This window comes from Ignisphaera sp. (assembly GCA_038735125.1).
GTDB lineage: Archaea > Thermoproteota > Thermoprotei_A > Sulfolobales > Ignisphaeraceae > Ignisphaera.
Map to the genome: position 1 here is coordinate 1 of JAVYNU010000003.1, position 115,343 is coordinate 115,343.

The following is a 115,343-nucleotide window of genomic DNA, read 5'->3' on the forward strand; positions in this document are numbered from 1 at the left end:
GTATCGAGAGATTCACAGGTTTGAAGTGGAAGGAGGTTCACGTGAAATATGAGAACAAAAAGCTGTTTGCCAGCATATTTCCTTAGTTTAGCGCCAATCAAATTCATTGTGATGATACTAGAGAATTAATGATTTACACAGCTACTATTTACTGAGGGTGGATGTTGTCTAGTGTGATAATCTCCATAGGATCCTGAGAGAGCTGAAGGGAAGACTTGAGAAACTGAATACAGTGGCAGTGAAATGATCTGCCTTAGAAGACCTATTCATAGCTGTTAATATCGGTAAGGATTGTGAGGTGCTATATCTCTAGCCATCTTCAACCTCAACACCCTCTCTCTTTAGTATGGATCTGGCGGCTATTACTCCTGTTGCAGCTGCTACGTTCATGCCTCTTGAGAGCCCTACTCCGTCCCCGGCAACAAAGACGTTCTTCAAGTTTGTTTCAAGTTCTCTGCTGACTCTGGCTCTCGTGCTGTAGAATTTTATTTCTGGTGCGTATAGGAGTGTTTGTGGTGATGCTATTCCAGGCATTATTATGTCTAACCTCTTTAGAGCTTCTATTATATTTACAACTACTCTATATGGGTAGGCCATGGCTATGTCTCCTGGCGTTACAGATTTTAGTGTTGGGTCTACAACGCTTCTTTCTATTCTTGACCATGTACTTCTTCTCCCAGCCTCTAAATCGCCAAACCTCTGAATTATTGGTCTCCCACCGCCAAGCTTTGTCGCCAGTCTTGCTATGCTTTTCCCATATGCTATGGTGTCCTCAAATGGGTCTGTAAGCTTGACTGTTATTAGCAATGCAAAGTTTGTGTTCTTGCTTTTTATTGTTGCGAAGCTCTCTCCATTTACGCCAACCGAGTCGTCTGGATACCTCTCCTCAACGACAAGCCCATTTGGATTTGTGCAAAATGTTCTTGCTTTATCGTCATAGCTCTTTGTGTACATTATTATCTTCGGATCTCTGACAAGCTTTGTTATAGGCTCGGTGACATATGCTGGAACCTCAACTCTTACACCAATGTCTAGTGGACCGGGCTCAACATCTATACCTCTTCTCTTTGCCAGTTGAGAAAACCATTCAGCCCCGATTCTCCCAGGCGCTATAATAACATATCTAGATACTATGTCTAGCTTTGTTGTTTTAAGCCTTATCCTATTCTCTGCATGCTCGATGTCTGTAACCTCTGTATACCCATGTATCTCCACACCCCTGCTCTTCAAATAGTTAGCCATGTTTGCTATGACCTTAGGCATGTTCTCAGAGCCTATGAGTCTCTGAGGTGTTGGAACAAACTTTGCACCGGCTTTTGCAGCCAATCTCTCAAGCTCTGAAGCCTGCTCATAGTCAATAGCATATAAGTTATCTGGAGCACCAAACTTTACCAGCACACTATCAACATATTGTATCAGCTTCTCAGCCTCTTCCCAGCTACCGAGGAGCTTGTCCAAATCCCCTCCAACATCTGGCCTAAGATTCATGGTTCCACTGCTAAATGTTATAGCCCCTCCAACACCTGACATAACATTGCATGGTTTGCATAGAGCGCATTCCCTATCTCTTGCAAGCTTCTTTAGGTTGAGCATCGGACACGTTCTAAACGGGTTTTCACTACCCATCTCAACAATGGCTATCCTCAGCTTTCCAAATCCATAGGTTGAAAGCTCATATGCTGCAAAAAGCCCTGCCACACCCCCGCCAATTACTGCAACATCATATTGCTTCTCCATTATCTCCACCCCAATCCAAGCTCTTTTCGTCTATCGATTGTGCATAAAGCATCCTCTCCAGTGCCAATAATCGTTACTGGAGTTTTTAGAGAATTCTCTATGTTTTCTATCCAGTTCCTAGCATCCTTTGATAGTTTGTCCCATTCTCTAACACACTTATCGTTTGGGTAGAGCGCGTCGAGTCTTGTTATAGCTGCTTGTGTTGCGGAATTCAGCATTATTGCTTTCTTAGCGAGATCAACATTGAATAGTGCTACCCTTCTCCTTCTACCAGTAACAGTAGCTACTTCAACTAGTCCAAGCCTCTCAGCCTCCTCAGGTGGAAGCTCACCCTCTAGAGGACCTCCACCAACCCTTGTAACATATGATTTGAAAACAACTATAACCTCGTCAACCTTCTTAGGGCCGACCCCAACCTCTGAGGCAAAGGCTGACGCTGTTGTATCTCTACTTGTAACGTATGGGTATGTGCCATGGTACAAACTTAGGAAGGTTCCTTGAACACCCTCTATATAGACAAGCTCCCCTCTATCAATAGCGTTGTTAACTTCCAGCGAAACATCTACAAGGTAGTCTCTTAGCACATCAAAATCTTTGGCAAGTCTAAGCCTCCTCAAAACCCTGTCAGACATTGCAAATCCTACTCCCTGCAATGTTGAGCCAACGTCTTTGACCAGAAAAGCGTCTCTCTTCTCAGCCTCGACATGCCTATCCTCTATAACACCAGTGTTCCTGTCAACAAATATCCTGCCCCTAACACCAGTCTCCTCAACCTCGTTAAAGAACACATCAAGTCTCATCAAAGCCCCGGCAGCGATCATAAGCTTCACATTCTTGTTAACGAAAAACGATGGGACAAGCCTGAGCTTCCACACCCTATTGCCGTAGACAACTGTATGACCAGCATTTATAGAGCCACATCTAACAGCGATAGACGGGTTATCGGCTAGCGCAAGATACGCCGCTATCTTACCCTTGCCCTCATCGCCAAAGAACCCGCCTACAACTATGGCCAGCGGCATAAAATACCCCCTACAAATCGCATTTCCTAATTAATTCAACTACTAACAAATATCTGCTTATATTGCTTGAATTTCTATGGTATTTTATTACACAGTGGTGGAATCTGAACAACAAAATCCTTTGCTAATACTTCTAAGACACGGAGATTTTAAATCTTAGATATTCATCACTACTATAAAAAGATTTTGAACTAATCATACACTCAATACAATTGGCTCTTCCACTAGATTAACATCTAAATAAATGTATTTTAGAGCAAATTAAGACTTCCTTGAAGTTCCGAAACTGAAAAAGACAAACACTTAAATATGTCCTATCTTGGCTTTCTGTTACATGTAGAACGGGTTTAGCTATGAAGCAAGAGACTTTTGAAAAGATTGTTGTTACTGGCGGGGCCGGTTTTATCGGTAGCCATTTAGTGGATTACCTCGTTGCAATGGGTTTGGCTAAGAAAATAATTGTTATAGACAACCTTAGTAGTGGTTCTATCAAAAATGTTGAGCATCATGTTGGAAAGGACTATTTTGTTTTTGTTAACGCAGATTTGAAGTTTTTCGATGAGAAATGGGTCAGTTTTTTCAGAGATACTGATGCAGTTTTTCATTTTGCTGCTAATCCAGAGGTTAGAGTATCGTCTATTGAGCCAAGAACCCACTTCAATGAGAATGTTGTTGCAACATTCAATGTTTTGGAGGCTTCTAGGCTAAATGATGTCAGGCTACATTTCTTCGCAAGTTCCTCAACTGTTTATGGAGATGCTGAGAAGATCCCGACACCTGAAGACTATGCTCTAAGACCTATCTCTGTCTATGGAGCGTCTAAGGCTGCATGTGAAATGCTCTACCACTCTTACTCTCATCTATATGGCTTTAGCGTTGCTATTGGAAGATATGCTAACATAATCGGCTATAGATCCAACCACGGAGTTATAATAGACTTCATAAATAAGTTGAGGAGCAATCTAAACACGCTGGAGATTCTTGGCGATGGCACGCAAAGAAAAAGCTATTTACATATATCAGATACCATAGAGGCTACAATGGCCATTACACTATATGCTAAAAACAATAAAGGATTCCATGTATTCAACATTGGGAATAACGATTGGATTACAGTTAAGGAGATAGCAGATATAGTCGTCGACGAAATGAACCTCAAGAACGTGCAGTATAAATATGTCTGGGTAACTCCTGACGGCAGGGGGTGGCCAGGCGACGTAAAGTTAATGCTCCTCGACATATCAAAGATTGCTAGCCTAACCCAATGGAGGCCTAGACTCTCATCAAAAGAAGCTGTAAGAAAAACTGTTAGAGAGGCTTTAGGCAAGGAAAAATTCTCTTGGATATAGCTAAAAACTTTAGAAAATCCACATAGTTTTTCACAACATCGTTTAATCCTAGACCATAGGCAATAGCTTCAACACGTTGATCTGTTAGAAGCAGACTTGAATTCTATGCAAAACAACAGCTCTTGGCTTAAAATATCAAAACCCATATAGCAACATCTTTTGTATGGTCAGAGGAGTCCTCTCAATCATCTATCATTAAGGATGCGTCTCTTCATCCCAAAGATTCGATATTGCCTAAAGATTTTATATAGGGGCATATGTAGCATGGCTTATGTAAAATAGTGTATAGTTGTAGAAAACAAATATTTATATCCCTTCTACAAAAAATGATACACGTGATGGTCTATGTTGCTAAAGGGCATATCAAAAACACTTGTGGTTGTAATAGTAGCAATTCTTGTTGTTGTTGCAGGAGTCTCAATATACTATCTCCTTGTCGCAGGAGGCAAAAAAGAGGCAATCACACTTGTTGTATTGACAAGGCATCCTCAAGACCTTCTCAACTTGGCTCGCGACGCGTTTCTGAAGAGTGATATTGCCAAGAAGTATAACATTGTCGATGTACAGTTCCTCTCTTTGGACTCTGGCCAGTGGAGAGACTATCTCAAGAGTCATGGTGCAGATGTTGGCTGGGGTGGCGGTCCATCGCTCTTTGACTCGCTTTACAGAGATGGTTGGCTAGCTCCTCTAACATCCAACGAGGTTAGAGAAGCTCTAAGCAAGATACCGGACACCGTACTTGGAGCACCTATGAAGAGATTTGGAAGCGACGGGAATGTGTATTGGGTTGCACAAGCACTATCAAGCTTTGGGATAATCGCAAACAACAAGCTGTTGAAAGACTATGGCATTCCAAAGCCAAGTGACTGGAGCAACTTGACAAGCCCTGAATATGGAAAGGTTATAAATGTCTATGGCTCTCCAGCAATAGTTATTGCAAACCCCCTTAAGAGCACAAGCCATCTAAGAATATACGAAATCATCTTAGAGGCTTATGGATGGGACAGCGGATGGAAATACCTCACCCTTTTAGCAGCAAACTCAAAGATAATCGACTCTGCATCAGATGCTAGAGACTATGTTATAAGAGGTGAGTTTGCAGCTACAATAGCTGTTGATTACTATGGCTACATAGCAATGGTTCAAAACCCCAACTGCAGCTTCATCATACCGCTGAAAACAATAGTTAATGGAGACCCGATAGCATTGTTCAACACCTCAAAGCATCCAGAGGCAGCACAAGCGTTCATAGCCTGGGCTTTGACAGATGGACAAAGGATTCTGTTGGACAAGAAGGTCAATAGACTCCCCGTAAATGCTGATGTTTGGAATACCCCCGAGGGGCAACAGAGAACAGATCTCAAAGAGATTTACTACAAGACATTGAGTCTAACCCCAATGGCTTTCAACGATTCTGATGTTATGAAATATGAATATGCTGTTGCAAGATACTTCAAAGCCGTGCTTATAGACGCTCATGACCAGCTTGTAGAGGTTTGGAAGAAGCTTGTTGATCTATACTCAAGAGGTTTGATAACACAGCAACAATTTGATTACTATGTATCACAGCTCTCAAAGCCTTTAACATTCACAGATCCCACAACAGGCTCTGAAGTAACATTCACAAAAGATTATGCCAAAAGCATTGCCAGTAGAATGGCTAGTGATAGAACTTTGGAGCAGCAACTCATGACTATATGGACACAGAAGGCTGTTGAGAGATTCAACTCGATATTGAATGAGCTTCAAAAGATTGGATGAAGCTCAGATGAAAAGAGTTAGAAATAAAATCAATTTTTTATTCTCAGACCCTTTCATACTCTTCTCAACAGTATTTCCACTAACCTACCTAGCGATCTTTCTCCTAATACCACTAGCACTACCATTGTCAGAGCTGTTAAGATCCGATCCAATGCGAATAGCCGAGCTTGTGTTTCAGAACCCTAGATATGTTTCCACTAGACCAATTGGGAGTATAGTTAGTGTGAAGAACGTTGTTTTTGGTGGGAAGAACATCACCCTAATTCTGTTTAGCGGGGTTAGCTATGGCTCAATAATAAACAGCTTTATAGTCGCTACAATAACAATGGTTGTAGCAACTGCTGTGGGAGCTCTAATAGCCATTATATTAACGCTATATGATTTTCCTGGAAGAAGATTCTTCCAGGTTCTAGCCATGTTACCACTGTTTGCTGCGCCGTTTGCAAGTGGCTATGTCGTTAGAAAGTTTTTTGATTGGAGATATGGTTTACTCTCATATGTAATAGTCAATGTTCTTGGAGTCCCCGTTAGGATAGGCTTAGACGGGTTGGCAGGGGTTGTTACAGCACAGATTCTAGGTCTATATGTGATTGTTTATCTGAATGTCTCTGCTGCTATAGCCAATATCGACCATACCTTGATTGAGCAGGCGCAGAACCTTGGCTCATCGACATTTAGGGTGTTAAAAGATGTTGTATTACCTCTAGCCCTCCCTGGTATCGCCACTGGGGCGTCACTAACATTTATACTATCTCTTGAGGATATAGCCAACCCCATTGTTTTTGGAGAAGATAGGCTCATATCATATGAGATATTCAGAAGTTTTCAGGATCCAACGACTGGAGCTAGATCCCCTGCCGCATTGTTGATGACTGTAATCGTTGTTTTGGTAAGTGCCACAATATTTATACTCATAAGGAGCTATGTCTCGCTAAGAAGCTATGCAGCTGTAGGAAGGGGTGCAAAGCCCTTGAAGCCATTCAAGCTATCGAGAATTGGTACAGCAATTGTATATTTGTTTCTATTGCCGTTTCTGTTATTCTCTTCAATTCCACAGATAGGTGTTTTTGTACTGGCATTCTCATCTAGGTGGTATAGCGCATTGCCAGAGGGGTTTACATTAGATAATTTTGCCTCTATGCTAACAGATCCAATAGTTTCAACAGCAATAAAGAACAGCTTATTGTACTCTATAACAGCCTTAGGCATAATATTAGTTATATCCATACTCATTGCCTACTCATCTACAAGAACCAGAGGGGCTATTTCATATATCTTGGATACCCTAGCCACAATACCTATCGCAATCCCTGGGATCGCAATAGCCTCTGGATTCTTCCTATTGTTCACTACACCACCATTCAAAAACAGCATCTTTGACCCTGTCATATACTCACCTGGAATAGCAATTACAATAGCTTATACCGTAAGGAGAATGCCGTTTATGGTAAGAGCAATTTATGCTGGCTTACAGCAAATACCAACATCTCTTGAGGAGGCTGCTATCAACCTGGGAGCCTCAAGGTTTTTGGCTATAGCCACTGTTATACTACCGGCTATAGCAATAAACATTTTTGGTGGTGCCATAACAACATTTGTTTACTGCATTAGCGAAACGAGTGTAGGGGTTATGCTAGGCGGCTTGAAGGGTGTTTCAATAGGCCATGCCGCACCAATAACATTTGTTATGCAAAACTATCTAGAGACTCCCCAAGGAACCCAGATAGTTGGTGCCTTGGGAGCTATGCTAATAGCTCTTCAGCTAATAGCTGTAACTATATCAACGTTTCTGTTAAAGGGCTATAGCATCTTCGGTGTTAGATAATGGCTTTTCTAGAAATTCTTGGCGTTAGCAAAAGATTTGGCAACACGATTGCTCTTGACAATGTCACTCTCCATATAGATAAAGGAGAGTTGTTCGCCATTCTAGGCCCTTCAGGATGTGGAAAAACAACTCTTCTAAGAATTGTAGCTGGCCTAGAGGTGCCTGATACTGGAAGAATAGTTGTTAACGGAGTTGATATAACCTTTGAAGAACCCCAGAATAGAAAAGCTGTGATGGTCTTCCAGAACTGGGCTCTATGGCCACACATGACAGTATTTGACAACATTGCTTACGGACTAAAGATAAAGGGGATGCCCAAAGATGAGATAGCTAAAAGAGTTAAATGGGCATTGGAGCTTGTAAAGCTCGAGGGCCTTGAGAAGAGGTATCCACATCAGCTTTCTGGTGGACAGCAACAGAGGGTTGCATTGGCAAGAGCTATTGTAGTTGAGCCAGAGATTCTTCTTTTAGATGAGCCTCTCAGCAACTTGGATGCAAGACTTAGAATAGATATGAGGGAAGAGCTTAGAAACCTCATAAAGAAACTGGGAATAACAGCCATATATGTTACGCATGACCAGGAGGAAGCCATGGCAATAGCTGATAGAATGGCTGTAATGAACAAGGGCAAGGTGATGCAGATTGGAACGCCTACAGAAATTTACAATAACCCCAAGAACGTTTTTGTTGCCACATTCATTGGCAGAGCCAATGTTATAAAGGGTATAGCGACTAGAATAGGCGATAGGTATATCGAAGCTAGAATAGGTGGCAAATTCATCAAAGCTGTGAAGGTGACGGACGAAGAGATTCGCCAAGGGGATTCTGTAGACATTGTTATTAGACCTCATCACATATCGACAAAATGTAGCAACAAGATTGAGAACAAGTTTACAGGTAGAGTAATAGAGGTGAGCTTCTTGGGAAATACTATTGAGGTAAAGGTAGAAACTGATATAGGGATTCTAACAGCTCTGTTGCCAGAATCGAACATAATAGAAAACAAAGATGTTGTTGAAATATGTTTCAACAACGACAAGGCGCTAGTGTTTAGGTCTGAGTGAAGCTAGCTGTTCTTAACATTTTTCATTATCGAGAATTAGATCACAAATCCGATAGATGAGTAGTCTTGAAAATCAAGCTCTTTGCGATTCCCTGTAAAGTGCTATTGACGTGCTTACCAAAATTAGCCCTATTGCGAATGAGGCAAGGAACTGGATGTATTTGTCTACATAGATATAGTAAGTCGATATGAACAAAAATATTAGGCCACAAACTAAAAGCAACAAAGCATATACTATTCCAATTTTATTACCCGCTTGTCTAGACATAATCAACACCTATATCCATCGCCCAATTTTTCTATATCCTTATTCTTATAAACCTTTGATTGAAGCTATTAAAAAAATTATAGCATATGGGGTTATTTCAACAACTATTTTCATATAGCCAATTAACTTACCCCTAATCAATAACATTGAGATCCATATAAGCATTAATATACCTGCATATACGCCATAGAATTGAAACAACATTAATATGCTTATAAATCCCACTAAATGCGCCAAGCTCTTCACAATATCAATAACACGATCTATTTCTGCTCGAGCTATGAACCCCAGACCACCAAGGAATTCTACAGATGGTTCTAGAGCTATTGAAAATAAAAGTAAGAACAGGGTTGCAAAAACTACTTGTGAACTCCATCTATCCATTCCCAAAAATTCAATACCTTCGCTTATTAGAGATACTGAAACAGCCATTACTAGAACAAGTATTATGGGTATTACATCTAAGAGTATATGATAGGCTGATCCTTTGCTAAGCCCCCTAAACATAGAGATTGCTAGTAATCTGGTAATTGGAATTGCAAGAACAGTTACTAAAAGAGCTGTTGGATCTGCCATAACCAACGCTATAAACAAAAATGCTATTGCTACTAACGCCAAAATCTCCCTCTTAGTCTTATAGTCATATATCGAGGCTATAAACTCTGCTATTACCATAAACACTATAAATATTGAGTTCATGGCTTTCCCTCACCATATATTATCTCAAAACCTTCTTCACTAAACTCTATACCAATCAATGCACCACCCAATGTTTTTGAGATTCGGTCTAGAAGCTTGGCAATGGCGTCTCTTTCCATAAACTCATCGTATCTAAACATAGGCATTACTATGAACAGTCTCTCAAGCACTACAACCAGCTCTCTTAAATTGGCAGGCTCATCAAGTGAAAGGGTTATCGGATTTGTTAAAAGGATTATTATGTCGTATTGCGAAGGCTCTTTATCGATATAGCTAGTGGCATCTATGAAGCTGTTCAGTTGCGAGCTACATCCACCACCAACATCTATGAGTGAAAATATTCTGTAGAGAGCTTCCTCACCTCCTCTGAGGTTTACCACAACCTTTGGCATTATCCCACTACAGACAACAGCGTCAACAACCATTCCATTCCTAGTTAGAAAATTAACTAATGAAGCAGCAAACCTTAATTGGATATGAGCAAGGGTGTTAGGTGTTTTGCCAATGAACCATGTATGTGGCCTTACATCTATTAGTAAAAGCACCTTAGCCTTCGTTTCTCCCAGATCCTCCCTAACCATGAGTTTACCTGTTTTTGCATATGCACTCCAAATAATCTTCTTGACATTGTCTCCAGGGGTATAATCCCTCATATTCGCAAGGTCGTAGAGCCCTCCAATGGCTTTGCCAGCTATATAAACCCCAACTACCTTTTGCAACGACTTCATGCTTAACTCTCCTCGGACTTCTTGTGGCAACGTTACAATGGTTAATCTGTCACTGTAGCTCAGTTCCTCAGCAAAGTATCCTAAGAAATCGCTTACAATAATGGTCACATCACTAAATGCATGTGTACCTGGAGCAAGTAGCTTAACCTTATATGATATGGTTATAGCTGATTTCGGTGGTATAGAAATTACCGCTATTGGGTCACTAGCCGATTCTGTGTATCTAGGGATCTTGTCTATTACAAGAGCTCTTGAAATGGATTCTTCACTGTTGTTTCTAATAACAATACTCATGACTATGTTCTCTAACTCTCTAGCAATGTTTTTCTCGCATATTCTCTTAATCGTTAACTGTGATGCCGCTTTTCTTATTCTATTAAATGATGTGTACTCCTTGTAGAATATTATTACAAGTCCTAACCCTATAGAGTATAGAAAAATGTTTTTTACGGAATAGCCATATACAACTACTACTATGGATAGAACAATATGTGAAAGTCCATAAAGTGTTATTTTCAGGGCACATCGACCTTTTCAATGATATCACTAATAATATTCTCCACTGTCACACCAGATATCTTAGCTTCTCCTCTAAGCACTATTCTATGAGAGAGAGCAGCATGGGCAACATACTTTACATCGTCTGGTGTGACATATTCTCTCCCCCTCATAAGAGCTATAGACTTAGACAGGAGGTATAATGCTATTGCACCCCTTGGAGATGCTCCTATCTTAACAAATCTGTGGCTCCTTGTAGCCTCTACTATGGCTGCAATATACTTCTTAATGTTTTGCTCTACATAAACATCCTTAACAAGTCTAATCATGGTTAAAACCTCTTCCTTATTTAAAACAGGTTGCATATCATCTAGACTCGATATAGATTCGAATTTGTCTAGGATCTCAACAGTTTCATCAATTGTTGGATACCCTATAACAACCTTTGCTAGGAATCTATCTACTTGAGCCTCTGAAAGTGGAAATGTGCCCTCAATTTCTATTGGATTCATGGTTGCTATAACCAGAAAAGGTTTGGGAAGTGGATATGTAATACCCTCTACAGTAACCTGCCTCTCCTGCATGGCCTCAAGCAACGCTGCCTGGGTTTTTGGTGGTGCCCTATTTATCTCATCAACAAATAGAATATTTGTGAATATAGGCCCTTTCCTATATACAAACTTAGATTCCTTTGCATCAAAAAACTGAAAACCTATTATATCAGATGGTAGCATATCAGGAGTTGCTTGAATCCTCTTAAAGTCTAGACCAAGAGATAGTGCCACACATTTAGCCATGAGAGTTTTTGCAACGCCTGGAACACCCTCGAGAAGAATATGACCCTCTGAAAAAAGTGTTGCAAGTATCAATTCAAGCTCTTTTCTCTTGCCCACAACTTTTTTCTGAATATTCTCAACAACTTTTTCAATCATAGAGCCATAGAATTTTATCTTTGAATATTCTGCCATTTGTCAACACCAACTAAGATCTCTTTACGAATATTTTTGATAAATTCTTTGTTGCTCTCTACTGAACTACTTAAATATTTTCTTGGATTAGCCATAATACCGAATTTTACAGTTAGATAAAGCATTGATAGTACAACTAGTCCTGTAAAGAACTCCAATAGACTTACATTACCCTGTCTAAATAAAAGCCATTGAAATAGATCTGACAATCCATTGACAATAACACTGATCGTCTGAGCAATTGCCTGGGCTTCTACAGGTCTATAAACTCTCCCACCCTCATATATTATAAGCCCTTTACCATCAATTATATGCTCCATGAAAAAAATGTTGTTGACTGAAATATTTAATGTAGCTAGAATCTCGTTAATCACTATACTTGAATCACCAATGACAACAATATATCCATTGCCATAACTGACGTTATAAGCTATAGGCATCGAACCATAGAGACACAATATACTTGATTTACTATTAGATGAGAGCAGTGTTTTGGCAACATCTATAACTATCTCAATGGTTGTATTACCAATGATGCATTGAGCTTCTCCTACCCCTGGTATGGCAGTGCTTTGCTCAATGCCTATATAATTCAATATCTGCTTGCTATGGTTAAGCTCATCTCCTACTATAGCTACCCCACCTTTTCCTATCCAAGAGAATAAAGAATCTATGCTATCCACATCCTTATCAGGGCCTAGAATCAACAATACATTGTTTTGGGGATCAAAGTATTTTAACTCATCAAAGCTGTAGATTATCTGTACACTCCTTCTAGTCTTTTCATAGTCATAGAATATTGTGATACCACCCGGACCAATATTGTAGATAGATGGTGGATCAAGATCTAAAATACTTGCAATTGGTTTCTGTGATTGAGAAAATATTACAAGAGATAGAAGTATCAAAGTAAATATTAGTAGCTTATTTTTCAATATTCTTCACTTCATCTATTACAGTTTCTACATCAGCTCTTTGTTTATCTCCGTAGACCACATCCTCATACACATCAACAAATCTTTTCAGAAATGAAAGCTTACTTAGAGTCTCTCTAGGTGTGCAGTATGGACATCTTATTCTGTTTCTAAAATTGACGAAATAATTTCTTAAAATTCTTTTCAAGCCATAATAACTATATTCAATTTTGCACATCTCTTCATAATATTCCTTCTCCCCAAACTGAACGAGAACGTTGGATTCCTCTCTATACCAACTCTTTGTATAAAGCAATGTTATAATGAATATAAGAGCAAAACCAATGAATAGAAGAATATACTCTATAGGGAAATTTGACAATGTATAAAGAGAAGATGAGGATGTAGGAGACCGAACAAACGCTGTGGTCTTTAAAGAAATATTAACTGGCATTGAACTCAAATTTCCTTTTATATTCTCAATCGAATTAATTGAAACAGGTATGTATCTTATGCTCATTGCACCACAGAAAAAGGTATAAGGCCTAACCCCAATATAAGACTTGTTGAGCTTTAATGCATGTGATGATCGAGAATCCGGGGCTGAATGATGTGATGAGCGGTGCAAACGCTGACACAAATCATGCCGATACATTACCTTTGTGAAACGGCATGCTTTAGCTTGTTGATGAATGTTGACAAATACACAATACAGAAAAATACTCTATGTCAATAGATGAAAAAATATTGTTGTTTCACTTTCTTAGCAAAGCTATTAGAGCGCCTATTATGAAACCCACAGACACCGGACCTATGGTCATCAGCCCAAGTAGAGTTGCTAGACTCTTTAAGCTCTCGATTGATAGCCCAATAGTTTTCAGCACATCTGATGGTGCTGCCCCTAGAGACCATATAGATAATAGTGTTCCTAAAGCTAGTATTGCTATAAATGCTAGAATATATTTTAACGCCTTTACAGATACATAGCCAAGTGCTAACCCAAGCAGAAACTGGATGAACATCACTAGATAGCTTTGGTAATTGCTAAGCACAGACCCTACAACATCAGCCATATCTCTTTTTCACCTCTAATAACTTCCGTTATTCTATATATAAGTTTTTTACCCACAATTTAATCAAACATTTTGATGTGAGTCTATGAACATTATAACTTATGGTGTTGGTGGTTTCCGGTTCAGGGTACTCTTTTATCATCATGATTTCGCTATACACTATGCGGAACATGTTACTGATCCAATCGACAACAAAGAAAAACTTGTTATGGCGGATCCACACAACAGGTTCAGTATAATCATATATGACATGACTAGAAACTCTATGGAAGAGCTTGTAGTTCCAGGTAAAACTATTCCTAATCCTCATATAGCCCACATGCTCTTAGAAGATGTCCCCAAGATTGGTGGCGTGGCAGGAGATTTGATTTGCCCTGATAGAGACGGCAAATGGGTTTTAATAGATAGAGAAAGTGGTAGGATTAAGTGGAGCCTGCACCTAAGTGATAGTGAGTGGCCACATGATATTATACATGTGGATGGGGGCTTCATAGTCACGGATTATGGATCTGGAGGTTACGGTGGTTTTGTAAGAAGGGTTAGATATGATGGGGAAACTGTTTGGAACATACCATTGAATAACGCAGCAAAGATCTCTAGAATATTTGGCTCTACAGCAAGTGGCATACACACAAATTCTTTTGGAGGCGATTTTCTAGTGGCCCAAAATGCTGATTTGGGTGTAATATATGAACTTGATGCTGATGGTGAGATTGTTTGGAAATGCCCAAAAAGCGGAAACACCACAAATTCTATTTGGTTATTTAAGCCACATAGCGCTTTTAGAATGGGCCTTGCTGAAGCAGGAGGAAATCTCACCGTTGTTGGATTAGAGGCAGGTGGTGGAATAGTTGCTATAGACTATAACTGTAGGCCTAGGTGGGGAATAACATCAGCGTACTCCCACATACCATCACCTCATTACACACCATCTAGTTACGGACTCTTAGAAACAACGCATGTTTTCCCAACACTTTGGGGATCTATTGGTGCTGTTGATTGGAGAGGTTATGCTGGTTCCCAGGTAATAGAAGTAGTTGAAATACCTAAAAAACCTTTGACATGGATTCTGGCACTAGGTATAGATCCTGGAAATGGGGTTTGGCTTGATCCACCACTCGAAATCTTAGATAGAGAGTTTATAGCTATGGATATAGTTAACAATGGAGATGCAAAGATTAGATGGAGCTTATATGTCACAAGAAAGCCTGCACTTATAGAATTACCCAACAATTATTGGGTTTTACATAGTTCTGGAAATGTAGAGGAGCACTCTACACAATCAATCGAGCTAGATAATAAAAGAGCGTTGTATACCTTTGCTAGACTCAAGCTAGAGAAGGTTACTAGTGGAAAAGCCTCTGTCAGCATCTTTGTCGCTTGGCTTTAAACCTCTTCTGACAAACCTTAATTCAGTATAGCCACAATCTCTACAAATATACATCTCAAAAGTATCATAATTTTCAAGCAATTTCGTAAGCTCGTTTCTGATACTCTTAGGAATGGTGACCACTACTGCCATGGGCAAGGACTCTGGTAGTTTAAGTCTAAAAACGTCTATATTCTTTGAGCCACATTTTCGGCACTCCAAAGCATTCACCACACAATAAACTTTTATCGCTTTATAATTATAAATAATAAAATTTATTAAAATAATAGCATATACTTAATAGTGATATATATTGCCACATGATTTGAATATGCATAGAACCAATACAATAAAAAAGCTCTACCTTAGAATATCCGCACTTTCCTTTTCAAATAACCTCATATCACCGATCTTGCCATATCTGATAGTCTACTATGGTGGAGGTGCGACAGAGTCTGGCATATTCCAAGCATCCAACAATCTACTTGGTAATATAGGTCAGGTTATGTGGGGTAGAATAAGTGACTCAACTGGACGCCGAAGACTAATGCTCTTATTGGGAGCTTTGTCAACCATGATCATATCTATCACCTCCCTAATTTTGATAGGCATCTTCGGTTCTATGAATCCATATGAAATTATAGCCATATCAGCTATAGCAACATTTATAGGCTCAGCGTCAGCCCCAGTAATTGGGGATGTTATTAGCGATCTTGCTGAACAGTCTGATAGAGCCATAGTATATTCTATGCATTCGAATCTCTCAGCAGCATTCAGCATAGCTGGCAATATAGCAACAACAATAATGTTTCAATGTATGTCAAGCACTTTCTTAGCATTGCTTGTAATATTTCTCTTGGCACTTGCATTTGGATCTATATCAGTATTTGCAACATTATCTATATCTAGAAATATTATTGATAGAAACACTAATTGTGATTTGTGTCCATTTCGTAAACATGTTAGCCTTGGCATTGAAGAATTCGTAAAGAGCTTTAAAATCGCTTTATCTAATCCAAGATTCAAAGGCTTTGTATATGCAAACACCTTGTACAATTTCTCCATGTCAATGGCCTGGCCTTTATTTATATTGAGTCAGCGAGATGTCTTAAATCTCTCGCCTGCACAGATAACATCCCTCTCTATAGCATCCAATACCTAGCTGGAAGGTATGTTGGGAGAAGCAGATATAGGTTCTACACATTGTTAAATAGATTTGGCCTTGTTACCGTCCCCCTAGTTTATGCATTTTCAACTAGCTATGTACATCTACTTACGCTAAACATTTTCACGGGTTTTATTAGTGGTTTCACAAACATAATATTCCCTATGTACATAATAGAGTGTGCAAGAGAAGGAGATAGGGCAACATTTTTTGGGGTATACAACACATCTATTGGCTTAGCAAATTTTGTGGGTTCTATGGTGGGAGGTTTAGCCTCTAACTATCTCATCAATACCTTTGGGCTGATACAAGGCCTTAGAATATCATACATGATATCAACTATATTGAGGCTATTCTCAGCAGTTGTAACAGCTAGAATGAGGGAATATGTATATTAAGTTTACACCGATTTTATGAGTCCTTTCTGAATCAGGATTCTTGCAATTCTCTCTGCAACTCTCCTAGACCTAGTTTTTATGAACACCAAGTCACCAACCTCCTCAAACTCTAAATCACTATAAAAACGACTAACAATATCCATACTGCTTCTATCAGACGGAATCACATAGTAGCCCTTTGGATCTCTCCTTGCTAGAATCTCCTTGATTTGCTCATCGATGATTGTCATATCTTCACCTCCTCCACAAGCCTTTCTAACTCTTTTACTAGAGACTCTAGAGAGTCTTTATTGAACCACTCTCTATATGCATTCTCTACTTTTAGAGTTGCTGCAGCCACCCCTCTGAGAACAGATTCTATAGTGTTAAAGCCCTTCGCAATATAGTATGCCGTGACAGATAATAGGATGTCTCCTGCGCCAACCTCGTCAACAGAACTTATTGCTGGTGACTTAATGTATAGTATTTCATTATCTGCCACAATGTATAGACCTCTTTCATCCAAGCTGATAAGATAGGTTGTTTTTGTTGCTAAACTCCATTCCCTTACTTTGCTTAAAACATTTTTTAAGTCACTTGAGAAACAAAATTCTTTCACATTGCCATGTACAACATCTACTCTTCCAAGCTTCTCCTCAATACTATAATCCCAGATAAGCCTTAGTTCGCCATTAGCAACACTTCTTACCAAACCCTGAATATCAAGTGCTGTGACCTTGGGACTCCAAGACAATACATAATCTATTTCATTCAAATCTACCTCTCTGAGAATAGGCCCTAGGATAACCACATCGAATCTATAAATTTTTGCATAAGGCTCTAAATTTGATAGGCTTATCCTAGGACTTTCACCCTTAAAGCCAACAGCTTTGCCATCTCTAATGACAAATACTGGTGTGGAGCTATGGCCAGCTTCAATAACCTTTATTCCATGGGACTCTAGAACACCTTTCACGAGACCTTTGTAAGCCTCGCCAATGTTTGTAGCCACATAGACCTCTGCATCTAGATACTCTGCAAGTGCTCTACCACCATAGTATCCTGTCCCACCAACTCTAATCCTATCCCCAATTTCATCGATAGTTATATTGCCTACTATTAGAACCCTCAATAAAAACACCACTAGAAGTTTAAGGCTGAGATATACATCTCTTTTAAAATATCCTTGGAGGGCTCTATAGGAGATAACCTAAGACTATATGATAAGTATTTTGTGACTGTATCAACAATCTTATCTGCATCAGTTTCTGAGAATCCATATTGTCGAAGATTTTCATTGAATCCCATGGATTTGTGAAACCTTTTAACAGCATCAGCCGCCCTTTCAGCATGTTTCGGGTCTGGCTCAAGCTGTGGATCTATATATCTTAGTATTCTATGTAATGTTTCTGGAGATGCCTGATATAGATACTTGATTGCCGCTGGTCCAAGCATTGAGAGGCCTGCTCCATGCGGAAGAGAGGTGTTGATACCACTTAAAACATTCTCGACAGCATGTATTACATGCGCTCTGCTATTGTCTATAGCTATACCTGCTAACATGGATGAATATAGGAGCCAGTATCTGGCCTCTACATCACCAAGATTTTCAATTGCCTTTGGAAGCCAGTAAACAATGTTCTTAACAGCTTCTTCAGCAATTGCTACAACATATGGCGAGGAATCAACGCCACATGAAGCCTCTAATGCATGGTAAAAAGCATCGAATGCTGTGTAGATCGTTTGGCTTTTCGGCAATGTAACAAGGTACCTAGGGTCATCAAAAGATGCTACAGGGTACATATAATCTGATGCAAGACCATATTTTGTTCTCGGATTCTCTAAAGTGACCACGGCATATCTATTAACCTCAGAGCCTGTCCCATGTGTTAAATTCACAGCCAAAACAGGTATAGATCCACATGGCTCTCTATAACCCTTAAAATAGTCCTCTACAAGTCCACCACAATGGGAGACAACTGAAACCACTTTTGCAGTATCTATAACGCTTCCACCACCTATAGCCACAATAGCCTCTGCACCAAATCTCCAGACCCTTTCGGAAACACTATTTATCATAGATGCAAATGGATTTGGTGTAACACCATCGAAAACCTCATATGGTATTCCAAGAGACTTCAAAGCATTTTCAACATTCGCAAGAGCCCCGCTAACCCTGGCAGCAGACATGCTTGTAATCACATAGACTCTTCTAAACCTCTTCAAAAAATCTTCAATGCTATTAGCAATACCAACTCCAAAATGTAGTAATGTCTTTGAAGCTCTAATTTTAAAGCTCTTCAAATTACCCAAAGATTTTCACCGAAGAAGACGTATTTAAAAGAGTTTTTATTTCTAAACCTAATAAGCGCAGGATTAAATTGTTGACGGTAGCAACAGTATGTTTGTCATTGTTGTTAAAAATGCTTTGACCAAGCATATTCCCCCTTACTATCATCCTGAAAATCCACTAAGAATGAGCATATTGCTACAAACCATTGAAAAACTCAGCATTTCTGCGGATTTTTGGGTCAATAAGTTTGATGAGGAAGAGGCTATAGAAATAGCTTCTAGGGTGCATGCCAAAGGATATGTAGATGATATTCTTGGTCACTGCAAAAAGGGTTTCTATGAGCTTGATTCAGATACCTATATAACTAGCAACACATGCGAACTTGCATTAGAGACATTGTATTATTCATATGAATTAGCCAATACAGCAAATAACATATTTGTGGTTTTAAGTAGGCCGCCAGGCCACCATGCTGGGCTGGTTGGAAGAGCCATGGGTGCATCAACTAATGGGTTCTGCATTTTTAATAATGCTGTTGCTAGTGTCCTTGGATTTAGGGATAGAAACCTTAAAAGAATTGCTGTAATAGATTTTGACGCTCATCATGGCAATGGTACCATGGAGATATTCTACAAAGAGAAGATACTTCATATAGATATTCATCAAGATCCATCAACGCTATACCCTTTCACAGGCTATCCGACAGATATTGGTGAAGGTGATGGATATGGATACAAAGCAAATTTTATTTTGAGACCTAGATCAACAGACGAGTCTCTGACTCATATTATACCGCTTGTCGAGACTCTAATCAATGTTTATACCCCTGAAGCACTTGTTGTATCTGCTGGCTTCGATGGCTATAGAGACGATGGTCTAGCTAACTTGGCTCTAACAAGCTCCTCCTTCCATATACTTGGCTCAGCAATTAAAAGATTCAGAGTGCCAACTGTAATTGTTCTTGAAGGTGGTTATAGTACAGGTTTGGAGCATGGATTCAAAGCTTTTTTGGAGGGGCTTCAAGGCATTGAAAAGAATTACACAATTTATACAGACTCTTTAGAGATTCTACATACAAATCTTGGCATTGCTAAGAAGGTATATGATGTAGTGCTAAGCCATATTAACTCTTAAAAATATATGTGTTTTGGTGTATGGTTGTTGGATTACGTGAAGAGCCTTTTAATCGAACTTTTGACAAATATAGACAAGTATTTTGATAAGAGACTTGTTCTCAATTCTGATGGTAGAAGACTGCTCAATAAAATAATCTTTGCTCTACTCTCAAACAGCTTCAATGATAAAAAGTTTATTAGAAATGTTAGAAAAGAGCCAACACTTGAAAACATTATTAAGCTTACTACAGAGATTCTAGGATTCGACGCCAGAAGAATGGTTATATATAAAGATCTTGAGTTGTAGAGCTATGAGAAAATATTTGACTATGCTATATACAATATATGCTCTCGGATCTATAGCAATAATTATTAGTGGCATCACAATCTTAAAAGCTTCTACAGCAAACCAAACCTATATAAAATCCCTTGCTGAAAAGCTAAACTTTGAGGAAACAACTATTAGAGAAATGCTTACAGTAGCTGGCTCTATACACATAGTGCTTGCTATAGCATCTATAACAATACTTATTATAATGATTTTGAAAAACAAGAGAGCATGGGGCTATATAGCCCTTGCATTATCGATAACATCACTAATACTATTAGCAGGCTACATAGTAGGGCCAATAGCAATGACAATAGCGTCGATAACATATCTAAAAACTATTAAGGAGACTCAAAACAAGACTCTCTAACCCTTCTATCAATAAAACTGAAAATCATAGAGGCAGCCTCATCAGAACCACACAACCTTCTAAGAATATCCCTAAGCACACTACTCTCATAAACCCTATCAATAGATGTCCTAGCATAAACCTCAACAACATAAACAAAACCAGGCATCAAAGTATTCAAAACACTCTTGATACAATTACCCAATTTATTGCCTGGAGCACCCATATTAACTCACCTACAATATAAATACTTGACACACAGAAACATATCCATAAAAACAATGATATGTTATCAAGAAATCGAGAAAAAGTTTTTAAAGACTAGATAATATAGAGAAACGCATTATTCAATGCATAATTGCACCACCGAAAACTTTATAATCAGAAAAAAGCTTGGACATAACACATAAGCAATTGTATAAACAATACAAAGAAATGAACATAGCAATTTTGTCCACATCTCCTCTGCAAAATCACATAATGAAAAACTGTATATCTTGTCCAAAAAGATATTTGTTCGGTGTACAAATATGAAAACAGAGAGAAAAGTGAACCTATATAAGTATATAAAAATTGGTGTAGCAACAGCTTCCATAGCTATACCACTTGCAATGGCAATTGCAGCTGGCACACCAAAAAGTCCACCGCCATTTTCTCCCTTCTAGATTATTGCTGAACCCATTAAATTTTTTATATGTCTAATGATATTCTTTATTTTATAGTAGCGGTTTTAAATCCTTAGTCTCAAAGTAGTAGATTGTGTAAAATTTTTAAATTATTTTGGTGACATGGTATTGGCCAACATTATCCCGCAGCAGTATCTAGATTTTCTTCGCAAAATATATCTACTTAGAAGGGTAACTGTCACAAGACTTAAGGAAGATCTTGGAATGGACTACAGGGTTATACGTAACATATTTCTATCATTTGCTCATAGATATAAAGTTCGTTTTTGGGTTGACATACTTCAACAAAGACTTGGCTTAAATCTAACCCTACTAATCTTAAAGAAAGCTAGGGTATATCTTCTAGAAAAACATGGAGCAATTAAGGAGTTGCTTAACCTTAAGTTACCTTTTGTGAGATCAATTTCTCTAACACTTGATGGCGGTCTTCAACTTATTATCCAAAATCCATTTGGATCCAAGCTCGTTATTGAAGATAATATGAAAAATTTTGTAAGATCTATATATTCATTTAATTTTGTTTTGAGGTCTAAGCCTCATCCAAATCTTCTTCAAAGCTATTTAAAAGGTGATTACAATTATCTTTTGAATAATGGTATTCAGACTGCATTCGAGAATAAATATGATATTGATGAAGAGTATTTGCTTACACCAACAAAGTTTGACAGCCTTGATTTGGTAATACTTGATATAATTGAGGATAAGCCTTACATAACTCTTAGAGCGCTAACAAAGAAAGTTAATGAAGTTCTTTTAAAGTCTTTTACTGTTGATCGAATAGAAAGACATGTTGTTAAACATGTTGAGAATCTTATTCTTGGCTATAGAATGGCTGGTGCAAGTTTTGCAGAGTTTTCTAATTATGGATCTACCTTAATAACTTCTTGTAAGAATTGTATTGATTTTTGTTCTAGGGCTATTTCACATCCATTTATAGTTTCATGTGTTGGCAATGCAAATAGTGGTGTAACTGGGGTTAGTGTTCTCGCTCCTCGTGCTGTTCATAATGATTTTGTTATCTCTTTGGATAAGGCTTTATCTTCTTATGGCTGTGAACCTGTTGAAGAGGTCATAAACTATTTTGTTGTTGAGCCGTATTACATTTTCTATGGTGTTCCAAGGCCTTATCCTGTTGAGGTTAGGGCTGGTTTGGATGTTGAAACCGAGTATGATCCTCGTTCTAGGGCTTGGTCTCCTGAGATTGATGTTACTAGGATTATCGAGTCTTTGAGGAAGTACTTGGCATAGTTTTAACTATTCCTGCCCTTCATTTTCCTCCGTTCTCATTTGTATTTTGTCCATCTTTTTGAGTGCATATATATCTATGACTTCTTCTGCTATGTCTATGCTTCTGGCTATTACCCTTGATATTGCGTCTAATATTCTTGTTACTGCTATTTGTTTTGCTAGCTCTCCTCCATAACTTTTCCTAATCTCTTCTTCTAACTGCTTCAGCTCTTCTATTTTCTTTGTTATGTTTATAGCCATATTCTTGTCTGGTACTAGATATGCTTCGCATATGTTTTTGAATACCTCTATGGCGCTTGTGTATAGATTTGATATGAATTTTGGTGGCGTTTCTAATGTTTGTAGAGACTTTGATATGTTTACTGCATGATCTCCCACTCTTTCAACACTTTTAAGAAACATTGTCATGTATATGGCGTCATAGTATTTGAGTCCCTTTCTACCCATTTCATAGGGGTCACTCAGAATGGCTATTAACTGTCTCAGCGCGAGTAGATATAGCTTGTCAACGAGGTTGTCACGAGCTATAACAGCATCCAATACGCTTTTATCTGCTGCTTCGGTTAGATACGATATTATATCTTCGTGCATGCTTATCACAAGCCTTGTCATTCTCTTCATAACACTATTCAAATTACTTAGATTCGGATCAACAACAATCTGAAGCGTTGCACTGGTTGCATCCTCGTCTATTACTTCAAGACCCATTAACTTCTCCTTAGCAACTGAAACAGCTTTCTCAATAAACTCCCTCTTAACACCCTTATAAACAAGTTTCACTGTTGAAGCTCCAGCAACATACCCACCTATAATCTCTCTAACGATATCCTCGTCAGAGTAGCTAGGATCTACATAAACAACATGTTCTGATATACTACCCCTCTCCTGTTTGTAAGGAACATATATCCTTAGGGATAGATCAGGCAGAACCTCCATAACAACATTCATTTTGGGTTCGAGACCAATTTCTTTAGCCCACGAATTAGGCAAGGACACTATATATGTTGATTTGCCTATCCTCTGCACACGCCTTCTATAAACAGCCACTATACACACCATTCATAGCTATAGCTATATAGATTTATAAGCTATAATGAACCTTAGAAAATCTATACATATATGTAATGAAGTACTCTATCAGTAATACAAACATGGTATTTGAACATTTAAGTCCTAAAATTGTTTATAAATTTGGGTCAGAGCTTTTTGCAGGCATGATAACTATTATCTCTTACAGTGTTTATGTAAGGCAACAAATATGTAAAACATGTAGAAGCCTGCTGTAGTTTTGGAAACCCAACTATTTCCCTCCTAAAACACTCTTTACCTTATCCCCAGAAACTATAAGCACAGAGTTTTTTGGTACACCAAATCTCTTTGCTATCACATCACATTTTGCTCTTAGAAGATGGACAGATTTTGTCTTTCCGAATTCTGCATAGGCTTCTGCATTTGCTATCCCCTTGGCTATTATGAGGCCCCTGTCTATATATACCACAGGAGACATGCTACCAGGGGTTGATACAATGTTAAAGCTTTTTTCATCAAAGTCGCCATCCGTTTCATCTATTTCGTATGCCTTGTTTCTGACAACTATGAATGTTTTGTAGCCATTGTATGTAAGTGCCTTTGCTAAAACCTTGTCTATCTCTGCCTCACCTGCATTGTCTAGAACAATATATATATCCTCATTCTTTGGAATTTCAAAAACATCCTCTATTACTGGCTTATCCCATATAGCTTCATCCAAGCTCTTTGTATTTTCATATCCAAGAACGCTCGTGTCTATGATGTTCGCAGCCGCTGATATCCTAATTGCTTCTCTAATGTCCCACCCAATACTCTCTAGATGTTTTTCAACTGTCTGTGCTATTCTCCTTCCAATCTCCTTTAGCATCTTTTTCCTCTCCTGATATGGATCCCTGGATCTAGTTAATTTCTTAACATATTCAAATGAGTTTGCGAAGGCCTTTGACCTGCTATTCTCTTCGTCAACTATCTTTGCAAGCCTCTTTAAAAGCTTTGATAGCTTATCTCCATGGCCAAGCTCTACAAGGTCTTTGGATCTAGAGTAAATTAGACAGAGTTTGCAGTAACTATCATCAATCCACATATCTATTCACTATCTCAACAACTTTTCCAAGATCCTCCATTGTTATATCCCCCATCACGCCTATCCTAATAGTGTTATCCCTTAGCTTGCCCATTCCACCTGCTATCACATATCCACTTTTCTTCAGCTCTGCTATAATGTCTCTAGCTCTGGTGCTGTAGAAAGCTGTTACCGTGTAGCTTCTTAGACCTTCTCTTGCAACAGGCTTTAGTCTAATGCTATTATATAGATATTCAGCTCTTTCTTTGTGCATCTCGCGGTACTTATCAACACTCATACCAAGAATATAGTCAAGTGCTGCATCGAGACCATATATAACATTTATTGGTGGCGTATATGGTGTTTCCCACTTCTTAAGGCTTTGAAGGAACTTTTCTAAGCTCATTGAAGGTGGTACAGAGGCTTTTGCTCTTGGCTTCTTAGCTATGTACAGTATAGCCGCCCCTGGAGGTGATATGAATGCTTTTTGTGATGCTGTCGCAATAACATCTATCTCCCTTTTAAATACCTCTACAGGGTAGAGGGAAACACTGTCAACAAGGAGTACAGCACCATAAGAATCTGCGACATCTTGATATTTCTCAATAAATCTATTTGTGGTTCCTGTACTAGTCTCGTTGTGAACAACAGCAATCGCCTTTACATCACCAACCTTTCTAACAGTATCTTCAACGATGTCTGGTGGAGGAACGTCACCGTATTCCCACTCTATTTTGTGTACAACTCCACCTCTAGACTCTATAGATTCTATAAGTCTGTCTCCGAACTCCCCATTTGTTATTGCAACTACCTTCTCCCCTGGATTAATATAGTTGTAGACCATTACATCAACAGCAAGGGTTCCTGTTCCCGGTATTACCACAGGCGTTGTTTTATACACAGTTGAAAGCTTTTCAATAACCCTCTTGAACACCTCTCTAAACTCCTCTGTTCTGTGAAACTGTGGCTGTTTCGCTATGGCGTCGATAACTTGTCTAGGTATTTGAACAGGCCCTGGTGTTAGATATTTCAAAGCCAGTCCACCGCCTCCAGAATGTTTTTCACAAGCTCATCTGCTATCCTATCCATTGCCTCAACTGTTTCAGCCCCTATATGGGGTGTTACAACAACTTTTGGATGTTTAACCAACTTCCATATCTTCTCATCTCTTGGAGGCTCCTGCTCGAGAACATCTAGAGCTACACCACCAAGCCTATCAACATGTTTTAGTAACGCATCTGTATCTATGACCTCACCTCTGCTAGTATTAACCAAGACTGCGCCGTCTTTCATCATAGACAACGTCTTATCATTTACCATGTGCCATGTCAGAGGAGTCAAAGGAACATGTAGTGTCACAACATCTGTCTCGCTTAAAAGCTTCTCCAGATCTACTTGTACACCACCAAGCTTTGAAACCTCTTTAGATATGTCCCTAATATCATAAGCCATTACATCCATGCCAAGTGACTTAGCATAGTAAGCAACCCTACTACCAATTCTACCAAAACCTATTACACCAAGTTTCTTGCCATACAGTTCCCTGCCGATGTGCTTACCCTTGGGCCACTCACCACATTTGACGCTGTGTATGAGTTCATAGAGTCCTCTATAAACTGTTAGCATTAGTGCTATCGTCAGTTCAGCTACACTTATAATTGATGCTGAAGGGGCATTTACAATAGCTATACCCCTTCTCACAGCATGTTCTATATCCACATTATCCAATCCTATACCGTATCTAGCCAAAATTCTCAGGTTAGCGCCTCTATCAATAACTTCTTTATCTATTTTTAGCCTTCCCCGGAAAACAAGAACATTATAGCTCTCTACATTATTGAGTAGCTCTTCTCTTGATAATCCTGGTCTATAGCAAACCTCAAATCCATGCTTCTTCAAGCTATCCAAGAACTTCTCTGATACCCTGTCTACTACAAGGACTTTGTATCTATCGACAAAAGGTGTTCACCAAATCTTTGTTTCGAGTCTATTGGTATATAAATTTATCGGCTAAAACGGGTTTAAGCAATTTTAAAAAGTATATAATAATCACAGAGTTTGATCCTTTGTCATGACGCTCTTATGCTATGGAATTCGCATCAAACCATTTACTAAAGGTGCTGAATTCTTTAAACTACGCTCCATGAATACGCACCATAGCATTATAAGACAATTATTTTAGGTTTGCACGAAATTTTTGTAGCATTGCAACTTAACATATCTGGTGATGTTTTCATGGAATTAGATGGGAATATGAAGTTTTTCAGAGATCTCTATCCATTTGATAGTGTACCAAGGCTCGTTGTTACAGATGTTGAGCTTAGGGAGAATTTAAGTAAGATTTTTCTTACTGACACTACACTTAGAGATGGTCAGCAAGGTTGGAGGGTTTTTACTGTTGAAGAATGTGAGGAGATTTACGAAATTTTAGCTGATATTGGTGGTAGGGGAGGTATTGAAAGCACAGAAGTGTTTCTTTATACAGAAAAAGATAGAGAGGCTGCGAAAAGACTTTTATCCTATGGATATAGATATCCGAAGATAATTGGCTGGATAAGAGCTACACATTCGGATCTCCAGCTTGTTATAGATGCAAAACTCGACGAGACTGTCATGCTCATGTCCATATCTGATTACCACATAAAATACAAGTTTAATGCAACAAGAGAAGAGGCTTTTAGGAAATATCTAGAGGTAGCCGAAAAAGCTCTTAGCCATGGAATAACCATTAGAGCATCGCTAGAGGATATAACAAGAGCCGATATTTTCGGAGCTGTAATACCCTTTGTGAAGAGGCTTCTCGAGTTAAGCGAGAAGTACAAAACGCCCGTTAAGATAAAACTCCCAGATACCCTGGGGCTTGGACTACCATTTCCAGAGGTGCCACTTCCAAGAGGGATACCAGCAATTATACAAGCAATTAGGAGAACCACTAGCATTCCACAGGAGTATATAGAGTTCCATGGGCACAACGATTTCGGGCTTGTTGTAGCCAATCACCTTGCTGCATGGATGTATGGTGCAGCAGCTGGCAACTGTACCCTTCTAGGCATTGGCGAAAGAGCTGGCAACTGCCCACTAGAGATTATGGCTATTCACTATGCTTCTATAAGAGGCGACAGCAGAATAAACTTGAAGGCACTGTCAAAGCTACCTGAACTCTTTGAGAGAATGGGTCTCAAAATAATTGAGCACTATCCAATTGTTGGTAGAAATGCCTTTAGAACAAAAGCAGGTATACATGCCGACGGCCTTCTAAAGAATCCCGAGGTTTACTTGCCATTCGATCCAGTAAAGGTTCTGGGACTACCATACTCTGTTGCGATAACCCCATACTCTGGAAGATCGGCTGTCGTAATCTGGCTTAGGAACTATCTAGGCTATAACCACATATCGAAAGATGACCCAAGGGTTGTTGCAATATACAATGAAATTGTAGAACTATTCAATAAGACCAATAGAGTTGAGCCACTATCAGATAGTGAGATGCTTGAAATTGTGAAGAAGCATTTCCCCGAGGTCGAGACAAAGACATTGTAAAAGCGATTCGAAGGATTTCTTGTGGTGTTCCTTGAATGGGCTTGATAGATAGGATAGTGTCTAAAGCGATTGGCAGAAATGTTTCACCAGGAGAGATTGTTGTTATAAATATTGATGCTGTCTATGCGCAAGACGGTACAGCACCACTTGTAATAGATGTTGTTGAAAAAGAGCTTGAATTAAAGAGGAGGGTTGCTGTAGAAAGAGCGTTTTTCTTCATCGACCACTCTTCCCCAGCCCCGCATGTTGCTGCTGCTACTGTTCATAAGGAGATGAGGAGATTTGCAAAAGAGTATGGAGTGAAACTATTCGATGTTGGCTATGGTATTAGCCACCAAGTTGTTGTTGAGGACGGTCTTGTTAGACCCGGCATGGTTGTCGTTGGAGCTGATAGTCATACACCGACAATTGGTGCCATAGGTGTTTATGCCACTGGGGTTGGAAGTACTGATGCAGCTATTGCCATGATGTTTGGGATGCTGTGGCTTAAGGTGCCTGAAACGACTAAGGTTGTTTTAACAGGGACTATGCCGAAAGGTGTTATGAGCAAGGATATAGCGCTTCACATAATAGGTAGTATAGGTACTGACGGTATGCTTGGTAGAGCTGTTGAGTTTAGAGGTGATACACTGAAGTATCTAAGTGTAGACTCTAGAATGACGTTAACAAATATGTGCACAGAGATGAGCGCTGAGTCGGCTATTATGCCAGTTGATGAGGTTGCTAGGAAGTGGCTAAATGAAAGAGGGTATACCATTTACAGAGATGTTGATTGGGAAAAAGAAGATGGCTATGTTGATGAGCTTATTGTTGAAGTCTCTAAATTGGAGCCTGTGGTAGCTGCTCCACCGGATGTTGACAATGTTAAAGGTGTTGGTGAAGTAAGCAACGTAGAGGTTGACCAGGTTTTCATAGGCTCGTGTACAAATGGCAGGTTGGAGGACATAGAGATAGCTGCACGAATATTGCATGGGAGAAAGGTAAAAGATGGTGTAAGATGTATAGTATCACCAGCTTCTAGAAAGGTCTATATGGAGGCTCTGAAAAGAGGCTATATAGACATTCTTGCTAGTGCAGGATGCACTATAGCACCCCCAACATGCGGACCATGTGTAGGTGCTCACATGGGTCTTTTAGCAGCTGGCGAAGTTGCTGTGGCAACAACAAACAGAAACTTCCCGGGTAGAATGGGACATAGAGATAGCAAGGTGTACCTCTCATCACCCGCTGTAGCCGCTGCTACAGCTATAGAGGGTAGAATAGCTGATCCCAGGAAATACCTTTCTTAGGGGTGGGCCAATGTGATTGTCCGTGGAAAGTGTTGGAAGCTTGGAGACAATATAAGTACAGACCATATAATATCTGGGAAATACAAATTCGAAGCCATAAATGATATGAATAAGATGGCTGTTCACGTACTTGAAGACGTTATACCTGGATTCTACAAACTGGTTTCAAAAGGCGATATAATTGTTGGTGGCAGAAACTTTGGGAAAGGCTCTAGCAGAGAGCAGGCACCAAGACTACTAAAGCTTGTTGGAGTTGGAGCTATTGTTGCTAAGAGCTTTGCACACATATTCTACAGAAATGCTATAAACATTGGGCTGCCGGTGATTGTTGCAAAGATCATTCCAGATGTTAGCGAGACAGGAGATGTGGTAGAGGTTGATATATCAAATGGCATTGTAAGGAACATTACAAAAGGCGTTGAAGAGAGGTTTACCCCCTTCCCCAAGGAAATTCTTGACATTCTTGAGGTTGGCGGAGTTGTAGAATACATCAAGAGATATGGTGGACTTCCATGGTCAAGAGGTACAAGATAGGGGTTTTGAAGGGAGATGGTATAGGGCCAGAAATAGTTGATGCCGCACTTCATGTGTTGAATGCCCTTGGAATAGATGCTGAATTTGTTGAGCTGAGGGCTGGATACGAATACTACAAGCGTTTTGGAAAGCCACTAGAGGAGGGCTTTTTTGACGTTGCCAAGAAGATGGATGCCATCTTGAAGGGTCCTCTCTATACACCCCCACATGAAAAAGAGTTCAAAAGCATCAATATTTTGATTAGAAAAGAACTTGACTTGTATGCCAATGTGAGACCTTTTAAGAGCTTCAAGGGCTTTTCACTAAAGGATTTCAACTTTGTTATAGTTAGAGAGAATAGCGAGGATGTCTATGTAGGTATCGAGGGGCTATTTAAAGGAACGGCCATATCTCTTAGGATCATTACCTATGAAGGTGCTAAAAGGATAGCAGAATATGCATTTAGCTATGCTAAGAAAAACGGGTTTAAAAAAGTCACAGTTGTTCACAAAGCCAATGTTTTGAAGATATCCGATGGACTCTTCAGAGATGTTTTCTTTGAAGTAGCTAAGAGATATCCTGATATAACTGCAGAAGAGATTATTGTTGATACAGCTGCTTACACAATTGTTAGAAACCCCGAACGATTAGGGGTTATGGTTACACCAAATCTATATGGAGATATCCTATCTGATCTTGCCGCAGCTATGGTTGGTAGCCTTGGACTATGCGGCTCTGCACAAATAGGCAGTGACATAGCTGTTTTTGAGCCTGTTCATGGGACAGCCCCCGATATAGCTGGAAAGGGTATAGCCAACCCCATTGGAGAGATAGAGGCTGCTAAGTTGATGCTCTACTACCTATATGAAAAATTCGATGATGCTGATCTCCATGTAAAGGCAAAAAACTTGGATAAGGCTATACATACCGTGGTGGAAGATCTAAAAATTTTGACACCAGATCTAGGGGGAACCTACAAAACAGTTGATGTTGTTAATGCTCTTGTGAAGGTTCTAAACTCTGAAATACATTCATAGAAAGTTTTTTAACCCCTGTCCCAAAGTATATTTAGACTATGGTGGATGACTTGGAAACATAGAAAGTTCTCCACACAAGAAAATATTCAAAGACGGAGTAAAACTTAGATGCATAAAATGTGGAGCTGTCTACGATCCAGATCCATGGCTATTCATATGCCCAAGATGTAAAAACCTATTGGAAGTTGTAATGCCTGCTAAAACAAGTTTTAGCTGGGATAAAGCAAGAAGAAGAAGGTTTGGCGTTTGGAGATATAGAGAGCTACTACCTATAAATGATGATATAGAGCCTGTTACAATGTGCGAAGGTGGCACACCGCTTATCAGAGTTAATAGAGCTGTCAATGGAAATGTGTATGTGAAGTTCGAGGGTGGGAACCCAACTGGGAGCTTTAAGGATAGGGGAATGACAGTTGGTGTGACAATAGCCAAGCATCTAGGTGTTGAGGGTGTTGTTGTTGCAAGCACCGGCAATACTGCTGCTTCAGCAGCGGCTTATGCTGCGAGAGCAGGTCTTAAATGCGTTGTTGTGTTGCCGCGTGGTGGTGTTGCGAGAGGAAAGCTCGCTCAGTCACTTCTACATGGTGCGAAAATTGTCGAGGTTGATGGGGTATTTGATGATGCGTTGGAAGAGGTTTTCACCGAGGCTGTTATAAATGGTAAAAGAGATTTGTATCCGCTAAACTCTTACAATCCATGGAGGCTAGAGGGGCAGAAGACAATAGCTTTTGAGATTGTTGATGAGCTTTCTGAGGTGCCAGAGGCTATTGTTGTTCCTGTTGGTAATGCAGGAAATATATCGGCTATTTGGAAGGGGTTCAAAGAGCTCTTTAGTTATGGACTAATAAATAAGTTACCTAAGATGATTGGGGTACAAGCTGAGGGTGCAGCTCCACTTGTTGCTACGTGGAGCACAAGAAGCGACTCTTTAATTGAAGTTGAAAAACCACATACAATTGCATCTGCCATCAGAATTGGTAAACCGGTCAACTGGTTGAAGGCGCTGAATGCTGTTAGAGAATCTGGTGGGGTATTCGTTACAGTATCCGATAACGAGATTTTGGAGGGTGTAAAGGATTTGGCGCGATACGAAGGCATTGGTGTTGAGCCTGCTAGTGCAGCTTCGCTTGCAGGTTATAGAAAAGTTATTAAAATGGGGCTCATAGATAGGGATGATCTTGCTGTACTTATTGCAACCGGCCATGCGCTTAAAGATCCAGACACAATTTCAAGGTATTTTAGCTATCAGTAAGGTGATTTTAATGGAATTCATACCCAGGCTCATGTGCACCCAGCATCCAGATGCATCAGTAAAGATAACTGCGCAAGAAGAGGTTGACGAAGCTATCCAAGGATATACGATGTATGAATGTGATGAGGTTATGAGTGATTATGAAGGGAAGCTAACACCCTATGCACAGCCAAAGGATATCGTCACAAAGGCAATTAAATTGGGCATTCCAATCGGAGAAAAATACTTTATTACCCCTAGGATACCTAACCCAAACCTCGAGGACATCGACAGAGTTGCTCTGTCTCTTGAGGCATCACTTATAGCTAACTACTATTCGCATCGACATGCAAATACCCAGGCAGTCAAATGGATTATAATGCCCATGGTCGAGGATCCCAATAGTGTAAGGCTTGTCCAGAAGCTTGTAATAAAGAAGGCTAGGATATTCCAAGATGAGCTTGATCTCCCAAAGATGGATGTACAGCTAGTTCCACTAGTAGAAGATACGAATCGTTTCTTGGAAATCCATAGATATATAACTATATTATATAATACCGTGAAAGAGTTTGGCATAGAGTTGAATCATTTAAGAGTCTTTTTAGGAAAAAGTGATGCAGCTGTAAGAACAGGACATGTAGCATCAGCCCTAGGTCTAATGTATGCATTGAATGAGCTGCGAAAAATAGATGAAGAGCTGGACTTGGATATCAAGCCTATAATAGGCATGGGTTCACCTTCGTTTAGAGGAGGAATAAATAATCCAAAGCTTGTGGAATATGAGGTTAGGCATTACCAAGGTTACAGCACAGTTACGATACAGTCTGCTGTAAGATATGACATCCCATTTACAGACTATAGAAAGGTTTCATCAACTATTATGCAATGGCTTGGCAAAAAACCAAAAGACATACCCTCACTTGTTCTCAGGATCATAAGAGATGCTGCTGAAAGCTATAAAAAGACTATAGCGAGATACCTAGGAATACTAGTGAAATATGCGTCAAGTATACCATCAACGAGAGATAGAGTTACTTGGAAAGAATATGGTAGAATATTTCCAGCAGAGGACAAGACAATTAACGTACCACGGGCCATAGTCTATACAGCTACCTGGTATGTCCTAGGTATTCCACCTACATATCTAGACGCAGAATATCTGGTAAATGCGTATAAGAATAATGAAATTGATGAGATATTGAATTATATGCCTTATTTAATAGATGAATGGGAATATGAATCCCAATTCTATGTGCAATCCGTAGCAAGTCAAAGACTTGGTGATACAATAGTTAAGATGGTTAATGAAGTTCTAGACTACATGGGTATAAAGCCAGAGCCGAATGAAACATATAAGAGCATTTTAGAGCTAAATCCTGTAGAGCCCCATGTAATTGCATTGGCCAAGATTAGAGGATTCCTCGGATAATGATGTTTAATCCGGTTACTGATAAAATGATGAGCCCCTATAAGCTGATTCTAATTAAAGTTTATTAGCCTTTTCTGTGCTGTGTCTATAGAATTTAAAATGATAAACAGCAAAAAACAGAAAGCATTAATAATAATTGCTATAGTAATAGCTATAACTGTTGGTGTACTTGCATATCAAATATTTGTTCCATCATCGCCACAAAATATTTACAAGCCTACAACACAACTTACATATGTAAATAAAGAAAAAATTGTTGTCTATGCCTATAGAGATGTTATTACTGGAATAGATCCTGGGGCTGAAGATGATACAGGTATTGTTGTTTTGGGAGTTGTTTACGAACCTCTACTCTATTACGATCCAGCTAAAAAAGAGTTTAAGCCTGCCCTTGCAGTCTCTTGGTCAAGGCTTAATGAGACAAGCTGGCTTTTTAAATTAAGGCCTAATGTGCGATTCCACGATGGTTCGCTATTCACAGCAGATGCTGTAAGATTTACTATACTAAGAAATAAGGCTCTTTATGAAGAGAAGGGTGTTGGAGCTGGCTGGATATGGGATGCTATTGAGGATGTGATAGTCTTAAATAATACAGCACTTTTATTTAAGCTCAGATATCCTGCACCTGTAGATCTTATTTCATCTGCTTCATATAGTAGCTATATATATTGTCCTAACGTGTTAAACTACTCGAAGGCAACCAACCTAATAGATGATAAAATCAGGCTATGGTTTGAGAATGGAAATGATTGTGGAACTGGTCCCTATAAAATTGTTTCTTATAAACCAGAGTCAGAGATTGTTTTGAGAAAATTTGATGAATGGTGGGGATGGAAGGAACTGAATAACCCTGCAGCGCCAGATGTTGTAATAATTAGAATAGTTGAAGAACCGGCTCAGCAGGAATCGGGACTACTTTCAGGTGACATAGATATTACTACCGGAGTTGCCAAGAGCAGCATTCCAAATTTAATAAAATTAGGGTATGCAGTCTACAATCAGACAACTTTTCATAACTATATACTAATGTTTAATACTAGAAGGTGGCCAACAAATATAACAGAATTTAGACTGGCCATCGCGTATGCTATTCCTTGGAACGAGATAGTTGATTTCGCTTTTCAAGGCTATGGATTATTAGGAAGCGGTTTAGTGCCACACGGCTATCCAGGATATGTTCCTAACTTAAGATACGAATACAACTTAACTAAGGCAAAAGATGTTCTAGATAAGCTTGGGATTAAAGATGTTAAGCTGGAGATTGTTATAACAGCGGGATATGAGGAGGAAGAGAGATTTGCTTCGCTACTAAAATCATCTCTTAGCCAGCTGGAGATAACTCTAGATATTATTGAGCTTCCATGGGAACAAGTTAAGGAAAAAGGTGCTAGTGTGTGGACTAAAGCTGAAGATGCTCCACATCTAATAATAAACGATTGGTGGCCAACTTATCCAACTCCATATGATTATTTATATATTCTTCATAGTAACGACACAATATGGAATTGGAGTGGATTTGTTAATAGTGATTATGACTCGCTTATAGACTCTGCCTTGAGTCTTGAAGGAATAGATTTTGAGAGAGCTCTTGAAATGTATGTTCAAGCACAAAGAATAGTGTTTAATAATGTTATTGCTGTCAATCTCTGCGATTCTGTTCAACCTTATCTCTATGATCCAAGCAAAATCAGATTGAGTGAAAATGCTTTCAATCCCTTATACATGTATGTAATATTTTTCCAATATACGGAGGTGTTGTCATAGACAGGAGTTGAAGAATGGCCGAATTATTTTATTACATATTGAAGAGAATTATTCTAAGTATTTTAGTTATTCTTGGGATTATTATTGTGTCTTACATTCTTGTCTATATAGCTCCTGGAAATCCCGCTTATACATGGGTGGGCAAGCCAACAGGGCCAAAAGCGGCTGAGGCTATTAAACTTGCTGAGAAAGATCTTGGACTTGATAAACCATTTTATATACAGCTATACAACTTTATTAAAAGATTCTTTTCTTTTAGCTGGGGCATTTCAATTAGATTCAAACAGCCAGTCTCAGTCATAACTATGAGAAGCTTAGCTGCGACACTAGAACTTGTTGTATTGGCATACATCATTGCAATGCCTCTTGGGATTTTTGGAGGAGTTTATGCAGCTCTTCATAGAGATTCTATAATTGACAAAATCATATATGGTATAGCATCGATACTTGCCTCCTCACCAAGGTTCTGGATAGCTGCTATCACCATTCTTTTGATGCAAATGCTAGGCATCAATATTTTTGGCAGGATAAGTGCAAGCTATGCTATTTCAATAAATATTTATACAGGATCCTATATCATAGATAGCTTATTAAATGGTAGAATAGATGCATTTGTAGACGCTATCTTGAGGACTATACCACCAGCTATTCTATCATCCTTTTATCCCTTTGCACTAACTGCTAGGATTGTTCGCCACTCACTTTCAGAAGAACTTCATAAAGAATATGTTAGACAGCTGCTATCCTATGGGTTAAAGGGTGGGCATGTTGTAAAAAGGTATGCCTTGAGAGGGGTTATACCAGTACTTGCTCAAATACAGGGTATTTCATTTGCTTATAGCATTATAGATGTTGCAGCAATTGAAAATGTGTTTGGTAGGGAGGGCATAGGAGTTACATTATCAAAAGCTATTCTTGCAAATGATTATCCTCTAATCGTAGGTCTTCTAACAATAGTTTCAATATTGTTTGTCATAGCGATAACAATTGCCGATATCATCCACATAATAATAGACCCTAGAGTGAGAATATGAACAGTTTTCACAACTCTCTTCGTCTTCTTGTTTCATATCCTCTGCGTATTGCATCCAGAAACTCAAAATTTAGAATTGGTTTGACTATAACAGTCTCTATTGTTGCTCTAAGCATTATTGGCTTGATTGCTACTCCCTATAAAGAGGAGGGTTGGGGGATAGTGACACAAGAAGCTATGAATAGACAGGGTATGCCTCCATGCTTACCATTTTCATGCCCATCTATATATCATCCATTTGGAACAGATGAGATGGGAAGAGACCTTCTAAGCAGGGTTCTTATAGGGACTCATATAGCACTGCTCCAAATATCCATTATACTACTAGCAAGCTTTTCCTTAGGTCTTCTTATAGGCGTTTTTACAGGTTACGGTGGATTTATCTTGGAAAGAATATTGAATTATTTGACTGAGGTATTTTTGATCATACCTTCATTTATTCTCGCTGCAGCGCTTGTAATAGTGTTTGGTAGGGGTATTACATCAGTTATTATAGCGTTAACAGCAACTTGGTGGCCATGGTACGCTAGAACAGCTTATGTGGTCATTAGAGAGCTAAGAGAACTCGAGTTTGTTAGGCTTTGTAGGGTTATGGGAGCCCCCCGAATATATATCATAATAAGACATTTGATACCTAATACCTTTCCGATAGTATTGGTTCAAGCCATTACAGATGCGGGGTCTATACTAATAGAGATTTCATCAATAAACTTTCTAATTGGTACAGCATCTATGCAATCTATAGATTTACCTGACTGGGGAATGATAATAGGTTTTGGCCTCAGATACCTTAGAACTTATTGGTGGATAGTAGTTTATCCAGGCGTCTTTCTACTAGTTACAACCCTGGGTTTAGTTCTACTTGGTGATGGTCTCAACGAGTTTCTCAGCCCCATTATAAGGAGGAGATGGAAGCCATGGATATGAATAACAAGTTTATTATAATGGCGAAGAATTTGGAAATAGGTTATGAGACTGATGATGGTATTATCTGGGCTGTTAGGGGGGTATCCTTTAGCGTTACTGAGAAAACATCTTTTTGCCTAGTTGGTGAAAGCGGCTCGGGAAAGTCATCTATCGGAAATGCTATTTCAGGGCTTCTTCCACCATATTCTATAACAAAAGGTGTTCTTATCATTGATAATAAGTATGTGGTGGATGGCGATAAAACCGACTTTAGATCCATTAGAGGCGCCGTTGTTAGAATACCACAAAATCCATCAGCTGCTCTCAGCCCATATGCTAAAATATCTGATGTATTCATGGACATTATTAGAAACGTTTTTGGCAGGATAAACAGAGAGCGTGGCATAGAAATCATGAAAAGATATCTACAGATGGTTAACCTCTCTGAAGACGTTCTCAATATGTATCCCTATCAACTATCTGGAGGTATGGCCCAGAGACTTGCCATTGCAATGTCCCTTTCCATTAATCCTAGAATCATTGTGGCTGATGAGCCGACAAGCAACTTGGATGCATACCTACGTGGAGCAATAGGAAACATACTAAAAGAGCTTGTAAATAAGGGTATTACACTCATTGTGATAACACATGACATTTTATTTGCTTCTCACGTCTGCAAGTATATTGCTGTTATGTATAGAGGCAAGATTGTTGAAATTGGTAGAGTAGATGAGATTCTATCAAATCCCATTCATCCATATACCATAGAACTTATAGAAGCTGCAACACTGCAGAGGGGTAGCGAATCAAAGAAGATCTCTACAATTGTATCTTATTCCAGTAGGGGGTGTACATATCTCAATAGATGTCCCTTTGCCTTTAGCAAGTGTAATGAGGAGCCAAAAATGGTATTTACCAAGAATGATCATGGTGTTGCATGTTGGAAGGTAGAGAGATTATACGCGTAGAAGATTTGTGGATATCATATGAGAAGAACCTCTTTGGCGTTTTAAGAAAAACAAGACATATTGTTGTTAAGGGTATTTCGTTTAGTGTTAATTGGAATGAGTCCTTTGGATTAATTGGAGCTAGCGGCTCTGGAAAAACAACTATATTAAAGGCCTTTCTAGGATTGGTAAGGCCATTTAAAGGAGAGATCTATCTTGAAGGTGAAAAACTATATTACGATGGAAAAATAAATGTTGATATGCTTAGAAAAATTGGTTTTGTTCCACAAGATCCCTTCTCATCTGTCGATCCACGAATGAAAATAATGGATATAATTGGTGAGCCTCTTAGGATAAGAGGGTTGCCTAAAAAGGTTGTTCAACAAGCTGTTGAAAATGTACTTGAATTGGTTAAATTAGATAATCAAATTATTAACAAATATCCTCACCAGCTCAGTGGAGGAATGTTACAAAGAGTTGCTATAGCAAGGGCATTAATAACAAAACCAAAGATAATGCTATTAGATGAACCAACATCTCATTTAGATGTAGTTACACAATTTGAAATACTGGCACTTTTAAAGGATCTAAAGGAAATGTTTGGATATTCCTATATAATGGTATCCCACGATTTAAATGTTATTTCATATATTTCCAATAGAATAGGTGTTTTATTGAATGGCTTTCTCATCGAAGAGGGCCCAACCAAAAATATTATTGAGAAACCTTTACATCCCTACACAAAAATACTTGTTGAAAGCTCTAAATTTAAAACCATAGCAGAGCCTGTATACTCTACCATTGGATGTCCTATACATCCGATATGTCCATGGGCAAAAGATATCTGCAAAAAGTATATGCCGCCACCTACAACATTTAATGAATCAATTGTTCGATGCTGGCATTACCTTGACTATGTACAGAGGTAGCTATATATCTGTGCCTAGCATTTATTAATTAGATAACGAAGAAGTAGAAAATAGTGTAAAGGGATATCACATTGAGTGGTAAGGGAGCTCTTTCATCATCGAGAAGGTGGCTGAGCAGTGAAAGAATTGCTTTAAGGGTTCTCGAGGAACTGGGATTTAGAATACTGGAAACAAGGAAAAAAGTTTTAGTAAATGGCATTGAAGTTGGAGAGATTGATGCCATAGTAGAGGATTCTAATGGTAACAAATGGGGTGTTGAGATAAAGGCTGGTAGAATCGATGTTACTGGAATCAGGCAAGTATATGTGAATTCCATTATTGAAACTGTTAAACCCATGGTTGTGTGCAAAGGTTTTGCCGATGATGCTGCAAAAGAACTTGCTGAAAAATTGGGGGTCAAAGTTGTAGAGTTGTCGGATGTATTTTTAGTTGATAGCGAAGAGCTGGAAACAATTGTTAGAGAGGTTATTGAGAACACTTTTGCAGATTTCCTAGAGCTGTTCTTCACAATGCCTGTAAACATTAAGCAAGAGTGGCTCGAGATTTTAAAAGCTATTGCAAATTCCCAGACAATTGACGAAGCATGTGAGAAGCTGGGTATCGACGTAAATACTCTTGCTAGACGGTTGGATGAGATGAGAGGGGCTGGTGTAATACCCAAGTGGGCTAAGAAATTTGCATCAATAAAAAGAATTGCCCAAATGATTGTTCATAGACAAATCATGGTTCATACAATTGAAGAAAGTCGCAAAATTATCGAGATATTAAAAAATCTGAATACACAATTATATCAGTTAAGCCAGCTGTTGTCTTCTATTCAAAAGAATTTGAAGAACATTGAAGAGAAACAGTGATGCATTCATTATTTATGCATATCCCTTCCTCACTAAAAGCTCTGCTATTAGAACACCGTTGCCTGCTGCTCCCCTAATCGTGTTGTGACCGACAGCAACATATTTTATCCCATTTAATACTCTATCCTCTCTTATTCTACCAACAACAACACTCATACCATTTCCCTCCATTCTATCCAGTCTTGGCTGTGGCCTATCAATTTCTTTTCGCACAACAATTGGTTTCGAAGGTGCTATTGGAAGATCTAGCCCACGAATCTTATTTCCCCTAAATTCTTCTAAAGCCTTTACCACTTCATCTACAGCTACTTTTCTATCCAATTCAACAAATACTGCCTCTGTATGACCATCTAGAACCATTACTCTGTGGCAACTAGCTGTAACCGCCACATCATTGTTAAACTCTATAGCGCCACCTTTTACGGATCCCAAAATCTTTTTGGATTCCTTTTCAACTTTCTCTTCTTCACCTTCTATATAAGGAATTAAATTATCTAAAATGAACATAGATGGTACTCCTGTCAAGCCAGCACCAGAGAGAGCTTGCATTGTTGATACCACAACTCTTCTAACACCAAAATCATCTAGTAATGGCTTGAGTGTTAGTGTGAGTATTGCTGTGGTGCAGTTTGGCACTTTTACTATTGCTCCGCTCCATCCCCTAATCCTTTTCTGACTTTCTATAACCTCAATGTGGTCAGCATTGACCTCTGGATTCAGAAGTGGAATATCCGGCTCAAGCCTCATCGAACTTGCATTAGATACCACGACAATTCCTTTTTTAGCTATTTGTGGTTCTAAATCCTTTGCAACATCAGCTGGAAGTGCTGTAAAAACAATGTCTATCTTCTCTTTGCTTAGCATCTCTATGTCGATAGAGTGCAATTGTAATTCGTATGATATCTTTGGCATAGGCTTTTCTAAGGCCCAATGAACAGAGTCCGCATATTTCTTACCTGCGCTTCTCTCTGAAGCCATTAAGAGCTCTAGGTCAAACCACGGATGCTCAGCTAGCAATTGAACAAATCTTTGCCCAACGATACCTGTAGCTCCTAAAACAGCTACTCTCCTTTTCATGATCCAACCCCCTCGAAAATACTTTTATGGAGCTCTCTTAAAATTTTTAGTTCCTCAGTTTTTTGCACATATACCAATATAGATGGTCTGTAATAGTATGACTGTATGCCAAGAATGTTAAAGTCTTTTTCATAGAGTATATCGATAATCATTTTCAAAAACTTTGTATTTCCAACACCTTCACCAATAATAGCTATATATGGTATATCACCAGACGTCTTACACATAGCCAACTTGGGTCCTGCTAGGTCCGCAGACAATTCTCGTTGAATTCTCGTTCCAAATGTTCTCCAACTTCCTATGAAAACCGTTGAACCATAAAACTTTTCAAGAGGTTCAAAGGCCTTTGGATTAATTCTTTTCGCTCCATGCAAAGCCGCCTCCATGGCCTCTCTATAACTCATTACCTTAACTATTCTAGCAGATGGTATAAGTGCTGGATCAGCAGTCATAATACCATCAACCTCTGTGACCAAGTAAACATCATCTATACCTAGAAGAGATGCAATTGCAGTTGCTGTATAATCTGACCCTCCTCTGCCTAGGGTGGTTATAACGCCATCTTCGGTAGCGCCTATAAAGCCCTCTATAACAGGGATTGCCGATGTTTCTAATATGGAGTTAATTATTTTCTCTAAATTGTTCGCAGTAGCAACATAATCTATAGATGCATCACCATGAATATTATTTGTCATTATAAGTTCCCTAGCATTTAGCTCCACTGCCCTAAGATTAGCATTCTCAAGCGCCTCTACCATAAGTATTTTGCTGATTCTCTCACCAAAAGAGATGATAAGGTCTTGTAAAGCAGCATCGAAACTCCCAGATATGGTATTAGCTACTCTTCGCAAATGTTCAAGCTCCTCATAAACACGTCTAGACAATTTGGGAGATGCAAATTCATTTGCGATAGACATATATTTTTCGACAACAGCCTCTAGATGCGTCTTAGAGCCTTTCGCAACCTCTATTAGAAGATCTGTAACCCCTTTAGCTGCACTAACAACAACTATGGGTAGTCTATCTCTTTCAACAAATATCTTTTTAATGTTTTCAGCTGCCTCTATGTATGACTTTCCATCCCTAAGTAGCGACCCACCGACTTTAACAACACATAAATTTCTTCTCTCTTTCATTTGTTAATCACCTTCTCTAACACTATTGATAATACATCGTCGAAAACAGAATGCGCTGTTTCAATCCTTCCCCCACCTCTACCAACAAAAAACAACTCCGTGGCATCTGTTTTCACCCTTACAGCATTTAGAACTCCACCAACTTGAGCTAAAATATTGTCTCGAGATAACCGCACAATTCTTACAGACGCCACTTTATTTTGCGTATCAAGCAATGCAATATACTTTATGACTTGCCCTTGTCTAACAGCATCCAATACATCTTTTAATGTAACCTTTGACAAGCTTTCCCTATACACACTATTCATGTCAACTGGCTTACCTATGATATGGGAGATTATACATAGCTTTGCAGCAGCATCAAATCCTTCAATATCTAATGTTGGATCTGCCTCAGCTACACCTATTGCTTGCGCCTTTTTGAGAGCCTGTTCAAAGTCTACTAGATTTTCATGCATTTCTGTTAATATGTAATTTGTTGTTGCATTGAGTATTCCCTCAACTCTTTCAATATCATGGCTCTTCATACTGCTTAACATTTCTAAGAAAGGTGTTCCACCCAAAACCGTTGCTCTAAACCTTACTGATAATCCTCTAGACCTAGCCTCGCTAATAATTTCGTTATAGTGAAGTACAAGGGGTGCTTTATTTGCTGTTACAACATGAACATTGTTTCTCAATGCAAACAATATGTTTGAATAGCCAGGTTCTCCAGTGAGATAATTTGAGGGGGTTAGCTCAACATGTATGTGCGGCTCTGTCTCCCTATAGATCTCTTCAATATCCACTCCCTGTCTGCCATAAGGAGAGAACATATGGAGACTAGATCTTGGTAGTTCACTCATTTTAAGTAGCTCATATTCATCAAACCCCTCTTTCTTTATTGCAACACCTTTCGAGTCACCAACGGCTACAATATTTATGTTGACTCCATATTTTTCGGCAATCACCTTCTTCTTTAAAGACACTGTTTTAACGAAGGCTCTTCCTACATTACCAAAACCCATAACAACAATATTTACATTCTTCATAGTCCCACCCCTACTAACCCCCTATTTTAAATATCAATAAAAGAAAGGAAGATGCGCCCCCAATTCGTAGATACAGTACCTTTCCTAAACATAATGAGTTTTTTACTAATGGTCTTAATGATGACACCCTGGCCCACCTCCGCACATCATTTTTTATTAACACTACTTTTTTGATTTTCTTAAACCACCAATTAAAAATACTATCAATGTATAAAGATATGTACCTACAATTTATTCTTCTAATGCAATAATCCACGAATCTTATGGATTTATTTGATGTTATCTGCTTTTTTATTAAGCCCCATTTTAAACGATGAGAGAATAAATGTGCCTTTTTATTTCTTCCCACGACCAGTCCTTTACTATTTAATTCGAAGCCCATTATTCCATGGGTTATTAACTTGTTTGGCGCATCATAACACCCTAGCATTCTTTTAAATGCCAAGCTTACCTTTTAGATCTGCTTGTACAAGTTTAAAAGCTTTATAGAAGCTGGGGTGGTCTAGATCCATGTACGCAATACTATCATAGTATATGTACTTATGACCCCTGGGATGGTGCGGATTTCGTCTATGAATTTGTTGATCATTTCTACACCTGAGGCTCTAATTATGGCAAGAATGTCGTATTCGCCTGTTAGTTCATATACGGCCTCGACTCCAGGTATCTTTAAAATATTTTTTGATACCTCAGGCACAGGGATTGGAGGCTGTGTCTTTACCAAAATAATTGCTTTAACCTCGTTTTCAAGCTCGTATTCTATAGTCATCTTCTTTATTATACCAGTTTTTACAAGTTTTGAAATTCTTTTTCTAACTGCTGATTCGCTTATCCCAAGTTCTTTTGCTAGCCTTGAATATGGGGTACGTGCATTTTCTTTAAGTAGTTTTAATAGTTTCAAATCCAAATCATCTAAAGGCATCGACGCTAACCCTTAATTATCGCTGTCCCTCCTCCATTCAATGCATTAATTATTGGATTTTCAACAACACCAGAAGCTATTATTGCTCTTCCAACCCCTTCATCTACAGCTTTGCCGGCTAACATAACCTTTCTATTCATTCCAGGACCTATTTTCCCAATAATTTTCTCTACAAGAGAGGATTTTATCTCCTTTACAACATTGTTGTCTATTATTACGCCCTCGACATCTGATAGAATGATCAAGTCCGTGGCCTTTAAAGCTGTTGCAAGAGCGTATGCGGCTTGATCCCCATCTACGTTTAGAAGTGTGCCCTCATTGTCTATAGCTATTGGTGCCACAACTACTGTAAATCCACTATCCAATAGGGTTTGCAAGAGCTTTGTCTCAGCTTTTATTATCCTCCCTGTATACCCTCCATCTATAACCCTTTTTCTGCCCCGTTCATCAACGATTATTATCCTTTTCTTTCTCTCCGCTATTAACGTTGGACCATCAGCTCCTGTTATACCTATTGCTGAAACGTTTAAAGCTTGTAATTTTGACACTATAGTCTTGTTTATTTTTCCTGCCATAACCATTACGTATACCTCGAGCTCCTTCTCATCCGTATACCTGCTTCTAATCCCCTCTGGAGATACCACAAACTTTGGCTCTATTCCAAGTCTCTTGCTGTACTCTGTAACTATGTCCCCACCTCCATGAACAAAAATAGCCTTTTCTTTCCTGCTTACCTCTGCCAGATCCTTGACAATCCCGTCTAAGTTTTTGCTAAGAGCTCTGCCACCAGCCTTGACGACTATTACCATTTAATGTATCACCTAAGCAGGCTTTGGTGGCACTATAAGCAATCCAGCTGTTTCTTCAAATCCCATGGCAATGTTGAATGCTTGTATTGCTTGGCCTGCTGCTCCCTTAACAAGGTTGTCTATTGCTGCAAATGATGTTATTCTACCAACCCTTCTCTCTACAGCAAATCCTATATCAGCATAGTTACTACCTATAACATACTTTGGATCTGGATACCCTGGTGGTACCCTATAGACTATCCTAATGAAGGGTTCATACTTATATGTTGCTACATAAACTTTCAATAGTTCCATATCATCCAAGCTCTGTGTGAGCCAAGCATGCGACGACGCTAATGCACCCCTTATACTTCCAACAGCATGTGGAACCATTGAAACAGTCACTTGCTTGTGGGCCACTAGCGATAGCTCTTGCTCAACCTCTGCAGTATGTCTATGCCCTTCTGCATCATATGGTCTTATGCATCCTTCTCTTTCTGGATGATGATCAGATATAGATGGTTTTGAGCCTGCCTCACTACTCCCAACTTTAACATCTATTATTATTCTATCCAAAGATATTAAATTATTTCTAATTAGTGGCAATAGAGACAATATCCCTGCTGTCGCATTGCATCCAGGAGAAGCTATAAGCCTTGCATTTCTAAGCTCATTTCTGTGAATCTCTGGCAAACCATAAACAGCTTTGCTAAGTAGATCCGGATAAGGATGTTCAAATCCATACCAAATCTTGTAGAGCTCAGGGTTCTTTAGTCTGAAGTCAGCACTTAAATCGATGACTGTAATTCCCATTTCCAATATCTTTGGTACATAGTTTAATGAGATTCCATGTGGAAGGGAAAGGAAAGCAACATCACAGTTTTTCGATATTAAGTCGAGGTTAAGTTCAACAAATTTTAGGTTTCTATAAATCCCCCGCAGATTAAAGTGTACATAGTGGACTAGTTTGCCTGCATATTCTCTTGATGTTGCCATAGTTACTTCTACGTTAGGGTGATATGCCAACAATCTTAATAGCTCTCCACCAGTATATCCTGATGCTCCTAGTACACATACTCTCTTTTTATTTGATGCCATTGCTTACCAACCTATATTGCATAATACAGGATCTGCTAATACAATTTTATCTTTGTATAGCAGTTTTTATACTGTTAAGATATGCTGTAGGTGCGAATCCCAAAATAAGCTTTTATATGACTCCGCACATAAATATTAACATATTGTATATATTCCCTGCAACTAATAAGCTGGGTTCCAGCAAAAATATTTGATAATAAGGTGTTTAAAACATGATAAAGGTAAAATGTCCAGTATGTGGCGGTGAGGTAGCGTTACCAGATGATGTTATGCCTGGTGAGGTTGTAGAGCACGACTGTGGGGTAGCTCTAGAGGTTGTCAAAGATGGGGAAACTGTAAAGGTGAAACCTTTAGAAGGTGTAGGTGAGGACTGGGGAGAGTAGCAAGGGTGGGGTTTATTGCCAGAGTTCTACTAGTTTATGAGGTTATTAGGTGGGAGGAAAAAGCCCTTCTCGATGCAGCTAAAGAAATTGATCTAGATGTAGAGCCTATACACCTATATAGTACAGCCATTCAAGTCGGATCCAACGGAGTAAAAGATGTCCTAAAAACAAGCGCTGAAATTGCATTGCAAAGAGCTATAAGCCACTCAATTGCACTGAACTCCACAATTGCTCTGGAATCTCTCGGAGTTAGAGTGATAAATAACTCCATGTCAATGTCCATTGCAATGAATAAACTGTGGACGCTGTCAATTCTCTCTAGATACGGGATAAAAACACCAAGAACTTTGGTTGCATTTAGTGATGAAGCATGCTCTAAATATGCTCAGTTACTGGGATACCCAATAGTTTTGAAGCCTATTGACGGTAGTTGGGGAAGATTAATAGCTATGGCAAGGGATGAGGAAGAGCTCAGGGCAATACTTGAGCACAGGAGCTACATACCCAACCCATCAATGAAGGTTCACATGCTACAAGAATTTGTTAATAAACCCAATAGGGATATAAGAATCTTTGTTGTTGGGGATGAGGTTCCCGTAGCTATTTATAGGGTGAGTAACCACTGGATAACAAATACTGCGAGAGGGGGTAAAGCAGAGCCTGCCAAGATAGACGATGAACTCAGAGAGCTTGTTTTGAAAGTAGCCAAACTCATTGGTGTAGAGATTGCTGGTATAGACGTTTTCGAGGATAGGGACAGAGGCTACATAGTCAATGAAATTAATGCTGTGCCAGAATTCAAGAATACTGTGGCCGCTACTGGCTATAAACTGCATTTGAAGATTATGGAATATGTTAAAAGCCAGTTAAAGAAGTAAAGCAATTATAGACTATGAAATGTTGTGGTGAAATCTAGTTGCTAAAATACCTTATGTTCTATGAGGACAGAGGTTTAGAAATAGCCTATGCAGAAGGTCAATACCTCTGGGATGTCAATGGCAATAGATATCTAGATATGCACACAGGACATGGCGTAGCATTTCTAGGGCATAGAAATCCACACATAATCAATGCATTGATCGAACAGCTAAACAAAATCCATACCCTCTCAACTTCCTTTAGAGTAAAGATAAGAGACGAAATGCTCGATGTTCTATCAAAGATTGTTCCAGAAAAATTTGAGTATGTCTATCTACTGAATAGTGGTAGCGAGATCGTGGACTTTTCGTTAAAAGCCGCTAGAAAGGCTACTGGAAGAAAAAAGATTGTTTATTTCACTAACTCGTTTCATGGAAGGACATTCGGTGCGTTGTCAGTTACATCAAATGCTAAGTATAGGAAAGGTGTAGAACCGCTACTTGCAGATGTTGTACAGGCTAAGTTTAATGATGTAGAGGGTCTAGAGAAGATTATAGATAATGAGACCGCCGCCGTAATTGTTGAGCTAATACAGGGGGAGGGTGGAATAAACATAGCATCAAAAGAATTTGCTAGGGAAGTTAGGAGAAGAACACTTGAAACAGGCTCTATTCTCATAGTAGATGAGATCCAGACTGGATTTGGCAGAACAGGCTCTACATGGACATTTGAACAATATAATATAGTACCCGACATCCTATTGGCAGGCAAGGCAATTGGCGGCGGATTTCCAGTTAGTGTAGCGTTTTTGCCATCTGATATTACCTCCAAACTAGAGTCGGGAACCCATGGATCAACATATGGAGGAAACCCACTAGCTTGCGCTGCTGTAAAGGCTGCAACAGAAGTGCTTATTCGAGATTCTATACCATTGAAGGCTGCTGAAAAAGGGTCTCAGCTGATTGATATGCTTAGAAAGAAACTGAGTGGATATAGAATTGTCAGAGAGGTTAGGGGTTCTGGTCTTATGATAGGTATTGATCTTAGAATAGAGCCTGCGAAGATTATAAAATGTTTGCAAAACAGTGGATTACTTGCCTTAAAAGCAGGTGTAACAGTGTTAAGGCTGTTGCCACCATATGTAATAAACGAGGATGATATTGTATATGCGGTGAACTCTATTGGCAGATGCATTGAAGAAGCTAGTAGCTGATATGCTTCTAGACATTGTCAAGGCTTATAGCCCTACAGGTTCTGAGGAAAGGGCTACAAAGATACTGTATGAATATGCTAGAAGCCTTGGATTTGACAACATTAATATAGACAGTGTTGGCAATCTAATTGCGGAAATAGGATATGGAAAAAAGAGCATTGCTCTAGTGGGACATATAGATACTGTACCTGGGGAGATCCCGGTAGAGTTCAATGGACATAGCGTTAGAGGTAGAGGGGCTGTTGATGCTAAGGGCCCGCTCGTTGCAATGTTTGTAGGAGCCTCTCTAGCAAAAAAGGTCATAAACTTGGATAAGTATAGAGTTGCTGCAGTAGCGGTTGTTGGCGAGGAAGGGGATAGCAGAGGCGCTAAGGAACTTATAAAAAACAATTTTAAAGCTGATGGAATAGTAATTGGAGAGCCCAGTAACAACTCTATTGTATTAGGATATAGAGGAAGTATGAAAATAGAGATAGTATGTGAATCAAAGCCTTGGCATACCTCATCACCTTCTCAAGAGCCTTCGGCATGTGACAAGATTGTCGATATATGGACAAAGATTAGAAATGGTTACAGCTCATTTAATGCACAGTCAAACTCTGCTGTGGTACTGTACATAGGCTGCGGAAAGAGAGAAAGATACAATGTTTATCCAACGCAAGGCGATCTTCTGTTGGACATCAGAGTCTCTGTAGACGGTAGCATAGATGCTGTCGAAAGAGATATAGCCGGCATAGTTAGAAACTATAGCAAATGCAGCTATAGAGTCATAGATTTCACATTGCCAATCAAAGTCTCTGTAAACAACACAATTGTAAGATCTTTGACAAGAGCATTGATAAGATCGGGTATCAAACCAAGATTTGTTTACAAACTTGGGACAAGCGACATGAATATACTCTATGTTTGTACATACAATAACAACATTGTTGCGTATGGACCCGGCAGATCAGAGCTTTCGCATACAGATGAAGAAGAGATAAGCATAGATGAGGTCGTTCAAGGCGCTGAAACTTATATGAAGACAGTTGAGGAATTCTTTAAGATAATTGGCTAGAACCTTCTCCAAAACTTTTTTGAACTCCTAAATAGATCTCGAGAAGTTCTTTCTTACTTAGAAGTTCCTGGGGCTCACCAGCAAATCTTATCTCCCCGCTAGCGAGTAGATAGACCCTATCCGCTATCTCTAATGCTCTGTGTGCATATTGTTCAACAAGTAGAATGGTTATACCCATTTTCTTTAGCTCGACAACCTTCTCCAAAACTCTCTTAACCATTATCGGTGCCAAGTCTGTTGTTATCTCATCTAATAGAAGAAGTCTTGGCTTCTTCATTAACGCTAGCGCTATGGCTAGCATCCTCCTCTCGCCACCACTCAGTGTACCAGCTCTTCTGTCCAGCAACTCCTTTAGTTTTGGAAAGATTTCCAAAACCTCGTTAACTTTCTTAACAAACTCTGTTTTGGATAAGCCAGTTGAAGCCAATCTTAAATTCTCATACACTGTCAAACTGGAGAATACATTATTTGATTGCGGAACATAACCTATTCCAAGCGCCGAGATCTGATGCGGCTTTAAGCCAACAATGTTACGCTTATCGAATATAACCTCACCACTGTATACATCAGCCAAACCATATATGCTATTGAGAAGAGTTGTTTTGCCGGCACCATTAGGGCCTATAATAGCTGTTATGGATCCTTCTACAACTTCCACATTCACATTAAATAAAACTCTTATCTTTCCATAACCAGAGTACAGATTTTTAACATATAATAGCGACAATCATGATTACCCTAGATAGATTTCTGCCACCTTTGGATTCTTCAAAATCTCAGATGGGGCTCCATTAGCAACTATTCTTCCTCTATCCATAACATATACTTTATCTGCATACTTTAATGCAATATCTATTCTATGCTCTATGACAATAAACGAAACATCTAAAGCACTCCTAATCTTGCTCAGTCCCTCGAAGATCCTTGAGGCATAGCCAGGGTCTGTGCCTCCAATTGGCTCATCGAGTGCTAAAAGCTTTGCCCCAGATGCAAGAGCTCTTGCAACCTCAAGCATTTTCAGCTGTCCCGCCCCCAGCTTATAGGCCTCCCAATCCCAGAAGGAGTCAAGTCCAACTAGGTCTAGTATTTTAAACGCTTTCTCTATATTTTCTTTCTCTTCTCTGATCCAGCTCCTCTTAAATAAAGCCCTTATAGGATTCTCGCCTCTGCTCTTCATTGCCACAAGAACATTGTCCAAAACTGTTAGGCTTCTGAAAGGCTGGGGTATCTGAAATGTTCTTGCAAATCCAATGCTATAAACTTTGTAAGGAGGCCACCCTGTGATGTCTATCGAATCGAATACAACCTTTCCATGATCTGGTTTCAAAACACCTGTACAAACATTTATAAACGTTGTTTTGCCGGCACCATTAGGGCCTATCAACAATGTGATGCTATTTCTCTTCACATCAATTGACACGGAATCTAATGCAACAACACCACCAAATCTCTTTGTGAGGTTTCTTGTCAACAATATTGTTCCATTCAGGCTGGTCTGAGCCATGACATTTACACCTGCTATATATGTGCAATTACACAATATTACACAACAACACTCTCTGTATTGTTAAGTTATTGTTTTTAAGAATTTTATGCATGTTTTATACACAACTATACACATTAATTAAATCTAAAGCATTTATAAAAAATTATTATATAAAATAAAAATTGTCTATTCTATATACTAGTCTATTTTAGGTTCTAGCTATATAGTATTAATTGACCATTTATAAATCCTCCAATGTCTTTCCATTTGTATGTATCTCCCTCTTTAACTATGGCTCCAATGCTATAATCTGTTGTCGCTCTATCACCATTTTCATCGAGCTCGAAGTGACCTGACGCTCCGATGAATGTTTTTAGCACTAGTGGAATGGCATTCTTGATTGCCTCTCCATCATATTTACCGACATGGTCTATAGCTAGTGCAACAGCCCATACAGCATCATATGTGAAGTAAGCATATGCTATAGGTTCCTGACCCAATTTCTGGATAAGTCTTTGTCTAACCGAATCCCTCAAAGGTGATTGGCCGGGAGCCGCCATCGTGTTCCAGAAACCTACCTTTACTGCAAAATCTGCCAGCTCTCTATTCTCAACTAGCTTGGCTGTGCCATAGGTTCCGTCCGAACCCTGCCACTTAACCTCGGATAATATGGGGTAGTTCAGAGCTTCTGTAAATATGTTTGCTATTTCCTCAAATGATACTGCCAACACCCCAACCTTGTCCTTGCCATATTTATTCACATAGCTTGTGACAATGTCATTTAGTTTTGCAACTTCTGTGGAAAATTCTTGTGCCTTGGGATCATATCTTACACCATCTGCAAAACCGCAGTTTCCGCCGCCGACAGTATTGCATATTTTCATGAACTCCGTCTTTGCGTAGTTAACTAATCCGTCACCCCATGTGTCCCCTCTCCAGATAGGCACTACATATCTTATTCCTCTTTCCCATAGTATATGTGCTATTGCAATCCCTTGGTACTTGTCAGGAGGTACAAACCTATATATGTAGTCATTGGGTATAGCAAGCTCCATTGATGTTGAGCTCTGAGAAATTATCAATATCTTGTTTGAATCTGCAAAACTCTTTATGTTCTTGACCTCGCTACTAGCCATAGGCCCCACAACGACTCGACAATAAAACTAATGGTGTGAGATGAATGCTGACAATAGTTTTTACATCGATAGCATATGCATCTATACTAGCCCTCGGCTGTGCTGCAATAACCTTGTGGTACGCATCTACACGCGTATTTAACTTTGCCCACGCCTCTCTAGTCAGCTGGGGGTTCTACATAACCTACATATTTTACAAATTGTTTGGCCTATCGCCGTATCTATTCATGCCCATAGCCACAATAGCGACCGGTTTGATCGGTATTGCCATATATGTGTCTGTAATAAGGAGGCTAATACGTGCCAAGGCATCCGAAATAACGTTGATGATGGTCACTTTAGGTGTTGATTTCATATTGTTTGCTTTTCTAAATATGGTCATAGACTATTTTGCAAATGTATACAAATGGGATATAAAGAATGTTAATATCGTTTTAACGGATCCTACAATACTCACCGTAGCTAACACACCTATAAAAGGAGTCCATATAGTGGCACCATTAACAGCTCTTCTCTTTCTAGCCTCCATTCACATGTTTTTGAATAAAACAAATATCGGAATAGCAATGAGAGCATCTATAGAGAACCCTGAGCTCGCATCAATCCTAGGTATAGATATCGATAAAGTATATACGCTAGCTTGGATGATAGGAGGAGCGCTAGCAGGCCTTTCAGGAGGGTTGCTGACCATGGTAATGCAAGGAACAAGCTCCATAGGCTCTGATCTAATTGTACTCTATTTTGCTGGGTCAATAGTTGGAGGTTTGCAAAGCATACTTGGCGGATTATTTGGAGGTCTTTTAGTCGGTTTGAGTGAGAGGCTCATCCCATACTATCTGTCATCCATTTTTCCATGGATCTACTCCTATAGATTTGCTATACCCCTAGTGATGCTTGTAGCCACACTGCTTTTGTATCCAAAAGGTCTCGCAGGACTGGTGGAGAGGAGATGGCGCTAGAGACAGGATTGCAATATATACTCTTGAATATAGCGCTAAACTTTGGCATATACCTCATATTGACGCTTAGTTTGAATATAGAGGTTGGGTTTACGGGGATCCCAGAATTTGGTAGGCTAACAGCGGCTTTAGTAGGCTCTATAGCTGTTGGCGCTATAATTGGAAGAGTTGCTGCTGCCTTGGCCGGCCTCCCCACAGGAAACGAATTCATAAGCTACAATGCCCCTATAATAACACAGGTAAATGCTTATTTATCTTCCCATGCAATTATTTCGATAGCCCTTCTAATACTATCAATATTGACAGCCGCCTTGCTAGGTGCTTTAATAGGTTTGCTCACAGCATTGCCGGCAATAAGACTGAAAGAATCTTATTTGGGTATAACACTACTATCTTTTGGCGAAATCCTTAGAACGATAATGTATAACTATCCAGATGTGATTGGGGGTACATTAGGCATAGCCGCTCCGTCATTCTTTGGCTTTACAGGATCCTATGAAAATATCATCTCATTGTCATTCATATTTTTGATGGCCTTGTTCTGCTATTTCATTGCTGAGAGGATAAGCAGATCGCCGTTGGGAAGGGTTATGAAGGCTGTTAGAGATTCTGAACTCGCTTCGCAGGTTTATGGAAGAGATATAATGATTGTTAGAGTATATGCAATTATGATAGGTTCGGCTATGGCGGCATTGGCCGGCGCTCTATACTCAATATATACAAAAAGTGTTAGAGCAGATGTGTTTACAAGATACAGCTGGACGTTCTTGCCGTGGGCATATATGATGCTTGGCGGGGTTGGAAACAATCTTGGTGTCGCCCTAGGAGTCTTAATACTGTCTAGTGCTAGGAGCATCATATCTGTATACAAATACGAGATTTCACAAGTAATCCCAGTTGACCCTGTCTGGCTAGAGTATATACTGATCGGCATGGTAATAATATTGCTGACACTGTTCAGACCCCAAGGTCTATTGCCAGAAAAGCCAGTAGCAACAATATCCAAAAAAGAACTTGAAAAGATTAGAAAAGGAGTTTTGCAACCTGCAAAGCAATAGCATGTACTAGCCTTACCCCTTGCTAAGAATGTTTAGACTCTTTATTCAACCTCTTTCTAGCACTATCTATATGCCTCATTATAACTGTAAATGCCTTTTCTAGTTCCTCTCTAGCGATAATAATTATTGTGTCTGTGTAGCAAGACTCTATATGTGTGATGTTCACATTGTTTTGAGCCAAAACATTTGCGATGTAAGCTAAGACACCTGGCGTACTCATAATCTCAACAGGACTTACAATAACTATTGCCGCCTGGTTTCTCTGGATATCAACTATATCCTCGCTTTTCAACATAGGTAGATACTCGTTGGCGGTCTCGTTGTCGAGTACAATGGTTATTGTTTTAACACTTTGCATTATAGCTACAAACCTTGCCTTGGTCATAACCTTGCTGAAAAGGCTTGCTACATAGCTAAGGGCATGCAACTTCAATGTTATGATAACTATATCTGTTCTTATCTCGATAGAGGACTTTGCTAAAACCTCTAACACATCTCTTCTAATTTGAGTCTCTCTACCAATTTTATTTGAATATCTTATCAGCGCCATTTTTATCGAGTCTGTAGAAACCTCTTTTCCAAGCAATTGCGATACCAGTGGCTGTATATTCTTCGCCAATTTGCTATAATTAATAAAGCCTCTTGCCATACACTGCTGAATTATAGGATCACTTGAAACTACATCTGCAACAACATCTGAAATTGATGGCATGTGTTCTACCCAGAACAATTATTAGTACATTTAGTTATAAATGTTTCGCCAACTGGAAAAATGTGTTCCAACAAGTTCTCTTCTATTTGATCGCTGTAGGTGCCCAACAAAATGAAGGTAGTGCTAGCCTACTCAGGTGGATTAGATACCTCAACAATCCTTGTGCTATTGAGAAAAAAATACAATGCTGATGTAGTTACAGTAACTGTTGATGTTGGTCAAGAGGATGATATGAAAGGTGTAGAGGAGAGAGCATATGAGCTTGGGGCAATCAAACACTATACGATAGATGCTAAGAAAGAATTTGTAGAGGAGTATGTATTCAATGCGATTAAGGCTAATGCTCTCTACGAGGGTAAATACCCACTTGGAACAGCATTAGCAAGACCATTAATAGCGAAGAAAATTGCAGAGATAGCTATAGAAGAAAACGCTGATGCTGTTGCCCATGGATGTACAGGCAAGGGCAATGACCAGGTCAGATTTGATATCACATTGAAGGCTTTTCTAAAGCCGAATATAAAGATAATGGCTCCTGTAAGAGAATTGAAGCTTACGAGAAGCATGAACATAAAAATTTTGAATGAATATGGCTACAGCGTATCCGAGACACATAAAAAGTATAGTGTAGATGAGAACCTCTGGTCAAGGAGTATAGAGGGGGGAGAACTAGATAACCCATACCAAGAGCCGCCCGAAGATGCATTTGCGTGGACGGTACCCCCTGAAAAGGCACCTGACAAGCCAGCATATATAACAATAGAGTTTGATGAGGGAATCCCAGTAAAGGTAGATGGAGAGAAAATGAATCCTGTTGATATGATAAAATATCTAAACAAGCTACTTGGCTCACATGGATTTGGAAGAATAGATTTAATAGAGAGTAGAGTTGTTGGTTTAAAGAGCAGAGAAGTGTATGAGGCGCCAGCAGCACTAGCATTGATAGAGAGCCACCAAGACTTAGAGAGAATGGTTCTAACACCAAAGGAGCTGAGATTCAAGAGACTTGTCGACGAAATGTGGAGTGACCTTGTATACCAAGGCCTTTGGATAGATCCCATGAAAAAACATCTAGATTCTGTCATAAATTCGATGAATAAATACGTTAGTGGAACCGTCAGACTAAAGGTATTTAAAGGCAACCTCGCAGTAGTCGGCAGAGATAGCCCATTCTCTCTATACTCAAGAGAGGTCATAGACTATAACACTGGATGGTATCCAACAGATGAGGAAGCGAGAGGGTTCATAACAATTCATGGACTATACGCATTAACTGCTCTCAAGGTTAGAAACTCTAAATGAAAACCATCTACTTCATCGCATTTTAATAAGGTTTTGATGACATGACTCTTCGATACAGAATTTTCATTGGCCAAACCAAAGACTTTATTGAGAAGTATTTTTCTAGTTTAGAAAATGACAGAAAAATCGTTAAATATATAATCATGGTCATGTTAGCCCATGTAAAAACGCTAATGAGGCAAGGTATAATCCCTACGAGCCATGGCGAAGAGATTGTTAGAATATTAAAGGACTTGGCAAAATCTGATGGAGAACAGTTATACAAATGGATTGAACAGTCAAAAGCTTCGTATGAAGATGCCTTTGAGGCTCTTGAAGCATATCTCTACGAATTTGCGGAGGCTGACGCCGGTTACATAGCTATTGGTAGAAGCCGAAACGACCATATTGCAACTGTTCTAAGAATGTATTTGAGAGATTCCATAATTGAGATCCTCAATATGCTTTTAGATGTTAGAGAGTCTCTACTACGTAAAGCGACGGAGCTAAGAAATGTTATAATACCTTTCTTTACCCATGGACAGGTCGCGCAGTGTGGTTCGGCCTCCACATACTTCATATCTTATGAACATACCCTTGCCAATATCTGGAAACTTCTTTACCAAGGTCTAGATCTGTTGAGAGAAAACCCACTTGGCTCTGGCGCTGCCAGTGGGAGTGTCATAAACCTAGATAGGGAAAGTGTTGGAGCTATGCTTTGTCTCGATTCTTCCCCGATTCCGCCATATTATTCAACTGGTTCAAGGCTTTTTATACTCCATTATCTAAACACACTATCGCTTCTAATGCTTGAGTTAAGTAGGTTAGCAGAGGATATGATATTTCTAAATAGTCTTATATCAAATGCGTTGAAGGTTCCAGTTGAACATATTGCAACTAGTAGCATTATGCCCCACAAAAGAAATCTCGTTACAATGGAAATTGTGAGAGCTAACGCAGCAAAAGTTTGTGGTCTGGCATTTGGAGCGCAGTCGATATATAAGGGTCTTCCCTATGGCTATAACCTAGACTTTCAAGAAATAAATAATGTGGTGATGCAGTCTATCGACATTGTTCAAAAAACATTGAATATTATCAAAGATTTTATAAATGGTTTATCCATCGATGAAAACCTTGTTCAAAAGTTTATCGAGGACAAACCCTGTTGGAGCAGTGATCTAGTTGAATACGTTGCCCTAGCCAGCGGGAGACCGGCACGAGAGGTTTATTTGAATCTCGCTAAATTGTTTAAAGATTGTGGATCAATAGATTCTGTATGCATATCAAAAGTTCTATCACATTTCAACTTAACGTTCGAAAATATTTGGAACATGATTAAGAATAAACCTGTGGAAATAAACATAAAGAAAATGCTTGAAGATGCTTGGACAAGACTTGAAAGAGACAGAAGTAACATTAAGAATGTTTCACTAGCAATTGAGAAGTGTACCTCAATACTTTTAAGCTAATTTTGAAAAATGTAGGTGAGGGTTATTGCGGATTAAGACAATTAAGCATCTGAAATGCGATACAGGACTACGTAGCCGTTTGCTACTTGAAAATGGTGATGCTGTAGAAGGATGTGGCTTTGGCGCTGAAGGAACTAGAGTAGGAGAGGTCGTATTTTCAACAAGCATGACAGGTTATGTAGAGGCTTTGACCGATCCTAGCTATGCTGGGCAAATCCTTCTGTGGACACATCCAATGGTTGGATGCTATGGAGTTCCAACAAAAGCGCATAGCTACTGTGGTGTTCCGCTAAACTATGAATCTGATAGAATACAGGTTGAGGGGTTCATAGTCTCTGAATTGCCTCCGCCAAACCACTATCTAAGCATATACGATTTACATACATGGCTTTTGAAGAGCGATGTCCCTGGCATGTACAAAGTTGATACAAGAGCCTTGGTTAAGGAGATTAGAGAACAGGGTGTTATGATGGGTGTTATAGCAACTTTCCCAGAGAGCGAAGAGGTTTCGTGGGAGGAACTAGAAAAGAAACTGAAAACGGCTGAGAGATACGACACCAAGAACTTTGCCTATGTTGTCTCACCCAAAACAGTAATTGAGTATGAGCCTCTGACTAAACCTGTGGCAAAGATAGCTGTTCTTGACTGTGGCTTAAAATATGGCATTTTGAGATGGCTGCTAAGATATGGCTTCAAGGTTGTTAGGTATCCATGCTGGTCCAAGGCAGACGAATTACTTGACAATGCTGATGGAATTGTTGTCAGTAATGGCCCTGGAAACCCAGCTATTCTAGTTGATCAGATCAGAACTGTTAGAGAAATTGTTGAATCTGGTAAGCCAGTTCTTGGAATATGCCTTGGCCTTCAGCTCATATCCTTATCACTCGGAGCTAAGATATATAAGCTTAGATATGGTCATAGAGGACCGAACAAAGGCGTTGTTGACGTACTAACTGGCAAAAGCTACATAACTACACAGAACCATGGTTATGCAGTTGACGAGAAGAGCTTAGAAGAGTCAGATTTGATCCTATGGTTCAAGAATATAGATGACAAGTCAGTTGAAGGAGTCATACACAAGAAGTTGCCTGTAATTGCAACACAGTTTCATCCAGAGGGTGGCCCAGGGCCCCATGACACTACATGGGTTTTTGAAAAATTCAAAAAGATGGTGTTGAATCATGGAGGCGGCTAAGAAGGTTCTTGTGATAGGCTCTGGCGCTATCAAGATTGCCGAGGCCGCGGAATTCGATTATAGTGGTAATCAAGCTTTAAAGGCATTGAAAGAGGAGGGTATAGAGACCATCCTGATCAACCCAAATATAGCAACAATCCAGACAAGCTATAAGTTTGCTGACAAGGTTTATCTGCTCCCCCTAAAACCAGAGTATGTTGCAAAGGTTATAGAGATTGAAAGACCCGATGGAATTCTCATAGGTTTTGGAGGCCAGAGAGCTCTGAGCATTGGCGTAAAACTGCATGATGATGGAGTTCTCGAGAAATATGGCGTGAAGGTTTTGGGAACACCGATAGAGGGTGTTAGAAGAGCTTTATCTAGATCATTATTTAGAGAAACCATGCTTAGACACGGCATACCTATTCCACCAAGCAAAGCTGCAACATCCATAGAGGAGGCTACTAAAATAGCAGAAGAGATGGGATACCCAGTCATGGTTAGGGTTAGTTTCAATCTTGGGGGAGCTGGGAGTTTTGTTGCCTGGAGAAAAGAAGAGCTTGTGAAGAAGCTCAGAGCTGCTTTTGCACAATCAGAAATTGGTGAAGTGCTTATTGAAAAGTATCTCCATCATTGGAAAGAAATCGAGTTCGAGGTTGTTAGAGACGCTTATGACAATGTAGCTGCTGTGGCATGTCTAGAGAATCTCGATCCAATGGGTGTACACACAGGAGAGTCAATTGTTATAGCGCCTTGTCAAACACTTACAGATTTTGAGTATCAGCTATCTAGAAACCTATCTATAGCCACTGAAAGAGCTATTATGCTTGTGGGCGAGGGGAATGTCCAGGTCGCTCTAAACCCTTGGAATAGTGAAGAAGCCTATGTTATAGAAACCAATCCGAGAATGTCGAGAAGCAGTGCCCTAGCCAGCAAGGCTACTGGGTATCCACTAGCATATATAGCTGCGAAACTTGCGCTTGGATATAAACTATACGAGGTCCTGAACAAGGTTACAGGCAAGACTTCAGCATGTTTTGAGCCAAGCCTAGACTATGTTGTGATAAAGATTCCTAGATGGGATTTGGACAAGTTCCCATATGTTGAAAGATCGCTTGGAACAGAAATGAAGAGCATTGGAGAGGTTATGGCAATTGGAAGAACGTTTCTAGAGGCAATACAGAAAGCTTTGAGAATGCTCGACATTGGCGAGCCCGGCCTTGTTGGTGGAAGGATATATGAGGATGATACCATATCACTTAGCTATGTATTAGAGAGGATTAGAAGGAGGGAGCCGTATTGGCCAATATGGATTGCAAAGGCATTTAAACATGGCGTTGATGTTGATACAATATATGAGCTGACTGGGATAGACAAACACTTCTTGAAGCAGATAAAAATTGTTGTAGAGTTTTACGAGAATTTGAAGAAACTTAGAAGTTTGTCTAACATCGATGAAAAAACTCTTGCAAGTATAATAGCAGAGGGTAAGAGGCTTGGCTTCAGTGACGAACAACTTGCAAAAGCATTGAATATGGATCCAGATGAGATTAGAAGACTTAGAAAGAGACTTGGTATAGAGCCTGTTGTGAAGCAGATAGACACTCTTGCTGCTGAGTGGCCTGCACAAACCAATTATCTGTATGTAACGTATAATGGATGGGAGCATGACATCTCATTTGACAGTTCAAAACCTAAGATAATGGTTCTCGGCGCTGGAGGATTCAGGATAGGTGTTAGTGTCGAGTTTGATTGGAGCATCGTATCTTACGCTGACGAGGCCAGAAAGCTTGGCTATGAGGTTATAGTGGTTAACTACAATCCGGAGACCGTTTCAACAGACTGGGATATGAATGAAAAGCTATACTTCGATGAAATAACTGTTGAAAGGGTTATGGATATATATGATGTTGAAAAGCCAAAGGGTATTGTAGCATTTCTAGGAGGGCAAATATCTAATAACATTGCATGGGAGTTAGAGAAAAGAGGTTTGCCACTACTTGGCACAGCTGGCTACAGTGTTCATAGAGCTGAAAACAGAGCCTTGTTTAGCAAGCTACTTGATGAATTAAACATTAAGCAACCTCCATGGATAGAGGCATCAAATGTTAATGAAGTCGTCAAGTTTGCTGAAGATGTTGGCTATCCAGTCCTTATAAGACCAAGCTACGTGTTAAGTGGATCTGCAATGAATATTGCATGGAATAGAAAAGAGCTTATAGACTATATAACAAGAGCTGCAAAGATATCGCCGAAATACCCTGTTGTTGTATCAAAGTTTATAGACAGTGCAATAGAATTTGAGATTGATGCTGTTGGAGATGGAAAGACAGCTATAGGAACTGTCATAGAACATGTAGAATATGCTGGTGTTCATAGTGGCGACGCCACAATGTCTATACCTTATAGAACGCTCCCTGAGAACGTTGTTGTAGAGGCTTGTAGAATTGCTATGAGATTAAACGAGGTTCTAAATATTAAAGGTCCATACAATTTACAGATGCTCTATAAAGATGGAAATATATATGTAATCGAATTGAACTTGAGAGCAAGCAGATCAATGCCATTCACAAGCAAGGTCACAGGATATAACCTCATGAGAGCCGCTGTCGAGGCGTCGCTACTAGGCAGAATAGAGTCTACTATATATGAAAATAAGTTCAATTTGCTAGTGCCTAAATGGTTTGGAGTTAAATCTCCTCAATTCTCGTGGGCGAGGCTAAGAGGTGCATACCCATTTCTGGGGCCTGAGATGAGAAGCGTTGGCGAAGTTGCTACAATTTCTAGAAACTTTGAAAACGCGCTTATATTGAGTTGGCTTAGCGTATCTGGAAACAAGTTGCCTTCAAAAGGCAATATGGTTTTGATATATAATCCACTTCAAAAACAGTTTAAGGAACTTGAAGACACAGCTAAAATCTTTAGCGATATGGGATACAAAACCATTACGATAGAGACTATGCCTGTTAAAAACGCTGACACAACTCCAGAGCCCACAGTCATCGAATATATGATAAACAATAGAATTGACTTGGTAATAACAACTGGCTATGCACCAGAAAAAGACTATAGGATTAGAAGATATGCAACAGATCTAGTCATACCAATCATACTAGACCATAGACTCGGACTAGAATTTGCCAAAAGTCTATCAAAGTTCTCTATAGACACCAACGACATAAAAGATATGAAGATGTTCTGGAGTAGCATAGAAGACATAACAGTGCCTATCTCGTAAAATAACAAATTTATTGGAGTGTAGGTTAAATACAGTCAATTTCTATTCTTTAGAATATAGCCTCTAATTATATGTTCAAATGCTTTGGCAATATCTAGTAAGAGCATTGCTGCTGCAACAAATGTTATTATCATAAGTATATAGTTGCTGAGATCCCTGATTTCTTTTTCTACACCAGCTAATGCCATGGCATAGTTTACTGGGTATGTAGATAACATGATTAGGGCTAGTATAAGACCTCTTTTAATAATTCTTTGATAAACAGTTGGAGTAATCCATAACTTCTCAACCACCTTATTTTTGAGTGTTGTTAAAATTGTGATAAGCTCTTTCATGAATTTGTAGAATAGATAAACTATTGTAGCTATCTCTATAGATGCTATAAATTCCCATAGAAGAAGGTATGGACTTTTTGCACCAAGCTCAACATAGTCGTTGATTTTAACTAAAGCAGTATCTGTTAAGGGTATCAGAATTGCTAGAAGCAACAGATATAATGCTGTTTCCTCAATCAATACCGCAATTGGCTTTTCTATATAGGGCTTAATCTGACGTCTACTAGTGAGTAACGCAAACAGCTTTGACCTTGCCTTTGCTTCACTTTTGAAACTGTGTACTATCGACCTAGCTATGAAGGTCCAGCTCGAAAAAGCTATATACATTAAGCCATATTCATAGGCTTTGAAAATTGTGGCAAGTGCCAGAACAAATATTCTTACATCTCTTGTTGCCCATGGAAACTGGTTTCTAAGATGAGCCACATACTCTTTATCCTCTATAACATTACTGATATAGCTAATATATATTGAGCCTAGTAGTGACAAGGCGTATAACAGTACATATACAGTAAGCATTGTGTTGCTTAGCTGGATAGAGCCTTGCATCATCTGATAAAATACTGCAGATAGTAGTAGCACATCAACTATTCTATCAAGCAATGTATCTAGCATTGCGCCGAATCTAGATTTAGCATTGTATAAACGAGCGACTTCGCCATCCACACCATCCAGTATAGATGATAGCAAAGCTAGAAGGGCTCCGACAATACCATGTCCAGCAAACAGCAATATCGATGCTGCAACACCTATGATAAACACTATAACTGTTAATATGTTTGGATGTATGAAAACCCTAGCTTTATACATACTGATACTTATTGCTGTAGATATCCTCCTGTTGATATACCTTGACACAACACCATCACTATCCTTTACAAGGTTTCTTGACAGTATCTTCCAATAGAGTTTCCTAACCCTTTCAACGTCTTCGAGAGTGTCTACATCTTGCCAAAGATAGCCTGAGACATCAACATATCCAACAAGGTTCTCCTTAACCAAAGCATTGATCATGTCAGACAAAGTTGCTTTTCTACCCTTCTCTAAAACAGTCTTTTCTATATATGGAAAAATGGATTTGGGTATAAAAAATAGTCCAGCGTCTATCCCGCTATAAGGCGGTATATTTTTACCTGATAAAACAACTGTATTACCATCAACAACTATTTTAAGGCCTTCAACAGCGTCTCTTCCTCGGATCAGCCTATCTAGGCATATATAGAGCTTTGAGGAGTTTCTAGCCGCCTTAACAAGTTTTCTAATAGTAGCGTATTCATATACATGATCAGACATGGAAAGTACGATATCATCTTCTATGCCCATAGACTTCAGACTAGAAATTGCTTGGTAGAGTGTCCAGAGATTTCCATCACCCTCCTTAACATCTACAACAAGAACCTTTACGTCATCTCTCTTCAAAAAGAAATGCGAGACCTCTTTTCTTGTAGCAACATATATCTCAGAAATTCCAACATCTTTAAATGCACTTACTATATAATCTAGAATAGATACGCCAGGTTCCAGTTCAATCATTGTTTTAGGCATTTCAAGTGTTATGGGATGCAATCTAGTTCCATAGCCAGCTGCAAGAATTATGCCGATCATTTCCAATCTAGATATATTGTGACTTGACTTAAAATAAATTTTTATGAACATTAAGAGGGGTTGACGCTGTCTTTAAACATGGGTATGCTTATAAGCCTCATTATAACAATATATAGTCGATTCAGTAGAGGTGTAATCTGTGGAAAGAGATTTTGGTGCTGAGGAGAGGGAGATAAACACAGATGTTTTAGTGATTGGTGGTGGTGTAGCAGGGCTTTCAGCTGCTCTTTACATCGCTAGACAAAACCTGAAGGTAACTGTTGTTGCCCTTGATATCGGCGGCCAGCTTTCATATGCAAGCATAATAGAGAATTACCCTGGTTTCGATCCAGCCCCAGGCATAGAATTGGTTCTGAAGATACAGCAACAAGCTGTTTCATTTAATGCCGAGATCATAATCGATGAGGTTGTCAGTCTGGAGAAGACCAATGGGTTCTTTGTAGCAAGAACAAAGAAAGGCTTAGTCATAAGGTCTATAGCTGTTATTGCAGCATGTGGAAAGGCCCCCAGAAAGCTTGGTCTAAGCAACGAAGATTCTTTTGTTGGTAAGGGGCTGAGCTATTGTGTTATCTGTGATGCTCCACTATATAAGGGAAAGACTGTTGCATTGGTAAGCTTCGGCGAGAAAGGTGTTGAAAACATTGGGTTGCTTGCACCACTAGCTAAAGAGGTGTATTATATTGTACCTTATCAGAACGACCACAGCATAGACTATGCAAAGAAGTTTGGCAATGTAAAGGTCTTTGAGGGTTACACTGTTGAGGAGATAAACGGTGATAAAAAACTAGAAAAGGTTGTTATTAGAAGGGGGGTTGAGAAGGTAGAACTATCAGTAGATGCACTATTCGTTGAAATAGGTTTTGAAACAAGAATAGACTTTCTAAAACAATATGTAGACACTACAGAAAAAGGCGAAATCACTGTGGATAGCCTAGGGGCAACCAAAACACCTGGTCTCTTCGCTGCAGGAGACATTGCAAGCAACACCCCATATAAGCAAGCTATAATAGCTACTGCCTCAGGGGTTATAGCAGCATTATCTGCGATAAACTATGTTAATATGGTTAAAGGTGTAAAGAAGAAAGTCACTGTTGACTGGGAAAAGAGGGGTTCAAAACAGTCGAAGAGATTCAGGCTGTGAACTTATGCATTTTCGATAAAGAGGATGCTGAGATATATGATTTTCTTGTCTTAATCTTCTTTCTGTTTATAGAGAATAGTTGTCATGTCAACGTGTATCTAATATAACCTCTGATCATTTTGGATGTGATTAAAAATGTTTATGGTGTACAATAATATTTTAAGCTTTTATTTTGCGTTCAAAAATACTTTGCTTGGTGCATAGATGGTGGGTAAGACCCTTACAGAAAAAATCTTAGAGAGGGCGTCGGGAAGAGCAGTATCTCCTGGTGATGTTATAGAGGTTACCGTAGATGTTGTAGCTTTTCATGATCTAACAGGATACCATGTCATAGAGGTTATGGAAAAAACAGGCAATGTAAAGATACACAATATTGATTCGCTTGTCATAGCTTTTGACCACCTTGTTCCGCCACCAGATGTTAGAAGCGCTGAAATTCAGCAAAATATAAGGTTGTTTGCTAGGAAACATGGAGTTAAAAACTTTCATGACGTAGGCTTTGGAATTCTTCACCAGGTGTTGATAGAAAAGTATGTTTTACCTGGACAAGTTGTTATGGCGGCTGATAGCCATACAACAACATCTGGTGCGCTAGGGGCATTTGCCCAAGGCCTTGGGGCAAGCGATATCGCAGCAATTGTCTTAACTGGTAAAACCTGGCTCACTGTTCCACAACCATTCAAAATAAAGCTTACAGGAGCTCTTAAAGAGTGGCGCACGGGCAAGGAAGTGGCACTGGAGATCTTGAGGGTTTTTAAAGCAGACTATTTCAATGGCATGTCGATAGAGGTCTTTGTCGACAACCCGCAGAGCTTTCCAATGGATTATAGGGTGACTGTGGCTAATATGGGTATAGAGATGAATGCCGATACACTGATGTTTGTACCAGACTCTGTAACCGTGAACTATGTGAAGATGGAAAGAGGCTTTGAACCCAAAACTATAACTCCTGATCCAAATGCCGAGTACGTAGATGAGTACACTATAGAACTCGATAAAGTCGATTTCCTTGTAGCCGCCCCACACAGTGTTGATAATGTTAAGAGTGTTAGAGATGTGTGGGGTACAGAGGTTGACTACGTATTCATAGGTTCATGCACCAATGGTAGACTGTCAGATTTTGAGATAGCTGCAAAGATAATGAAGGGGAAAAAAGTGAAGTCAAGATGTATAGCCATTCCAGCATCTTGGAACGTGTTTAGAAAGGCTATGGAACTGGGCTACATACAAACCCTTGTGGAAGCAGGTTGTATAGTAACATATGGAACGTGTGGTCCTTGCATAGGAGGACACTTCGGCATCGCAGCTCCTGGCGAGGTTGTTATTTCGACATCAAATAGGAACTTTGTTGGTAGAATGGGTAGTCCTCAAGCAAAAATATATCTCTCAGGCCCTGCTATAGCTGCAGCAACAGCTGTGAGTGGCAAGATTGTTGAACCAGGTGATGTGATATGATAATCGAGGGAAGGGTTATAAAACTTGGTGATAAGATAGACACAGATGTTATTATACCAGCGAAACATCTGAAATACACTGATCCACAGTACCTTGCACAACACGTCTTTGAGTCTATAGACCCTGAATTCCATAAGAAAGCCAATGGCGCTATAATAGTTGCTGGTAAGGTATTTGGAATGGGATCTTCAAGAGAGCAGGCGGCCATAGCCATCAAGGCGGCTGGTGTAAAGGCTGTTGTAGCAGAATCCTTTGCAAGGATATTCTATAGAAATGCCATAAACAATGGCTTGCCCGTCATCATATGCCCAGGAATATCAAAGGAGGTTAGAGATGGGGACTCTATAAGAATTGATCTAGTGTCTGGCGAGGTTACAATAAACAATTCTAAGAAGGTTTTATGCAAAGGTTTAAGCGGAATGGCGCTAGAGATACTATTGGCAGGTGGAATTATAGAGTACCTCAAAAAGATTAGAAAGGTTTAGAAATGCATTAGATATTCTAAAAACACTTTTTTGCTATGCTACATCGATTTCAGATCTCTAACAATAATTTCAGCCACCTTCTTGCCGGACAGCAACATTGAACTAAATATTGGTCCCATCCTAGGCAAGCCATATAGCGCTGCTACAGACATCCCTGTTGCATAAAGTCCTGGCAAAACTACACCTGTTTTTTCGACAACAATCCTCTCCGACAACTCTGAATATGCTGACCTCTCTCCACGTAAAACAATGTTAGATTCGGGTATCTTCTTAGCCACTATCTTAAGAACCTCAGCATCGTGTCCAGTAGCATCAACTACGGCCTTCGATCTTATGAATAGAGGATCTACATGAAGACCTGATAACACCACTGCACTCCATTGAATTACAACTCCAGTTATCCTCAGAGGATTCTCCCTATAAATAACATCCTCCACATGCACACCATTAATGATCTTTGCACCAGCATCAATAGCACCAGTAGCTAGCTTAGCCATTAGTTCTGATGAATCTAAAACATATAGATTCTCTTCTTCATCTTTTTGAAACCTAATATTAAAATCCTTTAGAATTGGAATGGCAGACTCGTCGACAACTATTTTATGGAATAGCATGCCTCCACCACCTATACCACCACCAAAGCTAAGCCTCCTCTCTAAGACTATCACCTTGTAGCCCTTATCAGCAATATATTTTGCGGCAACCATACCGGATGGGCCTGCACCAACAATCACCACATCAACACTTGTTAACCTAAGCAGATCAAGCATCGTATTCCTTATTATGCTTCTTGATATTCTTTCCTCAAACGTCTTATCCTCAACCATTGAAAACACCAGTTAGAATACCTCATTTATTCACTATTTAAGGTTTAAACTATTGAGTTTATACACAGCAAGTAAATTCTCGTCACAGCTTCTTATAATCAGAGAATAATTAAATGGTAATGTGCTTTTAGTCAGAAAACGGAGATTCGTCACCTATTGGCTTGGTCTAGGACTCATCATCTATTTTATGGTATGAGAAACAATTTTTTAAGTATTGCTAAGCCCAATAAACACGCTATCAGCACTATTGCTGATGCCCCAAGAACCCCTGCTTCTATTGATATCAAGGCTTTTTTCCTATTCATTCCTAACAAGAATGCTATGAGCGATGCTGTCCAAGCACCAGTTGCTGGAAGGGGTATAGCAACAAATATTGCAAGTCCCAACATCTCGTATTTTTCAAAGCTTTTGCTTTTTCTCTCAGCATATTTTATAACCCATGTATATGCCCTTCTGATTTTCTCTGGAACCAATCTAGAATTTCTTATAAAAGCATCAATGTATTTTAATAGATATAGAACAAATGGAGCCACAAGAAGATTTCCTATGATCGAGGCCGTGACCCCCAGTGCCAGTTTGCCAAAGTCATTATGAAAGTAAAGGAATGATAGTGATATACCCCCTCTCACCTCAGATATGGGTAGAAAAGACATTATAAATATAATAGCGTATTGGACTATTATCACAAGATCCATTTTCACCTATCTCTATGAAGTTTTCAGCGGAGACCACGTCCTATCAAAGTATATGTTCTTTGGATATGCAGAAAGTGGTATTCCAAACACGTAATCTGCTTCTATGAGTTCGAGCTCTTGGGCTGCTACACCAACGCTAAACATTATCCTGTTATCGACGTTCAACATAGACGCTATCTTTGCAGCTGATCCTATGGCTATGCCAAGGTTAACCAAGCTACACACAGTATCAGCATCTAACGCCCATTTTGATGGTGTTTTCAATCCCATTTTAACATTCTTACATCCTATTAGAACCACGGCCACGCTCCTCCTAACATTATTTGCATCTCTGGAGAAGAACTCCCCGTATTCCTTGGCCAGCTCCTCCATTTTCTTAGCTAGCAACTCAATCTGCTTCTCATCGCTTATAACCTTGACTACGATGTTGTCAACGCCTCTTGCCTTGGGAGCTGTTATGGCGGAGACCGTCATCAGGTTTGCAACATTTAGTATAGAATTGCGGATCAGGTCCTCATTGATCTCATGTGCCATAGTTTTGCTACCTTGCTATTTCCTACCACTTCTAAATAATTTAATTTTTATACCATTATCTATACAGAACTTGTATATCTCATCACTAATGCTAATAGCATTGGAGTACAAGACCAATATAGGCTTTGCCTTTATTGTCTTTGCCTTTTCAACCAAGTTTCTTATTACATCTAAACTTAGTTTTTCCGGCTTATCCACAACTTCTATTGCATAAATACTCTTACCTCCTCTAGCCACAATATGTATTGGTCCATATCTCGTTGGATGCTTTATCTCTATTGATAGCCCAGCTTCTAAGTACCTCCCTGCAACACTGCCTATAGCACCATATTTTTCCTCAAGTTTTTTAGCTAAATAAACCTGCTTTGCAGTAGCCATTAATTACCACCTATATAGCGAAATATTTTAAACATGGTCTTTAATTCATTATTTGCATATTTAGCCCAAAATAAAAAGTTTTTTATATTGTTAATATGCAATACTTTGATTTATCTTCCCAATGTTCACATAAAAAATGGCTGTTTGTCACAATCATCGATTTATATTTTCTCAGCATTTTTCTAGCTTATATCTGTTCTCATAATGAGCTTATTTATATTCCGTAGAAATAACTTCATGTAAAGAATGACTAAAATTTTCCATAAAATGCGTATTTAAGGTATCAATCTACTCTCTAGAGACCGGTGATCATATGGATACTGTGTTTAGCATTAGAGGCTTGAACGTGGTATCTGGAGGAAGGCTTGTCGTTAGAGGTGCTAGTTTAGATGTCTATGAAAATGATGTAGTATTTCTCTTAGGTCCTAATGGTGCGGGGAAAACAACTTTTTTAAGGGCTATCATTGGTTATCCTGGATACAGCATATCTTCTGGTAAGATTATTTTCGAAGGTGAAGATTTGACTGACAAGCCAATTGAGTATAGGGTTGCCAAGGGTATTGCAATAGGTCATCAAATACCTCCAAAGCTCTTAGGCATAAAGGTTTTTGACCTACTATCCTTACTTTGTAAGAAGAATAAATGTGATGTATATGAGATTGCAAGGGAAATGTCTATAGAGCATCTACTTTATAGAGAGTTTGGTAAAGGCTTTTCTGGGGGTGAATTAAAAAGAGTTGAGATAGCCACACTTCTTGCACAAAAACCCAAGATCGCCTTAGTTGATGAGCCTGACACAGGTGTTGATGTGGATTCTATAGAAATTATTGCAAAGGGTTTGAAAAAATTGGTTGAAGAGTCTCCATTTAGATCAATTATTATAGTCACCCACTCAGCCTTTATAACAAGATTTATAGAGCCTAGCAGGGTGTGCATAATGATCAATGGAACCGTTTCTACTTGTGGAGATGAAAACTTGTTATACAAGGTGATGAAGCATGGATTTAAAGGATTGGCATAGCAAATTAAGAGAAAAGGCATTAAAGGCACTGGATAAGCCGTCTCCATATGGTCTAGACATAGATATATCCCAGTATCTTGAACTTGGGGAAGTTGAAAGTATATCTAAGGGTCTTCTTGATGTATCTAAAGCTGAGGAAGTTGGGGTTAACTTAAATGCGAATGCCTTGTACATTCAAGTTGATCAAAGCTACTTTAAGTATTTGAGTAGAATCCCTGGTGTTGAGGTGTATAGGATTGAGGATTTCATCGAGCAGAAACCTGATGAGGCAATGGAATTTGCTTGGAGGCTTGTTGACCCATCTACAGATAAATTTACGGCTTTAGCTTATCTTAGAGGTAGGGGAGGGTATTTCATAAGAGTTAAGAAAGGCAGTAAAGTTGACGAACCTATAATGGCTTGCTTGTATATGAGTTATAAAGGCCTTCAAGCACCGCATAACATTGTTGTTGTTGAGGACGGTGCTGAAGCAACTGTCTACACCGGTTGCACAATCGCTCCAGAGGTTCTAGGACTTCATGTCGGTATATCAGAGTTCTTTGTTGGTAGAAAGGCTAAGCTCAGATTTGTGATGGTGCATTCCTGGAATAAAGTTGCTCATGTAAGGCCAAGAACTGTTGTTAGTGTTGATGAAGAGGGGGAGTACATATCATACTATGTCAATATATCGAAGGTTAAAACACTTCAGACTTATCCAAAGGTTTATCTCTCAAGTAATGCAAAGGCGTTCTTAGCATCTATTCTACTTGGCTTGGAGGATTCTGATATAGATGTTGGTAGTGCAGCATATATAGAGGGAGATGGGGCATCGGCAGAACTTGTTTCAAGAGCTATCGCAAGGGATGAGTCAAAAATTGTTATGAGAGCTCAAATCACTGGTGGGAGAATGGGCAAAGGTCATATTGATTGTAGAGGTCTTATGATGTCAAACAACTCGCTTATACAAACAGTTCCAGAGCTCATAGCTAAACATCCCGATGTGATCTTAACCCATGAAGCATCTATAGGGAGACTTGCAGAAGATGAGATAAACTATCTTATTAGCAAAGGTTTTTCTAGGGACGAAGCTATTTCAGCATTGGTGAGGGGATTTGCAACCATAGATATAAGTGACTTGCCTGAAAAGGTAAGGAACTATATAGAAACTATAGAAAAGATTGTTTCAGAAAAAGCTCTATAACATATTCAATTAATTAATTTTATATCCGTTTTATTTAGTAAAAAACTGCTTCACAAAGCTCATGTAGATTTATTTTTTAGTTCAATAATTCTATAGATTGACGCTACTGAGGAGTGGGTTATGCCTCTTGGACAACTCGTTATAAGAGAGATCAAAGCAATGATTAAGAACCCTGCTTTTATAGCATCGCTAATGTTCATATTCTTCTTTTACGGATTCATTGGAGGGGTTACTAGAGCAGGTATTTCTCAAGCTGTGCAGGAAACAACGAGACTAGATGTTGGGGTTGTGACTGAGGAGAATAATCAGTTTGTGGAACTTCTAATAAATAGGCTGAATGCGTCTTTAGGTGGTGGGATTAAGGTTTACTCGTCTATTGACCTTGCATTGAACAAGAGTTCGTACGTTATAGTACTTCCAAGAGGTTTCACAGATAATGCAACTGTGGGGAGGCCTGCTATGATATGGGGCTATGCCAAAATAAATGATTTCTCTCAAATAAGTATACAAGCAAAGACTGGGATCCTTCAAACAATTGCATCAATATTGTCAAAGACTATTACACAAGCACTGAGCATTTTAAACAATATTTCAATACCCCAAGAAAGACCTGTTATCATAAACCAAAATATAGTTGCTTTCGGGAAGGTGTTGAGCACACAACAAATAAATAGCTATATTCAGGTAGTCACAGCACTAATTTTCATTCTGTCTTTTATGATGGGTCTCACAACATCTTCTGCTACTAGCATCACAGCTATAGAGAAGGTTGAAAAGGCATTTGAAATGCTTCTTTCTCAGCCAATACCAAGAAGAGATATAGTAATTGCAAAAATCATTGGCTCTGTCGTCATGGCTTTTGTAACAGGTTTTATATATTTCCTAGCAATGTTTTTTATGATAGCCCAAATTTCGCAACCCATAGCTAGTGAACCAAATCTATTTGCAACATCATTTAACTTGACCATCTTCACATCTGATTTCATAGTTTTCGTAATAATATCACTTATCATAGGATTGATATACAGTGGCGCTATAGGAGTCTTGATAGGCTCTATATCATCTGATGAGAGGACAGCAGGAGTTTTAGCAATGCCGATAACGCTTCTATATTTCGGATTTGGCATTGCAACTCTATTCATTTCCATACCACTTAATATTACAACATCAATTTTATACGGCGTTTTAGTCGCACCAATGATATATGTTCTTGCCATAGCAAAACTATCTAACGCAATACAACTTGTGGTAATCTCACTTACATCCTCGATAATAACATGCATTGTGATTATTGCTGTAGCAACACACATATTTAACAGCGACATAGTGATAACAGGAATAAGACTTTCATTTACACAAAGAAAAAGAAGCAATACATACTAGAAAATCTCCTAATGAAAATCCAAAAGCTTATAAGGTAATACTGTTTTCACTTAATAAAGACAATGTTGTTTCTATATCCTTTATGATGATGAACTTTTCGGGGAGCAATGAAAGATGATGTGGCGGTTACCCATCTGAAGACACCTATCAAGAATTCTCTAAAGCCGAATTAAGAAGATGATCCATTTTCCGCACAAAGTAATATGATGTATCCAATAGATGGAGATTGCATTCTGAAAACTAAACTACATTCAATTTATTGTGTATATTGAAAACCTTTTATTTTTAACCATGTTTTTGATGGTGTAATTGCTCTATTTATATGTGGTAAAAGTATATTTGATAATAATTTTATATATCCTAACTTTTATATTTTAAGAAAGTCGTATCATCTTGGTTGTCCTATCTATGCCAAGCCTTGTCTATAATGAGGAGAAGATTAAGGAGGATATAGTCAATGTTATGAGAAACTTGTATAGAAGGGGTTTAGTATCCGCCTTATCTGGTAATGCAAGTATTAGAATTGCTGGAACAAACTATGTCTGGATTACTCCATCAGGAGTGTTCAAAGGCGGTCTTAAAGTAGATGATCTTGTTAAGATTGATTTGAATGGGAATGTTGTTGAAGGTTCTAGAAAACCATCAAGTGAGTGGAGGTTTCATGTAGCCATATACAAGGCTAGACCTGACATAAATGCCGTTATTCATGCTCATAACCCTATAACCGTGGCATACTCAATTGCTGGTCTAAGACTTGATGAGTCTTTGCTTTCTGAGGTTATGATATTCATAAAAAGGATTGAATATATTCCTTATGTGGAGCCAGGTACGGAAGCACTTGCAAGACTTGTAGGTGAAAAATCTGCTACTGGCTGTAATGCAATAGTCCTTGAGAAGCACGGTGTTATTGGCATGGGAAGAGATATATACGAGGCTGAGATGATTGTAGAATCTCTAGAGGATCTAGCATATGCCCAATTTCTATCTAGGTTAATAAGATTTTTGCATGAGATTCATTGATATCGAAAATTAACTAAACAATATTTTTATCAATTCTTCGAATACACTGTCATACTCTATTTCACTTGCTCTAGGCCTTAAACTCAAAATATTATCGGGAGGTAGATGTTGAAGAATATTATATGTCCTTAGACCTGCCTCACTAAATCTCTTGATGTTCTCGAATATAATGTTCTTTACCTTCGCAATATCATTGTAAATAGCGACAGCCGTTGGCATAACAATAAAGATTCTCGTTACCTTATCTAGTAATTTGATGTATGGCGTTAGGGCATCATTAAAAGATTCCACTATGACGAAGTTCTTTCCTTGCAGCAATTTCAATAAACATTTATTAAGATCCTCTTCGACGCTAGCAGATCTCAGCTTTGCAATAAAGTCTTCAGCGCTTGCATCCTCTGCTTCAACAATAATCGAAAACTCCTCTACAATTCTCTGGATATGGGGCGATAATTTTGCTACATTAGATCTAAAGATGTAGTGTTTTGATGTGCCATACTCGCAATTGCTATATCTTGCCAATACCATTTGTCTAAACTGGTTACTCAAATCCTCTAGATAGGTAATCAGATTTCTATTTAATATGTATCTCGTTGGATCAGGAGGCGCTAACATTATATCAATAGGATTCATAATCTGTGGTTTATCACCTAGTTTTAAATACGAGGTATATTTAACAACATCTTCGCCCAAAAGCATCTTAGCTCTCATACTATATTGAAAGACCTTGTATTGACTCCATAGATTGTGACCTGCAACAGGTTTGAAAACTGCTACACCATAACCTTTCTCTAAAATACTCTTGGCTAAACCTATTGCAAACCATGTCTTTCCCGAATCATACGTCAAAAGACCGGAAACAAGTATTATATTTACTTTGTCCAATTTTCTCACAATGTTTTGAAAAATTTATAATGCTTAAAAATTCTCTAAATATTCACGGGTGGAAAAAATTGGGTATTACAGTTGTAAAAAGGGATGGATCTAAAGAAGAATTCATACCTGAAAAGATAGTTGTTAGTTGCTTAAAGGCTGGTGCAACAGTAGATGCTGCAAGAAAAATAGCTAAAATTGTTGAAGCAAAACTATTAGAGCAAAATGTTAATGAGATTAACGCTAGAGATTTGACCAAAATGATTTTAGAATTGCTACGAAGAGAAAATGAGGAATGGTACAGGAACTGGATAATATTTGACAGAGCTGTTAAGAAGAGGAAAACTGAAGAGGAGCTCGGAAAGCAGTAGAGCTTTAATGTTGTAACCAAAGCATGATGAAGAAGAGCCGATATGATTGATGATTGCTTTATCCTCAGCTGAACATATGAATATAATAAACCTTATTTTTGTTTCATGAGGCAAATTACCTAAAAATCCAGAACAACCTTGCTTATACGGACTTCTGATGTAGGTGATACCTTGAGAATGCTTTTTGCAGATGGGCATCTACATACAAATCCTATTAAAGGCTTAGGTGCTAAAACCATTGCAAAGAAATTCAAAGATGTTAATGGTTGGTTCATGGTTTTGGTTGGTCTATCACCAAAAAATTTAGGTTTTGAAATGAATTTTGATGGGTATGTGAAAAGCATTGAGGTATTGCTTAAGGAATGTGAAGTTGTTAGGAAGGAGGGATTAAAGGTTGCTTGTCTATCAGGCATACATCCTGCTGATATAGATGATTTAGTTGTTAGAAATCCAAGAAATGGTGAAAAAATCTTGGACTTGGCACTAAATATACTGAATTACATTGGTAAACTAATCAAAAGTGGTTTAATAGATGGTATTGGAGAAATTGGGAGACCACATTATAAAACAATTCCAGAATCTTTTATAGCAAATTCAATTATTTTGAAACATGCATTGGATCTAGCCAGAGATCTAAATTGTTTTGTACATCTTCATCTTGAGCAGGGAGGATACCTAACAGTTTTAGATATTGAAAATACTGTGAAGGAGCACAAGATTAACAAGTATAAGATAGTATTTCACCATTCCGACATTCTAACATCAGAAGAGGCTTTAAAAAAAGGCTTTATTTTTACAATTCCTGGAAAATACCAAATACTGAAAGAAGCATTTAGAAGATTTCCGCCTGATTATATAGTTGAAAGTGATTTCATCGATGATCCAAAAAGACCTGGCGTATCTTCATACCCATGGCAAATCGTTGAAAACCAGCTGAAGTTATTAAATGAAAATGTTATTGATGAGAATTATCTGTGGAAGCTAAATGTTGATAATATTGCTAAGTTTTATAACGTCTCACCACCTTAGCCTTAGAATAATATTATAATATAAGAGGAATTGCTGTTGCTAAACCAATTATCATTGCTATGAGCAAGAATGTGTGTTGTCCTAAACCTATTGTAAGGCCTCCAATCAATGAGCCCATAATTGATCCAAGTTCTCTAAATATAAAGTATGTTGATGTTCCATAGCCTGCTTGTGTAGATATATAAATGTTGTAAAGGGTTATATCTAGTATCATGAAAAGCATTGATGATACTACTATGTATAACAACAGATGTAACACATTTGATATGAGACCAAAGCCTATTGTAAGAGCCACTAAGCGCAAAAGAGATACTGTAAATGCGAATACACTACTCGAGAAATCTGCATTCCTTAGTAAGAGGTTTATCAAAGCAGATATTATGGCTGCTATCCCATATACCTTCCACATATCAGTTACCACAATCTTGGATTTTACAACCAGTGGTACTATGGTGAATATATAATCTCCTACTGCCACGCCCCCTGCTATAGAAATCAATACTTTTATAGGCGAGATGCTCTCTATACTGTCCCAAAACCTAGCAAATATTTCCACAGCTGTCTTTGGTCTATCTATATATAGCAAAGATGATGAGGCTTTTATATAATATCCTATTCTATCCAGTATCTTATTTAATTTGTAGAATCTTCTTTCAAATGCTATGATTAGTGAAGGCATTAAAATAGCTGTTATTGCAATACACAATAAAACTGCATAAAATATGTTAATAATAGATGCCACACTAAGTATAGATGCGATGACCAGAGTTGAGCCCCTAGCAATATTGCTTACCACCCTGTTATATAATGTCATTCTATTCCATGAATCACTATCAAAACTTTCCAATGTTGTGACGCTTATAGCTAGATTTAAAGAGGCTATTGCAATAGCATGCAATATATAGAGGAAGAAGCCTATAACGAAGCTGATGTTATTGAAAAAGTATGTTATGAGAGATACACAAAGCAATGTTATTGTGCAAAGCATTTTATTTGATCCGTGATCGGCGAGAATACCTAGAACTTTGTTAGCAATTATGTATGCAATGCTCCACATAGTACTTAGAATACCTAGGTAGATCCCATTAACATTTAGAGAATATGCTATGTAAATAAATAAAAGGGGATCCAATGCAGACAGCATTCCATATGCAATTATTGATATGATGTGCCATGCCAATGTTATGACCCATTCTCGTGTTTTCTAGCATTTAATAGTAAAAAAGGTTTTTACACATAAAATAATTCAAAGTAAGTCAAAAGTGACTTATTTCAAAGTTCAACTATATTCTTTCTGGCATAAAAGTATGTGACTAACCTTCCTAAGAAAGATAATACAAATACTGTATTCATCATTACAAAGCTTATTGACGCAACTGAGGCACCAATTTTTGATGCTATCCCTGCAAAAATGTTTGTTAAAATACCAAGCAGAGAAACCATGAATATTCTATGCTCCTTACCAAGGTATATATTGTAAATACCTGTTATTAGGTTAAAGGCCGACCAGCTAAAACCTGAAAATACATTTAACGCAATCTGCTTTTCCATAGTCGATGACATCAAGAATAATGCTGGCACAAGTGAAATTGGAATTATACTGAACATCATTATTCTCTTTCTAGAAATCCTATGCGATATTTTACCTAATACGTAATTCCCTAGAGCATTAGCTAGTGTGCTTGAAATGGTATTTAAGGAAATCCAGTTTTCATTGCCTTTAAATACCTTTATTATGTAAAAATTCCATAAGGCATTAGGTAGGTTAACAAAGAATGTGAAGATAGACATGAATACTATGTATCCTTTAATGGCGTCGCTATTGAGAAGCTCTTCGAATTCCTTGAATAACACAAAAATAGATAAATTTTTATTTTCCCTTTTGTTCAAGTCCTTCATGAGACATAAAACCGTTGCTGAAACTATTGCAGTAATAAGAGCTGTGATATATACCATTCTATATGCATAGCGAATGTCACTGAAATTGAATATAGCAAGAGAAATAGCCAGCGCTAACACAGATGATGCCAGCGTATAGAAATTAACCCTGCCAAAAATCTTAACAGCTTCTTGCATTGGTATCATATCGCCAATTGTATCAACATATGCTAGGCCGCCTACAGCCCCTGCAAGTTGTGCAAGTGAAACAAAAAGATATATCAAATTTCCATTGATAACATCAGAAAATCCTGCTAATGCCCAAAAAAGAAGGTTTGCTGAGGTGAATATCTTCCACACAGTTACTCTTCCAGCTCTAAATTTGTTAACAATGTATGATCCCAAAACATTTCCTAGAGAAACCATTAACAGATTGAGCAAGGTTATATTTCCTAATCTATTGGCATTGAATCCTAGAGTCTTTATTGCATATGGTTGGTAGTATGTAATGGAAATTGTTGTTGAGAAACTGTAGAAGATAGAGTGTATGACCCAAATTTTATAGAATTTAATCCATTTTCTCTCCAATTCGAATCCTCACTAATGTTCTTCTTATTAATGTTTTTCTATGCCTTAATTCTTGCCTCGGGAATTGCTGCTCGAACTTCTTTTTCTAGTAGTGTAACAATCTTTTCTAGTTTCCTATAGTTAATAATGCGTATTTCCACTATGAATATAGATGATTCGCCCACGGTTCCAGCATAGTTAATTTCTGGTTCTGTAACCAATTCTTCTTTGATTTTCTCTATTGCTTGTTTAACAATTTTTTCTGCATATTCAACATTGTATGATGAGGGTATTAGTATTTGAAGCCTTGTTAAAAGTCCTAGCATTGTTAGCCTGTTTGTTACAATACTGTTCAATATCTTTGAGTATGGAACAAAGACTTTCTCAGATTTTGCTGTTTCACCCCAGATTCCAAGAGCGCCAAAGTCTAGTACATGAATGTTCTGCCCTTCTATTTCAATCCAATCACCTCTTCGTATAACACCATGGTATCTCACGTAGATCTCTGCACCAATATTTCTAAGCACGTCATTTAACATAACCACTATTGCTATCCCTATTACTAGAAGCAATATAGAGAATATTTGAATCTCTGGAGCAATTATGTTGGCAGCAACTATTGTAGCAACCAAGTATAAGAAAAGCTTTAGAAACTCAGCAAGGCGGGCAATATACTCTGCTTCAGCTCCTTTAAAGAATATTTGCAGTAACTTGGTTAAGAACCTCGTTAAGGCATAGACTGCTACAATTACTATTACTGCTGCAATAATCCTGTAGATTAGTGGCAATAACGCGCTAAATAGTTCGTTCATGATCTATCTAACCATATTCTCTCAATCTAATTATGTCTGAGTATCTTCTTGCATAAACTTCTTCGTATTTTCTAAAAAGTTTTTCTATATCTTTCAAAGTTTTTTCGACATTTTCTTCAAAACCTGCCAAAACTATATAGCTACCAGTCTCAAGCACAGAATTGTCAGGCATCTTATTTCCGAATCTACTAAAGCAAAATACTGCAATTCCTGGCTCATATTCCTTAGCTATTTTTAGAACTTCGCTGACAGGTATATTAAACAAAGCTCTTCTAAGTACTCTGTATGTAGCTATTCTAAATTTAGGTAAAGCGGCTATAGGCGATACCTCAATCCAAGTATCTGGATACATGAGTGTGTACAGGTTGCTATAAAGAAATTCGTCAACATTTATAATGTATGTCGCACCTTCATTTATTAGAAGATCCCTATTATTGGTATTATGAAGCAAGGCAATTATTATTGGTATTGCAAACTGTTTTATAGCTTTCAGTATAGACACATTTTTAGAGTCTTCATCTTGCGCAAGTATGGCCATATCATATTCCTGCAATTCTTGAATTGTTGAAAGTTGCTCTAGATTATCATTCAAGTATTTGAATTCATATCCATAGTATTTACTCAGAGCCTCTACCTCTTCATCATAACTTATAACCAGTACCTTAGGCCTTGGTTTGAGCATATAAACTACATTCAGTATGGGTCTTACATATTTCTTGCTTACAGCTATGAATACCTTCAATTTATTGTAAACCCTCTATAAGTTTTTCTCCAAAGTCTTTTTCAACAGCACCATATTTAACAGAAACTTTTATAATACTTCTTGCTAGAGATTTTATGAATAAATCCTCCATTCCATTAAAGATATCGGGAATTGTATCTATACAATTGTTATTCTCAATTCTAATACTGGATTTATCATTGATTAGGATATTCAATGCCGCTAAATGCTCGTAACTCCATAGAATATTCTCATTGACGTCAAGATACTTCTTAAGACCAATGATAATGGAATATGATGGAAAGGCCAAATCATGTATACCTAAGACGCTTTTTAATATTGGAATGACAACACCATTATATAGCCTATCAAAGTTTTTGGATGAAAGAGGTGCAGACAAAAATATTTTGTATTTGCCCAACTCTAGGTCTTCAATAGCTCTCTTTATTGTGGATTTATCAACACATTTAGAATCAGCATTCACTAATACCGTTATTGGCTGATGTACAATTTCCATGGCTTTTCTTATAGCATAGCCTCTAATAAGAGGCGGATCTATGTAAAATGTAGGCACTTTTTCTATTATTTTAGATTTCGGATGGCCATAAAAAACCAAGTACTTTTCTGAAAAAATATTATCACTAAATAGCTTCTTCAATTTCTTTATATGTCCTACAGTAAGCCCTATCAAAGACGTGTTCGAGGTTTCGTTTTTTAATGTTCTCAGCATTTAATGCACAACATTAATAACCTGTATAGGGGTATTTGAATCTTTGTAGTCTGTAACCATCTTCTACTAAAGCATGATAGAGGGATTAATGTATGGGTTACATCGTACTTACAGAGAGAGATATTGAGGCTCTTGTTAAAGCTGTTAAACTTGGAGAAGTAATTAAGCCAAGTCAGCAAGCGAAAAGAGATGTCTTTAATGAGTATGGAATTAGTGGAACTTATAAGGATAGAATACTTACAGCGATATATTATGATATTTGGAGGAGAATAGGAATAATAGATAGAATAGCTTCTGAGATAACAAATATTCCCAACATAGTTATCCTAGATCCGTGGCTACGAGCCGCATTAAGGGTTGCAATAGAGATTCTGGTTTTTGAGAGATTTATTAAGGAAGTTAGGTACAAGGATTCTAAAGATATTTTTGTAAAATATTTTAAGAGAAGAATAGCTAAAGTCCTCTCTAACAATACCCATCCTTATGTTGGGGCCTATTTTTGGGAGGTTATAGACAAGATAGCTACATACAAATGGACTCCAAAAAGCCTTAGCGAGAAATGGGAGTATAGATATATGATTTCACAACTGATAATAAACAAATTACTAGATCTTGTGGGGGTTAATGAGACTAAGAAAATTCTTAAAGAATTCAATAAAGTGTACCCCATAAGCGTCAGAGTAAATATCTTGAAAAGCTCTGTAGAGGAGGTTGAAGAGGGGCTTAGAAAAAATGGCATTAAACCAGAAAGAGGCAAGTATGTTCCAACAATTCTCAAGTTTAAAGGACCCTACGACTTTGATAATTCCAGTCTCTTTAGGGAGGGGAAAATAGTTATTCAGGAGGAGGCCTCGGCAATGGCCTCATTAATACTGAATCCAAAACCTGGTGAAACTGTTATTGATTTGTGTGCTGCACCTGGGGGTAAAACAGAGCATATGGGAGAATTAATGAAGAATGAAGGGATCATATATGCTTTTGACATAGATGGTTTGAGGATAAAGAGAATGAAAGAACTCCTGGATAGAACTGGAATTAAAAACGTGAAAATTTTTAAGGAAGATGCAAGGAAGGCACCAGATATACTAGGTGAAAGAATAGCAGATAAAGTGTTACTCGATGCTCCTTGTTCATCTAGTGGCACAATAATGAAAAATCAGGAGTTAAGATGGAGAATCACCCAAGATAAAATAAATGAGTTATCACAACTTCAATTGGAGTTACTAGAAACTGCTATAAAACTTACCAAGAAAGGTGGTCGAATACTCTACACAACATGCTCGCTTTTCAGGGAAGAAAACGAAGATATTATACAAAAAATACTTATAAAATACCATAATAAACTAAGACTAATTCCTCTTAATGGTCCATTTGATCAAGGATTTATTCCAGGAACTATGAGAGCTTGGCCTCATAAGCATGAAACCTACGGATTTTTTTATGCACTTTTAGAGGTGTTGTAAATAATTTATACATCATTTCCTCTCTGATAGACTTCTAAACCCATAACTATGAATTAGTTACATAATTATATTTAATTAAACTTATAAGTATCTTTAGCCAAAACTTCTATCCAACCACAGCGTCTGCATACCATATGAGGTTATTAAAATGTCCAAATTTAGTAGAATGAGCATTCCAAAAAATGAGGAGGATATTCAGAGAATTAGTGAGGAAATAATGAAAAGCGAAGGTGCTGAGGAAGAACATGAACATGAAACCATATCTACGGCAAACCTTGATATGATTTCACATCAGTTAGCACATATACAAGAACTTCTTATTCATGTAATTCAAAGCATAAGGGAACTTAGAGACTCTGTCGACGGTTTAGCTTCTGCTACTAGAAGAAGCTTGAAGACTTTGGGTCTTGTTCAATTCATGAATAATGTCAATGATCCAGAGCTACGGTCAAAGATATTGGATCAAGTATTAAAAGAGCTTGGCATAGAGGCAAAGAAATAGCTTTACATTAACATAAACTATATGTTCTCTCTTTGATAAACCCCTTTGTAAACAAATTTTGTTTCCTTATCAAGTCTTATGAAAACAAGTTGTGCTATTTGAGCGCCTCTTTCTATATCTATCCCATTCGAATTGAATACTGTTAGAAGCCCTTCTCCTCTCCCTTCATAACCAGGATCCCATACAGCTGTATATATTGTTGCACCACTTCTTAGTAGAGTAGACCTTGGTATTGCAAGAGCTATTGCATTGTTTGGCACCTTCACAATTTCTTTGTATCTGATTTTAAATGCGCCAGGCATTAAATGATATATTCCATTATCTATTTCAATTTCTTCAACTTCTGCAAGCTTTCTAGAGTTTTTAGCTAACAATGCCTTTCCTTTGAAAGCGAAAACCTTATCTAAGTGTAATTTAATACCACTGCAGTCAATATCTTCTTCTCTAAGGCCGAATAGTGCCATTATAGTTTCTGGTGATAAGACTGTCATGTTTATCACCAATACATATTCAAATAATGTGATTATAATAGAAATTTCATTTAAAATTGGAGGGCCGTGACCTTTTAATATTAAAGAGCCATTTCTAAAGAAAATAATGATTAACAATGTTTTAGTGCAGGGTTTTATTATGTGTCTTGGCTATCTACAGACCTATTTAAGATTAAACCAAGTCTATAGACTGTAAAATACAAAGGATATGGACAATACTATTAGTGCTTGATATCTTATTAATCTTCAAAATCTGGCTCAAATCCTAGAGGTAAGTAAACCATAGCTATTTGACTTTCGGGTTTTTACTTTATATCAAGCTTGGGTTTGCTCTTTGACTAATATTTCTCTAAACATTTTGTATAACCTTTCCAATGCTCTTTTCTTTGTATTAATGTCCAGCTTAGATTCTTGAATGGCATCTTCGAGAAAGTTTATAGTTTGCTTCATTAAATCTATTTTAACTGGATATGGGATCCCATCTTTTCCTCCATGAGCATAAGAATATATGAAGGGATCAAGAGGGTGGGTTACAGGATCTTTAAATGACGGTCTTGAATGGTATATCACATCAGCTACTAGGGCTAATGCCCTAATAGTCTCTGGTCCAACTCCTTTTGATAGAAGAAGTTCCTCAAATGTATGTGGTTTTAACTCATTTAGTTTTTTTAATACGTGTTCTATTCTTGCCATGTTTACTATTGGTCTATAGATCTGTTGCTTAATTTTCTCTATTTCTATGCTTTGAGTATTTTTAGAATCGTATAGGATTCTATTTGAAAGCCATTGTTCAAGACCTTTATCCCCTCTGATTACCCTATTTACATATGCTATTTCTTTTAACAAACTATTGTATGAAGTTGATGATACTACTTCTAGTATCGTTTTTCTGCTTTGCTCAGCTTCACGATCTATTAGATTTAGCGCTAAACCAATATTGTTGCACGCTATGCCACTATGTGGATCTTTATCAATTCTTATCATTGAATTTCCATGAATATGATATCTCCTAGCAAGTCTTGTATTTGTGTTCATCCCTTGCTGTATTATTGTCCAAAGACCATTTTCACTTAATACAATGCTGTGTATATAGAGTGTATAGCCATCTTGCAGTGCAACACCATCTATTTTAGCACCTAGCTTACTAATGGTTTCAATATAATTAGGATTGATACTATCATCAAGCTTCTTTGTCTCATTAATTATATTCCTAGAGTCGGCACCTTTCCCTCCTAGGACGGCTATTCCAAGATCTTTAAAAGAGTTTGCATCCGCAAAGCTTTTTAGCATATAGATAACAACTGTTGTAGATCCACTACTATCCCAGTCCATTCCTATAACATTATTAAATGCTTGAAACCAGTAAGGGTCTGAGACTCTTCTGACAATTTCATCAGGTCCAAAAACCTCGTATATGTAACTAAGTATTGCATGGGATAATCTCTTCATATAGTGTAGAAGATTTGGAGGAACCCTACCATCATGTAAAATGAGTTCTGCAAAACTTGACTCCATAAAGTGCTCCTCAAATATATGCTTTATTTAGCTAGGTTTATAATCTTAGAGTGCACTAAAAATACTAGGAAAAACCCTTGATTAATGCACCTATAAAAATTAGTAATGTGTGGTTATTAACATTTGAATTCGATGAACTAGCATCATTAGGTGGCCTAGGGAGAGCTGTAACACTATATGCAAGAACGCTGAAGAAGCTTGGATATAACGTAACTGTTTTTATGCCTTCTCACGGCAGGCATCTCTCTACAATGCATAGACAAGCATTTAATATTAAATCAATTGAATGGTTTAAAGTATGCAGATCTAGGAGAGGTCTTGACGGAAATAGTTATGACTATTGTATTGGTGCTGAGGAAGCCAATGTAAATGGTATTAAAATTATTATGTTCAAAGGCCTTGATGCAACAACTGGTAGGTTCCTCGATAATTGGTATATATATGCTTATGCTGAGGAAAAAGCATGTTTATTTGCAAAAGGATTGCAACATTGGATAGAGATCACAAATGATGTGCCTGACCTCATACATGCTAATGACTGGACCTCTGCCTTGGCAGGGACAATGGCTAAAATATTGTATGAGTTGAGAGGTTATGCAATCCCTTTTGTATATTCAATACATTTATTGTCTGGAAAATCGTTTCCATGGCACTATGCATCCTGTGAATGGTGTGGCATCCCAGATGTATGTCACAGAATTTGGATTCCAAATAAACATATCTTCACTTGCACAAGAATATTATGGGATAGTGTAAGAGGTGATGTTGATACTTTTACCTCTATTGAGGCAGACGTTATGGCCACTAACAGTTGGGGTTATTTAAGAGAACTATTATCAAGATTTGGAAGTTGGTTAGAGGAAAAGTCATTTGTCATTCACAATGTTACTGATTGGAAAGAAGATGAAGTTGCTAATGATAGTCTAGCCCTTTTTGGAACAAGTAATAGGAAAAGTATTAGAGAAATTGTTGTTAGGGAATGGGCAAATAATCTAAATGTGCCCAAAATAGGGTATTTGAATGAAAAATGTAGATACATAATCACTGCAGCAGGCAGGCTAACATCTGCAAAGGGTTTTGACATACTTATAAGGTCACTAGACCATACATCAAAAGATGCGTGCTTAATTGTGTTTGGGCTACCTGTTGGAGATTCTGGCTACGAACATTACCTATCTATGCTTATTAGTGAGCGGTGGGGAAGAGTCCTACTCTTTACACAAGCTGTTGATCAAAAAATATTGAAAGCTGTTATATTTGCCTCAAATGCATTTGTTGTTCCATCTAGATATGAGCCCTTTGGTATAGTATCTATAGAAGCACAGGCTCTTGGCACACCAGTAATTGTCTCAGAAGTTGGAGGTCTCCCCGAGACTGTCATAGACTTGAAATGGGACTATATAAATGGTACAGGTGTTGTTGTCGCGCCAGAGGATGCTCATGCCTTTGGAGAAGCTATAGATGATATAACCAAATTTACTGAAGCAATAGATTCAGGTAATAGAAGCGAACTTGATAAATTGAGGAGTGGCTGGGCTCGCGAGGTAATTAAAAGAAATGCCAACATTAATATTAGATTGAATTGCATTAATTGGATCAATAGAAGTTTTAGAGAAGACAACTTAGCCAAACTCCTGCAATCATGCTATGAAAAAGCAAGACAATATGCATATTTCAGAGCTGTAACTATATAATACAACTATGTTCTACAGTAATTTTATTGCTTTAAAACCCTTCACCTTATCTACCCAAACAACATATTCAAATCCAGCTTGTTCCAACCTCCTCTTAATACCTTTGATAATACTTATATTCGAATGCTTTCCTGGTTCACCGGTATAGTGAAATAGCATACCCCCTTTCTTCAAAACTCTATACAATTCCTTGTAAAAGTCTAGACTATAAAGCTCTCCAGAAATGCTATATCTTGGAGGATCGTGAAATATGGCATCAAATTCTTCATCTGAAAAACTCTTTATAGCTATAGTGGCATCTTCTAATACTATTCTAATTCTATTGTCTTCAAGACCTTTGGACCAAGGATTCAATGATGCTATATGCAAAACATTTGGATCCTTCTCTATACTGATAACCTCTTTAGCCCCTTTTGAAACCTCAACAATACTAGAGTATCCAAGGCCTGTACATATATCTAGAACTCTTTTACCTCTCAAAGAACCCAATGAAGATACTTTCATAATTGTGTCTTTCCATGGATTAACATCTACGGTTCTATGCATTTGAATACCGTTTATCTCTAGTGTTGGAGGATCTCTATTCGATAATGGTTTAAGTTTATAGTAATTTCCACTATCATATAAATCAATTCTATAAAGCTTTCCACCCAGATACTTGTACACAAAACCGTATTCCATAGATGCAAGCTCATCAAAAGAAATTTCTGTTCCACTGATTAAAATAGAGCCGATTGCAACTTTCACAATTCTTATTGTTGTGCCAAGATCTAGAGCAATCCTGAATTCTTTAATACCGTTTTCAATGTTTTTAAGTATGTTATCCAAATCCCACTTCGTTAAAACTATACCATCAATATATTTATAGTTGTAGAATAACATAAAAATAGAAACCTATGTAGCTGTATTTTAGAGCAGATAAAAAGTGATGATGCCTATTGGGGATGAGGTGATGATTAAACGGCGGAATTCTGAGATCATAACATCTTTATTTCTGTAACCCACTTTCTATACTTCTCTATTTTTCCAAGCACAACATCATTATAGAGTCTAATAATTTTTTCAGTTATGAGCCCTATCTGTCCATCTCCGATGGTCCTGCCATCGATTTCAATTATAGGTGTTATCTCTGCAGCTGTACCGGTAAAGAAAGCTTCGTCAGCTGTATAGAGTTCTTCTCTTCTAATTCTCCTCTCGACGACTGCTAGACCAAGCTCCTCTCTAGCTAGTTTGATTACTGTATCCCTTGTTATCCCTTCTAAAATTGCATCATATGTTGGCGGTGTTATCAGTGTTTTATCCTTTACTATGAATATATTTTCTCCAGACCCTTCCGCAACAAAACCATCTGAATCCAACAAAATTGCCTCATCGTATCCATTCATAGCTGCCTCAAGTGACGCTAGATGATAAAGCAAATACATTCCAGTCACCTTTGCGTATATCGGGAATGAATCTGCAGTTGGTTTTCTCCAGCTGGAGATTGTACATCTAACCCCCGTCTTCTTTAAATATTTGCCAAATTCAACTGCTATTATAGCAGCATCCACAGGATTTTGAGCCCTTAGACCAAAACTTCCGAGACCTCTAAATACTATTGGCCTTATGTATATATCACTAGTAAATCCATTCATTTTCACAACATCTATTACAGCCTTAATCAAATCATCTAACTTATATGGTATCTGCATGTGGATGATTTTAGCGGACTTAAATAGCCTTCTCATATGATCTTCTAATCTAAAAATCTTTATGTAACCAACATCATAATATCCTCTTATCCCCTCGAATACTCCTGTGCCATAGTGAAGTCCGTGGGAAAATACATGAATTTTCGCATTATCCCATTCAACTATTTTTCCATTGATCCACACATATCTAGGCCATTTCACCTCAACACTCATGTTATCAGCCACAATGATTTTTATTACATACTGTTGTGCCTCTGAATAAAAGTTTTTATAATGTATAAACCATTATTATTAATTTTAATATGCTTAAACAAATATATTTCAGCACTATAAGATCTCAACTGTAGTATTTATATAATAAGTGTTATTAGCACTATTGAGGCGGCCTGCATTATTACCGTATAAACTGCTGTGACCACTGCTGATATCTGCAACAAATAAGCGAAAATGAATGCACCAAGAGTCCATGAAACGCCATATATGAGTCCAAAGGTTCCGTAGCCCATGGCTCTTCTTTCTGGAGGTAGAATATCTGCTATAGAGGCCCTCATAATTGTTTCAAAGCATCCCATCGTCACACCCCAAAGAGCTGATGACACATATGCCACAGTTCTTATAGGGTTGAACGAGTTTATCAATAAGGTTAGTGTTGATCCCAATGCTGCTAGAGGAGCTATATAGAGACTTTTGAACTTCAGTTTGTCATAGGTAATGCCTATGGGTACGGCAACAATTGCATCAGTCAACATTGCTAATGTATATGCCAGAGCTATTTCAGGGTCTGTAAGTACACCCCAGTACCTCAAATAATATGATACGACCATCCAATGAATGTAGCCTAGTGAAAGCATTGTCATGGAGGCTATGTATAGCCAGAATCTCTTTCCCATGCCACTAAAGCTTATCTTAGGTACAGAGACCTCTACTGATTTCACTGATGGATAAAGAAGATATGCAACCAATAAAAATAGTATTGATGCTATTCCAGGTACTAAAAGCAACATGAACGCTGTTTTATATCCATAAACAGCTAATGCAACTGATACTACTACTGGTCCTGCAACAGCTCCTATCTGATCCATTAGCTCATGGATGCCAAACCCCTTGCCCTTACCAATATTTTCTGTGACCTCAGCTAATATAACATCTCTTGTAGGTGATCTTAGCCCCTTCCCCACTCTCTCTAGAAGATACAGCAATGTTGCTAATTCCCATGAACTTGTATAAGATAGAAGGGGAATTGCTGTAGCAGTTATTACGTACCCAAATATGGTGAAGCCCCAAAAAACGGTTGAAGAAGCAAAAAGCGAAGCTAGAAAACCGCTTACAAATCGAAGTCCATATCCAATTAAATCGCCTGAGCTAGCAATGGCAGAAGCTATTGCGGTACCACCAAGAGCTTCTATATAAGATCCGCCAACAGATCTGCCACCTTCATATACCATATCTGCAGTTAATGAAACAAGTCCCAGCAAAATAAATACATAAAGCCATTTCTTATTCTTGTCTTTGCTCATATTATTCACCCAAATACAATATTATGTTGAATTATTTAAGATTTTAGTCATTTATGTGACTTATTAATAAGTCTTAATGCAATCATAAAAATTGTTTAAGACGTGGGCAAGCATCTTGCAAAATTAGTTTAAAGTAAGACGTGAACAATACCATCCTTACATTGGATTCCGAAATTGTAAGGTATTATAAATAGAGGTAAAGCAGTTGATATCATCATTTATGAGGATACATGAAAATATAAATTACTTTGTGAACTTCCTTTAGATTGAATAATTAAACTCTAAATAATATGTAGAAGATCAGACCTGGCTGTGATGACCCGTCGAGCATCTGAATGATGATGTGGTGGTCCTAAACTGATCGTGTGTTCATTCAATCTATTGCTTGTACAACAAAAATTGTGTAGTATCTAGATATTTATTTAAGACAACTAAATATCATAAATTTAACATATTGATTATAAAATCTTATAATCTCTATAGCAAAATAGGTTATCTATGTGCTACCCTATCGAATAATAGCTAGTACAATGGGACTATATGTGGTGAGGCAAGATCCCTAGTATGTACATACTTTGAGATGGGTCTAAATGAGCAGTGAAAATGAGGTTTATGTGATAGGTGATGTAAAAACTTATTTAGAGATGCTTAGTAGTGCCAAGGAAAATGCCATAAAGCTTAGCAGGGATATTTTGGTTTATTGTAGACGTTTAATAACAAGTTGCTTGTATGACAATTGCAACCCTGAATATGCTAAGAAGCTTAAAGAATCATTTTCAATGTTTAGAGAGCAGATTATACAACACCCTGAACTGCTTCATTCTAATTTCTATATTTCAATAGAGTCAGAATATGTTGAAGCTATAATATTTTATCACATTATTGTAGAAAACAAATTCAAAATGTTTAATGAGCTAAACATAGTGCATCCAGCGTCTTACATTCTAGGACTTCTCGATGTTATTGGCGAGCTAAAGAGATACTCTCTTGAACTTGTTGAGAAGGGAAAACACGATGAGAGTCTAAAGATCTTCAAACTTGCTGAGAAAATTTTCAATGAAATCTCTGAATTAAGCCATGTAGAAAATGTTGTTCCAGGTCTAAAGAGGAAAATTGATGTGTATAGAAAAGTCTTGGATGATTGGAGAGAGCTGCTAATAGATCTCTTATCTAGAATTAAATTAGTTAGAACCATAGAGTCTATAAGGATGTTAACAGGCTAGTAATAATGTGTTTTGGTGATGACAGCTAGATAATCTGATTTTGTGATGAACGGTTTCTGGTCTGATAGATACTCATTTAGCTATATGATCCTACATGTTTATAGTACTCCCTATACTTCAAAAGCTCTCTAAACACATAATATCCTCTATTTTTGCATGTATTGCATCTAACGGGTAGCTGCACAGAAATGATGTAAATAGCCTAAAACTTGTTTTAGCAACTTCAACAGATGATTGCTATGAATGATTTGATGAAGCCTTTGAGGACACCTCCTTTAATGACATTTTCAATTCCATCATCATTAATAAGTGATGCATTTGATGATAGAGAGAAGGCTAGGAAAATAGGTTACATTGGGAGAGCAGCTGCAATATTTAGAATTGAAGAGATTATGATATATGTAGACGATTCTAAAGACAAAGCTGAATACATAAACGCTTTATTACAATATCTAGAAACCCCACCCTACTTGAGAAAGAAACTAATTAGAATTAATCCTAAGTTGAAATTTGCAGGCATTTTACCACCCCTCAAAAGCGCTCATCACGTACCAGAGTCATTTGGATCAAATATTAGGGAAGGTGTTGTCATATCATCTAATGGCATAAAAAGCGTTATTGATGTTGGATTAAAGAAACATGTTATTGTATATACGCATTTGCCGATAGGAAAGCGTGTAACTGTTGCACTGAAGAAGGAGTTTAACAATAATTATATTGGTGCTCTTGTAGATAAGGATAACATTGAACTTTACTGGGGATTTGCAACAAAGCTTTTTGAAGATATAAGAGATCTTTTGCAATTTCTCAAAAGCCATGGATATCTAATAATATGTGCATCGAAAAAAGGGAAGATGATATATAATATTGAAAACATTCTTAGCGAAGAACTGAAAATGTATAGCAAACTCAATGTAGTATTTGGGGGGCCGAAACTGGACGTAGATGAAATAGCGCAAAAAAGTGGTATAAACATAGACGATTATTGCAACCATATAGTCAATTTTGTTCCACGCCAAGGTGTTGAAAGCATAAGAACAGAAGAAGCTATACTAATAGTGCTTGCCATACTCAACTACTTAAAAGAAAAACCTAAAACATAAAATACTGGGTTAATCGAGTAAATGCTTAGAAGAAACTAGTTCGCCATGATGATTCCGGCAGATTCTGACCGATGATGCAACTTTCATGGGCTGAAACCATATTCAGTCGGTTGATCTTCTATCATCAATCAAATAAGATCACCTCCATCATCATCCAGCCACCAAAATCTTGCAGATCGTGTACAGCATTTAACACATTAAATAATGAGAACAAAACTTTATAAAGCTAAAAATTATATAGAGCTTGACTGGCTGACTGGCGAAAAACCCGCCGTAGCTCAGCGGCAGAGCGCCCGGCTGTAGTGAGGCGGGCGGATACCGGGTGGTCGGGGGTTCAAGTCCCCCCGGCGGGACTAAAATCATTAAATGTTGTGGATATGTAATTCTATGTAAAATCCTCACAATAGTTGCCATAGCATCACAATATTCCTGTAGTAGTGTAGTAAAGTAAATAAAGAGGATTATGTGTTTAAAATAAAAAAGAGATAAAACTCTGTTTAGTATGTAGATTAACTAACTATTCTAATATTGTTTCCATTGGGAGCAAATATAATTCCTTGTTGTATAGCCTGATAAGTCTTACTGATTTGTAGAGTCGCTGGCGGTAAATTGCTTTCAACTTTGACTTTTACTGTATTATATGGCTCAAATGCACATATAGTCCCCTCACTATTACCTATAGTTATAATTGCATTGGTACTCGATGTTATTTCTACTTGTGATGATGCATAACTGAAATAAGCACCCTCTACATCGCTTCTGATAGTACATCGATTACCGAGGGATGTGAATTGTTTGTTTGATTTGTTTGTAATCCAGTCATCCCTATCTGCATAGGCACCTAAATTGGCTGCTATTTTAATGTCGACTATCCTTATCTTTGAAGGCCAATCACTCCATTCAGGTATATTGTCGCTGATGTGTAGCTTAAGCGAAACTCTGGTTATTTCTCCTCCTGCATAATAATAAAATTCAATTTGATTGGGAAAAGAGTATTCTATTGATGCCACATAGTGCACAGCTTTTCCATCAAACCAAAAAGACTCTTCTCCAGCATCCATATGTGCATACACATATGTATATCCACAGCCATAGGCTGGGCCTACACCACAAACATTATTAATTGTCCAACCAGATGTGTGTACCACCTCCAGCTCTAGTAAAGGTGGAGTGATATTGGGTTTGAACCACGACTTTGTATCTAGTATTGGCAATTGTTCACTGCTTTTTTGAATAGCAAAAGTAGTTGAAGCGTCTGCATAGAAGATTATGTAGCTTTTGTTGGCATCCCATATATACGCTTGTATTTCTTTTCCTGTTTCAGATTCTATGATTTTATAACCACTTGAATTTCCAAGAATATTTTTTGGTATGGCGTACCAATAACCTTTTTCTACATTTAATGTTAGTTGAGGAGATTTTGAAACAGGACTGCAGAAGAGGTTCAAGTTGTTTGTGTATATGCAGACCTTATCCACATTTGGATATTTAGTTAGATTGATGTTTAGCGTTGTAGAGCTGCCCACAGGCACTATTATGCTAGATATGTTTAGGTGATGAGCCATAGAGTTGTTGTATAGAATGATAAGACCCTTTATCACCGAGGTTCCACTCCATTTGTTCACCACAAATAGTTTATATCCATCACCTTCGTATTGAAGGTCTATATATAAATTCTCTTTAGAAGATTTCATATCATTAATTATTTCATAACCTAGCTGTACAATATATGTGCCCCACTCAGATGCTAATATCGTGAATAAAACCATTATAATGATCATTATAATTGCTGAAACATATTCTCCTTGCGCCCTTGCAAGCATATCTTTCTCACCCATAGTCAATAACTACATGAATTTTTCCATTAAATGAACTGACCGCATTCTCTATAGATATAACTTCTCCATAAACAATCTTGTCTCGAAAATACTTACAAAGTCCAGATGACTCACATGGTATTGGCATAACAGTATTCGGCTCTACAACAAACTTGTAGATGCTTCCATTGGCTAGACTCAGTCTAATGGTGATTGGATTGCCCAACGGATTCAAAGCTATGCACAAATATCCATTAGCTGTAACTAGAAAACATCTAATCTTTAACTCTATTCTCTTGCTGATAAATGGATTGGATATGTCATACATTGTGTTAAGATTTAGAAAAACAGCAACACCTATCACCATACTTATTGAAAGAATAATTAACAGCCCAACAAATCCTGATATAGCTTTACGTAAATGCATATAAAAAGATGTTGTTTTGTACATTACTCAAACACCTATCTCATCTCATATGCTAATATATGTACCCTGTGGCAGAGCTCGTCGAAACGCTTTTGTCAACAAATGTTGCAACAACCGTTACAATAACCTTATCGCCTATAACAATAGAAGAACTTGTAGATCTTAGCTGGAGAGCAAGAGATATTTCCTGTCCTGGAGCTACAGAAACAGGGCATGCCACTACGTTAATATTATTATAGCATATCTCATTCCCAATTCTGTTTATAGGTAATAGAGTGAAGCTCGCATTTTTCGAAGAACTGATGTAAATAGTTACGTTGCTGATATCCTTTGTACCTAGGTTCTTTATATTGACTGTTGCAACAGCCACTTTATTATCTACTGAATTTATATTGAAACTTGTTATCGCAATTCTTTGTTGTTGCTGTAATGAGTTGAAGTATCCAGGAGCTAGTGTAAATAGTGCCATACCAATTGCTATGGTTATTACAATGCCAAGTACTATCGCCAGTAATTCGCTAATACCTTTATTCATCCGACTTTTCATCTGACCCCTGGATTTAGATACAAGTTTATAAAATGTCATAGGAGTGAAATTATGAGTAAGGCAAGTAGAGCTAGTGGTATGCTTCTTACAGTATCTATTATTGGAAATCCGCTTCTAATAATTGAGGATACTAGTGAGTATCCAATTAAAGATACTACAATTATAAGCGCTATAGCGCTACTTGGCAATGATGTTATAGCTACAAATTGAAGAATATTTGAAGCAAATAGCGTGTGTAGTGTTCTCCATATCCACAAGATTATGGCTAGATTGGCTATAGCAAAGAATTCAAATATGTACGAGGCTTTCTTAATATTGCCTTCATATGCTTTATATCTGTACAAATACTCATATACTGTTTGTATCGCTTCCTCATTACCCCCACCACTCTCATACATTATCCCTAGCAATAACAACACAAAATTGAATTGAAATGAAGGTGATGGGGCAACCGCTATTGCTTCATCAAAACCATGTCCAGATTCAACTATCGAATTTATATGCTTTAAAAGCTTAGCTGTTTTTGTGCTAATTGATGTACTATTCGCTGTAATATTCAATGCTCTGGGAATTTCGTAGCCATGTTTCTTAAGCTCTGCTGTTGTTTTTAGAATTTCTAGAGAGTCTCTATCAAGGGTTTCTATTTCCTTTAACTGCTTATTCACATTTATACTTGCTATAGATGCTATGATCCATCCCAAGACAATGCCTTGACTACCAATAGATATAAACAATAGTGATGATACAACAACTAATATAATTAGTGGGGTTAGCAACATCCTACCACTAACTCTATTTAACGATTTTGGCCTAGTAACATAAGCTATTGCACATAACAATGGCGTTGCCAAAATCACTGTCACTATAGCTATTCTCCAACTTATGATAGGTATTGCAACCACCAATGTTGGCAATAAGACAAATACTGCAATAGCTATTTGAAGAATTATGAACGTCACTTTTTCAGAATATATCTTTATTTCCCACTCCCACTTAATCAACTCCTCACTTAATACCGTTTTTAACCATGCTACAACATCTCCGCCTTCTCTAAGCCTCATAGCATATCCCAATAATACTCTCCTAAGCTTCTCGCTAGGTGTTATCTTGGCTCTTTGAATAATTGCTTCAACATAGGATTGAAAATATACCAAAGCATCTCTTTTAATAATACTCAATTCTCTCGAAATATATCGTAGAAGATTGGATCCAGAGATCTTTTTCACGAGAAAATCGATTCCACTTCCAACATATTCTGCAACAAGAAGCAAAATCATAAACCACTTTAATTCTGCATCAACAGAACTACTATGATGTTTAACATCAATCACAGGTTTTGCCAAAATGAATACAAACATTATTAGCGGTATGAAAGATGCTATAGACAATATAGGAATTTTATAAATTATTGATAGTACCACCATGAAAAGAGATGTTGATATCACTACAAAGAGAATGTTTATCCCTATCCTTATTTTACCCTCATCCAATGAAGCAAGACTCATAATAGAATATCTCCTATATAAATTAGCTATATTCTTCGCCACATCGCCAGACCAGGAAATTAGTGCCGGCACACCGAAAAGTGTCATAATATATGAGCAAAGAAGCGAAAATTTTAGTGCATTGCTTATAAACTCGCTAATTGAGTTGACCTTGACTAAATCTGTGTTAAATACTAGTAATATCGTTTCAGAAACCAGAACAGCTAATGATATTGCAAGACCAATAAAATATTCTATACAAAGTTTGCTATCTCTAAATGATCTCAAAATAAATTCCCTAATCATTGAAAGCATATTTAAAAGGTACTTAAAGAAATTGCTTAAGAGCTTCGCTTCATGAATTTTTATCTTCTTAACTTCAATATATTAATGGAAAAAGACCTTCTTTGAAGCTACATACAAATATCTAGTCTATTCTATAAAGATTCGTGTACTTCATCTGTATTTCAAGGCAAAGATTAATCTTACGATTTTCTCGGAAAGACTTGGGAGAAAACCTTTAAGAGGTCCTGCTTCATCAACTCTTTCTTAGTCTCTCAACATCAAAATTAAAGTTATTTGGCGCCGGGGGCGGGATTTGAACCCGCGCGGGGATATACCCCACTGGCTCTCAAGGCCAGCCCCTTAGACCGCTCGGGCACCCCGGCGCATTAATGTTTGTTGACGTGTCCAATTTTATTTTTCTAGCTGTTTTGTTTTTAATTGTTTATGAAAATTGTTTATAATTTTAATTTTCGTGCAAGTAGCACTTTGTAGCCTTTTTTTGAGGCTCTTATCTCTACTTTGCTGAATGTCTGTCTCATTAATTTCTCAATTTTTTCGGCGCCTTTTCTTGCAACTATTTGCAGTGTTCCTCCTGCATTTAGATGTTTTGGCGCTTCTACTATTATCCTCTCTACGACATCTGAGCCTGTTGCAAAAGGTGGGTTGCTGTATATTGCATCAAAAACCATGTTTGCTACTGGTTCATATAAATTACCATGGAGAATTATGATAGAGTTTGTATCTAGTTTGTTTCTGATAACATTCCTTCTTGCTAGTCTCACCGTCTCTTCATTTATATCTACCATATAAATCTTTAGTTTTGGGTTTAGCTTAGCTATGGTAATCCCTATTACACCATAACCACACCCCATATCGAGTACCATACCTTCTTCAGGTACTTCAGCATATTCTAGGAGAAGTTTTGTGCCATCATCAATTCTCTTATACGAGAATATGCCGGAAACAACCTCAAATTCTACTGTAACTCCCCTAATAACATCTGATATTAGTGCATAGCCACCTCTTCTCTTTACTTTTCTTGAATAATAGTGAGAGCCTGTCATGATCCCTCTACTTTCTTGGGTTTCTTCCACATAGGTGGGTACATATTTGGTTGCATAACAACACGTTCGATATTTGCCACAATACCCTTCTCACTTTTTATAATCTCGTCTAAATCCATGACACTTTTGCCAATAGCTATAAGCTCTCCCTTCAATGTGAATATAGCTACTCTATCACTTTTTTTCACATCATTCGATAAAGCAACTACACCAGGTGCTGCAAGCTGAGCACCATGTGTTATAGCGCCAACGGCAGAATCTTTTACTATAATCCTTGGCAAGTGAGCAACTATAAATTCTCCTGGTAGAACAATCTTTCGGATGAGGGTCTCATCTCCATATTTACGATGAAGGTAGAGAGCTTCGCTAACCTCATGCATGGTTACAACAGGTAGATCTTCCCTTATATGAGCGACAGCTGTTCTTCTCAACTCCCTCATATGAGCTTCAACACCAAGCAGAAGGCCTATATCATGACAAAGCTTCCTTATATAGGTTCCAGACTCGCATCTAACTTTAAATAAGACATGTTTTCCGTCCTCAACCTCCAGAACTTCTATCGAGTATATCTCCTTAATTCTCAAAGTTCTTTTAACAGATGATCTTAGAGGTGGTCTTTGATATATCTTGCCAATAAACATGTTCATGACCTCCATAAGCCTATCTGCTTCAACCTTATCGTGAAGCTCCATCAAAGCTACATACTCTTTGTAGGAATGCATAAGCAATCCTATGACTCTGGTGGCATTCTCTAGCGCTATTGGAAGTACTCCTGTAACCTTTGGGTCTCCCCGCCCAAACCCTAGATGGGTTTGGGCCCTAGGGTACCCCCATGCCCAGCTTTGGAGATGTTAAACATTTTCTTAATCCATGCTACAATTTCGTGACTTGTTGGACCAGGAGGTTTATCTAGCGGAATAAATCCATAATCTATATATACATCAATAGGTCTTTCAAGTGGATGGAAACCATATTTAGGATCTGTTTCAGCTTCTGATTTAATTATATAGTTACGCGTCTTACCTGCTATTTCATCTAGTCTCTTTAAAAAATTGAGGCCTTTTTCATTTTCTATATTCATAACTCCCACACAATTTCTTATCCTTAACTAGAAATATTTCTTTACTAGAAACATGAAGTATTCTATGCTGCAGAAGACTATCTCTTGAGCAGTGTTGGCGCTAACCTTACCTTTACCTTCTCTTTCATAAACTCTATAAGCCCTGCTTGTTCTAGGGCCTTAGCAACCTCTTCATCAGATGCTCCCCTTTGTATCTCAATTTTTTTGTCAAGCACCTCTATATGGTTTATATTGCATCTCCTTCTTTTTATACCAGAAACCTGCTTCGGCCCTGTTATAAGTACATAGTTTTCATCTATTATATCTACTATCACACACTTTCTACCGGCTTCTCTACCAGCAATTTTTACGCATATTCTTCCGATTTCTATTGCTGGCACGCCCCAACACCTTGTTTTTTACTGTGGTATATCTTTAATTAGAAAGGTTTTTAAGCTATTTTTTAGTGTTTTTAAATACAATTTCAAGTGCTTTGTCTATAATCTCAACAATTTCTTCGGGAGCAAATCTTTCGCTATTAATCACCAGGTCGAAGTCTGTATAATCACTGATGTCAATGTTGTAAAGTTTTAGAAACCTGTTCTTCTCTATCTCTTCTCTTAACTTGGTTTCTCTCAGAACCTCCTCAATTGGTTTTCCATCTCTTTCAGCGAGTCTTCGAACCCTAACATCGAAGCTTGCAACTATTGCTATTCTTAGATCTGCGAGTCCTTTCAGCAACCAAGGAGATGCATGCCCATCTATAACTACATTACCTTTTCTAGCCTCTTCCTTTGCAATAGAATCTAGCATTAAGTCTATAGATGGGTCTTTAGCCGCGATCTCAGTTAACTGTACAAGAGAGAGCCCACGCTCGCTAGCAATGCGCCTAAAAATTTGTCCTATTGAAATGTGTCTTAAACCACGTTTCTGAGCAACTAACTTTGCAATTGTTGTCTTGCCACTACCTGGGGGCCCACCTATTGCTATAACAATTTTCTTATTTTGTGACAGATTCTCTCACCACAATCTTTAGAGCCTCTCTTAAACAATTGGCGCATAGAACTCCTCCAAACATTCTCTGAGGCCTTTTTAATGTCTTCGGCAATTTCCTTCTTAGATCATCTTTTATCGGAACCCCATTCAGTATAGCGCCACATCTGGCACATTTCATTGGGGTATTCTTCCTTCTCTCATAGTGTACAACTGTTTTTCCGCCTGGTGTCTTTCTATGCATTCTCTTATAGGATCTTGACCTAAGAGCGGGCCTTGTCATATATTGAAAACACCAACTATTATCATTGCTACTATATGCAAAGTGTATCTATGTCCACACTTATAAGCTTTAAATGATGGGCCTATTTATTATTTATCGTCTAAAAGCATTTAGCCTAGTATTGACCAAGATACCTCTTTGCATAGTAGTCATATAGAGGTAGATATAGTAAGAATACTAAGAAATGTATCCACACAATCGATATGTTACATGCATTTTCTGCTGGAAACGCTATTGGAATAGGAGCTAGACAAGCACTATTAATTCTAATCAAATCAATATAGCTCCCAAAAAGAATTATTGATATTAATGAATATGAAACAAGTGCTATGATATAGAAAGTAAATGGTATTATAAATTGAAACATTGATAACTTAAAGATGCTCCCCCTAACCTTCTTTACTTGCGATGAGGCAACAATATATTTTTTTCTGCTTATGTAAGCCTTTCTAACTGTTCTCTCTATCATAGCACTTTGCTTTACAACATTATATCGCTTGACAATATTTATTGTACCATAAAGAGCTAAGGTATTTACTGTAAAGCTTATTGCAAGTGCTAACATAACTATAGTTTTCAGACTCTATTCACCTATTAATCTTCTAAGCATTGGATACATCTCAAGCGTTCTCTCATACATCAATATTTGGTAATAGTTATAGACTATTCCTACTGCAAGCAACAATCCTGTTCCAGTACCATAACTGCCAAATATATCGCCAACAAGTGATATAACGGCAACAGCTATTGAGCTGAATACTGCAAGTGGATATATGTACCTCGCTAGATATGATGCCAATACCCTCGGGTTTCTCCTCATACCTGGTATGTCAAGCCCAGACTTTATTAGATTCTCAGCCTGTGCCTCTGGATTGAGACCAGCTATCTCAACCCACAGTAAACCAAATAGAATACACATAGCCATAAACATTATTGTATATGTTATGGACTGCCATGGTCTTATTATGAATGTATATAACGTAGGTGGTGAAAGATAAGCCCGAATAGCGTTGACAGTATCAGCTCCAATATAGTTTTGAAGCAAGTTCAAGAAGAGTACTATATCTGATATTAATATACCTGTAAGCAAAACAGGAATGTTAGTTACATAAAGAAGTTGCAAAGGAACCTTGGTTTTTATACCTCCGTATCTGCTCACAACAATTGGTATATTTATTCTCGCAGCATTAAGATAAGATAGTGCTGCTATTAGGGATATAGATGTTACAAGACCAACAATTGTTGGATATCCTGCTGCAAGCCTATCTATAAAGATATACCAAAAGTTTAATGCACCATTCCTAATACTGGTTATTACAAATGGTATTAGCCCATATATTTCCCCCCCAGACTGAAGAGGATAAGGCGTGAAAAGATCACTGAAGAACCTCCATGCAACACCTATTAAAATGAAGAGGCTTACACCACTGCCAAGCCCCCAACCTTTCTGCACAGCCTCATCAAGCATTATAATCACTATTCCACCCCATAAGAGCTGCGCTACAACAGCAACCTTGATCCATATGGGGACAGCTTGGGGAATATACCAGTAAACCCCACTTACCACAAAACCTGTTGCCTCTACAATGGCAAGTATTATTCCAAGACCTTTAGAGGCTAATGTAAAGTTCTTCCTAGCCTCAGGATCATTTAAGTCTAGGTCTAATATCTTTGCACCAACAAGTATCTGCAGAATCAAACCAGCTGTAACTATAGGACCAATTCCGAGCTGTGCAAAGGTTCCAGACTGCATAGCCAAAATAATACTTATGATTGGAGATATTGCTCCTCTGCCCGCTGTTTGAATGCCGTAAAGCTTTGTTGAAGCTAGCATAACATATGCTATCGCCACCAGCGCTGTAAATAAGAGCCTCTTCCCCAGAGAGACTTTTCTAGCAGGTCTTGGAGCAGATGGTATTACAAGCCCTATCTTTGCTAATGCCTCAATTATTCCCAACATCATACACCCATCATAATGGACAAGGATTAATTGGTTTGAATCTTAAAGATTTGTAAATCAGTTCAGAAAATATATTCTTCACACTCTATTGAAATATTCTTTGTATTACACCTCCTGCCTTCTCTATCTTCTCTTTAGCCTTTTTAGAAAACGATGCAACAAAAACTTTGACTGGATACTCAATGGTTCCTCCTCCAAGAAGTCTATTTATACCTAGCTCTGATAGATTTATGATCACCTTATTGTCTTCCATGGCAACCTTTTGACTTTGCATTAATTTTCTAACAATCTCATTCAATTCACCAACATTTATAGTCCTCACCCTTGCATTCCTACTTCTTGGTGTGAAACCCTCCTTTCCAAACCAATTTCTAAAGTATTTTACTACCCAAGACCATTTATGCTTATGCATACCACCTGCTCCCCTACCTCCTCTAGAACCAGATTTTCTATGCTGACCTATGCTACCCCAGCCGCGATTTCTATACCCATGCATTTTTCTGCTCTTTTTCTCTCTTCTAACAACCATTTTACATCATCCTTAACAACAAATCATTTATCTCCTTGCCTCTATATCCCAGTTCACCACCATCTTTATAAGGTTTTTTGATACTCCCTTTGAATCCTTTTGATGGTGGATGCAACCTAAATATTGGTTTTATCCCATAGTTTTCTAGTTTATGGTAAAGCACTTTATTTTCAAATATCGCTTTTGCTAACACATCTATATTTTCAAACCCTAGAACCTTCTTAACATATTCATCAGTTAGTGGCTTGTTTCCGACTATTCTCCCCCTAGTTTTAAGCAATTGAGTTAAAACAGAGAGATCTATTTCTCCCCATGTTATCCAATCCTTAACCTTTTCTAACATCCCCTCGATCTCCGGGGTGGCAGGGTATATAACGCAGTGGAACTTTCTTGTAAGCCTTAAAAGCCTAAGTGTATATTCCACATCTTTTGGAGTTCCCACGGTTCCTCTTAGCCTTATTATTGCATATAGCTTCGTATTTACTCCCATGCTTTCTTACCCCAGTCAACTGGTGTCACAAATCTATTAGTATTCTTAAGAGCATTGTACACAGCTTTAGCAAAGTTTATGGTTGTTCTTGTCTCGCCTTTGGTGAACGTCCATACATCTCTTAATCCAGCTAAGCGCAAAATTGTTTTAGCCACCTCTCCCGCAACTATTCCTACACCAAGTGGTGCAGGGATCAGCGTTATTTCTACGCTACCAGACTTTCCATTAACTCTAAATGGAACTGAATGTGGTTCGTTACAGCTACACTCCCAACTTCCACAACCTCTTCTAACAGGGATTATGTTTAACTTAGCATCTATGGTCGCTTTTTCTATTGCTGTTCTCAGCTGCTTTGCCTTCCCTATACCTAGACCGACGTATCCATTCTCATTACCAATGGCAACAGCAGCTCTAAACCTTGAAATCCTACCTGCATCAGTCATTTTTTGTACCAACACAACATCTAAAATCTCCTGTTTCAAATTGGGAAGAAGAATATCAATAATTTCAGGCTCCATTATTACTGCATTTAAAGCAAATATTTGATCTATTGATGTAATCTTACCTTCCTTAACCATCCAACCAAGTCTTGTTCTAGGGGTCCACTCCTCAATATTTATGCTCATAGCTGCTGAACCACCTCCTTCAAATACCTCTCTTCATCAGATTATCAATTATATTTGCAATATTTTTGTTTTCTGATATGGACGAATAAACATTTAGTATCACATTTCTTACATGTTCAAAGTGCTCCACAAGATTTCTTGGATCAAATCCTGTTCTAAGCAACGCTGAAAATTGTCTATTAAACTTTTCTGGGTCTTTTTCACTTAGCGTCTTAGCATACTCAGCTATGGTAACTCCTCTCAACCTATCATCACCTGGCAACATCTCTTGATCTACAGGAACCTTTACACCACCATCGATAACGCCTTTTATTACAGCAAATATTTTCGATCCTTTAACTGGTCTATGAAGACCTATATCGGCAATAGCTTCTTTAATTCCTAGTTTACTCGCTCTTAAACCAGCTAGGAGCCCTACAAGATATGCTGCTGGCGTGTTCTTTGTTCCACCTCTCCATCCAAATAATTTTACAAGTTCCCTGCTATGAGCAGATACTATTACATAATCTCCCATCGGCGTCAGATAAACAAACTGAACACTTATATATTTGTTAGTCTTTCTAATCATTAAAACTATATGCTTATTTCTGGCAAGCTTATATCTTTTATGGTAGTTTGTCTTTCCTTCTCTTCTTCTCTTTTTAGGAACTTTGTAATTTGATCCATGAGCCAATTTATTCACCTAAAGTTTTGAGGTAACATATTCTGATCTCTCATATACCTTTTTAGAGAGGCTAAGCTGTCAAATGCTCCTCCTTTTGCTTTTCTGTATAACAATCTATATGTCTTCTTGTCTATTACCCCATTATCTCTGAGCCATTTAAGATATCTCCTGATTTTTCTGATCTTATTTATCCATAACCTTTTAGGATCTGCTCTTGCTCCTTTAGTACCCTTTCTCTTTCCTTGTCCTCTATGTCTTCCCTCCTTCCTTTCCCCATGAAACTCTCGCCATCTTCCCTTTGAATTACTCTTTGCATACTCAGCATATATAACACCATCTTTTATCAACCTCCTTATCTCCTCCTTTGTTACTGCACCCTCTATCCTATCAATAGCTGAAATGTCGAACTTTATTCTAGATTCGCCTACACCTAATATCTCAGCTGCCAACCTTTTTTGATAGCTTAAATCCATTAATAATCTCACCTTTCATTAGCTACCTTTAAGCCTCTTGATTTAGCTAGTTTGATTAGCTCTAGTCTCTTTTTGAGACCTACACTTGAGGCTATATAAACTATATGTTTTGATGGTTCAAGTTTATTCAGATCTTCCACGTTTGTAACTACCACCGGTTTTAACCCACTAGGGTGAAGGTTCTTAATTTCGCTTGGTGTACCATAACCTATGGATGCTTTGGGTGGATAACCTTTTAGTTCTAGTCTAACTGGATTGTCCTTTCCCCTAGGCTTTTTCCACTTTAAGTTATTTTCAAACTTTGCGAACTTCCACCATAACCATCTAAGAAACTCTGGTTTTCTCATCCTCATTTTCATTAACAATATCTTTCTTTTCTTTCTCAAACTTTTCAGCATCTTCATTCTTTTTGTCAGCATCTCCTTATAATCAACACTCATTCTGCCACACCTTTTTCATAAATATATATACCGTCAACAAATATTCTTCTATCTTTATCCTTAACCTTAGCAGCAATCTCTATATTTGCAGCTGTTTGTGAGACCTTCTCCACATCTATCCCCTCAACAATTATATCTTTACCGTCAACCCTAACCTTAACACCTTCTAATATCTTTGCCTTCCTAGGGGCTCTTTCACCAAGAAAATTCTCGATAATTACATTATCACCAGAGACCTTAACAGTGACAGGAAAGTGTGAAGATACAACCTTGAGTTTGTATCTCCAACCTTTTGTTACACCGATTATCATATTATTTATATGAGAAGAAATTGTGTACATCAATGCTTTTGTCCTGCTATTAGCAAAAAAAGTTTCTAGAACTATTTTACCGCTCTCTACTTTGATGTCAATGTTTTTCGCATAACTAAAATCTCTTACAAGCTCTCCTTTAGGTCCCTTAACCCTCACTACTTTGTTGTTTATCTCTACCTCAACACCACTTGGAATATCTATTTGATCAACTAAATGTACAGCCCTAGCCAATTCTACCACCGTTAATAGACATAAGCTATTAGAATCCCACCTATTTTCTTTTCTATAGCCTCTCTATGAGAAAGAACTCCCTGGTTTGTTGATAGAATTAATATTCCGATATCTTTTGAAGGCAAATACCTTCTTATGTAATGGGGCATTTGCAATAGATCTCTATATGACACGGCAATTCTAGGCTTTACAGCGCCTGCCTTGTTTATCCTACCCATTAGCTGAACTAGTATCTTTCCCCATCTACCGTCATCTATGTATTCAAATTCTCCAACATAACCATATTTTTGCATAACTCTTAAAACCCTTATTATAAGTTTTGAAGCCGGCCATATCAATGCCTCCGATTTCCTTCTAACCTCAGCATTTGTAATTGTTGCAAGCGCATTTGAGAGAGTATCTAGCATTGTCACAGATATTCACCTTCAGTTGTACTTTCTAAATCCCATTATTATAGCTACTTCTCTAAAACATTGCCTACAGAGATACATACCATATTTCTGTATTACAGCATCCCTGTTACCACATCTTCTGCACACTTGCGCTCCCCGCCCATATTTTCTTTCTGTAGGTGGTCTATATTTACCCATTTAACCCACCTCTCAACCAACAATACGAACTCCAAATAAAATTTCTAGTAGAAGTATGCTCTCTTCTTTCTTCACCCTATGTCTTCGTGGTATTGATGATACTCTTCTTCTACGCCTCCTCATAACTCTGAAGCCAGGCCTTTCAAAAGTAAGTGCAACATCCATTCCAAATATACCTATCTCTGGATCGTATCTTACGCCAGGTAGCAACAAATGCTCTTTAATTCCAAATGAGACATTGCCATATTCATCAAAAGAAGATAACTTAAGCGTATTGTTAACAGCGTAAAGAGCTCTCCTAAGAAATTCTAAAGCATTTTGCCCACGAAGTGTAACTACAGCAGCTATGGGTTGTTTTCTACTAATACCAAACTCTCTAATAGTCTTCCTTGCCCTGCGTATAGAGGGTTCTTGGCCCGTTAATTGCTCAAGTAATTTCACAGCCTTTTCAAGTCTCTCTGAAGCTCCTCCAACACCAATATTTACAGTTACCTTAGCTATTCTTGGTATGATCATGGGCTTTTCTCTCCACATCTTCAGTATAGAGTTAACAGTTTCTTGGCTTAAAATGGAACTTGAATGCGTCTCCGGTATTGAAGATATTGTTATACATCCATTTTTTATGATTGCCACAGATGACATTGATCTGCTCACCCTATATCCCTGCTACAGTTACTAATGGCTTATCCTCACCTATGACTAGTATATAGTCCAAAATTGTTTGAAATCTATGACCTTGTAAATCCTCAAGCATTACAATAGATCTTCTTTTTTTGAGACCTGGTCTAATGTCCATGTTTACTATTCTTCCTATTCTTCCGACATTTCTGCCATCTATTACTACAGCAATTTTACCAATATCTAATTTTATATGCTGCAATATATTCTGCGATGGAACTTCTATCAATAGAGAATCAAGAGTCGATATATTAGATGCCTCAACGGGCTTTGTAGGATCTTTAACTTTGATTTGCACATTCCTTCCGTCCATTAAATTTAATTGTAAGTCTCCTCCATTCACAGTGGTCTTATTCTCTATTCTGACTATTTTTAAAAATCTCTCTTCCTTAGGAATATTGACATACCAAAGATGCTTTACTGGGTATGGAACAAATCGTGCATAGAAGTCTATATCAGGTATTGAAATGGTGTCCATGATGCCAACTGGAAACTTATAGTCTCTTCGAATTACTCCATCAATATACACCTTTCCATCAAATATTATTCTCTTAGCCTCTCTCGCAGTCTCAGCCAAACCAAGAACATCCCTTATGACAATCAACAAAGGCATGCTTCTGTCAATTGGATGGGGACCTGGTAAAGGTTTTACAACCCATTTATACTCCTTTCTAAGAATAGGCCAGAACCAAGGAGCTGCTAATCTTTTTAAGTGTTTTGATCCTCCCATTCTAGCCATAAACGTCACCTAGCTAGGCTTTTCCAATAAGCTTTTTCTGATCCTCATTAAGAGGCTTTGCTTTTCCAATCTTAACGAGTTCCTCTCTACTCTTCTGCCTTCTCTCAATTATTTTCCTCCTTATCTCATCAACTTCGCCAAGTTTCACAATAACTACTTTTGATGGATGTATGGGATAGTAGACGTCAGTTCCGTCCGCCTTCTTTATAGTTACACCCTCTACATATATCCTACTCCTTTTTAAGTCAACGTTAACAACTTTACCTTCGTGACCTTTCCAATCACCTCTAATTATTCTAACAACATCGCCGTTCCTAACATATAATCTTTTAATCCCTAACTCTCTCCTCAGATCCTCGGATAGCGATGCAGTGAGCAACCTCCATCTCAAGTGGAGAGGTAGGTTAAATAATCTTTTTCTCTGCTTCCTTGGCTGTACGGTTTTGAGTTCCATGCTCCTCATACCCCTATCATACAACTATCGTTGCCATATTTGCTATCTGAGGCCATCTTTCAATGGCTTCTCTAGCCACAGGACCTCTTATCTCTTTCCCTTTTGGCGTTCCATCGGGGTTCACCAACACACATGCATTATCTTCAAATGCTATCCATGTACCATCAGGTCTCCTATAGGGCTTTTTCTGCCTTATAACTATGGCCCGTGTAATTTGTCCTCTTAACTCGGGATTTCCTTTCTTAATAGTTGCTATAACCATGTCACCAACGGTTGCAAAAGGTACTCTCCTAAGCCTAGTCTTTATCCCTACAACTCCTACCACCATAACTTCTCTAGCTCCACTATTGTCTGCCACTACCAGCCTTGTTCCATTAATTATGCCGGCAACTCTTCTTCTTCTTGGAAAAGCTGCACCCGTCTTTGCCCTCTTCGCTGCCATGAATTAATCACCTACCTTTGTTTTGCCGATGATACCTAACACGACAAAAGATACACTTTTTGCCAGAGGTCTTGTCTCGCCTATAATCACTATATCACCTTCTTTAGCTGAGATACATGGGGGATTATGAGCATGTATTCTGCTTCTTCTTCTCTCATATCTCTTAAACTTCCTTACCCAAACCACATACTCTCTCTCAACAACCACAGTGTTTTGCATTCTTGATTTTATAACCTTCCCAATAAGCATCAATCCTCTGACCTTGACATTGCCATGCCAAGGACATTTTTTATCGTTGCATATCCTTTCAGGGGGTTTTAGCCCAGGGTACACAATACCTATGTTCCTGGTCTGTGCATTTTGCTGTACAGACATTCCATCTCACTACTCTTCTTAGACATTATCTTATCGTCTAGCCAACTTTTTAAGTCTATCCTCAGGCCTTCCAACTATTTGACTGCCATCGATATAAGCTTTTGCACCGTTTTCCGGTATGGTGAATACAAATATCCCTCCATTCTTCATTACCGTCACAATTTTTCTATGGTTAGCATCGGCTATTCGAAGTGTGTTCATGGTCTCATCAATGATAACTCCTTTTACACCAATTAATGATGGGTCAATATGGGATATAACCTCAACCTGTAAACCTATCAGCTCGTGATATGCTATGTTCTTATCTGTTCTATGCATGGCTCTCTTCACCCTTGGATTCCTCATTAATTATGGTTAATATTCTTGCAATGTTCTTTTTCACAATTCTTATTCTTGCTACATTAGTTAAGGTTCCTGTTTTAGCCTGTGTCAATAGCCTTGCAAGTTCTAATTTCAACTCATTCAAAAGCTTTAGTCTCTCTTCCATACTCATAGATCTTATCTCTTCAGCTTTGAGTGGTCTATCACTCATAGTTTATTCACCTAGTCCTTTTCTGTCTATCCCCCTATTTGAGGTGTGCCAACGATTTCAACGTGATCAGAAGTAATGCCAGGCTTTGATATTACAACCTCAACACCATACATGCCAGGCTTCAGCAATACATGGGCAATAGCTCTATCGACAAGTTTAAGGCTTTGTTCTCCCGATTTATACACCTTTCCTGCTTTTAGCTTCTCATAGCGTGCTCTTTCGGCAACAAGTTTACCGCTAATAACTATTTCACAACCTAATGCACCAGCTGCCATAACCCTTCTGAGTGCTATGAAACCTGCTCTCCTAAAGTGAATGCCTCTTTCTAGTGCAAGTGCAATATTGAAAGCCACAACCCTTGCGTTAAGATCTGGGTTCTCAACTTCAACCACCGTTATTTGTGGGTTTTCAATTCCAAAAAGCTTCTCCAATACAGTCTGAATTGTTTTTAATGTTTGGCCTTTACGCCCAATTATAAGGCCTGGTCTCAGAGCATATATTATGACCCTTGTGCCAAGTGGGGTTCTAATGATGTCAACACCTGCATATCCAGCTCTCCAGAATTTGCTTGCTAGATATTCGTCTACAGCAACCTTCTTTATGCCTTGTTCAATAAAATATCTCTTTATATTTACCATAGCAATTCACACCTCTGCTACAATTACCTCAACGCTTGTATGGGTTCTAAACCAGGGGGTAGCCCTTCCAAAAGCTCTCGGCATCCACTTTTTAAGATAGTAGCTTTTATGAGCAGCAATATGAACTATTCTCAGTCTATCAGCGTTAAGACCCTTATTAACAGCATTATTCTCTACATTTTCTAATAGTTTTAGAATATTTTTAACAACTTTTATAGGATATCTGCCCACAGGACTTTTAAATCTACCCCACCTTCTCGCCAATCCACGCTTATGAGCTATACTAAGCTTATACCTAGTGTACGGTATTGGTTCCTTCAACTCTATAACTTTTCTAAGCAAATCCTTTGCTTCAGACAACATCATACCTCTAATAACCTTACATACTTCGTAAGCTTCCTTAAACGACATTGGCACATCTCTTACAACAGCTCTAGCTGTTTTTGTCTCATCTATACCCTCAAGTTTTGGATATCGCCAATGCCCCATCTATCTATGCACCATGCTTAACCCAGGATTATATCGATGTGCACCTCAAAACTAAATATACTTTAGCATATATCGAGTATATAGTGGCTTAATTAAAGAGAAATAAAAGCTTTATTGAACACCCAAAACCAAGCAGATAAAACCATCGCTAAATTAATCTTAAATTAGATTTGGATTGACTGCCTTTATAGCTAAGCATATTACGAAACCTGAAAACATGACTCAATATCTTAAGCTTATTAGCCAAAATAATATTACTTAGGTTAGTTGGTGAATAAAGACTATGGTCACTAATTTAAAACGTATTAGTGATGTAATTTGGATGATTTCAAAAGAATACAAGAGATGTATGAAAGTTCCTGCAATTATATATGCTGATGATTTTTTGTTGAACAAGATGAAGGAAGATGCAACACTAGAACAAGCAGCAAATGTATCTTGCCTCCCAGGTATTGTGGGAGCTAGCTATACTCTTCCTGATGGCCACCAAGGCTATGGATTTCCCATAGGTGGTGTAGCAGGTTTTGATATAGAGAACGGTGTTATAAGTCCAGGTGGCGTGGGCTACGATATTAACTGTGGTGTAAGAGTCTTAAGAACAGATCTCACAGTCAAGGATGTGAAACCGAGGCTTCGCGAATTAGTTGAATTAGTGTTTAGAAATATTCCAAGCGGTGTTGGAGCAACAGGCAAAATTAGATTGACTGAAACAGAGCTTAATAATGTGCTTGAAGAGGGAGCTCAATGGGCACTTAGACAAGGATATGCAACCGAATATGACATAGAACACACAGAGTCTAGAGGAAAAATAGAGGGGGCTAACGCAACAAAGGTAAGCAGAAGAGCTAAGGAGCGAGGAGCACCACAGCTGGGCACCCTTGGCAGTGGAAACCACTTTCTAGAGATTCAAGTTGTTGACAGAATATATCTTCCAGACGTAGCAAAAAAGATAGGGATATTCGAAGAGGGGCAAATAACGATAATGGTTCATACGGGTTCGAGGGGTCTTGGACATCAGGTTGCAAGTGATTATCTAATGATTATGGAGAGGGCTATGAAGAGATATGGAATAGAGGTGCCTGATCGAGAGCTTGCAGCAGTTCCCTTCAACAGCCCCGAGGGCCAAGACTACTTTGCTGCTATGGCAGCTGCAGCAAACTATGCATGGGCCAATAGGCAGTTAATAACTCATTGGGCTAGGGAATCCTTTGCAAAAGCCTTTGGCGTTGCAGACTATGAGAAACTCGGTATAAAGATAATTTATGATGTTGCCCATAATATTGCAAAGATAGAGGAACACGAATTTGAAGGAAGAAAAATCAAGCTGATAGTGCATAGAAAAGGAGCTACAAGAGCATTTCCACCACAGCACCCTGAAATACCAGCAGACCATAGAGAATTCGGACAAATAGTGCTGATTCCTGGCAGCATGGGAACTGCAAGCTATATCACAATACCAAATACTGGGGCAAAAGACTCGTGGTGGTCAGCACCTCATGGAGCTGGAAGATGGATGAGTAGAGCGGCTGCAATAAGAGCCAAGTCCCCAAGAGAAGTCGTTGAAATGCTGGAGAAGAGGGGAATCCTTGTAAGAGCTGCCACTATGAGAGAGCTATCTGAAGAAACTCCAGAGGCTTACAAAGATGTTGATAGAGTTGTAGATGTTGCTACAAAAGCTAATTTGGTAAAGCCCGTTGTAAGAATGGTTCCAATAGCGGTTGTAAAAGGTTAATTAAGACATTATTGTGGCCCCCGCAGAGACCCCGTATGCATATTCGCCAACGGCTCATTAATCATACGGGTCGGCCGTTTCGGGGGCCGGATAACTATTTAAATAATATGTATTATAAACCTTAGGCTAGTTCACAGCTATTTCAAATTAAATTTATATACCTCTACACATTCTATTTCTATGGTAATGTACAATGCCTAAAATACCTGTAAAACTAGTAGAGTGGAACGAAATTGTAGAGTGGAGCTGGGGTCTAGCAAAAAAGATTGAAAATGATGGTTATGTCCCTGAGATAATAATTGCAATTTCACGTGGTGGTTATGTCCCAGCGAGGCTTTTATGCGATTTTCTAGGCGTTGAAAATTTGGTGTCGATACAATCTCAGCACTGGACTGAAGCAGCAAAGAAGGGTGAAAGAGCTATTATAAAGTTTGAATATGTAATAGATCTTTCTAATATGAACGCATTACTTGTTGATGATATTATTGATACAGGAGAGTCTGTCATACTTGCTAAGGAATATATCCTGAAAAAATGGAGGCCCAGGGATCTACGAACTGCAGCACTTCAATGGATATCATCAGTAGCTAAAATAAAGCCTGACTATTACTACATGGAAGTGAAGGAGTGGTATTGGTTCCAATACCCATGGACAAGACTAGAGGATGTTACACAATTCATTAAAAGAATCTTAGAGTCAACATATAACGAGAAAAAGAAAAGCTCGTGGAACATTGATGAGATTATTGAAGCGTTTAGAGAATGGTATGGAATAGAGGTAGATAGGAGGTATATTGATGATGCGATAAACATGCTCAAGAAGAAAGGTATTGTGAAAAAGGTAAACAACGAGCTTATATTCCTACCCCAGTAAAACTTTGTAATACGAAAGGAATATTTCAATGCTTTCAACATGCAACCAACAATTAGATGCTATCTTATTCTCTAGACCATCTAAAACTATTGTGTATGGTGTTGCAGGCAGTGGAAAGACGAATTTCCTATTAAACATACTTAAATGTTCAAAAATGAATAATAAAAATATTGTTTATATATCAACTGAAGATCCTGTATTTATGAATAGAGCCATCGAGCTAGGTCTCGAATCAAATAATTTTTATTTTGCATCTGCTCTAAGTCAAGAGCACTTAATTTCATTGATTCTTGAGAGTATACAATTTAATATAGTTATGATAATTATAGATAGCATTAACCACTTGTATAGAGTTGAATCTGAACGAAATAGTGCATCCAAACTCTTTGTCGACATCCTTGTACTACTGGATTCGTTGAATAAAAAAGGAATCACAGTTGTTGCAAGTGCGCAGGTTAAACTTGTAGAAAACATTATTGCAGGTTATGAGTACCTCGATATCTGGGCTGATAAAATAATTGAAATAAGAGTGCTTCCAAATAAGACGAGAACCATAAGAATTATAAAACCAGCTATTTCTCATGAAATGTCATTTGTTATAACAAGCAAAGGGGTAAAATGGCTCCACAAAACTTAGTTCCTAAGCAAACTCAAAGTTATTCTATTTATCGCTAGAATTCGAAGACCCTCCCTTCGCTGTTTTCACATCCTTACTTAACAGATCTGGATATTTGCTCAATAATCTGTATTCAACATATTTATCTTCTGGCGAAAACCTTGGAGGATGAGGTATAATAGTTTTATTACCACATTTTGGACATATTTCCTTTAAGGTGTATGTTTTACAATTTGGGCATTTCCTTATTCTCCATCTCATTAACCTTATCCTTTTTGCAATTCTTCTCTTTCAAAACTATATGAATCTATTTCCAGATCCTTTGAAAGTTTTTCAATGAGTTCTGATATCTTAGTAAAGGCATCTTCAGCTGATCTATATTCGTGCGCCTCAATTTCAATTCTGTATTTTGGGGCTCCTATAGTATATATATCTATTTTAATGTTGGAACCTGCAAAGGCATTTTTTACCTCTGTTAATATATTCTTTATTCTATCGATGCCATCTGGTTTATAAGATACTATTTTTGCAATACCCCTAATCTTCACAGTTTTTATTACAATATGCTTTTTAGCCTCCTCATAAACTGCCTTAGCCCAAGATTCTTCAATTCCCATTTCCCTTAACTTTTCAGGTCCTTTCATTACAACCTCTTCTAGTATAGACAACGGATCTATACTTTTTTCGAATTTCGACCAGACTTTTGAATATGCTTCATCAAGTGTTTTTGACATGTTTTTAGCAACTAATTCTATTATTTTTTGGGCTTTCTGCAATCTTTTC

General features: G+C 38.2%; 126 protein-coding genes, 2 tRNA genes and 1 pseudogene (1 of these 129 running past the window's edge). 52 read left to right on the top strand and 77 right to left on the bottom strand.

Annotation, left to right across the window (positions count from 1 at the left end; genetic code table 11):
• Positions 1 to 309: 309 nt before the first annotated feature.
• Together QW284_04555 and QW284_04560 are read right to left on the bottom strand one after the other, a co-directional pair.
• Positions 310 to 1,737 (bottom strand): NAD(P)/FAD-dependent oxidoreductase, encoded by a 1,428-nt coding sequence (locus QW284_04555; GenBank protein ID MEM0338939.1) that lies wholly within the window; start codon positions 1,735 to 1,737, stop codon positions 310 to 312.
• Positions 1,737 to 2,759: an adenylosuccinate synthetase gene (locus tag QW284_04560; protein MEM0338940.1), complete on the bottom strand. Its 1,023-nt coding sequence runs from the start codon at positions 2,757 to 2,759 to the stop codon at positions 1,737 to 1,739. The genes QW284_04555 and QW284_04560 overlap by 1 nt, the downstream gene beginning before the upstream one ends.
• A 353-nt stretch (positions 2,760 to 3,112) precedes the next feature.
• On the opposite strand from QW284_04560, the gene QW284_04565 reads away from it, so the two are divergent.
• The 4 genes from QW284_04565 (at position 3,113) to QW284_04580 (ending at position 8,758) form a co-directional block, all read left to right on the top strand.
• Positions 3,113 to 4,108, top strand: a complete 996-nt coding sequence (locus QW284_04565) for an NAD-dependent epimerase/dehydratase family protein (protein ID MEM0338941.1) — start codon at positions 3,113 to 3,115, stop codon at positions 4,106 to 4,108.
• A gap of 345 nt (positions 4,109 to 4,453) precedes the next feature.
• Positions 4,454 to 5,869 (top strand): extracellular solute-binding protein, encoded by a 1,416-nt coding sequence (locus tag QW284_04570; protein ID MEM0338942.1) that lies wholly within the window; start codon positions 4,454 to 4,456, stop codon positions 5,867 to 5,869.
• Between the two features lie 7 nt (positions 5,870 to 5,876).
• A complete protein-coding gene (locus QW284_04575; GenBank protein MEM0338943.1) occupies positions 5,877 to 7,694 on the top strand; it encodes an iron ABC transporter permease in 1,818 nt (605 codons plus the stop codon).
• Positions 7,694 to 8,758, top strand: coding sequence for an ABC transporter ATP-binding protein (locus QW284_04580; GenBank protein MEM0338944.1), 1,065 nt, complete (start codon positions 7,694 to 7,696; stop codon positions 8,756 to 8,758). Before QW284_04575 ends, QW284_04580 begins: the two co-directional genes overlap by 1 nt.
• Positions 8,759 to 8,830: 72 nt before the next feature.
• Here the strand turns inward: QW284_04580 and QW284_04585 are convergent, their stop codons facing one another.
• From QW284_04585 to QW284_04615, 7 genes are all read right to left on the bottom strand, one after another.
• Entirely contained in the window at positions 8,831 to 9,025 is a 195-nt protein-coding gene (locus QW284_04585) for a hypothetical protein (GenBank protein ID MEM0338945.1), read from the bottom strand.
• Between the two features lie 45 nt (positions 9,026 to 9,070).
• On the bottom strand, positions 9,071 to 9,724 hold the full coding sequence (locus QW284_04590; GenBank protein ID MEM0338946.1) for a hypothetical protein: 654 nt from the start codon (positions 9,722 to 9,724) through the stop codon (positions 9,071 to 9,073).
• The gene (locus QW284_04595) at positions 9,721 to 10,746 is read right to left on the bottom strand and encodes a DUF58 domain-containing protein (protein MEM0338947.1); all 1,026 of its coding nucleotides are present in this window, start codon (positions 10,744 to 10,746) and stop codon (positions 9,721 to 9,723) included. Before QW284_04595 ends, QW284_04590 begins: the two co-directional genes overlap by 4 nt.
• Positions 10,747 to 10,967: 221 nt before the next feature.
• Positions 10,968 to 11,918 carry a MoxR family ATPase gene (locus tag QW284_04600; GenBank protein ID MEM0338948.1) on the bottom strand — a complete coding sequence of 317 codons (951 nt, stop codon included), beginning with the start codon at positions 11,916 to 11,918 and terminating at the stop codon, positions 10,968 to 10,970.
• A complete protein-coding gene (locus tag QW284_04605; protein MEM0338949.1) occupies positions 11,897 to 12,853 on the bottom strand; it encodes a hypothetical protein in 957 nt (318 codons plus the stop codon). Before QW284_04605 ends, QW284_04600 begins: the two co-directional genes overlap by 22 nt.
• A complete protein-coding gene (locus QW284_04610) occupies positions 12,843 to 13,352 on the bottom strand; it encodes a hypothetical protein (GenBank protein MEM0338950.1) in 510 nt (169 codons plus the stop codon). The genes QW284_04605 and QW284_04610 overlap by 11 nt, the downstream gene beginning before the upstream one ends.
• 235 nt (positions 13,353 to 13,587) lie before the next feature.
• Positions 13,588 to 13,905, bottom strand: coding sequence for a hypothetical protein (locus QW284_04615; GenBank protein ID MEM0338951.1), 318 nt, complete (start codon positions 13,903 to 13,905; stop codon positions 13,588 to 13,590).
• Positions 13,906 to 13,990: 85 nt separating this feature from the next.
• Here QW284_04615 and QW284_04620 point away from each other — a divergent pair, with 85 nt between their 5' ends.
• The gene (locus QW284_04620; GenBank protein MEM0338952.1) at positions 13,991 to 15,295 is read left to right on the top strand and encodes a hypothetical protein; all 1,305 of its coding nucleotides are present in this window, start codon (positions 13,991 to 13,993) and stop codon (positions 15,293 to 15,295) included.
• On the opposite strand, the gene QW284_04625 is transcribed toward QW284_04620, so the two are convergent.
• Entirely contained in the window at positions 15,239 to 15,496 is a 258-nt protein-coding gene (locus QW284_04625; protein ID MEM0338953.1) for a hypothetical protein, read from the bottom strand. The genes QW284_04620 and QW284_04625 overlap by 57 nt on opposite strands.
• 91 nt (positions 15,497 to 15,587) lie before the next feature.
• Here QW284_04625 and QW284_04630 point away from each other — a divergent pair, with 91 nt between their 5' ends.
• Positions 15,588 to 16,436 carry an MFS transporter gene (locus QW284_04630; protein ID MEM0338954.1) on the top strand — a complete coding sequence of 283 codons (849 nt, stop codon included), beginning with the start codon at positions 15,588 to 15,590 and terminating at the stop codon, positions 16,434 to 16,436.
• A gap of 41 nt (positions 16,437 to 16,477) precedes the next feature.
• Positions 16,478 to 16,837 (top strand): MFS transporter, encoded by a 360-nt coding sequence (locus QW284_04635; protein MEM0338955.1) that lies wholly within the window; start codon positions 16,478 to 16,480, stop codon positions 16,835 to 16,837.
• A 2-nt stretch (positions 16,838 to 16,839) separates the two neighbouring features.
• Here the strand turns inward: QW284_04635 and QW284_04640 are convergent, their stop codons facing one another.
• Genes QW284_04640 through QW284_04650 form a run of 3 tightly spaced genes read right to left on the bottom strand, consistent with a single transcriptional unit; the run spans position 16,840 to position 19,129 of the window.
• On the bottom strand, positions 16,840 to 17,067 hold the full coding sequence (locus tag QW284_04640) for a hypothetical protein (protein MEM0338956.1): 228 nt from the start codon (positions 17,065 to 17,067) through the stop codon (positions 16,840 to 16,842).
• The gene (locus QW284_04645; GenBank protein ID MEM0338957.1) at positions 17,064 to 17,948 is read right to left on the bottom strand and encodes a PfkB family carbohydrate kinase; all 885 of its coding nucleotides are present in this window, start codon (positions 17,946 to 17,948) and stop codon (positions 17,064 to 17,066) included. Before QW284_04645 ends, QW284_04640 begins: the two co-directional genes overlap by 4 nt.
• A gap of 11 nt (positions 17,949 to 17,959) precedes the next feature.
• On the bottom strand, positions 17,960 to 19,129 hold the full coding sequence (locus tag QW284_04650; protein MEM0338958.1) for an iron-containing alcohol dehydrogenase: 1,170 nt from the start codon (positions 19,127 to 19,129) through the stop codon (positions 17,960 to 17,962).
• A gap of 88 nt (positions 19,130 to 19,217) precedes the next feature.
• On the opposite strand from QW284_04650, the gene QW284_04655 reads away from it, so the two are divergent.
• From QW284_04655 to QW284_04665, 3 genes are read left to right on the top strand one after another with little or no spacing between them, the layout of a single operon-like run.
• Positions 19,218 to 20,243 (top strand): histone deacetylase family protein, encoded by a 1,026-nt coding sequence (locus QW284_04655; GenBank protein ID MEM0338959.1) that lies wholly within the window; start codon positions 19,218 to 19,220, stop codon positions 20,241 to 20,243.
• Positions 20,244 to 20,270: 27 nt separating this feature from the next.
• Positions 20,271 to 20,531, top strand: coding sequence for a hypothetical protein (locus QW284_04660; GenBank protein ID MEM0338960.1), 261 nt, complete (start codon positions 20,271 to 20,273; stop codon positions 20,529 to 20,531).
• Between the two features lie 4 nt (positions 20,532 to 20,535).
• Entirely contained in the window at positions 20,536 to 20,922 is a 387-nt protein-coding gene (locus QW284_04665) for a hypothetical protein (GenBank protein ID MEM0338961.1), read from the top strand.
• On the opposite strand, the gene QW284_04670 is transcribed toward QW284_04665, so the two are convergent.
• A complete protein-coding gene (locus QW284_04670; GenBank protein MEM0338962.1) occupies positions 20,894 to 21,127 on the bottom strand; it encodes a hypothetical protein in 234 nt (77 codons plus the stop codon). The two genes, QW284_04665 and QW284_04670, sit on opposite strands and share 29 nt — an antisense overlap.
• A 304-nt stretch (positions 21,128 to 21,431) precedes the next feature.
• On the opposite strand from QW284_04670, the gene QW284_04675 reads away from it, so the two are divergent.
• Both QW284_04675 and QW284_04680 read left to right on the top strand, forming a co-directional pair.
• Positions 21,432 to 21,566 (top strand): hypothetical protein, encoded by a 135-nt coding sequence (locus tag QW284_04675; protein MEM0338963.1) that lies wholly within the window; start codon positions 21,432 to 21,434, stop codon positions 21,564 to 21,566.
• 129 nt (positions 21,567 to 21,695) lie between these two features.
• Positions 21,696 to 22,835: a hypothetical protein gene (locus QW284_04680; GenBank protein MEM0338964.1), complete on the top strand. Its 1,140-nt coding sequence runs from the start codon at positions 21,696 to 21,698 to the stop codon at positions 22,833 to 22,835.
• 6 nt (positions 22,836 to 22,841) lie between these two features.
• Here QW284_04680 and QW284_04685 read toward each other — a convergent pair whose 3' ends face one another.
• From QW284_04685 to QW284_04700, 4 genes and pseudogenes are all read right to left on the bottom strand, one after another.
• Complete coding sequence (locus QW284_04685; protein ID MEM0338965.1) at positions 22,842 to 23,882, bottom strand: phosphate uptake regulator PhoU; 1,041 nt, start codon at positions 23,880 to 23,882, stop codon at positions 22,842 to 22,844.
• A 253-nt stretch (positions 23,883 to 24,135) separates the two neighbouring features.
• Positions 24,136 to 24,948, bottom strand: coding sequence for an ARMT1-like domain-containing protein (locus tag QW284_04690; GenBank protein ID MEM0338966.1), 813 nt, complete (start codon positions 24,946 to 24,948; stop codon positions 24,136 to 24,138).
• Positions 24,938 to 25,960, bottom strand: a complete 1,023-nt coding sequence (locus tag QW284_04695) for an alanine--glyoxylate aminotransferase family protein (protein MEM0338967.1) — start codon at positions 25,958 to 25,960, stop codon at positions 24,938 to 24,940. The genes QW284_04690 and QW284_04695 overlap by 11 nt, the downstream gene beginning before the upstream one ends.
• Positions 25,957 to 26,856, bottom strand: a pseudogene (locus QW284_04700) (D-2-hydroxyacid dehydrogenase). The gene QW284_04695 and the pseudogene QW284_04700 overlap by 4 nt, the downstream one beginning before the upstream one ends.
• 306 nt (positions 26,857 to 27,162) lie before the next feature.
• Here QW284_04700 and QW284_04705 point away from each other — a divergent pair.
• From QW284_04705 to QW284_04760, 12 genes are all read left to right on the top strand, one after another.
• Entirely contained in the window at positions 27,163 to 28,467 is a 1,305-nt protein-coding gene (locus QW284_04705) for a 2-isopropylmalate synthase (GenBank protein ID MEM0338968.1), read from the top strand.
• Positions 28,468 to 28,502: 35 nt separating this feature from the next.
• Positions 28,503 to 29,756 carry a 3-isopropylmalate dehydratase large subunit gene (locus tag QW284_04710; protein ID MEM0338969.1) on the top strand — a complete coding sequence of 418 codons (1,254 nt, stop codon included), beginning with the start codon at positions 28,503 to 28,505 and terminating at the stop codon, positions 29,754 to 29,756.
• Positions 29,757 to 29,768: 12 nt separating this feature from the next.
• Positions 29,769 to 30,290, top strand: a complete 522-nt coding sequence (locus QW284_04715; protein MEM0338970.1) for a 3-isopropylmalate dehydratase — start codon at positions 29,769 to 29,771, stop codon at positions 30,288 to 30,290.
• A complete protein-coding gene (locus tag QW284_04720; protein MEM0338971.1) occupies positions 30,269 to 31,306 on the top strand; it encodes an isocitrate/isopropylmalate dehydrogenase family protein in 1,038 nt (345 codons plus the stop codon). Before QW284_04715 ends, QW284_04720 begins: the two co-directional genes overlap by 22 nt.
• 190 nt (positions 31,307 to 31,496) lie before the next feature.
• The gene (gene thrC / locus QW284_04725) at positions 31,497 to 32,558 is read left to right on the top strand and encodes a threonine synthase (GenBank protein MEM0338972.1); all 1,062 of its coding nucleotides are present in this window, start codon (positions 31,497 to 31,499) and stop codon (positions 32,556 to 32,558) included.
• A 10-nt stretch (positions 32,559 to 32,568) separates the two neighbouring features.
• Positions 32,569 to 33,966, top strand: coding sequence for a phosphoenolpyruvate carboxylase (gene ppcA / locus QW284_04730; protein ID MEM0338973.1), 1,398 nt, complete (start codon positions 32,569 to 32,571; stop codon positions 33,964 to 33,966).
• Between the two features lie 81 nt (positions 33,967 to 34,047).
• Positions 34,048 to 35,730 (top strand): ABC transporter substrate-binding protein, encoded by a 1,683-nt coding sequence (locus tag QW284_04735; protein MEM0338974.1) that lies wholly within the window; start codon positions 34,048 to 34,050, stop codon positions 35,728 to 35,730.
• Between the two features lie 14 nt (positions 35,731 to 35,744).
• Positions 35,745 to 36,764 carry an ABC transporter permease gene (locus tag QW284_04740; GenBank protein ID MEM0338975.1) on the top strand — a complete coding sequence of 340 codons (1,020 nt, stop codon included), beginning with the start codon at positions 35,745 to 35,747 and terminating at the stop codon, positions 36,762 to 36,764.
• Positions 36,761 to 37,690, top strand: coding sequence for an ABC transporter permease (locus QW284_04745; protein ID MEM0338976.1), 930 nt, complete (start codon positions 36,761 to 36,763; stop codon positions 37,688 to 37,690). Before QW284_04740 ends, QW284_04745 begins: the two co-directional genes overlap by 4 nt.
• Positions 37,681 to 38,637 carry an ABC transporter ATP-binding protein gene (locus QW284_04750; GenBank protein ID MEM0338977.1) on the top strand — a complete coding sequence of 319 codons (957 nt, stop codon included), beginning with the start codon at positions 37,681 to 37,683 and terminating at the stop codon, positions 38,635 to 38,637. The genes QW284_04745 and QW284_04750 overlap by 10 nt, the downstream gene beginning before the upstream one ends.
• Positions 38,610 to 39,545, top strand: coding sequence for an ABC transporter ATP-binding protein (locus QW284_04755; GenBank protein MEM0338978.1), 936 nt, complete (start codon positions 38,610 to 38,612; stop codon positions 39,543 to 39,545). The genes QW284_04750 and QW284_04755 overlap by 28 nt, the downstream gene beginning before the upstream one ends.
• A gap of 71 nt (positions 39,546 to 39,616) precedes the next feature.
• Positions 39,617 to 40,399: a recombinase RecB gene (locus QW284_04760; protein ID MEM0338979.1), complete on the top strand. Its 783-nt coding sequence runs from the start codon at positions 39,617 to 39,619 to the stop codon at positions 40,397 to 40,399.
• Positions 40,400 to 40,411: 12 nt separating this feature from the next.
• Here QW284_04760 and asd read toward each other — a convergent pair whose 3' ends face one another.
• The 6 genes from asd to argC all read right to left on the bottom strand — a co-directional run bounded on the left by asd (position 40,412) and on the right by argC (position 46,451).
• A complete protein-coding gene (gene asd / locus QW284_04765) occupies positions 40,412 to 41,476 on the bottom strand; it encodes an aspartate-semialdehyde dehydrogenase (GenBank protein ID MEM0338980.1) in 1,065 nt (354 codons plus the stop codon).
• The gene (locus tag QW284_04770; GenBank protein MEM0338981.1) at positions 41,473 to 42,612 is read right to left on the bottom strand and encodes an aspartate kinase; all 1,140 of its coding nucleotides are present in this window, start codon (positions 42,610 to 42,612) and stop codon (positions 41,473 to 41,475) included. The genes asd and QW284_04770 overlap by 4 nt, the downstream gene beginning before the upstream one ends.
• The gene (locus QW284_04775; protein ID MEM0338982.1) at positions 42,609 to 43,643 is read right to left on the bottom strand and encodes a homoserine dehydrogenase; all 1,035 of its coding nucleotides are present in this window, start codon (positions 43,641 to 43,643) and stop codon (positions 42,609 to 42,611) included. The genes QW284_04770 and QW284_04775 overlap by 4 nt, the downstream gene beginning before the upstream one ends.
• A 502-nt stretch (positions 43,644 to 44,145) precedes the next feature.
• The gene (gene lysM / locus QW284_04780) at positions 44,146 to 44,565 is read right to left on the bottom strand and encodes an HTH-type transcriptional regulator LysM (protein ID MEM0338983.1); all 420 of its coding nucleotides are present in this window, start codon (positions 44,563 to 44,565) and stop codon (positions 44,146 to 44,148) included.
• A 5-nt stretch (positions 44,566 to 44,570) separates the two neighbouring features.
• Positions 44,571 to 45,374, bottom strand: a complete 804-nt coding sequence (locus tag QW284_04785; GenBank protein ID MEM0338984.1) for a [LysW]-aminoadipate/[LysW]-glutamate kinase — start codon at positions 45,372 to 45,374, stop codon at positions 44,571 to 44,573.
• A 12-nt stretch (positions 45,375 to 45,386) separates the two neighbouring features.
• Positions 45,387 to 46,451, bottom strand: coding sequence for an N-acetyl-gamma-glutamyl-phosphate reductase (argC, locus tag QW284_04790; protein MEM0338985.1), 1,065 nt, complete (start codon positions 46,449 to 46,451; stop codon positions 45,387 to 45,389).
• Positions 46,452 to 46,663: 212 nt separating this feature from the next.
• Between argC and lysW/argW the strand changes: the two genes are divergently transcribed.
• The 4 genes from lysW/argW to QW284_04810 are packed head-to-tail and all read left to right on the top strand — an operon-like array spanning position 46,664 to position 49,962.
• A complete protein-coding gene (gene lysW/argW / locus QW284_04795; protein ID MEM0338986.1) occupies positions 46,664 to 46,834 on the top strand; it encodes an alpha-aminoadipate/glutamate carrier protein LysW/ArgW in 171 nt (56 codons plus the stop codon).
• Positions 46,835 to 46,839: 5 nt separating this feature from the next.
• Positions 46,840 to 47,712: a lysine biosynthesis protein LysX gene (lysX, locus tag QW284_04800; GenBank protein MEM0338987.1), complete on the top strand. Its 873-nt coding sequence runs from the start codon at positions 46,840 to 46,842 to the stop codon at positions 47,710 to 47,712.
• Positions 47,713 to 47,750: 38 nt separating this feature from the next.
• On the top strand, positions 47,751 to 48,905 hold the full coding sequence (locus tag QW284_04805) for an aspartate aminotransferase family protein (GenBank protein MEM0338988.1): 1,155 nt from the start codon (positions 47,751 to 47,753) through the stop codon (positions 48,903 to 48,905).
• Positions 48,874 to 49,962, top strand: a complete 1,089-nt coding sequence (locus QW284_04810; GenBank protein MEM0338989.1) for an N-acetyl-lysine deacetylase — start codon at positions 48,874 to 48,876, stop codon at positions 49,960 to 49,962. The genes QW284_04805 and QW284_04810 overlap by 32 nt, the downstream gene beginning before the upstream one ends.
• Here QW284_04810 and QW284_04815 read toward each other — a convergent pair.
• From QW284_04815 to QW284_04825, 3 genes are all read right to left on the bottom strand, one after another.
• Positions 49,946 to 50,689 (bottom strand): ABC transporter ATP-binding protein, encoded by a 744-nt coding sequence (locus QW284_04815; protein MEM0338990.1) that lies wholly within the window; start codon positions 50,687 to 50,689, stop codon positions 49,946 to 49,948. The two genes, QW284_04810 and QW284_04815, sit on opposite strands and share 17 nt — an antisense overlap.
• 6 nt (positions 50,690 to 50,695) lie before the next feature.
• Positions 50,696 to 51,466, bottom strand: coding sequence for an ABC transporter ATP-binding protein (locus tag QW284_04820; protein MEM0338991.1), 771 nt, complete (start codon positions 51,464 to 51,466; stop codon positions 50,696 to 50,698).
• Positions 51,467 to 51,663: 197 nt separating this feature from the next.
• Complete coding sequence (locus tag QW284_04825) at positions 51,664 to 52,593, bottom strand: hypothetical protein (protein MEM0338992.1); 930 nt, start codon at positions 52,591 to 52,593, stop codon at positions 51,664 to 51,666.
• 35 nt (positions 52,594 to 52,628) lie between these two features.
• On the opposite strand from QW284_04825, the gene QW284_04830 reads away from it, so the two are divergent.
• Both QW284_04830 and QW284_04835 read left to right on the top strand, forming a co-directional pair.
• Complete coding sequence (locus QW284_04830) at positions 52,629 to 53,543, top strand: branched-chain amino acid ABC transporter permease (protein MEM0338993.1); 915 nt, start codon at positions 52,629 to 52,631, stop codon at positions 53,541 to 53,543.
• Positions 53,534 to 54,601 carry a branched-chain amino acid ABC transporter permease gene (locus QW284_04835; GenBank protein ID MEM0338994.1) on the top strand — a complete coding sequence of 356 codons (1,068 nt, stop codon included), beginning with the start codon at positions 53,534 to 53,536 and terminating at the stop codon, positions 54,599 to 54,601. Before QW284_04830 ends, QW284_04835 begins: the two co-directional genes overlap by 10 nt.
• Before the next feature lie 22 nt (positions 54,602 to 54,623).
• On the opposite strand, the gene QW284_04840 is transcribed toward QW284_04835, so the two are convergent.
• Complete coding sequence (locus QW284_04840) at positions 54,624 to 55,313, bottom strand: ACT domain-containing protein (GenBank protein MEM0338995.1); 690 nt, start codon at positions 55,311 to 55,313, stop codon at positions 54,624 to 54,626.
• Positions 55,314 to 55,424: 111 nt separating this feature from the next.
• On the opposite strand from QW284_04840, the gene QW284_04845 reads away from it, so the two are divergent.
• The 4 genes from QW284_04845 to carB are packed head-to-tail and all read left to right on the top strand — an operon-like array spanning position 55,425 to position 62,475.
• Positions 55,425 to 56,615 (top strand): argininosuccinate synthase, encoded by a 1,191-nt coding sequence (locus tag QW284_04845; GenBank protein MEM0338996.1) that lies wholly within the window; start codon positions 55,425 to 55,427, stop codon positions 56,613 to 56,615.
• 41 nt (positions 56,616 to 56,656) lie between these two features.
• A complete protein-coding gene (locus QW284_04850; protein ID MEM0338997.1) occupies positions 56,657 to 58,063 on the top strand; it encodes a lyase family protein in 1,407 nt (468 codons plus the stop codon).
• Positions 58,064 to 58,088: 25 nt separating this feature from the next.
• On the top strand, positions 58,089 to 59,258 hold the full coding sequence (carA, locus tag QW284_04855) for a glutamine-hydrolyzing carbamoyl-phosphate synthase small subunit (GenBank protein MEM0338998.1): 1,170 nt from the start codon (positions 58,089 to 58,091) through the stop codon (positions 59,256 to 59,258).
• Positions 59,245 to 62,475, top strand: a complete 3,231-nt coding sequence (gene carB, locus QW284_04860; protein ID MEM0338999.1) for a carbamoyl-phosphate synthase (glutamine-hydrolyzing) large subunit — start codon at positions 59,245 to 59,247, stop codon at positions 62,473 to 62,475. The genes carA and carB overlap by 14 nt, the downstream gene beginning before the upstream one ends.
• 35 nt (positions 62,476 to 62,510) lie before the next feature.
• Here the strand turns inward: carB and QW284_04865 are convergent, their stop codons facing one another.
• Positions 62,511 to 64,415, bottom strand: a complete 1,905-nt coding sequence (locus tag QW284_04865) for a CDP-alcohol phosphatidyltransferase family protein (GenBank protein ID MEM0339000.1) — start codon at positions 64,413 to 64,415, stop codon at positions 62,511 to 62,513.
• Positions 64,416 to 64,554: 139 nt separating this feature from the next.
• Here QW284_04865 and QW284_04870 point away from each other — a divergent pair, with 139 nt between their 5' ends.
• From QW284_04870 to QW284_04880, 3 genes are all read left to right on the top strand, one after another.
• Positions 64,555 to 65,556 (top strand): FAD-dependent oxidoreductase, encoded by a 1,002-nt coding sequence (locus QW284_04870; GenBank protein ID MEM0339001.1) that lies wholly within the window; start codon positions 64,555 to 64,557, stop codon positions 65,554 to 65,556.
• 204 nt (positions 65,557 to 65,760) lie between these two features.
• On the top strand, positions 65,761 to 67,011 hold the full coding sequence (locus tag QW284_04875; protein ID MEM0339002.1) for a 3-isopropylmalate dehydratase large subunit: 1,251 nt from the start codon (positions 65,761 to 65,763) through the stop codon (positions 67,009 to 67,011).
• Positions 67,008 to 67,496, top strand: a complete 489-nt coding sequence (locus QW284_04880; GenBank protein MEM0339003.1) for a 3-isopropylmalate dehydratase small subunit — start codon at positions 67,008 to 67,010, stop codon at positions 67,494 to 67,496. Before QW284_04875 ends, QW284_04880 begins: the two co-directional genes overlap by 4 nt.
• A gap of 38 nt (positions 67,497 to 67,534) precedes the next feature.
• On the opposite strand, the gene QW284_04885 is transcribed toward QW284_04880, so the two are convergent.
• The 4 genes from QW284_04885 to QW284_04900 all read right to left on the bottom strand — a co-directional run bounded on the left by QW284_04885 (position 67,535) and on the right by QW284_04900 (position 69,930).
• Positions 67,535 to 68,323, bottom strand: coding sequence for a sulfide-dependent adenosine diphosphate thiazole synthase (locus QW284_04885; protein MEM0339004.1), 789 nt, complete (start codon positions 68,321 to 68,323; stop codon positions 67,535 to 67,537).
• 185 nt (positions 68,324 to 68,508) lie between these two features.
• A complete protein-coding gene (locus QW284_04890; GenBank protein MEM0339005.1) occupies positions 68,509 to 69,018 on the bottom strand; it encodes a small multi-drug export protein in 510 nt (169 codons plus the stop codon).
• A gap of 12 nt (positions 69,019 to 69,030) precedes the next feature.
• Positions 69,031 to 69,552, bottom strand: coding sequence for a DUF2148 domain-containing protein (locus tag QW284_04895; GenBank protein ID MEM0339006.1), 522 nt, complete (start codon positions 69,550 to 69,552; stop codon positions 69,031 to 69,033).
• A gap of 15 nt (positions 69,553 to 69,567) precedes the next feature.
• Positions 69,568 to 69,930 (bottom strand): hypothetical protein, encoded by a 363-nt coding sequence (locus QW284_04900; protein ID MEM0339007.1) that lies wholly within the window; start codon positions 69,928 to 69,930, stop codon positions 69,568 to 69,570.
• 313 nt (positions 69,931 to 70,243) lie between these two features.
• Between QW284_04900 and QW284_04905 the strand changes: the two genes are divergently transcribed.
• From QW284_04905 to QW284_04920, 4 genes are all read left to right on the top strand, one after another.
• A complete protein-coding gene (locus tag QW284_04905) occupies positions 70,244 to 70,951 on the top strand; it encodes an ATP-binding cassette domain-containing protein (GenBank protein ID MEM0339008.1) in 708 nt (235 codons plus the stop codon).
• Positions 70,929 to 72,131 carry a SufD family Fe-S cluster assembly protein gene (locus tag QW284_04910; GenBank protein MEM0339009.1) on the top strand — a complete coding sequence of 401 codons (1,203 nt, stop codon included), beginning with the start codon at positions 70,929 to 70,931 and terminating at the stop codon, positions 72,129 to 72,131. The genes QW284_04905 and QW284_04910 overlap by 23 nt, the downstream gene beginning before the upstream one ends.
• A 120-nt stretch (positions 72,132 to 72,251) precedes the next feature.
• A complete protein-coding gene (locus QW284_04915) occupies positions 72,252 to 73,514 on the top strand; it encodes an ABC transporter permease (protein ID MEM0339010.1) in 1,263 nt (420 codons plus the stop codon).
• Positions 73,515 to 73,922: 408 nt separating this feature from the next.
• Positions 73,923 to 74,534 carry a class II aldolase/adducin family protein gene (locus tag QW284_04920; protein ID MEM0339011.1) on the top strand — a complete coding sequence of 204 codons (612 nt, stop codon included), beginning with the start codon at positions 73,923 to 73,925 and terminating at the stop codon, positions 74,532 to 74,534.
• A 9-nt stretch (positions 74,535 to 74,543) separates the two neighbouring features.
• Here QW284_04920 and QW284_04925 read toward each other — a convergent pair whose 3' ends face one another.
• Positions 74,544 to 75,419 carry a hypothetical protein gene (locus QW284_04925; protein MEM0339012.1) on the bottom strand — a complete coding sequence of 292 codons (876 nt, stop codon included), beginning with the start codon at positions 75,417 to 75,419 and terminating at the stop codon, positions 74,544 to 74,546.
• Between the two features lie 68 nt (positions 75,420 to 75,487).
• Here QW284_04925 and QW284_04930 point away from each other — a divergent pair, with 68 nt between their 5' ends.
• On the top strand, positions 75,488 to 75,778 hold the full coding sequence (locus QW284_04930) for an ATP cone domain-containing protein (GenBank protein MEM0339013.1): 291 nt from the start codon (positions 75,488 to 75,490) through the stop codon (positions 75,776 to 75,778).
• A gap of 177 nt (positions 75,779 to 75,955) precedes the next feature.
• A complete protein-coding gene (locus tag QW284_04935; protein ID MEM0339014.1) occupies positions 75,956 to 76,807 on the top strand; it encodes a TatD family hydrolase in 852 nt (283 codons plus the stop codon).
• Between the two features lie 13 nt (positions 76,808 to 76,820).
• Here the strand turns inward: QW284_04935 and QW284_04940 are convergent, their stop codons facing one another.
• The 5 genes from QW284_04940 to QW284_04960 form a co-directional block, all read right to left on the bottom strand.
• Entirely contained in the window at positions 76,821 to 77,987 is a 1,167-nt protein-coding gene (locus tag QW284_04940; protein ID MEM0339015.1) for a hypothetical protein, read from the bottom strand.
• A gap of 92 nt (positions 77,988 to 78,079) precedes the next feature.
• Positions 78,080 to 79,273, bottom strand: coding sequence for an MFS transporter (locus tag QW284_04945; protein MEM0339016.1), 1,194 nt, complete (start codon positions 79,271 to 79,273; stop codon positions 78,080 to 78,082).
• 38 nt (positions 79,274 to 79,311) lie between these two features.
• Positions 79,312 to 80,064: a mechanosensitive ion channel family protein gene (locus QW284_04950; GenBank protein MEM0339017.1), complete on the bottom strand. Its 753-nt coding sequence runs from the start codon at positions 80,062 to 80,064 to the stop codon at positions 79,312 to 79,314.
• Between the two features lie 7 nt (positions 80,065 to 80,071).
• Positions 80,072 to 80,806, bottom strand: a complete 735-nt coding sequence (locus QW284_04955) for an NAD-binding protein (GenBank protein ID MEM0339018.1) — start codon at positions 80,804 to 80,806, stop codon at positions 80,072 to 80,074.
• A 1-nt stretch (position 80,807) separates the two neighbouring features.
• Entirely contained in the window at positions 80,808 to 81,515 is a 708-nt protein-coding gene (locus QW284_04960; GenBank protein MEM0339019.1) for a hypothetical protein, read from the bottom strand.
• A gap of 92 nt (positions 81,516 to 81,607) precedes the next feature.
• On the opposite strand from QW284_04960, the gene QW284_04965 reads away from it, so the two are divergent.
• Both QW284_04965 and QW284_04970 read left to right on the top strand, forming a co-directional pair.
• A complete protein-coding gene (locus tag QW284_04965; GenBank protein MEM0339020.1) occupies positions 81,608 to 82,978 on the top strand; it encodes an RsmB/NOP family class I SAM-dependent RNA methyltransferase in 1,371 nt (456 codons plus the stop codon).
• A gap of 148 nt (positions 82,979 to 83,126) precedes the next feature.
• Entirely contained in the window at positions 83,127 to 83,480 is a 354-nt protein-coding gene (locus QW284_04970) for a hypothetical protein (GenBank protein MEM0339021.1), read from the top strand.
• Between the two features lie 17 nt (positions 83,481 to 83,497).
• Here QW284_04970 and QW284_04975 read toward each other — a convergent pair whose 3' ends face one another.
• Complete coding sequence (locus QW284_04975) at positions 83,498 to 83,971, bottom strand: deoxyuridine 5'-triphosphate nucleotidohydrolase (GenBank protein ID MEM0339022.1); 474 nt, start codon at positions 83,969 to 83,971, stop codon at positions 83,498 to 83,500.
• A gap of 315 nt (positions 83,972 to 84,286) precedes the next feature.
• Positions 84,287 to 85,486 carry a DUF763 domain-containing protein gene (locus QW284_04980; protein MEM0339023.1) on the bottom strand — a complete coding sequence of 400 codons (1,200 nt, stop codon included), beginning with the start codon at positions 85,484 to 85,486 and terminating at the stop codon, positions 84,287 to 84,289.
• Positions 85,487 to 85,563: 77 nt separating this feature from the next.
• On the opposite strand from QW284_04980, the gene QW284_04985 reads away from it, so the two are divergent.
• Positions 85,564 to 87,180, top strand: a complete 1,617-nt coding sequence (locus QW284_04985) for a glycogen/starch synthase (GenBank protein MEM0339024.1) — start codon at positions 85,564 to 85,566, stop codon at positions 87,178 to 87,180.
• 12 nt (positions 87,181 to 87,192) lie between these two features.
• Here QW284_04985 and QW284_04990 read toward each other — a convergent pair whose 3' ends face one another.
• The 3 genes from QW284_04990 to QW284_05000 form a co-directional block, all read right to left on the bottom strand.
• A complete protein-coding gene (locus tag QW284_04990; protein ID MEM0339025.1) occupies positions 87,193 to 88,062 on the bottom strand; it encodes an RsmD family RNA methyltransferase in 870 nt (289 codons plus the stop codon).
• 95 nt (positions 88,063 to 88,157) lie between these two features.
• Entirely contained in the window at positions 88,158 to 89,084 is a 927-nt protein-coding gene (locus QW284_04995; GenBank protein MEM0339026.1) for a branched-chain amino acid transaminase, read from the bottom strand.
• Between the two features lie 137 nt (positions 89,085 to 89,221).
• Positions 89,222 to 90,388: an MFS transporter gene (locus QW284_05000; protein ID MEM0339027.1), complete on the bottom strand. Its 1,167-nt coding sequence runs from the start codon at positions 90,386 to 90,388 to the stop codon at positions 89,222 to 89,224.
• Between the two features lie 590 nt (positions 90,389 to 90,978).
• Here QW284_05000 and QW284_05005 point away from each other — a divergent pair.
• From QW284_05005 to QW284_05015, 3 genes are all read left to right on the top strand, one after another.
• Positions 90,979 to 91,611 (top strand): hypothetical protein, encoded by a 633-nt coding sequence (locus QW284_05005; GenBank protein MEM0339028.1) that lies wholly within the window; start codon positions 90,979 to 90,981, stop codon positions 91,609 to 91,611.
• Between the two features lie 239 nt (positions 91,612 to 91,850).
• The gene (locus tag QW284_05010; GenBank protein ID MEM0339029.1) at positions 91,851 to 92,714 is read left to right on the top strand and encodes an RNA methyltransferase; all 864 of its coding nucleotides are present in this window, start codon (positions 91,851 to 91,853) and stop codon (positions 92,712 to 92,714) included.
• Between the two features lie 267 nt (positions 92,715 to 92,981).
• Positions 92,982 to 93,067: transfer RNA gene (locus QW284_05015), tRNA-Tyr, on the top strand.
• A gap of 156 nt (positions 93,068 to 93,223) precedes the next feature.
• Here QW284_05015 and QW284_05020 read toward each other — a convergent pair.
• The 31 genes from QW284_05020 to QW284_05170 form a co-directional block, all read right to left on the bottom strand.
• Positions 93,224 to 94,552, bottom strand: a complete 1,329-nt coding sequence (locus QW284_05020) for a hypothetical protein (GenBank protein ID MEM0339030.1) — start codon at positions 94,550 to 94,552, stop codon at positions 93,224 to 93,226.
• On the bottom strand, positions 94,545 to 94,982 hold the full coding sequence (locus QW284_05025) for a hypothetical protein (GenBank protein MEM0339031.1): 438 nt from the start codon (positions 94,980 to 94,982) through the stop codon (positions 94,545 to 94,547). Before QW284_05025 ends, QW284_05020 begins: the two co-directional genes overlap by 8 nt.
• 28 nt (positions 94,983 to 95,010) lie before the next feature.
• Complete coding sequence (locus QW284_05030) at positions 95,011 to 95,493, bottom strand: hypothetical protein (protein MEM0339032.1); 483 nt, start codon at positions 95,491 to 95,493, stop codon at positions 95,011 to 95,013.
• Between the two features lie 47 nt (positions 95,494 to 95,540).
• On the bottom strand, positions 95,541 to 97,277 hold the full coding sequence (locus QW284_05035; GenBank protein ID MEM0339033.1) for a hypothetical protein: 1,737 nt from the start codon (positions 97,275 to 97,277) through the stop codon (positions 95,541 to 95,543).
• A 292-nt stretch (positions 97,278 to 97,569) separates the two neighbouring features.
• Positions 97,570 to 97,657: transfer RNA gene (locus tag QW284_05040), tRNA-Ser, on the bottom strand.
• 72 nt (positions 97,658 to 97,729) lie between these two features.
• Complete coding sequence (locus tag QW284_05045) at positions 97,730 to 98,338, bottom strand: methyltransferase (protein MEM0339034.1); 609 nt, start codon at positions 98,336 to 98,338, stop codon at positions 97,730 to 97,732.
• Positions 98,335 to 99,099, bottom strand: coding sequence for an RNA-guided pseudouridylation complex pseudouridine synthase subunit Cbf5 (locus QW284_05050; protein ID MEM0339035.1), 765 nt, complete (start codon positions 99,097 to 99,099; stop codon positions 98,335 to 98,337). The genes QW284_05045 and QW284_05050 overlap by 4 nt, the downstream gene beginning before the upstream one ends.
• Before the next feature lie 41 nt (positions 99,100 to 99,140).
• Entirely contained in the window at positions 99,141 to 99,419 is a 279-nt protein-coding gene (locus tag QW284_05055; GenBank protein ID MEM0339036.1) for a tRNA pseudouridine synthase A, read from the bottom strand.
• Between the two features lie 77 nt (positions 99,420 to 99,496).
• The gene (locus QW284_05060) at positions 99,497 to 99,799 is read right to left on the bottom strand and encodes a 50S ribosomal protein L14e (GenBank protein MEM0339037.1); all 303 of its coding nucleotides are present in this window, start codon (positions 99,797 to 99,799) and stop codon (positions 99,497 to 99,499) included.
• Between the two features lie 55 nt (positions 99,800 to 99,854).
• A complete protein-coding gene (locus QW284_05065; GenBank protein MEM0339038.1) occupies positions 99,855 to 100,412 on the bottom strand; it encodes an AAA family ATPase in 558 nt (185 codons plus the stop codon).
• The gene (locus QW284_05070; protein ID MEM0339039.1) at positions 100,399 to 100,674 is read right to left on the bottom strand and encodes a 50S ribosomal protein L34e; all 276 of its coding nucleotides are present in this window, start codon (positions 100,672 to 100,674) and stop codon (positions 100,399 to 100,401) included. Before QW284_05070 ends, QW284_05065 begins: the two co-directional genes overlap by 14 nt.
• Before the next feature lie 115 nt (positions 100,675 to 100,789).
• The gene (locus QW284_05075; protein MEM0339040.1) at positions 100,790 to 101,143 is read right to left on the bottom strand and encodes a hypothetical protein; all 354 of its coding nucleotides are present in this window, start codon (positions 101,141 to 101,143) and stop codon (positions 100,790 to 100,792) included.
• A gap of 114 nt (positions 101,144 to 101,257) precedes the next feature.
• Positions 101,258 to 102,631: a preprotein translocase subunit SecY gene (gene secY / locus QW284_05080; protein MEM0339041.1), complete on the bottom strand. Its 1,374-nt coding sequence runs from the start codon at positions 102,629 to 102,631 to the stop codon at positions 101,258 to 101,260.
• A gap of 88 nt (positions 102,632 to 102,719) precedes the next feature.
• A complete protein-coding gene (locus tag QW284_05085; GenBank protein MEM0339042.1) occupies positions 102,720 to 103,163 on the bottom strand; it encodes an uL15 family ribosomal protein in 444 nt (147 codons plus the stop codon).
• 1 nt (position 103,164) lies between these two features.
• On the bottom strand, positions 103,165 to 103,653 hold the full coding sequence (locus tag QW284_05090) for a 50S ribosomal protein L30 (GenBank protein MEM0339043.1): 489 nt from the start codon (positions 103,651 to 103,653) through the stop codon (positions 103,165 to 103,167).
• Positions 103,644 to 104,279 carry a 30S ribosomal protein S5 gene (locus tag QW284_05095; GenBank protein MEM0339044.1) on the bottom strand — a complete coding sequence of 212 codons (636 nt, stop codon included), beginning with the start codon at positions 104,277 to 104,279 and terminating at the stop codon, positions 103,644 to 103,646. The genes QW284_05090 and QW284_05095 overlap by 10 nt, the downstream gene beginning before the upstream one ends.
• A gap of 19 nt (positions 104,280 to 104,298) precedes the next feature.
• On the bottom strand, positions 104,299 to 104,952 hold the full coding sequence (locus QW284_05100) for a 50S ribosomal protein L18 (protein ID MEM0339045.1): 654 nt from the start codon (positions 104,950 to 104,952) through the stop codon (positions 104,299 to 104,301).
• Between the two features lie 5 nt (positions 104,953 to 104,957).
• Positions 104,958 to 105,416, bottom strand: coding sequence for a 50S ribosomal protein L19e (locus tag QW284_05105; GenBank protein MEM0339046.1), 459 nt, complete (start codon positions 105,414 to 105,416; stop codon positions 104,958 to 104,960).
• A gap of 8 nt (positions 105,417 to 105,424) precedes the next feature.
• The gene (locus QW284_05110; GenBank protein ID MEM0339047.1) at positions 105,425 to 105,856 is read right to left on the bottom strand and encodes a 50S ribosomal protein L32e; all 432 of its coding nucleotides are present in this window, start codon (positions 105,854 to 105,856) and stop codon (positions 105,425 to 105,427) included.
• On the bottom strand, positions 105,853 to 106,401 hold the full coding sequence (locus QW284_05115; GenBank protein MEM0339048.1) for a 50S ribosomal protein L6: 549 nt from the start codon (positions 106,399 to 106,401) through the stop codon (positions 105,853 to 105,855). Before QW284_05115 ends, QW284_05110 begins: the two co-directional genes overlap by 4 nt.
• Before the next feature lie 11 nt (positions 106,402 to 106,412).
• The gene (locus tag QW284_05120; protein MEM0339049.1) at positions 106,413 to 106,814 is read right to left on the bottom strand and encodes a 30S ribosomal protein S8; all 402 of its coding nucleotides are present in this window, start codon (positions 106,812 to 106,814) and stop codon (positions 106,413 to 106,415) included.
• A 12-nt stretch (positions 106,815 to 106,826) separates the two neighbouring features.
• Positions 106,827 to 106,991: a 30S ribosomal protein S14 gene (locus QW284_05125; protein MEM0339050.1), complete on the bottom strand. Its 165-nt coding sequence runs from the start codon at positions 106,989 to 106,991 to the stop codon at positions 106,827 to 106,829.
• Positions 106,992 to 107,003: 12 nt separating this feature from the next.
• A complete protein-coding gene (locus tag QW284_05130; GenBank protein ID MEM0339051.1) occupies positions 107,004 to 107,525 on the bottom strand; it encodes a 50S ribosomal protein L5 in 522 nt (173 codons plus the stop codon).
• 121 nt (positions 107,526 to 107,646) lie between these two features.
• A complete protein-coding gene (locus tag QW284_05135; GenBank protein MEM0339052.1) occupies positions 107,647 to 108,408 on the bottom strand; it encodes a 30S ribosomal protein S4e in 762 nt (253 codons plus the stop codon).
• Positions 108,409 to 108,421: 13 nt separating this feature from the next.
• Complete coding sequence (rplX, locus tag QW284_05140; protein ID MEM0339053.1) at positions 108,422 to 108,862, bottom strand: 50S ribosomal protein L24; 441 nt, start codon at positions 108,860 to 108,862, stop codon at positions 108,422 to 108,424.
• A gap of 16 nt (positions 108,863 to 108,878) precedes the next feature.
• Positions 108,879 to 109,304 carry a 50S ribosomal protein L14 gene (locus QW284_05145; GenBank protein MEM0339054.1) on the bottom strand — a complete coding sequence of 142 codons (426 nt, stop codon included), beginning with the start codon at positions 109,302 to 109,304 and terminating at the stop codon, positions 108,879 to 108,881.
• Between the two features lie 3 nt (positions 109,305 to 109,307).
• Positions 109,308 to 109,679 (bottom strand): 30S ribosomal protein S17, encoded by a 372-nt coding sequence (locus tag QW284_05150; protein ID MEM0339055.1) that lies wholly within the window; start codon positions 109,677 to 109,679, stop codon positions 109,308 to 109,310.
• A gap of 30 nt (positions 109,680 to 109,709) precedes the next feature.
• Entirely contained in the window at positions 109,710 to 109,997 is a 288-nt protein-coding gene (locus QW284_05155) for a ribonuclease P protein subunit (GenBank protein MEM0339056.1), read from the bottom strand.
• Positions 109,990 to 110,211 (bottom strand): 50S ribosomal protein L29, encoded by a 222-nt coding sequence (gene rpmC / locus QW284_05160; GenBank protein MEM0339057.1) that lies wholly within the window; start codon positions 110,209 to 110,211, stop codon positions 109,990 to 109,992. Before rpmC ends, QW284_05155 begins: the two co-directional genes overlap by 8 nt.
• Positions 110,212 to 110,237: 26 nt before the next feature.
• Positions 110,238 to 110,849, bottom strand: a complete 612-nt coding sequence (locus QW284_05165) for a 30S ribosomal protein S3 (GenBank protein ID MEM0339058.1) — start codon at positions 110,847 to 110,849, stop codon at positions 110,238 to 110,240.
• Positions 110,850 to 110,855: 6 nt separating this feature from the next.
• Entirely contained in the window at positions 110,856 to 111,338 is a 483-nt protein-coding gene (locus QW284_05170; GenBank protein MEM0339059.1) for a 50S ribosomal protein L22, read from the bottom strand.
• A 283-nt stretch (positions 111,339 to 111,621) separates the two neighbouring features.
• Between QW284_05170 and QW284_05175 the strand changes: the two genes are divergently transcribed.
• The 3 genes from QW284_05175 (at position 111,622) to QW284_05185 (ending at position 114,581) form a co-directional block, all read left to right on the top strand.
• On the top strand, positions 111,622 to 113,070 hold the full coding sequence (locus QW284_05175; protein MEM0339060.1) for an RtcB family protein: 1,449 nt from the start codon (positions 111,622 to 111,624) through the stop codon (positions 113,068 to 113,070).
• Between the two features lie 193 nt (positions 113,071 to 113,263).
• Positions 113,264 to 113,944, top strand: a complete 681-nt coding sequence (locus tag QW284_05180; GenBank protein MEM0339061.1) for a phosphoribosyltransferase — start codon at positions 113,264 to 113,266, stop codon at positions 113,942 to 113,944.
• A gap of 28 nt (positions 113,945 to 113,972) precedes the next feature.
• Positions 113,973 to 114,581: a hypothetical protein gene (locus tag QW284_05185; GenBank protein MEM0339062.1), complete on the top strand. Its 609-nt coding sequence runs from the start codon at positions 113,973 to 113,975 to the stop codon at positions 114,579 to 114,581.
• 24 nt (positions 114,582 to 114,605) lie between these two features.
• On the opposite strand, the gene QW284_05190 is transcribed toward QW284_05185, so the two are convergent.
• Both QW284_05190 and QW284_05195 read right to left on the bottom strand, forming a co-directional pair.
• Positions 114,606 to 114,821 carry an RNA-protein complex protein Nop10 gene (locus QW284_05190; GenBank protein ID MEM0339063.1) on the bottom strand — a complete coding sequence of 72 codons (216 nt, stop codon included), beginning with the start codon at positions 114,819 to 114,821 and terminating at the stop codon, positions 114,606 to 114,608.
• A 5-nt stretch (positions 114,822 to 114,826) separates the two neighbouring features.
• A protein-coding gene (locus tag QW284_05195; GenBank protein ID MEM0339064.1) for a translation initiation factor IF-2 subunit alpha crosses the window boundary here: on the bottom strand, positions 114,827 to 115,343 show its 3' portion. Its footprint extends 302 nt past the window's final position; 517 of the gene's 819 nt are visible here — the last part of the coding sequence; its start codon lies off the right edge, out of view; its stop codon occupies positions 114,827 to 114,829.

Excerpts from the sequence above, each read along its gene's own strand:
- QW284_04555 (MEM0338939.1), bottom strand. The coding sequence starts at position 1,737 with ATGGAGAAGCAATATGATGTTGCAGTAATTGGCGGGGGTGTGGCAGGG.
- QW284_04560 (MEM0338940.1), bottom strand. The coding sequence starts at position 2,759 with ATGCCGCTGGCCATAGTTGTAGGCGGGTTCTTTGGCGATGAGGGCAAG.
- QW284_04565 (MEM0338941.1), top strand. The coding sequence starts at position 3,113 with ATGAAGCAAGAGACTTTTGAAAAGATTGTTGTTACTGGCGGGGCCGGT.
- QW284_04570 (MEM0338942.1), top strand. The coding sequence starts at position 4,454 with ATGTTGCTAAAGGGCATATCAAAAACACTTGTGGTTGTAATAGTAGCA.
- QW284_04575 (MEM0338943.1), top strand. The coding sequence starts at position 5,877 with ATGAAAAGAGTTAGAAATAAAATCAATTTTTTATTCTCAGACCCTTTC.
- QW284_04580 (MEM0338944.1), top strand. The coding sequence starts at position 7,694 with ATGGCTTTTCTAGAAATTCTTGGCGTTAGCAAAAGATTTGGCAACACG.
- QW284_04585 (MEM0338945.1), bottom strand. The coding sequence starts at position 9,025 with ATGTCTAGACAAGCGGGTAATAAAATTGGAATAGTATATGCTTTGTTG.
- QW284_04590 (MEM0338946.1), bottom strand. The coding sequence starts at position 9,724 with ATGAACTCAATATTTATAGTGTTTATGGTAATAGCAGAGTTTATAGCC.
- QW284_04595 (MEM0338947.1), bottom strand. The coding sequence starts at position 10,746 with ATGAGTATTGTTATTAGAAACAACAGTGAAGAATCCATTTCAAGAGCT.
- QW284_04600 (MEM0338948.1), bottom strand. The coding sequence starts at position 11,918 with ATGGCAGAATATTCAAAGATAAAATTCTATGGCTCTATGATTGAAAAA.
- QW284_04610 (MEM0338950.1), bottom strand. The coding sequence starts at position 13,352 with ATGAGCATAAGATACATACCTGTTTCAATTAATTCGATTGAGAATATA.
- QW284_04615 (MEM0338951.1), bottom strand. The coding sequence starts at position 13,905 with ATGGCTGATGTTGTAGGGTCTGTGCTTAGCAATTACCAAAGCTATCTA.
- QW284_04620 (MEM0338952.1), top strand. The coding sequence starts at position 13,991 with ATGAACATTATAACTTATGGTGTTGGTGGTTTCCGGTTCAGGGTACTC.
- QW284_04640 (MEM0338956.1), bottom strand. The coding sequence starts at position 17,067 with ATGACAATCATCGATGAGCAAATCAAGGAGATTCTAGCAAGGAGAGAT.
- QW284_04655 (MEM0338959.1), top strand. The coding sequence starts at position 19,218 with ATGTTTGTCATTGTTGTTAAAAATGCTTTGACCAAGCATATTCCCCCT.
- QW284_04665 (MEM0338961.1), top strand. The coding sequence starts at position 20,536 with ATGAGAAAATATTTGACTATGCTATATACAATATATGCTCTCGGATCT.
- QW284_04670 (MEM0338962.1), bottom strand. The coding sequence starts at position 21,127 with ATGGGTGCTCCAGGCAATAAATTGGGTAATTGTATCAAGAGTGTTTTG.
- QW284_04675 (MEM0338963.1), top strand. The coding sequence starts at position 21,432 with ATGAAAACAGAGAGAAAAGTGAACCTATATAAGTATATAAAAATTGGT.
- QW284_04690 (MEM0338966.1), bottom strand. The coding sequence starts at position 24,948 with ATGTGGATTGATGATAGTTACTGCAAACTCTGTCTAATTTACTCTAGA.
- QW284_04705 (MEM0338968.1), top strand. The coding sequence starts at position 27,163 with ATGGAATTAGATGGGAATATGAAGTTTTTCAGAGATCTCTATCCATTT.
- QW284_04710 (MEM0338969.1), top strand. The coding sequence starts at position 28,503 with ATGGGCTTGATAGATAGGATAGTGTCTAAAGCGATTGGCAGAAATGTT.
- QW284_04720 (MEM0338971.1), top strand. The coding sequence starts at position 30,269 with ATGGTCAAGAGGTACAAGATAGGGGTTTTGAAGGGAGATGGTATAGGG.
- thrC (MEM0338972.1), top strand. The coding sequence starts at position 31,497 with ATGCCTGCTAAAACAAGTTTTAGCTGGGATAAAGCAAGAAGAAGAAGG.
- ppcA (MEM0338973.1), top strand. The coding sequence starts at position 32,569 with ATGGAATTCATACCCAGGCTCATGTGCACCCAGCATCCAGATGCATCA.
- QW284_04740 (MEM0338975.1), top strand. The coding sequence starts at position 35,745 with ATGGCCGAATTATTTTATTACATATTGAAGAGAATTATTCTAAGTATT.
- QW284_04745 (MEM0338976.1), top strand. The coding sequence starts at position 36,761 with ATGAACAGTTTTCACAACTCTCTTCGTCTTCTTGTTTCATATCCTCTG.
- QW284_04750 (MEM0338977.1), top strand. The coding sequence starts at position 37,681 with ATGGATATGAATAACAAGTTTATTATAATGGCGAAGAATTTGGAAATA.
- asd (MEM0338980.1), bottom strand. The coding sequence starts at position 41,476 with ATGAAAAGGAGAGTAGCTGTTTTAGGAGCTACAGGTATCGTTGGGCAA.
- QW284_04770 (MEM0338981.1), bottom strand. The coding sequence starts at position 42,612 with ATGAAAGAGAGAAGAAATTTATGTGTTGTTAAAGTCGGTGGGTCGCTA.
- QW284_04775 (MEM0338982.1), bottom strand. The coding sequence starts at position 43,643 with ATGAAGAATGTAAATATTGTTGTTATGGGTTTTGGTAATGTAGGAAGA.
- lysM (MEM0338983.1), bottom strand. The coding sequence starts at position 44,565 with ATGCCTTTAGATGATTTGGATTTGAAACTATTAAAACTACTTAAAGAA.
- QW284_04785 (MEM0338984.1), bottom strand. The coding sequence starts at position 45,374 with ATGGTAATAGTCGTCAAGGCTGGTGGCAGAGCTCTTAGCAAAAACTTA.
- argC (MEM0338985.1), bottom strand. The coding sequence starts at position 46,451 with ATGGCATCAAATAAAAAGAGAGTATGTGTACTAGGAGCATCAGGATAT.
- lysW/argW (MEM0338986.1), top strand. The coding sequence starts at position 46,664 with ATGATAAAGGTAAAATGTCCAGTATGTGGCGGTGAGGTAGCGTTACCA.
- QW284_04820 (MEM0338991.1), bottom strand. The coding sequence starts at position 51,466 with ATGGCTCAGACCAGCCTGAATGGAACAATATTGTTGACAAGAAACCTC.
- QW284_04830 (MEM0338993.1), top strand. The coding sequence starts at position 52,629 with ATGCTGACAATAGTTTTTACATCGATAGCATATGCATCTATACTAGCC.
- QW284_04835 (MEM0338994.1), top strand. The coding sequence starts at position 53,534 with ATGGCGCTAGAGACAGGATTGCAATATATACTCTTGAATATAGCGCTA.
- QW284_04840 (MEM0338995.1), bottom strand. The coding sequence starts at position 55,313 with ATGCCATCAATTTCAGATGTTGTTGCAGATGTAGTTTCAAGTGATCCT.
- QW284_04845 (MEM0338996.1), top strand. The coding sequence starts at position 55,425 with ATGAAGGTAGTGCTAGCCTACTCAGGTGGATTAGATACCTCAACAATC.
- QW284_04850 (MEM0338997.1), top strand. The coding sequence starts at position 56,657 with ATGACTCTTCGATACAGAATTTTCATTGGCCAAACCAAAGACTTTATT.
- carB (MEM0338999.1), top strand. The coding sequence starts at position 59,245 with ATGGAGGCGGCTAAGAAGGTTCTTGTGATAGGCTCTGGCGCTATCAAG.
- QW284_04865 (MEM0339000.1), bottom strand. The coding sequence starts at position 64,415 with ATGATCGGCATAATTCTTGCAGCTGGCTATGGAACTAGATTGCATCCC.
- QW284_04875 (MEM0339002.1), top strand. The coding sequence starts at position 65,761 with ATGGTGGGTAAGACCCTTACAGAAAAAATCTTAGAGAGGGCGTCGGGA.
- QW284_04880 (MEM0339003.1), top strand. The coding sequence starts at position 67,008 with ATGATAATCGAGGGAAGGGTTATAAAACTTGGTGATAAGATAGACACA.
- QW284_04885 (MEM0339004.1), bottom strand. The coding sequence starts at position 68,323 with ATGGTTGAGGATAAGACGTTTGAGGAAAGAATATCAAGAAGCATAATA.
- QW284_04890 (MEM0339005.1), bottom strand. The coding sequence starts at position 69,018 with ATGGATCTTGTGATAATAGTCCAATACGCTATTATATTTATAATGTCT.
- QW284_04895 (MEM0339006.1), bottom strand. The coding sequence starts at position 69,552 with ATGGCACATGAGATCAATGAGGACCTGATCCGCAATTCTATACTAAAT.
- QW284_04900 (MEM0339007.1), bottom strand. The coding sequence starts at position 69,930 with ATGGCTACTGCAAAGCAGGTTTATTTAGCTAAAAAACTTGAGGAAAAA.
- QW284_04905 (MEM0339008.1), top strand. The coding sequence starts at position 70,244 with ATGGATACTGTGTTTAGCATTAGAGGCTTGAACGTGGTATCTGGAGGA.
- QW284_04910 (MEM0339009.1), top strand. The coding sequence starts at position 70,929 with ATGGATTTAAAGGATTGGCATAGCAAATTAAGAGAAAAGGCATTAAAG.
- QW284_04915 (MEM0339010.1), top strand. The coding sequence starts at position 72,252 with ATGCCTCTTGGACAACTCGTTATAAGAGAGATCAAAGCAATGATTAAG.
- QW284_04920 (MEM0339011.1), top strand. The coding sequence starts at position 73,923 with ATGCCAAGCCTTGTCTATAATGAGGAGAAGATTAAGGAGGATATAGTC.
- QW284_04935 (MEM0339014.1), top strand. The coding sequence starts at position 75,956 with ATGCTTTTTGCAGATGGGCATCTACATACAAATCCTATTAAAGGCTTA.
- QW284_04950 (MEM0339017.1), bottom strand. The coding sequence starts at position 80,064 with ATGAACGAACTATTTAGCGCGTTATTGCCACTAATCTACAGGATTATT.
- QW284_04960 (MEM0339019.1), bottom strand. The coding sequence starts at position 81,515 with ATGCTGAGAACATTAAAAAACGAAACCTCGAACACGTCTTTGATAGGG.
- QW284_04965 (MEM0339020.1), top strand. The coding sequence starts at position 81,608 with ATGGGTTACATCGTACTTACAGAGAGAGATATTGAGGCTCTTGTTAAA.
- QW284_04970 (MEM0339021.1), top strand. The coding sequence starts at position 83,127 with ATGTCCAAATTTAGTAGAATGAGCATTCCAAAAAATGAGGAGGATATT.
- QW284_04975 (MEM0339022.1), bottom strand. The coding sequence starts at position 83,971 with ATGACAGTCTTATCACCAGAAACTATAATGGCACTATTCGGCCTTAGA.
- QW284_04980 (MEM0339023.1), bottom strand. The coding sequence starts at position 85,486 with ATGGAGTCAAGTTTTGCAGAACTCATTTTACATGATGGTAGGGTTCCT.
- QW284_04990 (MEM0339025.1), bottom strand. The coding sequence starts at position 88,062 with ATGTTATTCTACAACTATAAATATATTGATGGTATAGTTTTAACGAAG.
- QW284_04995 (MEM0339026.1), bottom strand. The coding sequence starts at position 89,084 with ATGAGTGTTGAGGTGAAATGGCCTAGATATGTGTGGATCAATGGAAAA.
- QW284_05000 (MEM0339027.1), bottom strand. The coding sequence starts at position 90,388 with ATGAGCAAAGACAAGAATAAGAAATGGCTTTATGTATTTATTTTGCTG.
- QW284_05005 (MEM0339028.1), top strand. The coding sequence starts at position 90,979 with ATGAGCAGTGAAAATGAGGTTTATGTGATAGGTGATGTAAAAACTTAT.
- QW284_05010 (MEM0339029.1), top strand. The coding sequence starts at position 91,851 with ATGAATGATTTGATGAAGCCTTTGAGGACACCTCCTTTAATGACATTT.
- QW284_05020 (MEM0339030.1), bottom strand. The coding sequence starts at position 94,552 with ATGGGTGAGAAAGATATGCTTGCAAGGGCGCAAGGAGAATATGTTTCA.
- QW284_05025 (MEM0339031.1), bottom strand. The coding sequence starts at position 94,982 with ATGTACAAAACAACATCTTTTTATATGCATTTACGTAAAGCTATATCA.
- QW284_05030 (MEM0339032.1), bottom strand. The coding sequence starts at position 95,493 with ATGAATAAAGGTATTAGCGAATTACTGGCGATAGTACTTGGCATTGTA.
- QW284_05045 (MEM0339034.1), bottom strand. The coding sequence starts at position 98,338 with ATGACAGGCTCTCACTATTATTCAAGAAAAGTAAAGAGAAGAGGTGGC.
- QW284_05055 (MEM0339036.1), bottom strand. The coding sequence starts at position 99,419 with ATGAATATAGAAAATGAAAAAGGCCTCAATTTTTTAAAGAGACTAGAT.
- QW284_05070 (MEM0339039.1), bottom strand. The coding sequence starts at position 100,674 with ATGACAAGGCCCGCTCTTAGGTCAAGATCCTATAAGAGAATGCATAGA.
- QW284_05075 (MEM0339040.1), bottom strand. The coding sequence starts at position 101,143 with ATGATAGAGAGAACAGTTAGAAAGGCTTACATAAGCAGAAAAAAATAT.
- QW284_05085 (MEM0339042.1), bottom strand. The coding sequence starts at position 103,163 with ATGGTTGTTAGAAGAGAGAAAAAGAGCAGAAAAATGCATGGGTATAGA.
- QW284_05090 (MEM0339043.1), bottom strand. The coding sequence starts at position 103,653 with ATGGGAGTAAATACGAAGCTATATGCAATAATAAGGCTAAGAGGAACC.
- QW284_05095 (MEM0339044.1), bottom strand. The coding sequence starts at position 104,279 with ATGAGCATAAATATTGAGGAGTGGACCCCTAGAACAAGACTTGGTTGG.
- QW284_05105 (MEM0339046.1), bottom strand. The coding sequence starts at position 105,416 with ATGGATTTAAGCTATCAAAAAAGGTTGGCAGCTGAGATATTAGGTGTA.
- QW284_05110 (MEM0339047.1), bottom strand. The coding sequence starts at position 105,856 with ATGAGTGTTGATTATAAGGAGATGCTGACAAAAAGAATGAAGATGCTG.
- QW284_05125 (MEM0339050.1), bottom strand. The coding sequence starts at position 106,991 with ATGGGTAAATATAGACCACCTACAGAAAGAAAATATGGGCGGGGAGCG.
- QW284_05130 (MEM0339051.1), bottom strand. The coding sequence starts at position 107,525 with ATGTGGAGAGAAAAGCCCATGATCATACCAAGAATAGCTAAGGTAACT.
- QW284_05135 (MEM0339052.1), bottom strand. The coding sequence starts at position 108,408 with ATGGCTAGAATGGGAGGATCAAAACACTTAAAAAGATTAGCAGCTCCT.
- rplX (MEM0339053.1), bottom strand. The coding sequence starts at position 108,862 with ATGGAACTCAAAACCGTACAGCCAAGGAAGCAGAGAAAAAGATTATTT.
- QW284_05145 (MEM0339054.1), bottom strand. The coding sequence starts at position 109,304 with ATGGCAGCGAAGAGGGCAAAGACGGGTGCAGCTTTTCCAAGAAGAAGA.
- QW284_05150 (MEM0339055.1), bottom strand. The coding sequence starts at position 109,679 with ATGTCTGTACAGCAAAATGCACAGACCAGGAACATAGGTATTGTGTAC.
- QW284_05155 (MEM0339056.1), bottom strand. The coding sequence starts at position 109,997 with ATGCATAGAACAGATAAGAACATAGCATATCACGAGCTGATAGGTTTA.
- rpmC (MEM0339057.1), bottom strand. The coding sequence starts at position 110,211 with ATGAGTGATAGACCACTCAAAGCTGAAGAGATAAGATCTATGAGTATG.
- QW284_05165 (MEM0339058.1), bottom strand. The coding sequence starts at position 110,849 with ATGGTAAATATAAAGAGATATTTTATTGAACAAGGCATAAAGAAGGTT.
- QW284_05170 (MEM0339059.1), bottom strand. The coding sequence starts at position 111,338 with ATGGGGCATTGGCGATATCCAAAACTTGAGGGTATAGATGAGACAAAA.
- QW284_05175 (MEM0339060.1), top strand. The coding sequence starts at position 111,622 with ATGGTCACTAATTTAAAACGTATTAGTGATGTAATTTGGATGATTTCA.
- QW284_05180 (MEM0339061.1), top strand. The coding sequence starts at position 113,264 with ATGCCTAAAATACCTGTAAAACTAGTAGAGTGGAACGAAATTGTAGAG.
- QW284_05185 (MEM0339062.1), top strand. The coding sequence starts at position 113,973 with ATGCTTTCAACATGCAACCAACAATTAGATGCTATCTTATTCTCTAGA.
- QW284_05190 (MEM0339063.1), bottom strand. The coding sequence starts at position 114,821 with ATGAGATGGAGAATAAGGAAATGCCCAAATTGTAAAACATACACCTTA.